The organism is Falsochrobactrum ovis, from assembly GCF_003259955.1.
Lineage (GTDB): Bacteria > Pseudomonadota > Alphaproteobacteria > Rhizobiales > Rhizobiaceae > Brucella > Brucella ovis_A.
Map to the genome: position 1 here is coordinate 673,345 of NZ_QLMK01000001.1, position 97,589 is coordinate 770,933.

The window sequence follows — 97,589 nt, forward strand, 5'->3', positions numbered from 1 at the left end:
CTGCCATCGAACTCATGCCAATCACGGCATAGATTTCAGGCGCTAGCGATAGCGGTGTGACCATATCGATGACATTCGCAAAGAGCTTGCCGGTTAAAGCTCCTAAAAAAAGAGATGCAAAGAAAAGCCCTCCGCGAAACCCCGAACCGATGGTTACGGCTGATGCCAATGATTTGCTCATGATCAATAGAAGCAAAATTGGAATGGAAAGCTGCGCATTTAAATCCAGGTGCAACGCTCCATGTCCGGAGGCAAATACCTGGGGCGAAATGACGGCCAGCATACCGATAATCGCCCCGCCAATTGCCGGAGCGCATACGGTAGGAACGACACTTTTTCGGGCGGTTTTTTCTACAAATGTGACGCCGCGCATAATGAGAATGGCGATACCGGCAGCAAAAAAACCTAGCACCAGCGCGGGCACGTAATCACGTGGCGTGATGCTCTCAATCGTACTGATCTGGATGATAAACGGCGCGCCACCAATGGCTTGGGTTACCAACATTCCCACAATTGCTGCGACCACAACGGGCGCAAGAGTTGCGATCGAATAGACACCAATAATCAACTCGAACGCATAAAACGCCCCGGTTAATGGCGCATTAAACGCACTAGCAATGGCTGCTGCTGCACCACATCCAACCAAAGTGCGCAAATCTGCGCGACGAAGCTTTAGCGTGCGTCCAATGCGAGACGCAAAGCCGCTAGCCAGCTGTGTATAGGCCGCTTCAAGCCCGACCGATGCACCAAAACCGTTGGAAATCAGGTTTTGTCCCACCAAGATGAAACTATCGGTCAAGGAGAGGTGACCGCCATGCAGCGCATTTGCTTCGATCGGATCGACAATCGGTCTTTTGCGCCACCGTGCCAGCACCCAAATGACAACGCCCATCATTATGCCACCGGCAAGAGGGGCGAAATAAGCGCTATAGGCCAGATCGGAAGCAGAGCTTAGCCGTTCACCCTCTGCAAGGTTGAACAATGCCCGGTGCATCCATGCGGAGATATTGGCAATCGCCGCCACAGCTATGGCTGAAATGATACCGATTACCGCGCCCACGATGACCAGACCAATTTCATTGCCCCGAACAACTGCGCGTAGGCGAAATGGTACAAACAGAAAGCGCAAATACCGATTATGCCGCAACCGATTAATATTTAACATGCCACAATACCGGGTCCGTAATCCAAAGCCTCGCGAGTGCTTCATGCTTCGCAAATCAGTTATTATGGAGAATAAACTAGCACCAAAGAAATAACCGACCCTTATCAGAACCCTATTAATGACGCCGATTTTTGATGCGTCATTTACTATTTCAGGACGCGGTCTGCGCTTGCATTAAAGTTTTGTCGGTGCAGAAAAGCCGGAAAAGCGGGGCTTTGAGAGCTCGTTAAGAAAAGATTTACGATTTCAATCACTTGGCGTTAACGCCATATTTACTCTACCCGGTAACCATAAAGGCAAGTTTTTAGCGTCCACAGGTAATCGAGTATCCCATGTCCCTATTGCGTCTTGCACATGAGTTGCCCCTTGAGGCCCCGCGTAATGCCTGGCTCAATTCTATCATCAAAGGTGATTGTGTTTCGGCTCTTGAGCGTCTTCCGGATCACTCCGTGGATATGATCTTTGCCGATCCACCTTATAATCTTCAACTGGAAGGGCAGCTTCATCGCCCTGATCAGACCAAGGTCAACGCGGTGGATGACCATTGGGATCAGTTCGAAAGCTTTCAAGCCTATGATGCTTTCACGCGGGCGTGGCTGCTGGCTTGCCGCCGTGTGCTCAAGCCCAACGGCACCATCTGGGTCATTGGTTCTTATCACAATATTTTCCGCGTTGGCACACAGCTTCAAGATTTGGGCTTTTGGATGCTCAATGACATTGTCTGGCGCAAAACCAACCCGATGCCAAACTTCCGGGGTCGCCGCTTCCAGAATGCGCATGAAACATTGATTTGGGCCTCGCGCGATCAGAAGAGCAAGGGATACACCTTTAACTATGACGCGATGAAGGCGGCTAATGATGACGTGCAAATGCGCTCAGATTGGCTGTTTCCAATCTGCACAGGTGCCGAGCGTCTGAAAAACGAAAACGGTGAAAAAGCGCATCCCACGCAAAAGCCCGAAGCGTTGCTTGCCCGTATTCTGATGGCATCCAGCAAGCCCGGCGATATTATTCTGGATCCATTTTTTGGCTCAGGCACCACTGGCGCAGTCGCAAAACGGCTGGGACGTCATTTTGTCGGAATTGAGCGCGAGCAGGATTATATTGATGCTGCAACCCGCCGGATCGAGCAGGTTGAGCCGCTCGGCAAAGCCGAATTAACAGTCATGACAGGTAAACGTGCTGAACCGCGCGTGGCCTTCACTTCCATCATCGAAGCCGGGCTTTTGCATCCTGGCACCGTGCTTTGTGATTCTCGCCGCCGCTATGCTGCGATAGTTCGGGCGGACGGAACCGTAACCTCCAATGGAGAAGCCGGATCTATTCATCGCATGGGTGCAAAAGTGCAAGGGTTTGATGCCTGCAACGGCTGGACATTCTGGCATTTTGAAGAAGATGGCGTTTTGAAGCCAATCGACGCATTGCGCAAGGTTATTCGCGAGCAATTGGCCGCGGTCGGTGCGTAAGCCTATTTATTAATCGGACGGCCTCCAGCACAGTCTGATGGTAAGCGCTCGGATCGAAAGGTTCGAGCGCTTTTGTTTCGCTGCAAACTATTTGTTGCTTTTAGCAGGCGCTGTCCGCTTTTGCTTGAAAGCGTCCGGGATCACTGCCGAAATCGCCTTTTTCATCACCGTCGGCAATGCCTCGCCTGCAAGTTCAGCAGGAGACGACCACCAACCATCTTTCGCGATTTCTTTGGGGATTTTATCTGCCGAATAAACCGAGAGCCGCAGTTCAAAATGCGTAAATATATGAGTGATCACACCGGCAGCTAACCATTCGGCCGCAAAGGGTGCGGCGTTTATGGTGGCATCGCCATCAATACGCGCAGTCCAAGCGCTGCCTGGTACTTCTGTCATGCCTGCCAAAAGCCCTTTGCTTTCGCGCCGGCGCAGCAAGATTGCTCCATCCTCGGCAATCGCTATGAAAGCCGCGCCGATCCTGATTGGTTTTGCCGCTTTTGGGGCTTTGACGGGAAATATTTCTGGGTCGTGTTCAGCAAATGCTTTGCAATTTTCGTTGAGCGGGCATAGCGCGCAGGCGGGTCTGCGCGGAGTGCATATGGTCGCTCCAATATCCATCATTGCCTGGGCGAAATCGCCGGGGCGATCGGTGGGGGTAATATCGCTCATCAAGGAGCGGATGCGCGGTTTGGCGGCGGGCAGGGGGGTGTCGATTGCAAAAAGCCGCGAAATAACCCTCTCAATATTGCCATCCACCACGCTCACCGGCTCATCAAAAGCGATGGCCGCAATAGCTGCAGATGTGTAATCTCCGATGCTAGGAAGTTTTTTCAACTCTAAAGCGGTCGAGGGAAACTGGCTGTCAAATTTTTCTGCAATGATGTCAGCACATTTCTTTAAGTTGCGGGCACGCGAATAATATCCAAGCCCCGCCCATGCACGCAAAATATCGTCTTCACTTGCAGCAGCCAGCGCTTCAATTGTCGGCCATCGCTGGACAAAAGCCATAAAATAGCTTTTTACAGCTTCGACTGTCGTTTGCTGCAACATGATCTCCGAAAGCCATATGCGATAGGGATCAGCTTTGACGCCGCGCTGGCGTTCACTTGGGCTAATCCGCCAAGGCAATATGCGGTGATGGCGGTCATACCATGCTAGGAGTTTTGTAGCTCGGTCTGCGGAAGGAACGGTAAGCATCGCATTTCATTGTTAAGTTCTGTGCAAAGATCGCGTAACTGGTTAAAGGTCTTTCTATCAAAAGGGAACCTATACTAAAGTGCAGTTCATTGTTTGCTAATCGACCATATGTAGGATGCCAGAAAAGGCACCTACGAAAGAAGGGTATCCGTGGTTAGTTCCGTCCCTGTTTATGTCATTAATCTCAAGCGCTCGCAGGATCGCTGGGAACAGATCAAAAACAGCGCTGAGAAATTCGCAATTGATCTTCATCGTGTCGATGCAGTCGAAGGAAAAAATCTGAGCGGCGAGGATTTAAGCGACTTTGATGAGGCCGGTTTTCGTCGTTGGCACGGTAAAATCGCTATGCCTGCTGAGATCGGTTGCTATTTCAGTCATATCCGTGCTCTGGAAGTGATAGTAAATTCTTCAGCGCCCTATGCGGTCATCGTTGAAGATGACGTTGTTTTTATTCCGCAGTTCCAACCTTTCGTGCAAGAAGCCATGAAATTACGCGGCTGGGACGTGATTAAACTGGTCAATCACCGCGTCGCTGTATTTCGGAACTTCCATAAAATCGACGATCAGATTTCCATTGGCCGATGCGTGCATGGCCCGTCCGGCAGCTCGGCAGCCTATATTGTTTCAGCGGCAGGTGCTGCCAAATTGCTCAAGGCCATTAAGCCAATGAGATTACCCTATGACGTCGCGCTAGAGCGGGGTTGGGCGGGTGATTATGAAATATTCACCGCAAATCGTCCCATTGTTTCATTGTCTGGCGCGTCAATTTCGACTATCGCCCAAGGCAGAGGCGTTTATGCTAAAGTACGGCTGCCCGCTTATAAAAGATTAGGAACTCTGCTGTTTCGCACCACAGATTATATGCGCCGGATTGTTTACGCATGTGCGCCAAAAAACCTTAAAGAGGGCAAAATTTGAGTTTTTTAAGAAAAACATTCTGGATTCGCCGCAGGATTGATGCGTGGGCTTTAGGTATAGCATCAATGTTGATGCCTGTCCGCATCGGGCTCGGACCGCTGATCCTGTTTTTGTTCTCTTGCATCGGTGTTTATCTGGCTGCCGGTCGGCATGCAACAGCGCGTCTATTTGCCAAAAAATTCTATTTATTCATTCTACTTTACGGGGCTTGGTCCCTAGGGCTGACGCTGTTTCGGGGCGAGCCATTCGCGGATAATCGCCAGATCGGATATACTTTATTATTGGTTTTATTTGCCTTTGCCGGGCCAGGTATGGTCCTAATACGCGACCCGCTACGCGTCTACGTATTGGGAGCACGACTGGGGACAGCCGTAGCATTATTGGCCACCATCTATCTCGCTCTGACTGAGGGCGGACGGATAGGTGTTGGGGGCAATCAAGCCGTATTCGCATTTGTAGTGGCGGTTTCGGCGATTTCCGCGTCCATTCCTTTGTCTCGCGCACCCGTTTATCTCGCAAATGGCCCGCATTGGCTCTTATTAGGGCTTGCAGCAGTGTTAGCGTCAGAAACGCGCGCAGTAATTGTGGTTCTGCCAATTTTCGCTGCCATTGAGATTGTTTTGTTTTTTCGCCGCTACAGCCTCAAGCATCAAAGCGCAATCTATGCCGTTCTGCTGACAGCGCTTGCGGCATTAATCGTTGTCGGCCCGGTCGGAGAAGTGCTTTCCAAACGATTTGCTGGCATGGTGGAATTTTATGGCACCGGCGACAGCTCCCAATGGGAAGATAAAGTCTCAGCGGATATTCGCTCAGCAATGTGGAAAAGCTCCATTGTTCTGATTTCAGAACACCCGATTGCCGGTGTGGGCGCTTACGGTAAAATGGAGCTCGTCAGACAACATGCTGGTGATCAGGCTCGGCTCTTGCAAGGTTTCCGCCATGTTCACAACACAATTCTCGACGAATTGCTCAATGATGGCTTCGTAGGATTGATATTGATGCTGGCGGCGTTCATTCCGCTTTTTGTTTATCTCTGGCGCCTATCCGACAGCTGGGGCATGCGACGTGCGCTGCTTTATTTTGTCATCGCATCGGCGAGTTATGGTATGCTGCACAATCCTCTGTTGCATGAAGTCACAATCGCATCAGTGATGTTCTTTTTGGCGGCATTAAATGCCACGGCCTCTCGACGCGTCATGGCCGCTCGCCGTAACGGCGTGGATCTAATTTCCTATAAGAAGTGAGTGAAGCATGAAAGCAATCGTAACTGGTGCCGCTGGTTTCATCGGTTTTCATACTGCTTCTCGGCTGCTTGAGGAAGGATGGCAGGTATTGGGAATTGATGATCTCAACGCCTATTATCCGGTTGCGCTGAAAGAAGCGCGTCTTGCAAAATTGTTTGGATATGAAGGTTTTCGCTTTAAAAAAGCGAATATTGCGGATGCCCCGGAACTAAAGAAAGCAATTGGTGCAGATCGCGATGCCGATATTATCATCCATCTCGCTGCCCAAGCGGGGGTGCGCTATTCTATTGAAAATCCTGCTGCCTATATTTCCGCCAATGTAATGGGGCAGGTAACGATTTTTGAAGAAGCGCTTAAACTCGATAAACGTCCGCCGGTAGTTTATGCGAGCTCATCTTCTGTCTATGGCGCTAATGAAAAAATTCCATTTAGTGAAAGCGATTCCGCTGATCACCCGGTATCAGTCTATGCCGCGACAAAACGTTCTGGCGAATTGCTGGCATTCTCCTATCGCCATGTTCATGGGCTTTATTCAACTGGTCTGCGGTTTTTCACCGTTTACGGCCCCTATGGTCGCCCGGATATGGCGCCATGGCTCTTTACCGACGCAATATTGAAAGGTGAGCCTATCCGGGTTTTCAATAATGGAGAAATGCAGCGCGATTTCACTTTCATTGATGATATTGTCAGTGGGGTGGTTGCTGCTGCCAAGCGAATTTTAGCCGAACCCGCCAATACCGAACCGATTTATAATCTGGGCAATAATTCTCCCGTCATGCTCAATGATTTTATCGCGGCGATCGAGAAAGCCACTGGTAAAAATGCCATTCGCAAATTGGAGCCCATGCCTCCCGCCGATGTGCCGCGTACATTTGCGGATGTTGACTTAGCAATACGTGACCTTGATTTTAAGCCCCAGACATCGCTCGCCGACGGGATACCCCTGTTTGTCGAATGGTTTCGCGGCTATAATCAAGTGTGATGAATGAACGAGATAGAAAAAAAGGTTTCCGCACTCTGGCCGAAATGGCGTCAGGTGTCGTTGATCCCGTGCTCCAAAAACGCGCCGGAATTAATCTTTCATTGCTTCAATCATGGGAAGACATTGTCGGCCCAGCCGTTGGCGGAGCGTCACGACCTCTGCGCATTGTTTGGCCCCGCCGGAGAAACGAGGACGACCCCTTTAGCCCCGCAACCTTGGTTATCGCTTGTGAAGGCTTTGCCGCATTACAAATCCAGCATGAGACCGGCGAGATCATCAGTCGCGTCAATGGATTTTTGGGCTTCTCGGCCATTGGGCGTATACGGATAGAACAAAAGCCGGTAGTGACCCCGCACAAGCGCAAAGTCAAAAGACCATTAGCGCTGGCGCCTTCTGAAGAGCGGCGTATTGAAAAGAAGACCGAGAATATTGAAGACGATGCTCTTCGTGCGGCTTTAGAAAGGCTAGGCAAAAATATTTTGGCCGAAAAGCGGCGCAAGATGAAGTAAAACTTTTGATCAAAGCCGCATCAAACACTGTACTTGCCATAAATTTGATGCAAGTTTGAGGTTTATCGACCTCATTTTTACGTGAAGTGCTGGCGATCAAATGCTCGACACTTTAAATTACATTGAAAAACTAACGTTAAACAGGATTGGGTGATTCGTATGGCCGCTGTGCTTAATCGCAGACATGTTATTTCTCTCGCAGGGGCTGCTGCTGTGGGACTGGCTTTTACTGGCAGTTCTAATGCACAGACGGCTGAAGCAAAGGTTGATGCCGCCAAGGTTGCAGAAAGTGGCAAGCTCAAAGACATGGTCTATGGCCAGGAAGACGCGCCGGTCACGATCGTCGAATATGCTTCTTTGACCTGTTCTCATTGCGCAGATTTTACTCTTAATACATTTCCCACCATCAAAGAAAAATATATCGACACCGGTAAAGCTCGGCTAATTTTCCGTGAGTTCCCGTTCGATCCTCGCGCCACCGCTGCCTTTATGTTAGCGCGTTGCGCACCGGAAGAACGCTATTTTCCGATGATTGATGTTTTTTTCAAACAGCAACAGCAATGGGCAACAGCCCCAGATGGCAAAGAAGCTTTGCTGCAAATCGCAAAACTTGCCGGTTTTACACAGGAGTCCTTTGAGGCTTGCTTGACGAACCAGCAACTTCTCGATGATGTGAGAGCGACGATGGAACGGGGATCGGAAGAATTTGGTGTGAATGCGACACCGACTTTCTTCATAAACGGACAAAAATACGCTGGAGCCCTTTCGGTTGACGAGATGTCGGCAATTATCGACAAGCTTCTCTAAATCGCCTTTCGGCATGAAAAGCGGTCGCATCATTGTGTCCGCTTTTTCTTTTTCTATTTTTGATATGGGGGGAGTTTGCTGATGCGCTTCTCCAAATTACGCCTTGTAGGCTTCAAATCCTTTGTCGAACCGGTTGAGTTCATAATTGAAGGCGGCCTGACCGGAGTGGTCGGGCCTAATGGTTGCGGCAAATCCAATCTTGTCGAAGCTTTGCGCTGGGTGATGGGAGAGAACTCCTACAAAAATATGCGCGCTTCCGGCATGGATGATGTCATATTTTCCGGTTCCAACACGCGGCCAGCACGTAATTCAGCGGAAGTTGTTCTATTTCTGGATAATTCGGCTCGTACCGCTCCTGCAGCGTTTAACGACGCTGACGAATTACAGGTATCACGGCGCATTGAGCGTGAGGCCGGTTCTACCTATCGTGTCAACGGTAAAGAGGTTCGGGCTAAGGATGTCCAACTGCTCTTTGCCGACCAATCCACCGGCGCCCGTTCCCCATCCATGGTGGGTCAGGGGCGGATTGGCGAACTTATTCAGGCCAAGCCACAGGCTCGCCGCGCGCTTTTAGAAGAAGCGGCGGGAATTTCCGGACTTCATAGCAGGCGGCATGAAGCAGAATTGCGCTTGCGTGCGGCCGACACCAATTTAGATCGTCTCGAAGATGTTATCGGTGAGTTAAACAGCCAGATTGAAAGCCTGAAACGCCAGGCTCGTCAGGCCAATCGCTTCAAAACTCTTTCTGCGGATATTCGGCGCGCCGAAGCCGCATTGTTGCATTTGCGTTGGAGCCAGGCGAAAGCACAGGAAGGCGAAACCCGCAGCGCGCTGGCGCAGGCGACTTCTGTGGTCGGCGAAATGGCGCAGTTGCAGATGAAAGCCGCACGAGATCAAGCGGTGGGCGCGCTGAAATTACCGCAACTGCGCGAGGCAGAAGCGAAAGCTGCAGCCGCTTTGCAACGCATCGCAATTGCACGAACCCAGCTTGATGAAGAAGAGGGGCGTATTCATGCTCGGCGCTCCGAACTGATGAAGCGCCTTGAGCAATTAACGGCGGATATTGCTCGTGAAGAGCAAATGGTTAGCGAAAATGCTGATATTTTAGCGCGACTTGAAGAAGAAGAGCAAAATATTTTCGCTGCAAATGAAGATTCGGGTGAAAGAGAAGAACAGGTTCGGATTCTTTTTGAACAGGCTGAAACCCGCCTTGCTGAGAGCGAGGAACAACTAGCTCAGGCGACCGCCGAACGCGCGGAAGCCATTGCCGAGCGGACACAAATAGAACGCGCTTTGACGGAAGCACGCGAACGACGTGCACGTGCGGAAGGCCAGATCGCACAAATTGAGCGCGATATATCCGCCACTATTGAACAAATAGGCGGATTGTTCGATCCCGCTCAAAAACGCGTTGCAGTAGAGACTGCTGCGGAAATGCTGGCTGCGTCCGAAGAAACAATTTTACTTGCGGAAGAGCAAGTGGCGCAGGCGCGCGAAAAAGAAGCGTCCAGTCGGCAGCCGCTCAATGAAGCTCGTACCGAATTAAGCCGCATCGATGCAGAAGCTGAGACCCTGGCACGCATTCTCAATACAGAAGAAACAGCGATGTTTCGACCTGTTGTTGAAGAATTGCGGGTTGAAAAAGGGTATGAAATTGCGCTCGGTGCGGCGCTTGGCGAAGATCTTGACGCGGCGCTGGATGAGAAAGCGCCAGTTTACTGGGGGCTTAATTCAGCTTCAATCGATGATCCCGCATTGCCCGAAGGTGCAGTGCCGCTGATAACGCTGGTCGACGGTCCAGAACCTTTGCGTCGCAGGCTGGCCCAAGTGGGGGTAGTCGCGGATGATGTAGGTCAACAATTGCAGCCGATGCTGCGGCCCGGACAGCGCCTAGTGAGCAAGGCCGGCGCGCTGTGGCGTTGGGATGGTTTTACCGCAAGGGCCGATGCGCCAACTCAGACCGCACAGCGCTTGGCGCAAAAAAATCGGCTCGACGAACTTGAACAGGAAGCCATAACAGCGCGAAAGCGAGTTCAAACTGCACAGGAAAGCGTTGAGCAAGCGGAAGCCGAGGTGCGGGAAGCTGTCGAATATGAGCGCGTTGCCCGCGACGCATGGCGGATGAACCAACGCAAATTGGACCAAGCACGCGAAGCACTATCTGTAGCAGAACGAGCAGCAGGAGAGCTAGCGGCCAAACAATCCGCTTTAGAGGAGGCCAGAACTCGGCTTAAGGAAAACCTTGAGGAAGCGCAGATCCGCGCGGTTGAAGCAGAAGACCGTCTCAGCAGCATGCCCGATATTGAGGCTGTTACGCGAAAGTTGAACGAACTTAACAATCAGGTATTAGCCGACCGGGCGGCCCTTGCAGAAGCGCGCGCCACCTATGAAGGCTTGCGGCGGGAGGCAGGATCACGCCAGCATCGTCTGGAGATGATAGCGCTTGAAAGACGCAACTGGATCGCCCGGGCTGAGAATGCTGCAATACAGATTGCAGCCCTCAATGATCGCCGCTTTGAGGCGACAGAAGAAGTGGAAAATCTCGTCGACGTGCCCGATGAGATTGAAAGACGTCGCCGCGCTTTGCTTAACGAACTCGCCAACGCAGAAAGCGAACGGAATCAATCGGCGGACAAATTGGCCAAAGCCGAAGCTGAGCAGGCCGAACTCGACAAAGCAGCCGCCCTTGCCATCCAACAACTGGCCACAAGTCGCGAGCAACGGGCACGTGCCGAAGAGCGACTGACAGCGGCAGAAGAACGGCGCAAAGATGCGGAAGCCCGCATTGCTGAAGTGCTCAATTGTGCGGCCCATGAAGCATTCCGGCATACGGGCCTGACACCGGAAGACAAATTACCTGATCCGGACCAATTGGAACGGCAACTCGAGCGCCTCAAAATCGAGCGAGAAAGGCTCGGCGCGGTTAATCTACGCGCAGACGAGGAAAGCCAAGAGCTTATCGAGCGGCTCGATGCGCTGATTTCTGAGCGGGAAGACATCATTGAGGCCATCAAAAAATTGCGCCAAGCAATTCAGAACTTGAACCGCGAAGGTAGGGAACGGTTGCTCGCCGCGTTCGATGTCGTCAATGAGCAGTTCCAACGGCTGTTTACGCATTTGTTTGGCGGAGGCACGGCTGAATTACAGCTTATTGAAAGTGACGATCCGCTGGATGCAGGTCTGGAAATTATTGCGCGCCCACCCGGCAAAAAACCTCAGACAATGACACTCCTATCCGGCGGCGAGCAGGCGCTGACCGCTATGGCGCTAATATTTGCGGTGTTTTTGACCAATCCTGCGCCAATCTGTGTGCTGGATGAAGTCGATGCCCCGCTTGATGACCATAATGTCGAGCGTTTCTGCAATTTGATGGATGAAATGGCAGAAACCACTCAGACGCGCTTTCTCATTATCACCCATAATCCAATCACAATGGCGCGCATGAACCGGCTATTCGGAGTAACCATGGGCGAACAGGGTGTCAGCCAGCTTGTTTCGGTTGATCTGCAAACCGCAGAAACTTTGCGCGAAGCAAGCTAAACTGTGCCTATTTTTCACTCCAGACGGCTAATTCATTGCCAGCAGGATCAGTGAAGTGGAACCGGCGTCCACCCGGAAAAGAATAGATTGGTTTGATTATCTTACCACCAGCATCCGTTACGCTTTCCGCGGCTTCCTCCAGATTCTTGGCATAAAGCACAGGAAGCGGTTGAGGTCTTGCAGCGTTATCCGCATCAAAACCACCGTCCAAACCTTCGGAGAATGCAGCATATGTCGGTCCATAATCCGTAAACGACCAACCGAATACGCGCGAATAAAAGCTTTTGACTGAATCAAAAGAACCATTACCCGCAGGCATTTCAAGATAATCTAATTTGCCGTTCATACGCATGTGAGCCTCATTGTTCTGGTTATGTTCCGATTAGTGCCCAAGATTATCCAAAAGTCAATTCTCTTAATGTGGAGTTTGGAAAATCCAATCGATTCGATTCGGGATTGCGTTCTTTTTAGATGGTGCGCGGCTGAAGGATCGCTTATGCAGAGGGCTCGCCCATGCATGGTTATGTTTGAGTGAAATTCTGCGTAGGGAGACCAGAATGGCGAAGTGGGTTTACTCATTTGGCAATGGAAAAGCAGATGGTACGGCCAGAGACCGTGAACTGCTCGGAGGGAAGGGCGCCAATCTTGCTGAAATGAGCAGCCTTGGCCTGCCGGTTCCGCCTGGCTTCACCATCACCACGGAAGTCTGCACGTCCTTTTACGAAAATCAGCACCGTTTTCCGCAAGAGCTCAACGCTCAAGTAGCAGATGCTCTCGCCCAGCTTGAGACGCTGACGGGCCGTAATTTGGGCGGGGCTAAAAAACCTCTTCTCGTCGCAGTCCGTTCTGGCTCTCGCGTTTCCATGCCGGGCATGATGGACACGGTACTAAACCTTGGGCTGAATGACGAAACGGTTTTAGGTCTCGCAAAAGAGGCCGGTGACGAGCGTTTTGCCTATGACAGCTATCGTCGCTTTATCCAGATGTATTCCGATATAGTGCTGGGCGTCGATCATGCTTTCTTCGAAGAAATCCTCGACGATAAAAAATTGGCCTTAGGTGTCGATGTTGATACGGCACTCACTGCCGAAGATTGGAAAGAGGTCATTGCGCAATATAAAGCATGCGTGGAAGAGGAAACGGGCGACCAATTTCCACAAGATCCGCTCCAACAGCTTTGGGGTGCTATTGGAGCGGTCTGTTCGAGCTGGATGAATGCACGTGCGGTGACCTATCGCCGTCTGCATAACATCCCTGAAGCCTGGGGAACCGCGGTTAATGTGCAGGCCATGGTGTTTGGCAATATGGGCGAAACCTCAGCAACCGGGGTTGCTTTCACCCGCAATCCGTCTACGGGCGAAAACAAACTCTACGGCGAGTTTTTGGTCAATGCGCAGGGTGAAGATGTCGTATCAGGTATTCGCACCCCGCTAAATATCACGGAAGAAGCACGCATAGCCGCAGGTTCTGATAACCCCTCGCTCGAAAAATTGATGCCCGATGTTTTCGCTCAATTTCTTGAAGTCGCTAAAGGACTTGAGCGGCATTATCGCGATATGCAGGATCTGGAATTTACCATTGAGCGCGGCAACCTATGGATGCTGCAAACCCGATCGGGCAAACGTACGGCGAAAGCAGCGCTACGTATTGCTGTTGAAATGGCTGAGGAAGGGGTGATTAGCGAGGATGAAGCGATATTGCGCATCGACCCGGCGGCACTTGATCAACTTTTGCATCCTACCATTGATCCGCATGCCGAAAGACAGCTGATCGGCCAAGGTTTGCCAGCATCGCCCGGAGCTGCAACCGGCGAAATTGTGTTCACCTCGGAGGATGCTGAACAGGCGAAAGCAGAAGGTCGAAATGTTATTTTGGTGCGCGCTGAGACAAGCCCTGAGGATATTCACGGCATGCATGCAGCGGAAGGTATCTTGACCACGCGCGGAGGGATGACGAGCCATGCCGCCGTTGTCGCACGCGGGATGGGTAAGCCCTGTGTGTCTGGTGCTGGTAGTTTACGCATTGATATTCGCAATGGTGTCCTGACTTCCGCAGGACAGGCCTTCAACAAGGGTGATATCATCACGATTGATGGCAGCGCAGGCCAGGTGCTCAAAGGCGCAGTAGCTATGCTCCAGCCAGAATTATCAGGCGATTTTGGTCGTCTTATGCAATGGGCTGACAAAGCGCGCAGCATGAAAGTGCGTGCAAACGCGGAAACCCCAGCCGATGCACGCGTTGCGCGCTCCTTTGGTGCAGAAGGTATCGGGCTCTGCCGAACCGAGCATATGTTTTTTGAAGGCGAACGCGTTAATCTCATGCGCGAAATGATCCTCGCGGATAATGAAGCGGGCAGGCGGTCAGCATTGGACCGGTTGCTGCCCATACAGCGCGCGGATTTTGTTGAATTATTTGAAATCATGAAGGGGCTGCCAGTCACGATCCGCCTGCTAGACCCACCTTTGCATGAGTTTCTGCCACGCAGCTCAGCCGAAACAGAAGAGGTAGCCAGAGACTTAAAGATAGACCCAAATCGCTTACGCGAACAAGCGGACCATCTCCATGAATTCAATCCCATGTTGGGCCATCGCGGCTGCCGATTGGCGATTTCTTATCCCGAAATTGCAGAAATGCAGGCACGGGCAATTTTTGAAGCGGCTGTTGAGGCAGGCAGAAAGAGTGGCGAACCCGTAGTGCCGGAAATTATGGTCCCGCTGGTCGGACTTAAGGCCGAACTTGATTTCGTCAAATCCCGTATCGACGCTATTGCGAAAGACATTATTAGCGAAGCCGGCATGCAGATTAATTACATGGTCGGCACCATGATTGAGCTGCCACGCGCTGCCCTGCGCGCAGCAGAAATAGCACAGACGGCGGAGTTTTTCTCATTCGGCACCAATGATTTGACGCAGACGACTTTCGGTATTTCGCGCGATGATGCTTCCGGTTTTTTGAGCACCTATCAAAATCGCGGGTTGATTGAACAGGATCCGTTCACTTCGCTTGACCTGGAAGGGGTGGGAGAATTAATCGAGCTGGCCGCCACACGGGGACGCAAAACACGTTCGGATCTTAAACTTGGTGTCTGTGGCGAGCACGCTGGCGACCCTACATCAATAGGTTTTTTCGAAAGTGTCAAACTTGATTACGTGTCCTGCTCACCTTTCCGCATACCGATTGCCCGTTTAGCGGCCGCTCAGGCCGCTATCAGAACAAAGAATTTGCGATAATTTCTGTTTTCATCCGATGCGCAAATATGCTGTTTGAACGTTGCGGCAATGGTCACTAACTTTGACAATTTGTGCTGGGTGGCGGCAATGCTTAAACGGATATAAGAAATCAATCCAATCGGTTATCAGGGTTTGATATCCGATGGCGGTTCAGATGAGAGAATTTTCATCACGGCTGCATAATTGCGACCAAGGCTTTCAAACAATAAATTATCGCCTGTTAGCGGGGCGACGGACAAGGTCGTGCCGTCCTTGCCGAGCGTTACAAAAATGACTTGGTCCTGCGGCTGGCCCGCCACTGCGATTGCACCTATCCGCTGTGCGTTTTCGGTATCAAGGGCTGGCATGTTGAAAAGAACCTCGCCGCCGACGCGTTCGGCTGCTTTGGCAAGGGCTGTGTCAAAGCCTTCGGTGAGCACATCAATAGCACCCAGTGCAAACTCTAACTCAACGGCTTCCAGCGAAATTTCCTGGCTGCCATTGGCCGAGCTCGATAAGTTGCTATTTTGATATGGGGTACGATTCATATCGCCTCTCCGACGAATCTGCAAAAGCCCCCGTATAAGCAATCATGCCGTTGATTAGTAGGTGCTGCAATAGGGTATCTGTTGATTTAATTATATTTTATCCTTTATTGCCCAGCTGACATTGTTTTCAGGCTAAATAATGAACCAGAGGTTTTACGTCGATCATGTCTCTGTTATGTCTGAGCTATCATATTATTTGGAGCGAGAATGAATAAACTTCGCTACCAGCGCCGTGTATCTCGTTCAGCCATATGGGCACTCCGTTTAGGAGTTTTTTCGGCACTGCTTTTATTCTTGGATTTTCTTGCGCATAGGTTTTGGGAGATAGAAACACCAGACGCGGTGATCATTGCGACTTTAAGTGCAATGCTTGCTACGATTGCATTGCTTTGTGCCGTTCAAGGTTTTCGCAATCTTTGGCAGAATGGCGATAAGGGTGGCACGCGCTCCTTTTGGGGCGGATTTTTAAGTTTGGTGGTGATTGCGCTGTTGGGAGTGGTTGCCGGATTTTGGTATATCTCGCCCCCCATTTATGATGTGACCACCGATTATGAAACGCCGCTGCGGTTTCCTTCAACTATGCCGGAGCGCACATTTCGGATGAACGCCATTACATCACGGGCTGAAACCGACATGATAATGCAATTATCGGCCTATCCGGAAGTTTCGCGCCGCCGCTATGATGCATCGCCAGATCGCGTAGGGCAGGGTGTGGATGCTGTATTGGAAGGCTTTGGCTGGGAGCGTATCAGTCCCGCTCATGGAATATTGTCGCAACAGCCGGTATTAAACTTTGCCGCTGTAGCCCATAGTCCGATCTTGGGCCTGAAAAGCGACGTGGTCATTCGTCTGCAAGACGAAGGCGAAACCACATTGGTGGATATGCGTGCAGTCTCTCGTTATGGAAACCGCGATATGGGGCTTAATGCAGCATTTATTACGCAATTTATGACCGCATTAGAGGGCGAAGTGAACAAAGCCCCGGCCGATGCAGAATAATCAACCCGGCAAATAGGCCCCTTTTAGCGAAGGATCACCTTTGGTTGTTACTTCCCCCCGCGCCACCAAATCTTCCAAATGCGCCAGCACCGAAAGCCGCGCTGCGCCAAGAAGACGAGGATCGGTGTCGCGATAGATCGCTTGCACCATATCGCTGATGAACCGATCGCCTTGCCGGATGCGTTCGAGAACTGCGCGCTCCCGCATTTTGCGATGCGCGCGCAGCCCACGCACAAATGCAGCCGGGCGGGTCACCGCTCCGCCATGGCCCGGATAGTAAACCTGATCTTCGCGGGCGAGCAGCTTATCAAGCGAGGACATATAATCGCTCATTGATCCATCCGGAGGCGCAACGATCGAAGTCGCCCACGCCATCACATGATCGGCTGAGAATAAAATATCTCGCCCTTCCAATGCAAAAGCCATGTGATTGGCTGCATGCCCCGGAGTATGAATTCCGCGCAGGCGCCAGCCATCGCCCTCAACAATCTCACCGTCCGCGAGCGCGAGATCGGGTGTAAAATCCAGATCAGAACTCGCCTCAAGCCAACTTACTTCGCCGGCATGGTGCGGACGGGCGGGGCGATGCGGACCTTCAGCAACGATTTGCGCGCCAAAATCTTTCTTGAGCCGTTTTGCCAGCGGCGAATGATCAAGATGCGTATGGCTAACAAAAATATGACTGACTGGTCGCCCTCTCACGACAGAAATTATCGCCCGATAATGGTCGTCATCTTCCGGGCCCGGATCGATGATGGCGAGCGTATCGCGTCCAATAATGTAACTATTAGTGCCGTGGAAGGTAAAAGCGCTCGGATTCTTCACAGTTAATCGCAGCACATCTTTATCTAACGAGACTGGCTCCCCATATGAAGGGTGGAAACTATCGTCGAACACAAGCGCCATCAAATAATCCAATTTAACTTCTTTGGTGGGCAAGGGCATAAGCCCTAACGCGGTTGGTTTCAATCGGTGGTCGGACGAGGAAGTTCTGACCAGTACCGAGCCCCGGATGAAGGAGATAGAAAATGCGCCAACGCCTATCAACTCTAAAGCCCAGCCTAATGCCAAAGCTAAGATCACCTCTCCGCCAACCAGCACGCGGTATTATCTATGCTGCTATTGCCTTTTTCACGCTCGGGCTGGTGTCGTTGTTGGCTGCGACTGCGGAAATTCCCACCATGATGCTTTTGATCCAAGCTTCGGCGCTGTTAGCAATCGCCTCTATCTATCGAACGTTCCGTGCACATTTGCAACCTGTGCGCGTGCGTAGATCACGTTAAACTTGTCCCTCATTCAAGGCCGGATTGTTCCGGCCTTTATTATTTCGATTGAAACTGCTTCACAGTTGACAATTCTCTTAGCAGGAAGCTTTGCTGCCAGCACGAATTTGTGCGGGAGGATGGGTTGAAGGTCGAGACGTTGAAAGTGGAGCCGCTCACCAAAGAAGCATTTGCGCCCTTTGGCGAGGTAATTGAGGTAGAAGGCGCGGAACGCCGTCTTATAAATAACGGAGTTACCGAGCGTTTTCATGATCTCGCACGGGTGGAAGCAAACGGAACTTCAGCGCGGGTTTTAATCAATATTTTCCGTAGCCAACCCTTTGTAGTACCAATTGATATTGCCATGATGGAGCGCCATCCCTTTGGATCTCAGGCTTTCGTGCCGATGGATCGCAGACCGTTTTTGCTTGTGGTATCTGAAGATGTGGGAGGAATGCCGGGCAAGCCGCGTGCTTTTCTTGCGCGAGGGGACCAAGGTGTCAATTATGGCTGCAATATCTGGCATCATCCTCTGCTCGCACTCGAAGAGGTTTCAGATTTTTTGATCGTTGATCGGGCGGGAGAGGAAGATAATCTGGAGGAACATTTTTTCCGCGATATCCTCTATCGTATCGAACATCTTCCTCAGGTCTAACATTGGAGGTTACTATGGGTAAGCTTTCCACACATGTTCTTGATACTGCGCACGGTAGTCCAGCGGCAGCTATGCGCATTGAGCTTTATCGAATTGCATCAGACGGTACACGAGAGCTGATCAAGCGTACCGTGGCCAATCTTGATGGCCGGACGGATTCGCCGCTGCTTTCCGATGAAGAAATGCGCAACGGAACCTATGAGCTGAATTTTCATGTCGCAGAATATTTCGAATCCCGTGGGGTGGAACTGGCTAAACCACCGTTTTTAGATTTGGTTCCGATTCGATTTTCCATCGCGGATGAGACCTCTCATTACCATGTGCCGCTATTGGTAAGCCCTTGGTCTTATTCAACCTATCGAGGCAGTTGAGGCAACTTATCCCCGTCTCGCCGATAGGGGGTAAGCTTCTTGAATTGACAACTCAAGGAGCTTTTAATGGATCAAACCCCTAACTTAAAAATGCCCTATATTCTGCCCAGTCAGGCGCAAAAACACGTCACCCATAATGCTGCGCTGCGGTTGCTCGACGCTATTGTGCATTTAAGTGTGCGCTCGCGCCAAGAAAATAACGTGCCGGCAGCGCCTATTGCCGGTGATCGATATATTGTCGCATCGCCCGCGACCGGAGATTGGACAGGAAAAGAAAATCTTATCGCCACCTTTATCGATGGCTATTGGATATTTGTTACCCCCGGCAAAGGTTGGACCACCTATATCGAGGACGAGGATAGCCTTAAGCTTTACGATGGCAGTCAATGGAAAGACGTCTCATCAATCCCGAGCGAACTGACACTATCTTTGCTCGGTGTTGATGCAACACCAGATGCTATCAATCGTTTTGCGATTTCGTCAGAAGCCAGCCTTTTTAACAATGCCGGTGGTGGTCATCAGATCAAAATTAACAAACAATCAGCGTCTGATACGGCAAGCCTATTGTTTCAGTCCAACTGGACCGGTCATGCAGAAATGGGGCTGAATGGCGATAAGAATTTCAGCATCAAAGTCGGCGACGATGCCGGTGCGTGGCGGGAAGCAATCAAAGTGGACGGCGCTACCGGCAATGTAGCGATAGGTTCAGCTTGGCCGCAAACCAAATTGGACGTAGGCGGACCTATTCGGCCCGCATCTTACACGCTCGCTACCATGCCCTCCGCTGGCGAGCATGGCGCCGGTGCGATAATTTTCGTCTCTAATGCCAGTAGCGGGCCCCAATTGGCCTATTCTGACGGTTCTGTCTGGAGAGACATGCGAGCGGGTGCGCCTATCGCATGATTTTGAACGGGGGCCGGCGGAATGTTCCGGTCATTCCCCAGCGCTTGTTGCAGCTCTTTTACATTGTAGCCATAATAGTCTTTAAACGCTTTGTTGAACTGGGTTCCATTCCGAAAACCACATAGATAGGCAATTTCTTTAAGAAAAATCCTGCTATGCTTCCGGCCCTGTATGATGCGGCAGGCATGTTCGAGCCGTTTGCGGCGGATCAATTTTGCAACCCCACCACTTTCCTTAAAAATGCGATAGAGATGAGAACGCGAAATGTTGAAGCGTCGTGTGAGCTGCAATGTATTGAGCTCGGGATCTCTAATATTGGCATCAATATATGCAATGATCGAACTATAAATGTTTGAATAATTGCTGTCGGCAGGTAAAGCGACAGGATTTTGCGCTCTCACATTTGGTAAATCATGGACGCGAAAAGTTTTAATCTTTCGCGATGTGCTTCCTTCTAATTTTGAATCAACTGTATCGGAGATAGTATAAATTTCGTCTCCGGCAATGTCGTCAATAATATGATAATATAAGTTGCTGCTCACGTCAGCCTCGCTCGAAAATAAACGCCTATTATTAGGAGGTTCTCGATTAATGCTGACTATGGTAAGGTTAACTTGTTGGTCTAATCAAGGATAAATAACAAGAACTGCAAATATTGGTTTGAATGATATAATATATAATAAAATATGAACTTATATTCTTACAACAATGATTATTATTTAAACAGAAGGCAGTGAAATGGAAAACTCTTGGCCGAATCTGGCAGGCATACTGCCTGCCAGAGCGCCCAAAGCGCCCGGAGCGTTTAGAGCGTTTAGAGCGCCCTGAGCGTGAGACAGCACACAGCCTTAGTGTTCATCTATTAATAGGGTGAGTCTACTTTGCCCATTTCGACATAGACAGTTTTGATCTGACTATAATGATTAAGCGCAGCGACACCATTTTCGCGGCCAATGCCCGACTCTTTATATCCGCCGAACGGAATTTCTACCGGTGTTAGATTATAAGCATTGATCCAGCAGGTTCCGGCCTTGATCTGATGTATCACCCGGTGACCGCGCGCAATATCCGCAGTGAAAACCCCTGCCGCCAACCCAAATTCACTATCATTTGCGCGGGCAATCACTTCATCCTCATCGGTGAAATCAAGTATGCTCATAACCGGGCCGAAAATTTCCTCCCGCGCAATGGTCATATTGTCTTTCACATCTGTAAAAATAGTAGGCTCGATGAAATAACCATTGTCAAAGCCTTGGAGCTTTGGCGTCTTGCCACCATAGGCAAGGGTCGCGCCTTCTTTTTTACCCTGTTCAATATAGGAGCGGACCTTATCGCGTTGGGCTGCATTGATCAGCGGTCCCATCTGGGTGGCTTCATCAAGCGGGTCGCCAATGCGGATTTTGCGCGTTCGCTCAATCAAGCGTTCAACGAATTTCTCGCGAATGGATTTATGAACAAATACGCGGGTTCCGTTTGAACAAACCTGTCCCGTGGAATAGAAATTCCCGAGCATTGCGCCACCGATTGCGCTTTCCAGATCCGCATCATCAAAAATGATGATGGCAGATTTTCCGCCCAATTCCATGGTCGCATGCTTAAGCTGTTCGCCAGCCTGGCCCATGATACGTTTTCCGGTCGGTACCGATCCTGTAAGCGAAACCTTGGCTGTCAGCGGATGATTGACGAGAGCGGCGCCAACCTCACCATATCCCTGAACGACATTGAATAATCCATCTGGAAGCCCAGCTTCCTTATAGGCTTCTGCAAGTGCAAGAGCTGAAAGCGGAGTGTTTTCAGAAGGCTTGAAAATGAACGCATTGCCCATGGCAAGCGCTGGTGCCGATTTCCAGGCTGCGATTTGAATGGGATAATTCCATGCGCCAATGCCAACACAAATGCCCAGCGCCTCGCGGCGAGTATAGGCAAATGAGCCGCCAAGATCGACAAATTCTCCGTTAAAACCTGATATTATGCCGCCAAAAAATTCGAGCGCATCTGCAGCAGATGCAGCATCCGCGACCAGCGTTTCTTGCAGAGCCTTGCCCGTATCAAGCGTCTCGATTTTAGAAAGCTTGCGGTTTTTCTCCCGAAGAATTTCTGCCGTGCGACGTAAGATACGCCCACGCTCCACAGGCTTGAGTGAAGCCCAAGCTTCCTGAGCTTTCAACGCCGCAGCAAACGCATCTTCGATCACATCAGGTGTGGCCGAATAAAGCTTGGCGATCTGTTCGCCGGTTGCCGGATAAATCACGGGCAGCGGCTTTCCTGCCTTGTCTTCCACAAAGTTACCGCCAACAAAATGCGAGGCTTTGGGTTGAACTTTCATTTTTAACTCCTCGATTAGCGGTCCGATGTTTTCCAGCGTGGATTGATCCACGGTTCCTGATTAGAGCGCGGCAATGGGGTACGACCCAATATATGATCTGCAGCTTTTTCGCCGGTCATAATAGAGGGGCCATTAAGATTGCCATTGGTGATGCGCGGGAAAATGGATGAATCAGCCACGCGCAAACCTTCCACCCCAATAACCCGGCATTCTGGGTCTACCACGGCGAATGGGTCGTCTACTGAGCCCATTTTGCATGTCCCGCATGGATGAAATGCACTTTCGACATTCTCGCGCAGAAAATCGTCAATTTCTGCATCGCTTTGTATCTGTTCGCCCGGCTGTATTTCTGCACCGCGATAGGAAGCAAATGCTTCCTGGCCAAAGATTTCCCGCGTAAGCCGTACGCAATGGCGGAAGTCCGCCCAATCATCTTCATGCGACATATAGTTAAACAAAATGCGTGGCTTATCACGCGGATCGGCGGAGCGCAGCGACACGCTCCCACGTGATTTGGAACGCATCGGACCCACATGCGCTTGAAATCCATGCGCTTTTGCTGCCGCCTTACCATCATAGCGAATTGCGACAGGAAGGAAATGATATTGGATATCAGGATATTCAACGCCCGCTCGCGAACGCAAAAAAGCAGCCGATTCAAAATGGTTGGTCGCTCCATGCCCCGATTTGAAGAACAACCATTGAGCCCCGATCATGGCTTTTGAAAACAGATTAAGTTTTGAATAAAGCGTTATGGGCTGTACACATTCTTGCTGAATATAGACTTCCATATGGTCTTGCAGATTTTGCCCAACCCCTGGGCGATCAGCGATCACCTCAATACCATGCTCTTGAAGATGGGCTGCCGGGCCAATACCGGAAAGCATCAAGAGTTTGGGAGAGTTGATTGATGAGGCCGCAATAATAACCTCGCGCCGAGCCCGGATTGTGCTGAGGCTGCGCCCTCCTTCAATCTCAACACCAATTGCCCGCTTGCCATCCATAATGACGCGCCGGGCCAGCCCGCGTACGAGTTTCACATTGGGGCGTTTGAGCGCAGGTTTTAGATAGGCATTGGCAGCAGACCAGCGCCGGCCATTATGGATTGTCTGCTCCATAGGCCCGAAACCTTCCTGCTTTTCGCCATTATAATCTTCAGTGATCTCAAACCCTGCCTGTTGCCCGGCTTCAATAAACGCCTGAAATAATGGGTTTTGACGTTCGCCGCGTCGGATATGAAGAGGACCATCGGTGCCGCGCCAGCCTTCCTGACCGCCGTGAGAGTTTTCCATGCGTTTGAAATAGGGCAGCACATCGGCAAAAGCCCAACCTTGCGCACCCATTTCAGCCCAATGATCAAAATCGCGTGCATGCCCACGCACATAGACCATGCCATTGATGGAGGAGGACCCGCCCAATACCTTGCCGCGTGGTGTGACGAGCTGCCTGCCGCCAAGATGCGGCTCAGGCTCGGTAGAGAAACCCCAGTCATAAGTTTCCATATTCATGGGGAAAGACAGAGCCGCGGGCATCTGGATCAGCGGGCCAATATCCGGGCCACCAAATTCCACGACAATAACGGAATGTTTGCCGTCTTCAGACAGGCGATAGGCCATAGCAGAACCCGCTGAGCCGGAACCGATGATGACAAAATCTGCTTCCATATTGTTTCCCTGACGAAAGCTGCGTGGCGATATAATCTTCGACCAGCGCGGTCGCAGATTTGGCGTCCGGTCTGCCGGTGCCCAACGCCTGCCGAATATAAAGCCCATCAATCAGGGCTCCAGCTCCCTCGGCAATCCGGTGCGCTCTTGCCCGATCGGTGATCTGAGCCAATGCGTAAACAAGATTTGAGTGAAGCCGATTTGCATAAATGCGCAAAAGCTGCCGGAAATCGTCTGACTTTTGCGCATGTACGTAAAAACTCAGCCAGGCGGCGATTGTCTGCCGAGTAAATTGGGATGCCGAGAAATTCACGGATATGATTGCAGCAATCCGCTCATGCGGCGTTTGCGTCGGACGAATGCTAGCGCTCAGATCCTTGCTCAACTCGCGAAGCAAATGGCGCATCGTTGCAAGAATAAGCTGATCCTTACCGCCAAAATAATGGTGCGCCAACGCTGCCGAAACCCCCGCTTCCTGTGCGATTTGCGCAACTGTAACATCGAGTGAACCATGCTCACCGATGGTGCGGATCGCAGCATCAATCAATTCACGTCGCCGCACAGGTTCCATTCCGACTTTTGGCATAGTTGAATTCCCGTTTCTCTCGTAGGCAAATGGCGCCGCTACTATGCAGTGTGCACTGACCGCAAAAAGGTGAAGTATCGAAATTTAAAAGCATATTATGTTTGATTGACTGATCAATCAATAAAAAACAATGTGCGGACTTTCTAGTGTGGCCAATTTTGATTGAGCAGCTATGTTAGAGAAAATTGCCATTGCGGTTTTTGGGTTGTACTCGCATTGGTAAATGCATTGAAAATCGAGGTAGTGAGATGGAAAGCAATCCGGTTCTGGTGGAAGTATTCCGTGGCCCTGTGGTGGAAAGTCGCCATCGCGGCGCGATTGCTGTTTTTGATGCAGATGGAAAACGAGTATTTTCGCTCGGTGACACTGACCGTCCGACATTTCCAAGATCAGCAGTGAAATCCATTCAGGCGCTGCCATTGGTTGAAAGCGGGGCTGCGGATGCTTTCGGATTTGATGATGCCGATCTCGCAATGGCTTGCGCATCGCATTCTGGTGAGGAAGAACATGCGGAAAAAGCGCGCGCCATGTTGAGCAAGGCGGGATTGGACGCATCCGCGCTTGAATGCGGCAGCCATTGGCCTTTTCAGCAATCCGTTCTTATCCCCATGGCACAAAGCGGTAAACAGCCGACGTCTCTGCACAATAATTGCTCAGGCAAACATGCTGGCTTTTTAGCGACCTGTGTTCATTGCGGTATGGAAACGCAAAACTATGTGGCGTTGGGGTCGCAAATCCAAGACATGGTCCGGGACGTGATGAGCGATGTGACTGGCGCTGCACACGACATTGATCATTGCGGAACTGATGGCTGTTCAATACCGACTTATGCAGTCCCGCTCGCCAATATTGCACATGGATTCGCAAAGATGGCGACGGGCGTTGGACTGGGCGCAAACCGGGCTAAAGCCGCACAACGTTTATTCAAAGCCTGCATGGCCGAGCCTTACTATGTGGCGGGCACAAAACGTGCATGCACAGAGCTAATGCGCATGGCCCCCGGTCGCATTTTTGTTAAAACCGGTGCTGAAGGCGTGTTCTGTGGGGCAGTGCCCGAGCTAGGGCTTGGTTTTGCACTTAAATGCGATGATGGGGCAACGCGCGCAGCCGAAGCGATGGTGGCTATTCTGCTTTCTCGCATGTTCCATAAAGAAGAAGAACTATCGACAAAACTTGCTGAATTTTCTCATGTCGAGATGAAGAACTGGAACGGTATAACATTTGGCTCTATTTCGCCTTCAGAAATATTCGGCTCTGCAATTATTGGCTAAGGCAGTTTTACTTTCGTTCGACTTGCAAAAAACTTAGGCTTGCTTAGACTCAAGCCTATGAGCAGAGCATTTACCAAAGAACAGGATGATAATCCGATTGATCTGGGTGAGCGTCCGATTAGTCCTCATCGCAATCTGGTCACGCGCAACGGTTTGCAGATGATCGAGGAAGAGCTGTTGCGCCTGTCAAAGGAGCTGGCCGAAGCCAATATTGCACAGGATCGTTCGGCAATTGCACGAATTTCCCGGGATCTTCGTTATTGGAATGCACGCCGGGAAACGGCGGAACTATCTGAGCCTGAACCTGGAAGCAATGTCGTGCGCTTTGGCATGACAGTTGAGCTTGAGGACGAAGACGGCGTCAACCGCGTCTGGACGATAGTTGGAGAAGATGAAGCGGACCCCTCAAAGGGAAAAATTTCGCATATAGCTCCCGTTTCTATCCAGCTATTTGGTAAGCCAGTTGGTGATGTCGTCACGATCAACGGCAAGCAATGGGAAATTCTATCGTTGAAATTTTAGCTTAAAGCCAGCCTTTGCGTCTAAAATAAAGCAGCGGCAGCAGAGCAGAAGCAATCATCAAGCCCAATGCCATCGGGTATCCCCATGGCGAATTCAGCTCTGGCATAAAAGAAAAGTTCATACCATAGATTGATGCGACCAATGTAGGCGGCATAAATCCGACAGCCGCCACCGAGAAAATCTTGATGATAGCGTTTTGCTCGACAGAAATGAGGCCCACGATCGTATCGAGCAGAAAGGTTACTTTATTGGATAGAAAATCGACATAGGTCGTGAGTGATTGCGTGTCGCGTTCAATAGATTTGATCCATGAGCGCGCCTCTTTGCGAGACCCGACAGGACTATTGATAACGGTAAGATAAACAAGCATTCGGCTAATGCCAGCTAGGCTTTCACGTACGCGTGACAAAAATGAACCCTGTCCGCCGATCTGGGTCAAGATATGCCTGAAATCTTCGGTAGTCATGGGCCGGGCTTTGGGTTGTCGCCGATAAATCGAATGGGATGCGGCATCAATTTTTCCCGCTACCGCTTCCAAAATATCTGCCAAACGATTGGTTGTCGCTTCCGTTAAGCCAAGCATGATCGAAAGACCGTTGCACTTGGGGGTGATCAATCCGTTGCCGGGCTTGCTGGCACGCGCAATATATATGCTAAACGACTTTGGATCGGCATAGCGCACCGTTACCAGCCTGTTACCACTCAAGATAAAGGTTACCGGCGTTAATTCACGATGATTGAGGTCGATAGCATGAAGGATCGGTGCGGTGAGATATTGAGCGCCATTCTCCATGTAAAATCGGTTGGATTCTTCGATCTCCGTCATGTCTTCACGGGAGGGAATATCAATGCCCAACCACGCTTCAACTATACGATCTTCACTAGGGGTCGGAGAAAATAGGTCAATCCATATCACGTCACTTGGCAGGGCTTCACCGGGGGCCACTTCAATTCGCACCAGATGATCTGCATTGAGTTTATAAAGTGTGATCATGTTTACCCCAGTCCATTAAACGCATCTGGCCTATATGCTCAATTTATTAACACTATGACATAAGCCCGTGGGGCGGCTTATATGAGAGCCATATCTTAAGCGTTGACGATTAGCATGGCGAGGTATTAAGTCGTCAAGTCATCTGATGATTTGGGGAATAAATGCAAACAATATCGCGACAAAGCTTGGTAGATTCAACGATGCAAATTTTGCAACGGGAGATCACGGCTGGTCGCTGGCAAGTGGGCGAACAAATACCAAATGAGCAGGCTCTCTCAGAGCAACTTGGGGTGAGCCGAGGAACCATTCGGGAATCGGTGCGCGTGCTTGTAGCCTGTGGAATGCTGGAAACCCGGCAAGGTTCCGGAACCTATGTGATTTCTTCGCATGACCAGCTGTTAAGCATGCGGCGCCTTAACCACACAAGCCTTCGGGACCGTGTTGAAATGCGCGCCTTATTGGAGGCGCAGGCAGCGCGGCTTGCTGCGCTCCGCGCCACGCCAGACACTATAGCTTGGCTGCAGAAGCTGCTGGAGCAGCGCAACATTTCCGCCAAGGATGATCGTGAAAATTTTATTGCACGCGATTTTGCGTTTCATGAAGCGCTGGTTGCAGCTTCTGGCAATGGTGCCTTGATAGAAATTTATGCGTTCTTTTCTCGTTCTGTACAAGATTCAATCGCCGCAACACTTGATGGTGACTTGCCCGAACCGAGCCACGAGAAACATCGACAAATAGTGGAAGCGATAGCCGCCGGGGATGCAGATCGCGCCAGCGAAGCTGTCATTGAGTTCATGGCTCCGCTTCTCACTGAGCTTGAAAGGTTAGTGACACTATGAGCCATTCAAACAAAACTTCGCTCACAGCGTCACTGGAGCGAGAGTTTAGCGCGGAAAAGCTGATCGCCATAGATGCGGAAGCCGATAGCGTGCCGCCGCCGACGCCACAGCGCCCCACAAGTCTGGGCTTACGCTTGCTGCTCGGCTTGAGCATCGTGCTTATTGCCGCCAATCTCCGCCCGGTTTTTTCCAGCATGTCGGTGCTGTTGCCGGAAATTATCCAAAGCACTGGCATGTCATCCTTTGCTGCGGGCATACTGACAACTTTACCAGTTGTTTGTATGGGCTTGTTTGCGCCATTTGCGCCCCGCCTTGCACAACGCTACGGCACAGAGCGGGTCTTATTATTGGTAATGGCCGCACTAACCTTGGGGCTGGTGATACGAGGTCTTGATCATATTGCGTGGCTCTTTATGGGTGCGGGTCTGGCGGGTGCGGCAATCGCAATGGGTAATGTGCTTTTGCCGGGATTGGTAAAACGCGATTTCCCAAAACATGCCGCCATCATGACTGGCCTATACACAATGGCGCTTTGTGCAGGTGCGGCATCTGCAGCAGGATTTACCATTCCAATCAAAGACTTGGTGGGCGGATCCTGGCGCTTGGCGCTCGGATTTTGGGCAATACCAGCAGCGCTGGTTTTGGCACTTTGGCTTCCGCAAGCCTTGCGCGCCAAGCGCAATGCGGCGCATTCCGGGTTTCGGGTGATCGGGCTGTGGAAAGATCGGCTGGCCTGGCAGGTAACCCTGTTTATGGGTCTGCAATCATCACTTGCCTATATTGTTTTTGGATGGCTTGCGCCAATCCTGCGTGAGCGGGGATTAAGCGCAGCATCAGCCGGTGGCATGGTATCTTTCACCATTATGGCGCAGGTTGTGGCTTGTCTCGCGGTCCCCTCTATCGCAATTCGACAGAAAAACCAAAGTGGAATAAATGCACTTCTTTGTGGTTGCGCGACGCTGGCGCTAATTGGTTTTCTCTATCTGCCGGTATGGACCTTCTTGCCATTGGCAGTCTTGCAGGGAATAGGCCAGGGCGGGCTTATTGCGGCGGCAATGATGGTCATTGTGTTGCGTGCACCAGATTCGCACACCGCAGCGCATTTATCTGGCATGGCTCAATGTATCGGCTATATTCTTGCAGCAATCGGCCCGCTATTGGTGGGCATGATCCATGACCTGACCGGAGATTTTACCTATTGTGCATTATTGTTTGCAGCATTGGGCCTGCTTGCAGGGATAAACGGTTGGGGGGCAGGGCGCGCCTCCCATATTAATGTGCAAACGATAAATGAAACCAAAAATTAATGCGATAGGCCGGCCTCTCGATCGGGCCGGTCTATCCTGGTTGGAGTTTAGATGAATTGGCTAAGCCCGGGAATAGAACCGATCAGTTCATCAATTGGCTCGTCCCCAGCTCTTTCCTTGGCAAAGCGGATTGTTTCTTTAGCGACGCCTGAAATCTCGCCCATGCCAAGACCTGCTGCCATTAATTGGGAGCCCAACCCCGCAACACCACCGCCCATAGCCGATAAGATGCCATTATTCTGGGTCTGAGATAATGTATCTTCAGCCCCTGGTAGCGCCGCCAATAATTGCTGCACCTTATCAGCGGGGCCTTCTTGCTGCAAAAAGGCCAGAATCATGCCAACCGCCTTTTGAGCAGTGGCGGCATCAATGCCGACATTGGACGTTATGCGGGCAATCAATTCTTCCATTATAATCTCCCATCATTTGCTATTTACGCTAGTAAATCACGTGTACCGCACGGTTTCCATGAGGGACGCAACATTTTTGAGTAAAAACCCGGCGCCAATTCAAACCGCTTAGCCGGCATCTTATGCGTGGGTTTGACATTGTGGTGCGGCGGCGATCCCTGTATACCTATTGTCAACTTTGGAGGGAGCGATCTGTCTAATGACTGCTGAAGATGCTATTTTTATTGGAGCTAGCCGCAAGCCGGATGATACTTACCAGCAAGCCGAAAGTCTGGCGCTCAAATACGCAAACCGGCACGGGCTTATAACTGGCGCGACCGGTACTGGTAAGACCGTGACCTTGCAGGTTTTGGCAGAAAGCTTTTCGGCTGCGGGCGTTCCGGTTTTTTGCTCCGATATTAAGGGTGATCTCTCAGGCATTGCCGCAGCCGGTGTGCCCAACGATAATCTTTCCAAGCGTGCGGCAGAAATCAAGCTTGAGCCTTACCAGATGCGCGCCGCACCCGTGATCTTTTGGGATATTTTTGGCGAACAGGGACATCCCGTCCGCGCGACCATATCCGAAATGGGACCGCTTCTGCTTTCGCGCCTTATGAATCTTACCGAGGCTCAGGAAGGCGTATTGAATGTCGCATTCCGTCTTTCTGATGAAGAAGGGCTTCTTCTACTCGACCTGAAGGATTTGCAGGCTATTCTCGCGGAAATGGCCGAACGTTCTGCAGAGCTTTCCAGCAAATATGGCAATGTCAGCAAAGCTTCGGTGGGTGCGATCCAGCGTTCGCTGTTAGTGCTTGAACAACAGGGCGGAAATCATTTCTTTGGCGAGCCTGCATTGCGCATCGCCGATCTGATGCGCACCACGACAGAAGGGCGTGGCGTGGTGAGCGTATTTGCTGCCGAGAAATTGATGATGAGCCCGCGGCTTTATTCGACATTTCTGCTCTGGTTGATGTCGGAGCTTTTCGAGGAATTGCCCGAAATTGGTGATCCGGAAAAACCGCGCCTGGTCTTCTTTTTTGATGAGGCCCATTTGCTTTTTGATGAAGCGCCAAAAGCCCTGATCGATCGCGTTGAACAGGTCGTGCGTCTGATCCGCTCCAAAGGCGTGGGTGTATATTTCGTAACGCAAAATCCGCTTGATGTGCCGGAGACTGTTTTGGCGCAGCTTGGCAATCGTGTGCAGCATGCGCTTCGTGCCTATACGCCGCGTGAAACGAAAGCCGTAAAAACGGCTGCCGATACATTCCGTCCCAATCCGGATTTTAACACATTTGACGCTATCACTAATCTTTCAACGGGCGAGGCTCTGATTTCAACTTTGCAGGCGAAGGGTGCACCATCCATGGTGCAGCGCACATTGATCCGCCCGCCATCTTCACGCATCGGGCCGCTAACGCCAGAGGAACGGGCAAAACTTATCGCGTCTAGCCCTGTGGCCGGTCAGTATGATCAAGAGATCGACCGGGATTCAGCTTTTGAGATGCTTGCGCGGAAAGCCCAAAACGCGGCGGAAGCTCAACAACAAGCAAAAGGCAAAACGCCCGAAGCAGAATCCGGCGGCAGTATTCTTGGCGATCTGATTGGCACTGCTTTTGGCACGGGAGGCCGTCGGTCCGGCCGGCAAACGGTTGCAGAAACTGCGGTGAAATCGGTTGTGCGCTCAGTGGGAAGCTCGCTGGGGCGCGAGTTGGTGCGCGGGATTTTGGGTAGCTTCAAGCGCTAGATTGCAACGAACAGGCCAACGAGGCTAGCTGCAACGAAAAGCTAGTTTGTAACCGAAAGAGCCAGTTTCAATGAAAAGGACGGTTTGCGACATGCATACCGTCCCTTCCAACGTGTAAAGTCTTAGATCACAACGATCGGTGCCTTTGGCGCGACGCGGTTATAAAGATCTATGACATCCTGATTAAGCATACGTACGCAACCAGACGATACGGCCTTACCGATGGTCCACCATTCAGGGTTTCCATGGATACGGTAAATCGTGTCTTTCCCATTCTGGAAAATATAGAGTGCACGTGCGCCCAATGGGTTCATTAGGCCTGGGTCCATGCCGCCATTGCGCCAGCTATATTTTTCCAGCTCAGGTTGACGAGCAATCATCTCATCGGGCGGTGTCCAGCGTGGCCATTTGCGCTTATACTGCGTGACCGCACGCCCCGACCAGGCAAAGCCGTCGCGGCCGATACCGACACCATAACGCATCGCTTGGCCATCCTCTAGCACGAGGTAAAGAAAGCGATTGGCTGTATCGACCACAATAGTGCCCGGCATCTCGCCGGTAGGATCCTTTACAATCTGCCGCAAATACCGTTTGTCCATTTTCTCGATTGGTATTGCTGGCAGTTGGTAACCCTCATCTTCGACTGCTGCATACATGGAAACCCAGCTTCCATAGGATGCATCGACATTGGATTGTGGCCTTCTATTAATGGGGTTACCCGAAGCGTCTACGTCGACGACCGGAATATTTCGACCCAACTGAGCGCAGCCGGCCAATCCAACGGCCGCTGTAGCTGACATTGCCGTTAGAAAGGAACGGCGAGTAAGGGTTGTGTGCATTTGTAAACCAAATTAGTGACGGGAGGAGTTCTAGATACAACGCTTAGGGTTAAGGAAGTGCAACCACCGGAATAGTGATCGGCTTAGTCTTCTCTGAAACCGCGTCCATTCCATCGAATTGGGGTTAAAACGCCGTATAAATATGGCATCGGCTCGGTTTTAATACGGCCTAAAAAAGGCGAGATGTTTTAGATTAAACTACTGTTGCCATTGGGTCACAAAATTACCACCAATAATTAAATTGGAACCAAGGAATAGTTCGAGAGATTGAAGCCCCGCAAAATCGGACTAGGAGCGACTGGGCAGCCAGGAGTTCATCGTGAAGGATTCAACCAATCGCTCTGTGCACTCAACCAATCGCTCTCTGCCCATCGAACCCAATGCTACTGGCATTGGACTTCCGAAAACTAAAAGCCTTTCAGCTCTCACTGTCACGAACGCCAATTGGTAACTTCTTCTCTATTCTCAAGCAATTTCAATAGGATTTCATTGCGCCCGAATGGAAAATTAGATTTTGCTCCATTGCCGCATGCGCTATTGCAGCCTATGTAGAGTGTGCACGCAAGTTTTCGGGCATGGCTTTGCTTTGCCCTATACAAGCTGATTTTATAGAGGAGAGTTTCAATGGCTTTTGAACTGCCCGCCCTTCCGTACGATTATGATGCGCTTGCACCATATATGTCGCGCGAAACACTCGAATATCACCACGACAAGCACCATCAGGCTTATGTAACCAACGGCAACAAGCTTCTGGAAGGTTCCGGACTTGAAGGTAAGAGCCTGGAGGAAGTAGTTAAAGAAAGCTTTGGTAAAAACCCCGGTCTCTTCAACAATGCCGCCCAGCATTACAATCACGTTCACTTCTGGAAGTGGATGAAAAAGGATGGCGGCGGCAATAAGCTTCCGGGCAAGCTGGAAAAAGCAATTGAATCGGATCTTGGCGGCTACGACAAGTTCCGTGAAGATTTCCTCGCTGCTGGCGCAAGTCAATTTGGCTCGGGCTGGGCTTGGCTCTCGGTCAAGGATGGCAAGCTTGAAATTTCCAAGACCCCTAATGGCGAGAACCCGCTCGTTCATGGCGCAAAGCCTATCCTGGGCGTGGATGTCTGGGAGCATTCCTACTATATCGATTATCGTAATGCGCGTCCGAAATATCTCGAAGCCTTTGTCGATAATCTGATTAACTGGGATTATGTATTAGAGCTTTACGAACAAGCATAATACAGCAAGAAACCCATTTTTTATAATAATTAGCCCCAGTTTTCTGGGGCTTTTTTAATAAACTTAGACGAAAAACGATCTTATAGGACGTGGTTTATTGGAATTTTCACGCTAGCAGCTGAGCTATATACAGGAAATGTTCTTATGAAAGGTTTTTTAATGAGAAAAGTTGGTATTGTAATTGCAGCGTCAGCTGGCGTGCTTCTTTCTACTTTTGCATCACAGGCCTGCATCATAATGGGCATAAGCGATCAGGGTGGCGATTGTGCTGCGAAATGTGAAGCCTATGGCAAACCCTATTGGCTTTGCATGTTGGGCTCTACTGCTCCTAAGCACGGCGCACAGGGGGATAAACACCCGGCTGCACCAGCTCAGCGCTAAAAGAACTCGGGTCCCGCTTATTCGGGGCCCGTTAATGCATACATATATTCCGATTGAAAAGACTACGAGCTTAGAAGTAGTATTGAAAAGAGCAGCAATAAATCTGTTCATCTCAAAACTACTAAGCTAAAAAATATGAAAATTGGAAGGTATGATGCGGCTAATATTTCTTACAGTTGGGTCCTGTGTTCTATTGGCTACGGGCATCGCTCATGCCGACGTAATTGCAGAGCGTCAATCCCTCATGAAAGATATGGGCAAATCGGTTGGCACGATCGCCCGAATGATCAAAGATGAACAACCATTTGATGCTGCAGTAGCGCTGGCAGCATTGGAGAAGCTTCAAGCTGATGCCCACAAGATGGATGTGGAAGCGCTTTTTCCAAAAGGTACTGATCAAGGAACATCGGAAGCTTCGCCCAAAATCTGGGATGAGCGGGACGATTTCATCCGGCACGTTGAAAAGTTTCAGGCCGATACCGATGCGGCTGTCGCAGCAAATCCCCAAAATATTGATGCTTTAAAGCCGGCTTTTCAGCAAGTCGCGGCCAATTGTGGATCATGCCATCAGGCATTTCGCGTTAAAAAGAACTGATGTGAAAGCAGATGGTTCGTAAACTGTCTTATATATTCGCCGCCCTAGCAGTGCTGGGCGGCATTAGCTTTTGGATAATGACGATTCCGCAACGCGTTGATGCGTCACTCGTCACGGCCCTTGCCGAAGGGAACACGGAGAATGGCGAGCGGATTTTTTGGGCAGGCGGTTGCGCTTCCTGCCATGCTGCGCCTGGAGCATCGGGTGACGATCGTAAAATATTGGGCGGAGGACTGGAACTGGTTTCCGATTTCGGAACTTTTATAGCTCCGAACATATCTCCGTCTGACCAAGGCATTGGTGGATGGACCCTTCAAGATTTTGTCAATGCAATGCTTAAGGGCGTGGGGCGCGAAGGCGAACATCTTTATCCGTCTTTCCCATATACATCCTACACAAAAATGAAACCGCAGGATGTGGCCGATCTTTTTGCCTATATGCAGACTTTGCCGCCCTCAGAAAATATCGCGATGGGGCATAGGCTTGATTTTCCCTATAATCTACGTCGCGGTCTTGGGTTTTGGAAATTACTTTATTTCTCCGATAGGCCAGCAGTAGAATTGGTGGATGTTTCGGAAGAGGTCAGGCGAGGCCAATATCTCACTGAAGCGCTCGGCCATTGCGGTGAGTGTCATACGCCCCGCAATATGTTAGGCGCTATGAAAACAAGCCAATGGTTGGCGGGTGCGCTATCTCCCGATTTAGGCAGTGATGGCCGCAAGGGTGTTATACCCAATATCACAATGGGCGAGGGTGGCATTGGCGACTGGAGTAAAACCGATATCGCTTATGCGCTGCAAAGCGGTTTTACACCGGACTTTGACTCCCTTGGCGGTTCCATGACGGATGTCGTGGCCAATATGGCGCAATTACAAGACGCTGATCGAGAGGCAATCGCAGCCTATCTTCAAGCGATCCCAGCGCATTCTAATGGCTATTCAGATACCCGTTGATTATCGCACATCACAACGCACGAGCGATGGAGGGCCGGCATTAGAATATTTGCTCTGCATCGTATAGAGCCAGCCCTTACATTCTTCCATGGAGGCAAAACACCGAAAGCGGGTGATGGGAACACGCCCATCGCCGCCACTGACAAAGGGCGAATCATCGACGCCGCTAAACTGTCCCACGACGACACCACTGCCACGCGGCGGCGTGTTGCAGCGTTCGCCCGCAAATTCGCTAACATCTTTTCGAACTTGTGCCCATGCTTCGCCCGTTTTGGGCAGCATAGTTGAGACAGCTAAAGCGAAGGTGAGAATGACCGTATTTAGAACCTTGGGCATTGTACCATCTCCTGTGGCTGATTTTGGCACATATAGTTTAGCCTCGTAAAAAGACAATTCACGGCAGTCCATCCTGCCGTGAATAAGCGATTTGGATCTAAGCTTTTCCGACGGCCTTTAATGCAAAAGCATAAGTATAGGCCACTTCCTCTAAGCGTGAGAAGCGACCCGACGCGCCAGAATGGCCTGCATCCATATTGATACGGAAGAGAACCGGGTGCGTATCGGTTTTGAGTTCACGCAGTTTTGCGACCCATTTCGCCGGTTCCCAATAAGTCACACGCGGATCGGTAAGCCCGGCCACCGCTAAAATGCGCGGATATGATTGTGCTGCCACATTATCATAGGGCGAATAGCTAGCGATCACTTTGTAATCTTGAGCCGACGCAATTGGATTGCCCCATTCAGGCCATTCAGGCGGGGTCAGAGGCAAGGTTTCATCCAACATAGTGTTGAGCACGTCAACAAACGGAACCTCAGCAATCATTGCACCAAAAGCCTCTGGCGCCATGTTTGCAACCGCGCCAATCAACATGCCTCCAGCAGATCCACCATGCGCAACAATACGATCATGTGCGGTGAAATTTTCCTGAACAAGATGTCGTGCGACCGAGATGAAGTCCTTGAAAGTGTTGGGTTTATGTTCACGCTTTCCATTTTCGTACCAGGCAAATCCTTTGTCCTTACCGCCACGAATATGGGCGATCACATAGATAAAACCGCGGTCGACCAGCGACAGGCGCGATGTGCTGAAGCTTGCAGGAATGGTGATTCCATATGCACCATAACCATAAAGCAAGCATGGCGCCGAACCATCAAGCTTTGTATCCTTGTGATAGAGCAGCGATGCTGGAACCAGCTCGCCATCAGGGCTCGGAGCAAAAATGCGGCGGGTGATGTAATCGCCGATATTATGCCCGGAAGGAATCTCTTGCATCTTGAGCAATTTGCGCTCGCGACTACGCATATTATAATCGTATAATTGCTCAGGCGTGGTCATTGAGGAGTAAGAAAAGCGGATGACATCCGTTTTATATTCTGCACTTCCATGAAGGCCGAGCGAATAGGCCTCTTCCTCAAACGCTATTGCGTGTTCTTCGCCGGTTTTGCGGTCGTGGATGACGATGCGGGGCAATCCGCCTTCGCGTTCGAGCCAAACCAGATGATTCTCATAAACTGCATGTGATAAGATAAGTCGTCCGGGCAGCTCTGGGACGAGCTCTTGCCAGTTTTCAGGCTCGGGCGCGCTGACGGGTGCGCGCATGATTTTAAAATCCTTCGCCCCATCCGCATTGGTGAGAATGTAAAATTCATCGCCGCCCGACTCAATCTCATATTCGATCCCAGTCTGGCGCTTCATGATAAGTTTGGGTTTTGCCGTGGGATTATCAGCCGGCAATAACCAACATTCGGATGTTTCGTGATCATGAATATCAATGAAAATGAAATCATTGAGCAGTGACCCGCTCACATTGACGAAAAAACCGGGATCTGTTTCTTCAAAAATGAGCCGATCTTCCGTCTGCTCCGTGCCGATATGATGATGAAAAACCTTTGAAGGACGATGATTTTCGTCCAGTAACGTGTAGAAAAAACCTTTGCTGGTCGCATCCCACGTGCCACCGCCATTGGTATTGGCCACAATGTCAGGCAGATCGCTTAGCGTATCAAGATGACGGATTTTGAGCTCGTAATATTCGGAACCTTTGTCGTCACTTCCCCAGATCATAAGGGCATGGTCTGGCGAATGATCCGCAGAAGCTAACCGGAAATAAGGTTTACCTTCCGCCTCTTTATCGCCGTCGAGCAAAAGAGTTTCATCGCCACCCTCGCGCAGCGTCCGTATGAAACGCGGCTGCTGCCCGCCCGTTTTATACGAGACACCATAAGCATAAGACCCGTCTTTGACTGGAACCGATGAATCATCTTCTTTGATCCGGCCACGCATTTCTGCAAAGAGCTGTTTTTGCAGCTCGGCCGTATCCTGCATTAAGGCTGCCTGATAAGCGTTCTCGGCTTCGAGATGATTGCGGATATCCGGCGCTAATGCGGCAGGATCTTTAAAAACGTCCTGCCAGTTTTCTGCGCGCAGCCACGCATAATCATCAGTGCGTTTTACACCATGGCGTAAATCACTAACAGGTTTCTTTGCAGCAATGGGAGGATGCGGAAGATGGGAGACGTTTTGCATAAGGGTTCCAGTTATATGAAGGAAGCGGCTCGGTTTGAGCCGCTGCATTATGAAACTGATCGCGTTTAGAATCAGCTGTCGGCGCGGTCTTCAACGAAGATAAGAGCATGCCCGTTCATGCAATAGCGCAAACCAGTGGGGGGCGGACCATCCGGGAAAACATGTCCCAAATGCGCGTCACAGTCGGTGCATCGAATCTCCGTTCGCACCATACCATAGGAGCGATCATCGAATTCGGTCACGGCATCCGGCTCAATCGGCTGGTAGAAACTTGGCCATCCAGTGCCGGAATCATATTTTGTTTCGGAACGGTACAGGGGGCGTTCACAGCATACGCAGCAAAAAGTACCGGTAAGTGAGCTATCAAAATTGGGGCTGGAAAAAGCGCGTTCAGTGCCGTGCTGTCGGGTAATCTGATATTGGATAGGCGTCAGCTGCTCTCTCCATTCGGCATCGGTCTTATGAACTTTCAATGGCCGCGATGGGCTTGAGGGTTGCGACATGATCCGATCCTCTCTTTTGCACTTGAATATAAGCTTCTAGCATAGTTTCAGCTTTGATTGCTCAAACGTCTGCTCCTTATATAATTCCCTAGCAGTTGATTGCGAGATTATCTTTGAGCTAACAAACTCTTGCCAATATGCGTGATGGTGATAGGCGCCGTTTGATAACTCAGTAAATTGTTTGAGCGACAATTCTAATCGCAGCCAAATCTTCGATATTGACAAAAAATTCCCGTTTCAAGGCAATGAGCTATTTAAAATCATCTGGCTGATGCCCATATCAACAAAACTTACAATGAAACCGGGAAAAAATACGCTCTAGATAGGCAAAATATCGATCTAAAAGTGTATTTGTTGCATTTGTATTTATTATCGTCAGCAGATTAGGCGATCTTTAATGTATTTCCATTGACATATCCATTGCAAATTCTAATATTCATGTTATTCGCAGAAATGAATTAGTGTGTTTTCGTGCAGGGGTTTGTGAGGACGGGGTTCAAGTTTCTGCGTCGAGGACGTGCTCGTTTAAAAACTGGACCTTAAAAAGGAAAAAAAATGGAAAACCCTGAGACTTACGACGAAAATGCTGAATTGCTTATGTCGCTAACCGCTGATGTCGTTGCAGCTTATGTTGGTAACAATTCGATTCGCGCAAGCGAAGTGCCGCTTCTGATCTCGGAAGTGCTCGCGACATTCAAGCAGCATGTCGGGCGTGAGGAAGGCCCAGCCGTTGTTGAAAAGCCAAAGCCAGCGGTTAATCCTAAGAAGTCAATTACCGACGACTATATTATTTGTCTTGAGGATGGGAAAAAGTTCAAGTCGCTCAAACGGCATTTGATGACTCATTTTAATCTGACGCCTGAACAATATCGTGAGAAGTGGGGTCTTGACCCTAATTATCCGATGGTCGCACCAAATTATGCTGCAGCACGTTCACGCCTGGCTAAGAAAATGGGTCTGGGTCGTAAGCCGAAAAACGCTCCAAAGTCTTCCAGCTGACGCTGACGCGCAATAGCTGATCGGACTTCCGAATTCGAACTACGTTGCGCAATTTCTGCGCAACGTAGTTTTTGTTTTCAATTATGAATTCTTCTACGATTCTTTCGGCCCTTAATTGACCGGCCCTCCAATCTGTCGAGCGCTTGTTTGAGAGCGATATGCCGGTTGAGGTCATAACTCCAATGTCCTCGTAAGCCTTTAAGCCGCTCTCGTTCAATGAGGCGGTTTAGCCTTCCTCTTAGCTGCATCTTCTCTTCGCCCGTCGACGTCATCAGTTTATCGAGATCGATTCCGGCAACTATTTGCAGCGCTGCCCGCTGCATCGCATGCATATGATTTTCCTGACGGGCAGAAACAAATTCGTCCATTGCGGTTTTAAGTGCGATTTCCATTCCAATATCCTCATTTGCCTGTGGTGAGGATAGGATCGCTCAGTTTTTGCGCTGTTGGATAATATTCCTATAATTTTTTTAAAAAACTTCTGTGGCTCCACCATAAGTTTATAATAAAACTTATCCCCGCTTGCATTTTCCTCATTATAAGAAGATATTCCTAAAATGGTGAGGGAAGGTTAATGTCTCTGGAATTTACAAATATCGTCCACACCCGGGCAGAAGCTTTCGAGATATTGAAACTTATTGCAGCGCGCCACGGGCGTACGCTTTGCCTGGAAACCTGCTCCCGCGCCCTTGGGCGCAGGCGTAAAGCCGGAAGCGTCGAACTCTGCGACGCCTTAATTGATCTGTTGGCGGCTGCTTTTGGAGTATGCGGGAAGGAGTTGCGTTCGCCTTTGCGTGGCAAACGGGAAACGTCACGTATTCGGCAAATTGGAATGTATATCGCGCACACCTCTTTTGGCATGGCAATGAGCGAGGTGGCGGTCGGTTTTAGTCGTGATCGCACGACAGTGATGCATGCCTGCCATTTGGTCGAGGATATGCGTGATGATCGAGATTTTGATGCGATCATCACCTCATTCGAGCGAATAGTACATTCCGCATTCACGGCATGGAGGAACGTAGTATGAGCAAGCAATTGTCGAGTGCCGAAGTGAGGATCGTAAGATTTCTAAAGCAAGGTGGGTGCGAAATTCAGGATTCTGTTCGCGACAATTACGTCTTGCTGGTTAATGAAAATGGGTCGATCGCTGCCTCTCGCAAGGACATAGAGGCAGCGCAGGCGAAGGGTCTATTGTGTGTTGCAGGTCAAAAACTCGCACTATCAAAAACGGGCCGACAATCGACGCTTCGAAAAACGCAACCGTCACCCAAAAAAGAACGTGTGACTCAGACGGTGGAGATAGAAAAAGGCAAAACAATTGAGGTGAACCTATCGGAATCACCGCTCGCATCTCTCTATCGGCGTAAAGGCGCCAACGGTGAAGCGTTTCTTACCGATGATGAGTTTCGCGCTGGTGAAAGATTGAGGGCAGATTTTACGCGAGGTTCGCTCATGCCCTCTATCACATCGCGTTGGGACATAGATGTCAGAGGCAATGGCCATTCGGGTGCTGGTGGCGTGGCGGAATTGACCGATATAGCCCTAGCTAGCCGCATTCGGGTAGAGCGCGCCTTGGCCGCAGTCGGTCCGGAATTGAGCGGAGTTTTGGTTGATATTTGTTGTTTTCTTAAAGGGTTAGAGAGGGTGGAACGGGAGCGACGCTGGCCCGTCCGCTCAGCAAAAATGTTGCTTAAAACCGGCCTTTCCATCTTGCATCGTCATTATAACCCCGTGCAGGAAAACACGGGCCAAACCAATAAAATATTGCACTGGGGAAGCGAAGGATATCGGCCAGACTTTCATTCACGCGAAGGCTGAAAGATCAGCCTGAAGCGGTTTGTGCGCAGGCTGAATGAGGTTGATAACAAGACCTTACATATGATTCGCTTTGGCGGGCGCGCCAAAATGCTTAAAGACTGGGCCGAAATGCTTAAAGGCTGGAAAAGGGGGAAACATGCAAACAAGCAGGGAACGCCTAGAAAAAATATTGGCGCAGCTCGATCAACGGCGCAAAACTGAGCGGGTTTTTGGCACTATTTATTCTAGATCGGCGCGTCTTGAGGCCGATGCTGCCGACATACGCCGAGCGAACGGTCGTTCGCTTGGCCCGCTTGATGGGCGTATTGTTTCGATCAAAGACCTTTTTGACGTAAAAGGAGAGGCGACGCTCGCTGGTTCTTGTATTCGGAGGAGCGAGCCGCCCGCCTCGACGGACGCGTTGATTGTCAAGCGTTTGCGCCAAGCTGGTGCTGTCATTGTGGGAAAAACCCATATGACCGAGTTTGCTTTTACCGCGGTGGGGCTCAATCCCCATTATGGTGTTTTAGGAAACGCCATAGAACCAACGCGTATTCCTGGCGGATCGTCATCGGGGGCTGCCATCTCGGTGGCAGAAGGTACAAGCGAAATTGCAATCGGCTCGGATACGGGCGGTTCGGTCCGAATTCCCGCAGCGTTAAATGGCGTTGTCGGTTTCAAACCAACCGCACGACGGATTCCACTTCAAGGAGCATTTCCTTTGGCTCCGTCGCTCGATTCGATTGGCCCATTGGCTAAAACTGTTGATGATTGCATTCTCGCTGATGCAATCATTGCCGGTCTCGCCCCCAGCATTCCAGACGCTGTTGCGCTTACGGATTGCACGATTGGTATTCCCAACGATCTGCTATTAGACAACATGGACCCGTCGGTGGAAGCAGCCTTTGAGGCCGCGCGATACGGTCTTGAGAAGCTCGGCGCACGGCTTGTTACAATCGAGTTGGACGACTTAATTCGCGAATTTGCAAAAGCAGCCAGTATTGGCTCAATTGTAAGCATTGAGGCTGCGCGTATCCATTCAAAAACCTGGCTACATGACCCCGACGCGAATGTTGATTTTAGAGTGCGAGAGACGCTTCTGAAGCGACATTTGGTTTTAGATAAAGATTACGCACAGCTGATGGAAAAACGCGATGAACTTGCCAGACGGATGAACCAACGCTTACAGAATATCGACTGTTTTATCACACCAACCACGCCAATCTTGCCCGTCACAATCGCCTCTGTCAGCGAAGACGAGGAAGAATATGAACGGGTAGAAACTTTATTGCTGCGCAACACCCAGATCGGAAATCAGTTTGATCTTTGCAGCATCAGCCTTCCAATGCCGAACACACCTTTGCCTGCCGGACTTATGTTAACTGCTGCTGCTAACTCTGATCGCCGCCTGCTTGCACTAGCGCGTTCAGTTGAGGCTCTGTTGAGCAGATAATTTTGCAAGCTCGGCTTCGCGATGAATGCGTGCCACCATGGCGCGCAATCCGTTTGAGCGTTGCGGCGTCAAATGCTCGTCCAAACCAAGCTGGCGCAACAGCCCTTCGGGATCTGTTGCTAGAATTTCAGAAGCTTTGCGACCAGAATAAAGCGCCAGTACAATCGCTACCAGTCCGCGCACAATATGCGCATCGGAATCGCCCAAAAATTCAATAACCGGGTCTGCTCCCTCATGAGGCAGGGTTTTAAGCCAGACCTGACTGACACATCCTTGAACTTTGTGTGCGGCGTCGCGCGCATCGTCAGGGTAGGCGGGAAGCTCACGGCCCAAATCAATCACATAGCGATAACGGTCTTCCCAATCGTCGAGAAACTCGAAATCGGAGATAATATTCTCGATGGTGGTATTCATATTCTCTCACTACAATCCGTGGCTTAACTCTCATTCGTCTATATAGGAATTATTAGACGCGAGGTCACGGAAATCTCTATAATTTATTTAAAAATTAGAGTCCGCTGTGTTGTTTATTACGCTCTCCCTTGGCGTGGGAACAGGTATAAATTGTGGCTTTTCGGGAAGAGTTTCGGGAATAGAAGCGGTTGGCATTTTGTCCGAATGGCCAAAATGATCGCTCAGAAAGCCGAGTAATGCGCCGCTATTCTCAAGCAATTGGCCTGCACTTGTTTTAAGTGCGGATTGTCCATTTTCGCAGATCGCTGGATTGTCCATGCAAAACTTACCCACATCCATCGCCGTCTTTCCGCCAGCGATGAGCTTCCCAATCTCATCGGATGTAGACGGGGTGGAGTTTGCGATATCCGGTTTAGACGAGACGTTTTCTGCTTCATCAGCCATAAAATGTGGCATGATCAGAAATGCCAACGATAGCCAGATAGCGGATTTGACAAGAAAACGGATCATTATGCTAGCGATAGGCTCCTCTGACAGCTGGGCTGAGATCAATATCGCGCAATTGTACAAATATTCGGTAACCAACCGATTCGGTATTTTTCTGATCGAGTAGGCAAAGACTGCAGAACATCCATCTTCTGTTTACCATAGATCGAAGAACGTCCTCAATTTGCCTGTTGTACCGCACTGTGTGGTCGAACTTTATCCTTTCTTTAAAGCCTGTCCTGCAATCTGCTGTATGGAAACCGGCAATCCGGTGCACCGCAGATCATTGAGTGAGTAGGGCACATTGAGAGCCATTAATTTGAAAATACCCGAAACCCTTAACGCATTGGCGCGGGCTTTTGACCGTTTTCACGACCGTTTCAGCCAGGCTGGATTGGATGGAATATCCCTCATTCTAGTCCCAATTCTGCTATTTAGCGCGTATTTGGCGTCCGATATCAGCACAAGTCTCGCTGAAACAGCGATTGTTGCTGCATGCCTCATCGGATCTGCGATGATTTTCTGTGCTTTCAGATCAATGGGAATATTGGCTGACCGCCAGCGGTTCTTAAGCTTCGTCATCTATGCTGCGGGCTTGGCCGTCATTATTATTCTGAGACAGAGTAATCCAGCGCTTTGGATGATGGCTGCTGCGTTTCCGTTGGAGGTGTGGTTTGTCCAGCGCAGAATTGGCCCCGCACTGACGGGAACTGCTTTCGCGCTCGGTTTGCTCGGTCTCTTCGCGTTCAAGGATGCGGGCAGCGTATCAAACAGTCCGATCTCAATCACAATATTCGCACTTTATACGGCAAGTCTCATCTTCCGCAGCCTCATCTTGCGAGACAAAACTGCCAGACTGGATGTGGTGGCCCCGACGCCCGTGCGCTTGAGCGGTGATGTCTCTATGGTGCTGGATCTTGAAGGTTTTGTGCAGCAGATTGACGAAACAACTGCTACTCTCTTGGGAGCCAAACCCCAATCGCTTGAGGGGAGCGCATTGCTTGATCGCGTGCATGTCACTGATCGTGTTTCTTATCTTTCTTTGCTGGCGGATTTGAGGCGCAATCTGCCTGCTCAGCCTGTTGAGCTTCGCTTACGTTCTATCGAAAATGGAAAAACCCAGTTCCTCAGCTATCACATCGAGGGGGAGCGTATGGGCGACGCAATAATGCTGCTCGGGCGGTCGCTGGAACGTGAGCAAGCGCTTGTCCGTGAAATCGAGTCTTTGCGAAGTGAACTCGAAACCGAACGAATTGGCAAAGGAAAGCTGCTAGAGACCGTCAGCCACGAATTGCGTACGCCGCTAAATGCAATCATCGGGTTTTCGGACATGCTTTCCGATGCTCAGGGCGCAGGTCTTGCATTAGAAAAGGAAAAACAACAGGAATATGCTGGGCTTATTCGGCAGTCGGGACATTATCTGCTGGAACTGGTGAACGCGGTTTTGGATAATTCGCGGCTGGAAGATGGGGCCTATCAAATTGATCCGGTGAGTTTTGTTTTCCGCGATACGGTCGAACTTTGTGCGTCAGTTATCATGCCACAAGCCCAAAAGAAGGGAATTGCCTTCTGCCATCGCGTTGGGGCATCGACGGGCGAACTTGTGGCAGATCGTTGCGCAATTAAGCAAATTTTGCTTAACCTTGCGACAAATGCGGTGAAATTCACCGAACCCGGTGGCTGCGTGACACTTGATGCTTCAAGAGTTACGGTAGACGGACGCGCTATGCTGGAAGTTACCGTGTCCGACACGGGTATCGGCATTGCGCCCGATGATTTGCAACGCATTGGCACTCCCTTTGTCCGAGGCAGTAACAGCTATGCCCGCGCCCAGGAAGGCAGTGGACTTGGACTATCGCTGGTCAAAGGTCTTGTGGAATTGCACCAGGGTTGCATGCAGATTAAAACTAGCGTGTCGGAAGGCACGATTGTGACAGTTCGGCTACCGGTCGACGGTCCGGCAACCATTATTGATGAACATGACAATCCTTTAGGAAAGGATCTACAGCAGCTTGGCACGGTGATCGAAATGCACCGTCCCCAAGGGGAATGGAGTGATGACTGGCAGAAAGAAGAAATCCGGGACGAGGACAATGCGCAAACCCGCAAGACGGCCTAGTTGGGGACGTCGCCTGCTGGGTCTTTTGTTCAGCGGGGTTTCGGCTCTGGCAATTGCTGTAGGTAATTTTATTGTGCGCAATCCCGTCCTCACCGGCGGGGCAACCGCTTTTGCGGTCGTGATGGGTTTTGTTTCGGCTAATGCGCTTTGGTATCAACCGCAAGCACATAATACGGTGTTCATCCAAACCCGCCCGGACTTTACTTTCCAAGCCGCGCCGCGCGCGGTGCTGTCACGGACAATTTCCGCGAGCCAAAATGCCCAAAAGCCGATAGACGAAGCGATAGATAGAGCCGGTGATCGCCAAGTGACGCCGGAACCACAAAACGTTGCGGCTGCCATACTTGCTCAAGATCGACTGCAGCCGACTGGCTCAATTGATGAAATGTTGCCCGCTCTTGCACCCAATGCCGATTTGGATGTCGCACGCTTGCAGCAAAGCTTGTCGGCACTTGGAATTTACAAAGGCGAAATCGACGGATTTACCGGGCCGCAAACCCGTGAAGCTGTTGAGCAATGGCAAAAGATTCAAGCAAAGCTGGGCAATCTCAAGCAAAATATTGCTGCATCTGAAAATAAACCGGCTCCTGTTCCGGTTTCTGTTCCTGTTTCTGGCCCATCTTCAGATCAGATCAAGAAATTGATCAATCGCGAAGTGCCTATTCCCCAACCTCATCCCAATTCCGCTGCTGCAAAGGCGCAGTCGTCGGAAAAGCCTAGCGCTGGATTGGCGTCACGCCAAAGTGAAAAAGCGAGCAACGCGAAGTTACCCGCGGTGGTAAAGCCTCAACCTTCAAAGCAACAGGTTACCTCACAGGATATCGTGCGCGTTCAGGCAGGCTTAAAGGCGTTCGGCAATGGCAAGGTGAGCGTGGACGGTATCCCAGATCAAACCACTCGCGACGCAGTTCGGGAATTCCAAAAACTATTCAATTTGCCTGCTACCGGTGAAATTGATGCCAATCTGATCGGAAAAATGCGTGAAATCGGTCTGATCAGCTGATGCGAGATATTATATGCGCTTAACTTCCGACTTTTGGGTGTCAGCATTGATCCGTAATGTAGAGACCAGCGGCGGCTTTGCTTATCTCGTGCGACGAGGAGCAAAAGAAGCAGGCGCCATTTTTATCCAACACGCATCGCGTTTTGGAACGTCTGATCTTTACTCGCCCGCTCCGCAAACATCCTATGAGTTGAATAATGACCGCGAGCGCATTTTTGCATGTATTTTGCACAATGCTGAGGATGATCTGGTGCGTCAGCGCATGCAGCGTGAGATCAATTTCGACCCCGATTTATGGTTGATCGAGCTTGAAGATATTGCCGATCTGAAAAGCCTAATTTCTATTGCTGAGGATGATGAGGGCCTCAAGTAACCCTGACGCTTTTTCGCATCACCAATCCATGCTTTGCTAAAGACCGCGCTGCTTAAAGACTATTTGAATTAGCCTCTTCTGCTAAATTCAGCTCACCGCTTGCGCTTTGGTCTTGTGCCTGTGCCATTTCGCGCAATTTATTGCGCAGAAGGCGAGACATGTCATCGGCTTTCCAGCGTCTGATAAGCGCAATCGCCTTTTCACGATCTATGGAACGATAGATATGAACAAATTCGCGCAGATTTTCGCGATCAGCATCAATCCGTCCCAATATTGAAGTCATAATGAGATAACATTCAGAAGCCGAAAGCCCGAGTGCTCGTAAAGCGATTGGCAAATAAGAATTGGGCCATTCTCCTATAATTTTATCAGCGCGTTCAAAAGTAAGATCAAGTGCGTCAGCTAATGCGGTTCGAAAAATCTGATCGTCAACCAACAATGCTGTATTGACCAAATGATCAGCTGCAATGGCAGCACTTGCGCCGATGAGCGGATAATGAAGAGAAAACCCGCGCTGCTCTTGTTCAGATAAAGTGCCGGTAAAATTCTTGCCAGTTTGGTTCTGAATATTGGCTGGGAATTGGGGCTGCTCGCTTTGCTCTGTTTCAAGATTTGCAAGATTTTCTTGCAGCTGAAGCATCCGCTCAATCATCGGATCATGAAAGCTGCGAAGAATTTGTCTCAATTCAGGATCGGCAGATTGACGGCGGGAAATTGCACGCGCGTGCTCTATTCCATTCTTGTTAATAATGTCAATTAAATCAGTTGGTCGCAGCAGGGGCGAGCGCAACAGCAAAGGCGCAGAGATTTCCGCAGGCTCATTGGCAAGAGCTAAAAGAAGCGGTCGGGGTGCGGTTTCCAAAGATGCGAGCGCATTGGCAGCCTGTCGCTTACCACGTGTGGTGGCACTTGCCAGTAATGGCAGCACAAGATCGACAAGCTGCTGGGCATTTTGGCGACTGGGTCGCATAACGCCAGCAAAAGCGCTGATCGCCGCCGCGATCAGATCATCAGCTTTGGAGTCTTTCGAATTTGCCGTTGAGGAACCTCGTGGGCCGGAAATCTCCTCCAGTACGCGGAACTGATCTTTTGTCACGCAAGTTACCCCAGACAGGCCCCGAACTACAATCATACAATGCTGAAAAATATTAGCAGGCTGGACAATAATAGATAAGCCTTAGCAACTCATTAACTGTGGCGGAAAACCGTGTCAGTCCACTTCATATGGCGCGCAGCTCGCGGTTTCAAAAAAGCCATGGGCGACGCTCTGCCAGCTAGCGTCAGGCACGAGCACACGCAAGATTACAGCGCCTTTTTCGATAGGGAGGCTGACCATCAAAGTCTCGCTTTCGTCAAATGTGCTATCGGTACGCAAGGCGGCGACACCGAGCGGATTAGCCACGACGAGATCAAGCGTTCGATCATTGGAAATATTGTCGTTAATGCTATAGAGATTATCGCCATTGGGCGTGTAGATCGAAAGCGACCAAAAGGGCGCGGATTTTTGTGTGGCCAATTTGAGAGGCCCGTCCGAAAGGTCAAACCGACAAACAGCCTGCTGGATCAGCGGATCTGGGTTGCTTAGCACCTTTGCGCCTGAACTCAATTGGTGAAACCGATAAGCTTCCCCCAAATTTTCAAGCTCGGCCCACGCATTTCTATCTGAATAATGCGGAATCAGCAGTAAAATCGCGATATGCACGATTGCAGCGCCGATCAATCCAAGCAAGAGCAGGTGCAAAAACCTAGACATTGCAGGCCGGGCCTTGATCAGCCGCTCTTTCAAGCTGCGGCATGATGAATTCGCTTAGACCCATGGAGCTTGCGACCATGCTATCGTAAAACGTCATCACAAGTATAAAAGCTCCACTGCCTTCAATCGGAAGCCAGTTGCCAGGCCTGGCTTCCGCTCCAATTGAGATCAATATACTGCTATCTTCATTATAAATTATCTCGCGGGAATGGAGGGCGGGCGGCAGACCTTTGCGCGGCTCTATAGGCTTTAACTCAATATCCGCAACGTAAAGCGACCAGAAGCGGGATGAAGGGGCCGAACCTTTTAAAAGATAATTGCACCCACGACGTAACTCATTTCCTTGGCTGTCTTGGCGAGCGTAAAAGATCAATCCTTCCGTCGGGCTGGGTGGAAGCCAGGATTGGCGTGCTGCGCGTGCTTTGATGTAAGGATCGGCTTCCGCTGTTCCCGCGTCCGGATAAGCACTCCAATTGCCAATTTTTAGCTCACCGAAGCCACCAAACTGGTCAAGCGCATAATGGGTGAACCAGATCCCACCTCCAAACGCTATTGCGAGCACAAAGATTGTACCAAAAATTGTCTTTAACATCGCGCACTCAAAGGACTGATATCTTGGTGCCATTACTGGCTGCAGGCACTGGCGGCGCGGTTCTGAACTGTTCGTTCAATTCCCGTAACGCCTGTGTTGCGGCAGGAGAAAGCACACGCGACGGCCCGGTCATTCTTTGAATGCTCTCTTCATTGGTAGCGAGTTTCGGTTCGACAGACTTAGCCGGTGCCGGGAAGGGCGGTTCAATGCCAGGAATTGGCTTAAGATCTATATTTTGGTGCGCGTAATTCATCATCCTCTGCCATGACATAGCCGGTAAAACGCCCCCGGTGAGATCTTTCATCGGTGTAAAATTATCATTCCCGAACCAAACAGCAGCGGTATAATTTCCCGTAAAACCTACAAACCACGCATCGCGGTAATTTTGTGTCGTTCCGGTTTTTCCTCCAACACGGGTCATGGGTAGTTGAGCACGCCGGCCAGTGCCGCGTTCGCTCACCGCGACGAGCATCTGATTCATATATTGGGCGGACTGCTCAGATATAACCCGGTGTGGTTTCGGGCCATCGCGGCCATAATCCCACAACACTTTGCCATCCGGCGACATAATTTGCGTGAAAACATGGCGAGTTCCGGCCATGCCATTATTGGGAAATACGTTAAAAGCGGTGGCCTGATCCAATACTGTCATTTCTGAAGTGCCAAGCACCATAGTTTTGTGGGACGAAATGGGCGACTCAACCCCCATCGCCTTGGTCAGCGCCACTATTGGGGCTGTTGTAAGGTGATCTCGCGCAAGTCTGACCGGAACCGTATTCATCGACCGCGCCAGCGCAGTGGTAAGATCGACTCGCCCCGCAAAGCTCCGACCATAGTTGCGAGGTGCCCAATTCCCCCAGCTGATCGGTGCATCAGAAATAACTGTTTTGGGCGTCATCCCTTTTTCCATTGCAGCGGCGAAAACATAGGGTTTGAAGGACGATCCCGATTGTCGCAATGCGCTCGTGGCACGGTTGAATTGGCTTTCCCCATAATCTCGGCCGCCGACAAGCGCACGTACTGCACCATCATTAGACAATACAACCGTGGCGGCCTGTGAAACATTATATTCCGCACCAAATTGACGAAGATGAAACTCTAGCGATTCTTCCGCTGCTTTTTGCAGATTGCGGTCGAATGTCGTCCTGACGATCAATGTATGTTGAGGTATATCGGCGGCAAGCTGTTTCACTTCTTCAAAAGCCCAATCGAGGAAGTAATCAGGACTTTCATTTTTTGCTCTATCAACAATATTTGCCGGGTGACGGCGAGCAACAGCGACCTGTCCCTCGCTCATGAAACCCGCTTCAACCATGCTTGATAAAACGACATTGGCGCGCGCACGCGCTGCAGGCAGATTGATATGCGGGGCAAATTTCGCCGGCGCTTTGAATAATCCCGCCAACATGGCGGCTTCCGCAAGCGATACATCTTGAACGTTTTTACCAAAATAAAATTCTGCAGCTGCGGCAATTCCGAAAGTGCCACCGCCCATATAGGCGCGATCTAAATAGAGCTGCAGAATTTCCTTTTTAGTCAAATTGCTTTCCAGCCAAATTGCCAGGAAAGCCTCGTTAATCTTGCGTGAAATTGTGCGCTCGTTAGAAAGAAACAGGTTCTTTGCGAGCTGCTGGGTGAGAGTGGAGCCACCTTGCACGACGCCATTCGCACGGATGTTCTGGGTAAGGGCACGACTCAGCCCGAAAAAATCAATGCCTATATGTTCAAAAAACCGCCGGTCTTCGGTGCCTAATACAGCTTTGATAACATGATCCGGCAATTTGTCGATTGGTACTGCCTGGCGATGAAGAATGCCGCGTTGTCCAATTTCGTTCCCATAACGATCTAAAAACGTGACGGCATAATCATCCTGCGTACGCCAATCTTTTTTGGTTTGTTCAAATGCGGGCAATGCAAGCGCTAGCATTATCACCGCACCAATAACCCCAAGGGTTACTGCTTCGTCCAAAATTTCGACAATGAGCCGGCGAAAGCCTTTGACACGAAATCTATGGGAGAAAATCGTAAAATTTTCCCACGCTTCTGCACAGTAGAAACGCAATCGATACAGGGTCGAGTCGATCCATGCATCAAGGCCAATGAGCCGCGATACCCGAAAAGGTCTGCTCTTTTTCTTCTTTAATTTCTTTTCGCCCGCTTTGCGCATAAACTCCAATTCGCCGCCTGAGATTGATTAGCAGATGGAATTACATCAACTATACCAGATTAATTCGTTATAAACCCCGAGAATTGCTAAACACTTAAGCTAAATAAATAGGAAAAAAATCAATAATAGGAAAATAGTCCGTGACACCGTAACGGTGCTTTGCTAGCTATTTGTTACGGTCAAGAAATTGTGGCTAGCGAAGATAGCTCACTAATTTAGGACCGGCAGCCAACACCCTTTAAGACAGCTTGCGTGGCTTGCGTGGCTTTATACTAGCATCCTCATCAAGATGGTGGGGCTCTATGGTTGCGGCACCAATAAGCATGACTTTGCTCTATAGTAACAATGCCACTTGAGGTGGCACTTTCGGAATTCACTTTTGAAAAAAGTAACAGGAGATGCGCGCCGCGAGGCGCGAGTCAGGCTGGCATTTCGCCTGCAAATGAAACACGGACTTTCCGCTGCTGATGTGGCTGAAATTTTAGGTTTGACCGAAAAATCCTATCGGAACCGACTTAGACGTTTAAAACTGGAATCAGACAATTCATTCTCGCCTACCGAAACCGAAACTGCTCTCAAGCGGCTTCAATCCGAATTACGCAAGTTGATTGATGGCGAGGAGCTGCCAGACAAAAGTAAAGCTGAAGCTTTGATGGCGCTTGCCCGGGCCGTCAAGACCGTCAGTGAATTGGTTTCCGAAACTAAAAATCAAGAACCGAATGAAGATGTCGGGGCCACGGTGAGCATCGGCGAGTTGCGTCAAGTGCTTGCTAGAATAGACAGGAGAATTGAAGAACTTGCACAAAAGCGCGCGCGGGAAATCCTGGGCGGCGGGATTGAAGCAAAGGCAAATATTAGCGGCGGAGAACGAATGGCTGATCAAAGCGCGTGACGCGCAACTGCCCCCGATCGGCGATTGGCGTGTCTGGCTTATATTGGGCGGCAGGGGTTCCGGAAAAACAAGAGCGGGTGCTGAATGGGTTTCGGGCATGGCGCAGGGGCTGTTACCTTTTGCAAGCCGATCAAGTGGACATATCGCACTGGTCGGTGAAACATTTGCTGATGCACGCGAGGTGATGGTGGATGGACCATCCGGCATCCTCTCTGTCTCACGTTTGGAACGCCCCCGCTATGAAGCGACAAGGCGGAGGCTTTTATGGAATAGCGGTGCAGTAGCATCGCTTTTTTCGTCAGAAGATCCCGACAGCCTGCGTGGTCCGCAATTCGATGCTGCATGGTGCGATGAATTAGCGAAGTGGAAACACCCGCAAGAAACCTGGGACATGCTGCAATTCGGCCTGCGCCTTGGCGAACGTCCACGACAAGTTGTCACAACCACGCCGCGTTCGGTGCCATTGTTGAAAGCTCTGATGAGCGATCATTCAACCGCCATGACGCACATGCGCACCTCAGAAAACGCCGCCCATCTGGCGGATGGTTTCATCGAAGCGATTAACCAGCGATATGCCGGAACGAGATTAGGACGCCAGGAGCTTGACGGAGAATTCATTGAGGAACGCGCCGGGGCATTATGGTCGCGTGAAGCGATCGAAAAATGTTTCGTACCAGCAGCTCCTCCTTTGAGCCGCATATTGGTTGCGGTTGATCCGCCTGCATCTTCTGGCAAATCATCCGATGCCTGCGGCATTGTCGTGGCAGGTATCGATGAAAACGGTTTTGGGCATGTTCTGGCCGATGAAACCATGGAAATGGCAAAGCCTCATCAATGGGCACGCCGAGCCGTAGCGCTTTATCATGATTATGAAGCGGATGCGATTTTGGCGGAAGTCAATCAGGGTGGTGAAATGGTAGCAGCCGTGCTTTCGGCCGAAGATGCTTCGGTTCCCGTTTTGATGCGCCGTGCTTCTCGCGGAAAATTTTTGCGCGCTGAGCCGGTTGCGGCCTTATATGAGCAAGGGCGTATTCGTCACGTCGGTCGTTTCCCAGCGCTTGAGGATGAAATGTGCGATTTCGCGCCCGATGGCCTATCGAGCGGCCGGTCGCCGGATAGAGTTGATGCACTGGTTTGGGCACTGAGTGAACTGATGAACGGCACTGAGCGAAAACCACGTATTCGTCGTTTCGGATAAACATAATCTACATCGGAGAGCCAACATATGGCGTGGAAATGGCCGTGGCGCAAAAGCGCTGCGAATGATGGCCTGCGTGGCGTGGCAGGTCGACAGACCAAAATGGCGAGCGGTTTTGTAGCGCTGCATATGGAACACAACGCGTCCTGGATCGGACGTGATTATGCAACCCTTGCGCGTGAAGGCTTCATGCGCAATCCGGTGGCCCATCGCTGCGTTCGACTTATCGCGGAAGCTGCAAGCAATGTGCCATGGCTTTTATATGAAGGCGCGATGGAACATGAAATCCACCCGCTTTTGGAATTAATCGCCCGCCCACAAGCGGGAGTGGATGGGCATAGTTTTTTCCAGCGCCTTTATGGCCACTTGCTAATCTCAGGCAATGCTTATGTTGAGCGGGTCGATCTGCCCAGCGGCCAGTTCGAGCTGCATCTTTTGCGACCCGAACGCGTGACGCTGGAAACAGCCAGCGACGGTTGGCCCGTTTCTCTTATATATCGGTCCGGTTCCATCAAACGAACGGTGATGCTTGCGGGCCACGCTCCAACCGGATTGCACTTGAAACTATTCCACCCGCTTGATGATCATTATGGCTTTCCACCGCTTGAAGCCGCATTGATGGCTTTGGACATTCATAATGCCGCCAGCGCTTGGAACAAAGCGCTGCTCGATAATTCCGCCCGGCCTTCCGGCGCATTAGTCTATGCACCAAAAGATGGAGGCAACCTGACGGAAGAGCAGTTCGAGCGGCTTAAATCTGAACTTGAAGAAGGCTATACCGGTGCTTCTGGTGCAGGTCGGCCATTGCTTTTAGAGGGCGGGCTTGATTGGAAAGCCATGGGCTACAGCCCTCAGGACATGGATTTCATCGAAGCTAAAAACAGCGCAGCGCGCGATATTGCGCTGGCATTTGGTGTCCCGCCGATGCTGCTAGGCATTCCTGGCGACAACACTTACGCCAATTATGCCGAAGCCAACCGTGCTTTCTATCGACTGACGATCTTACCGCTGATTGACCGTACCGCGAAAGCTTTGGAGTGCTGGTTAGGCCCGCTTTTTGGACGCGATTTGCGGCTGGAGCATGACATTGACCGGATTGAAGGCCTGTCATTGGAACGCGAAGCCCTGTGGCGCCGCGTAGCCGAAGCCACATTCTTAACAGATGACGAAAAACGTGAGGCGGTGGGCTATCAGCCGCGCGAGTGAAGAGGACGCCATGAATAGCTGGAGTGAAACAGTATTGGCATCTGAAGCTACGTGGTTGTGGTTCTCGAAAATCGTTGGGGCGGTTGCAGGCTCTGCTGTTTCGCTAGCCTATGTGTTGCCACGCGGCAAACGTGAGGCTGCGATCCGCTTCGCTGTGGGTCTGATTTGTGGCTTGATCTTTGGTGGAGCGGCAGGAGTTAAAATTGCTGAATTCTTGTCGCTCGATCATACGCTGGGCCGGGCCGAGCTCATGCTGATGGGATCGGCAGCAGCTAGCCTCGCAGCTTGGTCGGCGCTTGGGATACTCAAGCGTTTTGCCGACCGAGCAAAAAATGCAGCTTTGCCTGGGATTTTAGCGGAGGCCGAAATTTTGCCAGAAGAAAGAAGCAGGAATGGCAGGGGTTAATTTCAAAATCGAAACCAAACGGGCATCGCTCGCGCTCGATGAAGTGCAAATCGATGGAAGCTTTGGTGGCTACGCCAGTGTTTTTGGCCTTGCGGATCTGGGTAACGATGTCATTGAACGCGGTGCATTCACGCGTTCGTTGCAAAAACGCAAACCATCCGGTGTAAGGATGCTTTGGCAGCATGACGCGGCCGAACCCATAGGTGTCTGGACAGATATTCGTGAGGATTCGCGCGGGCTTTATGTCGAAGGCAGGCTCGCCAAAGGCGTTGCCCGTGCGCGGGAGGCTCTGGAGCTCATGCGCGCTGGTGGACTTGATGGGCTTTCCATTGGCTTTCGCACTATTAAAGCGCGCAAAGATGCCCGAACCGGGTTACGCCATATCTTGGAGGCGGATCTATGGGAAATATCGGTTGTTACTTTTCCCATGCTGCCGCAAGCGCGGGTGAATACCGTCAAGGGCCGATTGCCCACAATCAGACAATTTGAACATTGGCTCACGCGGGATGCGGGGCTGAGCCGAAGTGCTGCACGAACCGTCATTGCCAAAGGCTATGCGGCTTTAGCAGCACTTCAAGGCCACGATGGGCGGGATGCCGTCGGGTACGATGAAGCAAACCTAGCACAGCGTATGCGGGAAGCTTCAAAACTGATGATCGCAAACATAAAATAATAGGATCAATATGCAGAACAATCATGCAATCCAGCTCGAAACCAAGAGCGTGGAAACGAAGGCGCTCGACACCAATTCAGTCAATAATGGTGATATCGCCGCAGCATTTGACGATTTCATGTCGGCATTTTCCAGTTTCCGAGAAGCCAATGACGAACGGCTGAAAAAAGTTGAAAAAAATGCCGATGTGGATGTGTTGCTGCGCGAAAAGGTGGAGCGTATCAACCACGCGCTGGATGAACAAAAACAAGCGCTCGACCAATATGTGCTAAAACAGTCCCGTCCAGCACTGGGTGGATCGGGCGCTGTCGTCAATATTGAGCACAAGCGAGCATTTGACGGATATGTACGCTCAGGTGACGAACAATCATTGCGCGGTGTCGAACAGAAATCCCATTCCTACGGAAATGGCCCTGATGGTGGCTATCTGGTGCCGGCAGAATTGGAGGCGGAAATCGGTCGCAGACTAAGCGTGATTTCGCCGATCCGTGCCATTGCCAGCGTTCGCCAAGTATCCAGCGCGGTGCTGAAAAAACCATTTTCAATCAGCGGCCCAAATGTCGGATGGGTTGGTGAAACCGCTGTCCGTCCTGAAACGGCAACCGCAAAACTGGCTGAGCTGCAATTCCCGACCATGGAACTCTACGCCATGCCTGCGGCAACTTCTTCCCTGCTCGATGATGCGGCCATTGATGTCGAACAGTGGATTGCCGAAGAAGTTGAAGCAGCTTTCGCTGAACAGGAAAGCGCCGCTTTCGTCACGGGTAGCGGCGTCAATCAGCCAACCGGTTTTCTAACCTATGATTCGGTTGCAGAGAGCTCCTGGGCATGGGGGAAACTCGGCCATATTGCCACCGGAATTGAAGGTGCACTGCCCGAAGTTGATCCGGCTGATAAGCTAATCGAGCTCATTTATACGCTGAAAGCGGGCTATCGCCAGAAAGCCAATTTCGTCATGAATCGCACCACGCAAAGCGTGTTGCGTAAGTTGAAAGATAGTGATGGCAATTATCTGTGGCAACCGCCGGCGACGATTGGGGAGAAAGCATCATTGATGGGGTTTGGCTTAGTTGAAGCCGAACACATGCCGGATATCGGTGCCGATGCGACGCCGATCGCTTTCGGTGATTTTGAACGCGGCTATCTGGTCGTAGACCGCATTGGCATCCGCGTATTGCGGGATCCGTATTCCGCTAAACCCTATGTGTTGTTCTACACGACCAAGCGTGTCGGTGGCGGCGTACAAGATTTTGATGCCATTAAGCTGCTGAAGTTCTCGGCCTGATCAAAATGACAGCGGTGTAGCTGTCAATAACCTCAGGTATTTTCATAGTCCCCCTGCTGAACTTAGCAGCTAGATTATATTGAGATTGGCGTTGAATCTCTTTGTGGGGACAAATTCATAACTGTCTGATTTGAAGTTATTATAGGGGAATCCAATGGCAATGTTTCTTGTCACGCCGCCGGCACTCGAACCGGTGACGATTGCAGATGCGCGCGCATTTTTGAAAATCTCCACCGATAGTGAAGACGAGATCTTGGGCCGGCTGTTAAAAACCGCACGCGAGTTGGTAGAGGCAGAAACTGGCCTCGCATTCATTGATCAAACGTGGCGTTTGCGGGTCGATCGCTGGCCGCGCTCGGGTCGGGTAGCTTTATTTAAATATCCGGTAAAATCCATAGTTTCGGTGGTGGCCTATATGCCGGACGGCACGGCAGTCAATTTTCAGCCGGAGGATTTCCTGCTTCAACATGGACGCCGACCGCAACGTGTATATATGCCGCAATATCAAGATGCGCGCTCGGTTATCGGACTTGAAATCGATTTTGAAGCGGGTTTTGGTGAATCAGGCGCAGAAATGCCCGATACATTAAAACATGCGGTTCTTTCGCTTACCGCCCATCTCTTCGAGACGCGGGCAGTCGCTCCTATACCGGGCGCTTCAACGACATTCCCACCGCTGATTGACCGCATGGTCGACAGTTGGCGTCGGGTGTCCATATGAACAATATTTTGTTTATTGACCCTGGAAAACTCACCTCAGAGCTGATTCTGGAAGCCTTGCATCGGCTTCCCGACGGGATGGGCGGCTATACGGAAAACTGGGTGGAAGACACAACGATCTGGGGGCGTATAGAGCCTGTCAGTACCGCACAGCGCGACTTTGGCACAAGACCCCGCCCTCAAATAACCCACCGTATATTGGTGCGCTTTCGTGACGATATTTCTACGGATAAGCGGTTGCGGAAGGGGCGCCGGATTTTCTCTCTGCTCTCAGCTCATGACCCCGATGAAACGGGCCGATATCTGATCTGTTTAGCAGTGGAAGGTGGGCAGTGAACATCACAATGAAATTAACCTTTGATGGTCTGGTGCGGGCTTTGCGTTTCAAAGAGCTGAGCGTGCGCGAGAACATTTCGATTGGATTGAAACCGAGCAACTTAGACACTGTCAAAACTCGCGGGGAACACAATGAACGGGGCGGCAGCATTACAGAAAGCACTTTATGAGACTCTTAAAAGTGACACGGAACTTATTGAAACTCTTGGCGGTGAGCGGATTTATGATCAAGTTCCGCCGAAGGCAGCGTTTCCTTACATCACCTTCGGCGAAACGCTGAGCCGGGAATGGAACACCGCCAGCGAAGTGGGCGGGGAGCATTTCCTTAACATTCAAATATGGGCCCGAACAGCGGGTCGAAAATTAGTCCTCGATATAGCGGGCCGCATTGCGACGCGGCTTGATGAGGCGCCGATCATTCTAGAAGGTCATCGTCTGATAAATTTCATGCTCACGGAAGTTTTGGCCCGTAACACCGACGGACTCGGCAGCTATCTGGGTACCATGCGTTATCGCGTGGTGACCGAACCCCAAAATTAATAAGGAATTCAGTATGGCAGCTCAACGGGGCAAGGATATCTTGCTCAAAATTGCAAACGCGGATGATCAATTCGTGACCTGTGCTGGCCTACGCACCAAGCGCATCGCCTTCAATGCAGAAACGGTGGATGTAACCGACGCGGATGCCACAGGCCGCTGGCGGCAATTATTGGCTGGAAGCGGGGTACAGCGTGCCTCGGTCAGTGGGTCGGGCATTTTCAAAGATGCAGCGTCAGACGCTTTGGTCCGCTCTGCGTTCTTTGCCGGTGAAATCCAAAATTGGCAAATTATATTGCCCGATTTTGGAACTATCACCGGCGCATTTCAGATTGTCGCGCTCGAATATGGCGGCAATCATGATGCGGAAATGACTTTCGAAATAGCAATTGAATCAGCCGGTCCAATTAGCTTCGGAGAAGCCATATGATGGTCAACCGTCATAGGGGAGAGGTGGCGGCAAGGCTTGATGGCCGGGATTGGACCCTCTGTTTGACCCTCGGCGCGTTGGCTGAACTGGAGGCGGCATTTGAGGCTGACAATTTGTCTGATCTGATTGCTCGCTTTTCTTCGGGCAGGCTTTCCGCTCGCGACATGCAGCGTATTATTTGCGCGGGGCTTCGTGGCGGTGGACATAATGTGAGCGATGATGATGTAGCCGACATGCGCGCCGATGGCGGTGCAACCGGTTATGCGCGCATGGTTTCAGAACTATTGACAGCAACTTTCGGCGGTGCCGAAACGAAAGAAAGCCATTCCGCTCCAAACCCTTAATTGCCGCAGTTGAATCAACTTCTTCGCCTTTCAGCGAAACAAGCGCTTCGCCCTTTCCTTGGGATGAAGTGATGCGGGCGGGGCTTGGTTTGCTGCGGCTATCTCCTAAAAACTTCTGGGCAATGACCCCACGTGAATTTGCTGCGGCGCTCGGTCCATCGCGCCGTTTGCAATCAGCCCCGTCGCGGGCCGCGCTTGATGCGCTGATGCACATTTATCCCGACAGGTAATTCAGATGAAAGATGAAACACTAACCGTTTCAGTCGAGGCGGATATGAGTGCCTTCGACCGTGCCTTGACTGACCTGGAAAAGCGTTCGTCGAGTTTTGGTACGAGTCTCAATACAGCGCTGAAAGGTGCAATTACTACTGGCAAAAGTCTCGAAGACGTATTGCGAGGATTGGCCAGTAGCCTGGCAAGCTCGGCATTATCAGCAGGGCTGCAGCCGCTTCAGAACCTCAGTTCCTCGCTTATGTCAGGCGTGTTTGCCGGCATCCGCGGCGTGATGCCCTTTGCAAAAGGCGGCGTTGTCTCAAGTCCAACCTATTTCGGAATGGGGAATGGTTCTCTGGGTCTCACGGGTGAAGCTGGAGCGGAAGCAATCTTACCGCTGGCGCGCGGAGCAGACGGACGGCTGGGGGTGGCGAGCGGGGGCGGCGGAAAGCCGGTACAAGTCGTTTTTCACATGTCGACACCCGATGCTTCCTCTTTCAAAAAATCGGAAGCGCAACTTTCAGCGATGCTAGCCGGTGCGGTGCGTCGCGGTGCCAGGAGATTGTAACTTATGAACGAAGCATTCCACGATGTTCGTTTCCCACTGGGCGTTTCTTTTGGTGCAACCGGCGGTCCGGAATGGCGGAATGAGATTGTCACTCTCACTTCGGGCCACGAAAAGCGCAACGCCCGTTGGGCACATTCGCGTCGGCACTTTGATGCCGGAACCGGGCTACGCTCGCTCAATGATCTGAGAACCGTGCTGGCTTTCTTCGAGGCACGTCGCGGTTCGCTCTATGGTTTCCGCTTCCGCGATCCTTTTGATTTTTCCTCGGCAGCAGGAAACACGCCTCCGACATCACGTGATCAGAAGATCGGTACTGGCGATGGTGTAAGTAGAAAATTTCAGCTCGTAAAACACTATGAGGACTATATCCGCCCGATCACATGTCCCGTGGCTGATACCGTGTTGATCGCGATAGACGGAGCGGCAGTCGGACAGGGGGAGGCATTCACGCTGGATCCGTTGAGCGGTGTGGTGACTTTTGAAACGGATTACGTACCCGCAAAAGGTGCGATTGTGACGGCAGGGTTTTTATTCGACGTGGCCGTGCGGTTTGATACCGACCGGCTTCTGGCCAGCATTGCTTCGTTTCAAGCTGGTGAAATTCCGTCTATTCCCATCCTTGAGGTGAAAGCATGATCCCCATTCCGCCAGAGCTTGAATCACATCTGCAAGGGGAAGTGACAACCCATTGCTTTGCTTGGATTATAAGACGTTCTGATCAAATCGTTCTTGGGTTCACAGATCACGATCGCACGCTGATTATTGACGGAGTTTCTTGCGAGCCACTCAGCGGTCTGAATAGTTCTGAAGCCAGCACCCAGCTTGGGCTATCGGTCGCTGGCGGAGAGGTGGAAGGTATCTTGTCTTCCAGTAAAATCAGCGATGCGGATATTGAACTTGGCCGATTTGACGATGCTGTAATCGAAGCCTATCTCGCAAATTGGCAGAAGCCGGAACAACATGTGGTTTTACGCCGGTGGACGGCGGGCAAGATCACCCGCGCGGGAAATCGTTTCGTTATGGAACTGAAAGGCGTTGCCGCTGCATTCGATGCTGTAAAAGGCCGTCGCATCCAACGCAATTGCTCCGCAGCACTTGGCGATGGACGCTGCGGCATAAATCTCAGCGACCCACGCTATTTTGCAAATGGAACAGTTTCTCGCTTTGAGGGAACAACTCTTAAGGTCGTAGGTCTGAGCCAATTTGCCGATGGTTGGTTTTCTAACGGCACATTAACGTGGCAGAGCGGCGCAAATGCAGGCCGTACAATCCACTGTGTCAGCCATTCGGGCGCCACGCTTCAACTGATTGATCCGCCTATATTGCCGTTATCGGGAGGGGAGAGGTTCCACATCACCGCGGGCTGCGACAAGAGCTTTACCACCTGCAAGGCAAAATTTTCCAACGGAATTAACTTCCGCGGTTTTCCCCACTTGCCGGGAAATGATGCCGCGTTCGCTTACGTTACCAGTGCAAATGAATATGACGGGGGCGCGCTCGTTCTATGATGGCTCAAAGCGTTATTGAAGAAGCAGAGCGCTGGATCGGTACGCCTTACCGGCATGCGGCATCGCGCCGGGGTGTCAGTTGCGATTGCCTAGGCTTGGTACGAGGCATCTGGCGGGCGCTTTATGGATGCGAACCTGAACGGATAATGCCATATGCGGCCGATTGGGGCGAGGTTTCCAAAGATGATCCTTTGCTGGAAGCCGCAGAACGCCATCTGATAAAACGCGATATGAGCGATCCGCAACCTGGCGATCTTTTGGTGTTTCGCTGGCGAGAAAACACCGCTGCCAAACATCTTGGCATCATGACCTACGAGAACCGTTTCATCCATGCCTATGAAGGGCACAGCGTCATGACTTCGGCGCTTGTACCGCAATGGCGGAAACGTATCGCAGGAATTTTCATTTTTCCCGAACGGAAATTATAAAATGGCAACAATAGTTCTGCAAGCAGTGGGTGCCGCCGTTGGCGGCATTTTTGGCCCTGTGGGCGCCGCCATCGGCGCCGGGCTCGGGGCTATGGGCGGCTATGCAGTGGACACCGCTATCATCAATTCCACCCGACATATGGAAGGTGCGCGATTAACAAGCGGCCGTTTTGTGACCGCTGAAGAAGGTGCAAACCTGCCTTTTATTTATGGCACCGCTCGGCTTTCGGGCACTTTGATTTGGGCCACACGATTTGAAGAGAGCAAAACCACCGAGCGCCAAGGCGGTAAAGGTGGGCCAAAAGTGACCAGTTACAGCTATTTTGGCAATGCCGCCTATGCGGTTGCTGAGGGTGAAATTGCGGGTATCCGCCGCATATGGGCAGACGGTCAGGAATTGGATTTGACCGAAATAAATATGCGGATCTATCGTGGCACCGAGCATCAGCAACCTGATCCGTTGATCGAAGCTAAACAAGGAACGGGTAACGCCCCAGCCTATCGCGGTACTGCCTATGTCGTATTTGAACGTATCCCTCTGGAGAACTACGGCAACCGGCTGCCACAGTTCCACTTTGAGGTGATGCGACCTATTGGTAAGCTTGCAAAAGATTTGCGCGCTGTCGCGTTAATTCCAGGTTCTACAGAATTCGGGCTTTCGCCTGAACCTGTTCGTGACCAGCCACAATTGGGCTACCAGCGATGGGTCAATCGTAATTCTATACGCAGTCGCAGCGATTGGGCCGCAGCGATGGATGAATTGCAAGCCCTGTGTCCGAACCTGAAACATGTGGCCATTGTGCTGCCTTGGTTTGGCGATGATCTTCGTGCTGGCAACTGTCTCATTCGCCCCGGCGTCGCGGACGCTTCGCACCATAGGTCAAGCAGAGTTTGGAGAGTGGAGCGCGTCACCCGCGCCCAGGCGCATTTGATCTCGCGAAGTGGCGAAGGCGCGGCCTATGGCGGCACGCCATCCGATGAAAGTGTCATAGACGCTATCCGCGACGCGCGGGCGCGAGGCCTGCAAGTTACCTTATATCCTTTCATCATGATGGATGTACCTGCCGGCAATAATCTGCCATCTCCCTATGGTGGTGCAAGCCAACCGGTCTATCCTTGGCGTGGTCGGATCACTTGTTATCCAGCGCCGGGTATGAACGGCTCGCCAGATAAAACTGCGATCGCAGGCGCTGAGGTAGAGGCTTTTGTTAATGGAACATGGGGTTATCGACGTTTTCTGAATCATTGCGCCAACCTGGCCGTTCAAGCGGGAGGTGTGGATGCCTTTTTGATTGGCTCCGAATTGCGCGGGTTAACCCGCATTCGCGATAGTCACACCAATTTCCCATTTGTTACGCATCTTTGCGCTTTGGCAGAAGAAATGCGCTCGAAACTGGGCCCCAATTGCCGCATTACCTATGGTGCTGATTGGACTGAATATTTTGGCTATCAAGCAGAAGACGGCACCGGCGATCTATTCTTCAATTTGGATCCGTTTTGGTCTCACCCTGCAATTGATGCAATTGGCATAGATAATTACATGCCGCTCGCTGATTGGCGCGATAGCGATCTTGAAGGCGGAAATCCAGACGGATTTGAAGGGGCTTACGACCTTGATGGATTGATGGCTAATATCGAAGCCGGTGAGGGTTTTGATTGGTATTATGCCAGCAGCGAGGACCGTGCCAAGCGTATCCGCACCCCAATAACCGATGGTATGGCAGGCAAGCCTTGGGTCTATCGTTTCAAAGACATTCGAGCCTGGTGGAGCAATCAACATTTTAATCGGATTGGGGGCAAAGAGGCGTCTCAGCCGACCGCATGGGTCCCTCAATCAAAACCATTCTGGTTTACCGAGTTGGGTTGTCCTGCGGTCGATAAAGGCCCCAATCAGCCGAATGTTTTTCCAGATTCAAAATCATCGGAGAACGCAGCGCCATATTTTTCTAACGGATCACGCTCGGACATCGCTATGGACCGATTTTTGCGTGCGCATTTTCACTACTGGCCAGAAAACAATCCAATATCGCCCATCTATGGTGGACCTATGTTGGACCTAGATCGCATTTATCTGTGGTCGTGGGACACAAGGCCTTTTCCGGAATTTCCGCTCAAGGGCGAAATATGGGGCGATGCGCCAAATTGGCGTTTGGGGCATTGGCTAAATGGCCGCATCAATGGAGTGTCTTTGGATGAATTGATTGCTGCAATCCTTGCAGATTTTGGGTTGCCGGAGGCAGACGTCTCTGGCGTTGACGGGTATTTATCGGGCTTTGTCATATCGGAACCGGCAAGCGCACGGGGAGTGCTGGAGCCGCTTTTGGATATTTTTGGCGTCAACGGATATGAACAGTCGGGACGTTTTGTGTTTAAAAGCATTGCACGCTCATCAGCAGTGCTTGATTTGCAAACCGCGCTGGTCGAACCTGCTGAGGGCGCCGCATTGACCGTCATGCTTGACGATCAGAATGATTTACCAGCAGAAGTGGAGTTTTACTGTCACGACCCGTTGCGTGACTTTCAGGTGGTAGGTGCCAGCGCCATGCGGGATTTAGGTCGAGGAACAGAAAGTGTAAGTCTTTCAGGAGTTCTGGAATCCGGTCAGGCACAGGCTTTGGCCGAAGGATGGTTAGCACGTCGTCATTCCGAGCGGCGAACGGCGAGCTTTGCTCTGCCGTGGTCTCATGCCGCCCTTCATGTTGGTGATCGCATACGGATTGATCGAGAGGGTAGCGAGCGTATCTATATTGTGACCGCCCTTGAGGATGGTGATGTGCGCACGGTGAAGGCCGCAGCGCTGGCCTCCAACATTATATATGCCGATCAAGGCGAGACGCCGCGCTTGCCACCCGGTGGTCCTGTGGCGGATATGAAGCCAGTCATTCATCTGCTGGATCTACCACTCTGGCCCGGCTCAGAAGATCCCGCCCAGCAGTTTCGCGTTGCTTGCCATGCCCGTCCATGGCGGGGAGCTGCGGTTTACGCTTCACCCACCGATGATGGATATATGGAACGCGCGTTAGTTTCTGAGCGCGCCATTATGGGAGAGCTGCTTACCTCCCTGCCTGGCAGTCCCAGTGGCCGGATGATCGACGGGCAAAGTGTTGATCTGGGGCTTTATTCGGGTGAATTGCGACCACAATCTATGGCACAGCTTTTCAACGGGGCCAACGCAGCTTTGCTACGATCACCGGAAGGAGATTGGGAAGTTTTCCAATTCTTGAATGCGGAAGAAATCGGGCTGGATGAGTGGCGGATCAGCGGATTGCTGCGGGGCCAGCTTGGCACTGAATTGGCAGCCCTTTCGGAGAAACCAGCGGGCACGCCCTTCATCCTGATAGATGCTTCGGTGACCAGTGTGGGGCTGCAATCATCTGAAATTGGCCTGCAACTGAATTGGAGGATTGGAACCGCGGGTAAATCCTTTTCGGATGAATATTTCGATACAATAGAATTCAGCGGCGGATTGCGAGCATTGCGGCCATTAAGTCCGGTTCATTTGAAAGCCGAAGCCTTGCCAACCGGCGATCTAGCTGTGAGCTGGATCAGGCGAGGTCGGATTGATGCGGATAATTGGCTGGGCGAAGATATACCGCTTGGTGAGGAGCAAGAAGCCTATCAGGTTGAGATATGGCAATCTGGAACACGCATACGACAAGAGAATGTTTCGGTTCCAAGATGGAATTATTCGCAAGCAGACCGGAATATGGAGGTGGGCAATCAAGCGTTCGAAATACGTGTTGCAATGATCAGCGCGAAAGTGGGTGCAGGCGATCCGGCTAGTCTCGTCATAAGCGACCAATTGATGAACTGAAAGGAAAGTTAATGCAGGACAACAAACCTTGGTATCTCTCTCGAACAGTATGGGCGGGCTTGGTTACCCTTGTGCTTTCGCTTGCCGGAGCATTTGGATTTGCCAGCGATACGATTGATCAGGGCGAACTAACCGAACTATTATTACAACTTGCTACAGCCATTGCAGGACTGGTCACTATTTTAGGACGAGTTGCGGCGAATTCACGTATTTCATAAAATTACAAATTGTGATAGGGGATTCACCATGGGGCAGATTAGCCAAATTGAACGAAACGGACTGGTCTTCCCCAAATGGTCTGGATATTGCTGGTCCGGTCTGTGGACTTAGCAATTCTGATAAAGCTAAACTTTCGTGCCTGTAAGCGGAATGTATCGTTCATGCATGGTTCAGCTGCGAGGCGCTATATGGGCAGCATGATGAAAAAGAACCCTGCTTTGAGATTTTTTGCACTTCTCACAATCTGCGTCGGATTGTTGCCGATGAGCGTTGGCGCGATGCCGATCGGGACGCCGGAGAAGCCTCGTTTCTTGGTCAACGCTTCCGGCGATTGCGCTTCCGTGGGAGAAAAAGTTGCGGCCTCGCAGGGTGGGCAACTGGCCAAGGCAACACCAACCGTGCAAAATGGTAAACCTATGTGTATCGTTGTAGTTCTGGTGCCAGGACGCGATGGTGAACGTCCGCGCCGCGTAGAAGTTGCGGTGCCAGCGAATTAAACGCTGAGACCTAAACACTGGCGAACTAAACGATTGGATTGGGGGAAGCCGTTTTGCGTATCCTGATCGTTGAAGACGATAAAGATCTGAATAGACAGCTTTCAGATGCGCTTCTTGGCGCAGGCTATGTGGTTGATTGTGCCTTTGACGGTGAGGAAGGTCACTATTTAGGGGATACCGAGCCCTACGACGCTGTTATTCTTGATATTGGCCTTCCGCAAATGGACGGCATCAGCGTGGTGGAACGTTGGCGGCAGGCTGGTCGGACGATGCCAGTGCTTATGCTCACCGCACGGGATCGCTGGAGCGATAAGGTTGCGGGTATTGATGCCGGTGCTGACGATTATGTGGCCAAGCCATTCCATATTGAAGAAGTGCTGGCCCGACTTCGGGCTTTAATAAGAAGAGCTGCAGGACATGCTTCTTCCGAGCTTGTCTGTGGGCCTTTGCATCTTGATACCAAAACATCAAAGGTCAGTGTGGATGGAGTGCTGCTTAAACTCACCTCACATGAATATCGCCTGCTTTCATATTTAATGCATCATCAAGATCAAGTTATTTCCCGCACGGAACTGGTTGAACATCTTTATGATCAGGATTTTGATCGAGATTCCAATACGATCGAAGTTTTCGTGGGGCGTCTGCGCAAAAAATTGGGTGCTGACCTGATCGAAACAGTACGCGGTATGGGCTATCGTATGCGCGCTGATACGCGTGAAGTTGAGAAAGGTTGAGGGAACTGAATTTTTTCAGCATTTTTCCTCCCATTCGCTCCCTCGCTGTTCGCGTGGTTACGCTTTCAACGCTTTGGGTAATTCTGGCGCTAATGGTAGGAGCGACTGCCATCAGTGCTCTTTATAGCGAAGCAGCACGCGATAATTTCGAGCGGCTTTTGTCAGCGCATTTGTTCAGTCTGGTCGGCGCAGTGAGCATCTCGCCTGACGGATCGCTTGACGGTCGACCAGAACTTGGCGATGCCCGATATTCCAGCCCATTGTCGGGCTGGTATTGGTCTGTTGTCCCTGTAACGCCAAATGTTCACGGCGAGCTGCGGTCTCAATCACAAATGGGCCGTCCTCTTCCAGATGTCTCTATCTCTGAGGTACCTTTTGATAGTTCCTTTCGCCGTGCTTTCACAATGCCTGGACTTAACGGCGAAGAACTTTATGTCGTTGAAACGGAGGTTGTTCTTGCCGCAGACAACCGCGTTGCCCGCTTCCGGGTCATGGGCAATCTGACGGAAATCCTTCAGGAAGTAAGACAATTTCGGACCCGATTAATCTTGTATTTGTCGGCTTTTGGACTGGGCAGTATCTTAATCAATGCGGCCATCATTCTATTTGGCCTTCGGCCTTTAGATAAGGTACGCAGAGCGCTTGGCGATATCCGCGAGGGGCGGGCAACGAAGCTTGATACTTCAGTTCCCTTGGAAATTGCGCCTCTGGCCCACGAGATGAATGCGCTGATCGAGAACAATCGTCGCATTGTTGAGCGCTCTCGCACCCAGGTCGGAAATCTCGCACATTCACTCAAAACGCCTTTATCTGTTTTGGTGAATGAAGCACGCACGCTGGGAGGAGAGCACGGCCGAATTGTGCGCGAACAAAGCGAAGCTATGCAGGTGCAAATTCAACACTATTTGCAGCGCGCGCGGATAGCTGCGCAACGCAATAGCGTAGTGTTTCGGACGCCTGTTACCCCTGTTCTCGAACGGATTAAGCGGGTCACTGCCAAGCTTAATCCAGAATCCAATATTACTTTTGATAATCAGCTACCGAGCGCGATTTTTGCAGGCGAGAAGGAAGATCTCGAAGAGATTGTCGGCAATCTGCTGGAGAACGCTGCAAAATGGGGCCGCAACCGCATCCATATCATATTGCGCTCAGCTCAGCCGATAAAGGATAAGCGCCGGTTCGAGATCATCATCGAAGATGATGGCGAGGGCCTTGCCCCGGACCGAATAAAGGAAGCATTGCGACGTGGCAATCGCGTCGATGAGTCCAAACCTGGCACGGGATTGGGATTGTCTATTGTTCAAGACACTGTGCAGGAATATGGCGGCGATTTACGGCTAAGCAAAGCTGCGTTGGGCGGTTTGAAAGTATGCGTATTTTTGCCGCTGACCGAAGATTGATACTGAGGGTTAATACGGAACAATAATGATTGCCTTTGCCAATAGGTAAGGGCAAAGGTTAAATTATCGAGCGTGATATTTTGTGTGCGTGTTTAGAAAGACGGGTCCTTATGAAGCTGGTCACGAAATTCTCCACTTCTCTCCTGTTTGTTTCCATTGCGCTTGTCATTGCCGGGTGTGGTACTGCGGGCGATAGGAAAAATACGAGTTTGACTACACTGGGAGGTTTTTCGAGAGGCGAACCTAAGCCAGATCTTTTGGCTGCAATGGGCACAGGACTTTTAGGAAACTCCGCATTGCAACTGACCGCGAATGATCGGCGTAAGGCGCTTGAGGCTGAATATCGCACTCTTGAATATTCGCCGGCTGGCAAAACGGTTTCATGGAAAGCGGGCAGCTCTTCTGGAGATGTTATGGCGGCTCAGCCTTATCAGGTTGGGTCTCAGAATTGCCGACAATACACCCACACATTTAATATTAATGGCGTGCCGCAAACTCAGCGAGGAACCGCCTGTCGCAACCCAGACGGTAGTTGGACCCCCTTAAATTGACGACCTCTTTTGCGGCGAATTGCCCTAGTTGGCGAGTTTAACCCGGTAGATATTGGTTTTTTCCTCCGCTGGGGGTAAGTCTCCGCCATGGAATTTTGGTTCTTCGCTATTCTGCTTACAATAGCAGCTACATTAATCGTCCTGTTGCCGCTAACGCGCAGCAGCAAGGGCTTCTTGCCGGCCAGAAAAAACGATCTCGAAGTCTATCGCGATCAACTGCGTGAAGTGGACGCGGATTTGGCGCGGGGAATGATCGATGAGGCCAGCGCTGAGCAAGCGCGGATTGAGATCTCCCGGCGGATTCTGGCCGCTGAAAAAGCCAGTGACGATAGTGCATCAATCTATGAACGACGGTCCGGTCATATTCTTTCTTTCGCCGCAGTATTATGTGTGCCTTTGATTGCATGGGGCGTGTATCCGTTCTTTGGTAAGCCCGATATGCCATCCATGCCGCTTTCATCTCGTCTTCAGAGCGCGGCAGGACAAAATTCGGTTGAAGAACTCATTGCACGTGCTGAGGCACATTTGGCGCAAAACCCAAATGATGCACGGGGTTGGGATGTGTTAGCGCCTATTTATCTGCGTCTGGGTCGCGCGGCCGATGCAGCTAATGCCTATCGTGCCGCCATCCGCATTGATGGCGAAAATGTTGCGCGTAATCTTGGTCTGGGTGAGGCCCTGATAACGATCTCCGGCGGCACTATTACAGCGGAAGCGGAAACATTTTTCCAAAAAGCCGCAAAGCTTGCGCCCGACAATATAGGACCGCAATTTTATCTTGCACAAGGCGAGTTGCAAGATGGGCGAGCTGAGGCAGCCGTAACAAGATTGCAGACATTTTTGAAAAAGCCGAATGTCGATGCATCCACGCGCGCGCAGGTTGAAGAGCTTATTGCTCGCTTACGCTCGCAGCCTCAAACCCTGCCTGGTCCAACTTCTGAGGAAATCGAAGCGGCATCACAACTCAGCGCTGAAGACCAGCAGGCAATGATCGAGGGCATGGTCGAGCGATTAGACGCAAGACTTCGAGAAAATGGTGCCGACTTGGATGGTTGGAAGCGGCTGCTTCGCTCTTATCTGATCATCGATCGGCGTGAGGCAGCTAATGATGCCTTAAAAAGAGGGCTATCCGCTCTTAAAGGAGAAGAACAGGTGGAGCTTCAGCTCTATGCTGCGCAATTGGGACTGGAATCCGGGAGCAGAAAGGAATGAATGCGACGGTGCAGGGGCGCGGGCCCGACAAGGTTGGGATTGATCAAGTCTCAACCAATATTGCTCGAACTATGAGCCGGCGTAAACGCAAACGTTTGATGCTGATCGGTGGTGCTCTAGCTGTACTCGCCGTTGCTGTCGGCCTCATATTAATGGCATTTAGTCAGGATATTCGCTTTTTCCGCACACCTGCCGATCTGACCGAGCAGGAATTAACTTCCGGCGCACGCTTTCGCTTGGGCGGCCTTGTTGAAGAAGGGTCCGTCACCCGCGAGGGCAGCATTCTTCAATTCACAGTAACCGACACGATTAAGACCGTTAAAGTGTCCTTTGAAGGTATTGCGCCTGATCTCTTCCGTGAAGGGCAGGGCGTAGTGGCTGAAGGTCGGTTTGGCGCCGACGGGGTTTTTCGGGCGGATAATGTCCTCGCTAAGCACGATGAAAATTACGTTCCAAAAGACCTTGCTAGCAGCTTGAAAGAAAAGGGCGTTTGGGAAGGCCAATGATTGGATCGGAAAACCGCAAATGAATGTCGAGATCGGCCATTTCGCTCTGGTATTAGCGCTGGCATTGTCAATTGTGCAATCGATCGTGCCGGCGATCGGTGCTCATCGGCGTGATATGCGCTTGATGGCAGTTGCTGTTCCGACTGCACTCGCCGCTTTTGCGTTGATTGCCTTCGCCTTTTTTGTGCTCACGATTGCTTATGTGGTTTCCGACTTTTCAGTCTTGAACGTCGTGCAAAACTCACATTCCCAAAAGCCGCTTCTATATAAGTTCACGGGCGTTTGGGGCAATCACGAAGGCTCGATGCTCCTTTGGGTGCTTATATTAAGTTTTTTCAGCTCTTTGGTGGCAGCATTTTCTGCCAATCTGCCTGATAGTTTGCGTGCAAATGTGATCGCGGTTCAAGGCTGGATGACGACAGCATTTCTTGCTTTCATTATCGCAACCTCCAATCCCTTTACCCGAATATTTCCAGCTCCATTAGAGGGTGCTGATCTCAACCCGATCCTTCAGGATATCGGTCTAGCGATCCATCCACCTATGCTTTATCTGGGCTATGTCGGATTTTCCGTGTGTTTCTCGTTTGCTATTGCCGCGCTGATTGAGGGTCGTATTGACGCTGCTTGGGCGCGTTGGGTTCGTCCTTGGGCATTGGTAGCTTGGACATTCCTGACCGGTGGCATAGCCATGGGTTCCTATTGGGCTTATTACGAGTTGGGCTGGGGTGGCTGGTGGTTCTGGGACCCGGTCGAGAATGCGTCCTTTATGCCGTGGCTCGTGGGAACTGCGCTTCTTCATTCAGCTCTGGTCATGGAAAAGCGTTCCGCACTCAAAATTTGGACAGTATTGCTTGCGATTCTGACCTTTTCCCTTTCGTTACTAGGCGCCTTTCTCGTCCGTTCCGGCGTCCTGACCTCTGTTCACAGTTTCGCGACCGATCCAGGACGGGGCTTGTTCATTCTCGCTATTCTGGCGCTCTTCATTGGTGGGTCTTTATCGCTATTTGCCCTTCGTGTGCAAAGCCTCACCACGGGTGGATTATTCCAACCAATTTCTCGGGAAGGCGCGCTGGTCTTCAACAATCTGTTTCTGACAACTGCCGCAGCTACAGTTCTCGTTGGCACATTATATCCGCTTCTGCTGGAGGTATTCACCGGCGATAAGATTTCTGTTGGCGCGCCGTTCTTTAACATGACATTCGGCCCGCTGATGATCCCGCTCTTGATCGCTGTGCCTTTTGGGTCGTTGCTAGCGTGGAAACGCGGCGACCTTTACGCAGTTTCCCAACGATTGATGACTGCATTCGGCTTGGCTTTGCTCGTCACGGCAATTGTTTTGTGGCAAAGTCATGCGCAATCGATTTTTGCAGCCTTCGGTATTGGTTTAGCTGCTTGGCTGATATTTGGCAGCCTGACCGATCTGGTGTTGAAAGCGGGTATCGGTAAAGTGTCGGCAGCTAAAGCTTTTGCCCGTTTTAAGGGCCTACCACGTTCAGCATTTGGCACGGCGCTCGCACATATGGGACTGGGAATAACCCTGATAGGGATTGTCAGTGTCACGACTTTTGGCACGGAAAATGTGCTGGTTATGAAGCCGGGCGATGAGACATCCATTGCTGAATATTCTCTGCGCTTTGAGGGCATGCGCCCAATAACAGGTTCGAATTTCACCGAAAATCAGGGAAGCTTTACCTTATACGCACCTAACGGGCGCGACCTTGGGGTAATTGAACCTTCCAAGCGGTTTTTCCCTGCCAGACAAATGCCGACCACTGAAGCTGGCATAAGAACCCTTGGCTTTAGTCAGATCTATGCGGCTCTGGGCGATGATGTAGGAGACGATTCCATTGTTGTGCGCCTGTGGTGGAAGCCATATGTGACCCTTATTTGGTACGGCGCTGTTGTAATGATGCTGGGTGGAATAATCTCGCTTGCGGATCGTCGACTGCGTGTTGGCGCACCGGCAAAACAACGTAAAAAATCTCCAACTTCGTCGGAGATTACCGCATGAGCCTACGAGCATTATCAGCCATATTGATGATCACAGCTGCGCTCTTGTTTTCGCTGACGAATGCATTTGCATTAAATCCCGACGAAGTTTTAAGCGATCCGCAGCTTGAACGTCGCGCACGAGAAATATCTGCCGGTCTGCGATGCATGGTCTGTCAAAATGAATCGATTGACGATTCCAATGCAGAACTAGCTCGCGACTTGCGTATTCTTGTGCGGGAACGTTTGACCGCGGGCGATACTGATAAAGAAGTGCAGGATTTTGTCGTCGCCCGTTATGGTGAATTCGTTTTGCTAAGACCTCGTTTGAGCGCCAATACGCTACTTCTTTGGGGCTTTCCCATCGTAATCTTGCTTATTGGCGGGGGAACACTTCTTTTTTCTCTGCGCAGACGGAAGGTCATTGCGCCAGAACCACTTTCTGGCGAAGAAAAAGCCCGCCTATCGAAGATACTTGACGATAAATAGTTTTCTTAACCAGCTCGCCTATATCAACCTTACAAAACTTTCATCTTCCGGAAATTGCGCGGTAAGGTAGCGTTACCTATGTTGCGCTCTATAAAGGATTAACGGGGCGGGCTTGCCTGTTTGGAAGCAGGGGTCCCCGATTGTTGCTCGTAAGGAGAGAAACATGATTAAGACAACTATTTCCAAATATAGCAAAACTGTTGCAGCTATCGCGCTGTCTGCCGCTCTTGCCGGTACATTTGTTGCAACTGGTCCATTAGGTTCTTTCACGGAGGCGCGTGCCGAAGCAGTTCGCGTGACGCCGCCGCAACAGGCAGGTTTTGCAGATCTTGTTGAAAAGGTTCGCCCCGCAGTTGTCAGTGTTCGTGTAAAAAAAGAATTTCAGGAAACCGCAAATAGCGCTCAGCAGTTTGGTGCTCCCGGATTTGATCAGCTCCCAAATGATCATCCGTTGAAGCGTTTCTTCCGTGATTTTGGCATTGAGCCACGTGGCGATGCTCGCCCCGATAGTCGCCGTCCCAACAAACGCCAAAACCGTCCGGGCAAAGAACGCCCAATCTCGCAGGGTTCAGGCTTCTTTATTTCTCAAGATGGTTATTTGGTAACCAATAATCATGTTGTCGCCGACGGCGATGCTTTTAGCGTTGTGCTCGATGATGGTACCGAATTTGACGCGAAACTGATCGGTACGGATGAACGCACTGATCTGGCTGTGTTGAAAGTCGACGATGATCGCAAATTTACCTATGTTGCTTTCGGTGACGATAACAAAATCCGGGTTGGTGACTGGGTGGTTGCAGTTGGCAATCCGTTTGGTCTCGGAGGCACGGTAACGTCCGGTATCGTTTCAGGTCGCGGTCGCGATATTGGTGCTGGCCCCTATGATGATTTTATTCAGATTGATGCGGCAGTAAACAAAGGGAACTCCGGTGGACCAGCCTTTGATCTTTCTGGCGAAGTGATTGGCATCAATACTGCGATCTTCTCGCCCTCCGGCGGTAGCGTGGGTATTGCATTTGCTATTCCGGCATCAACCGCAAAGCAGGTTGTAGAGCAGCTCATTGAAAAAGGATCGGTTGAGCGCGGCTGGATTGGTGTTCAGATACAGCCAGTGACGAAAGATATCGCCGCTTCTCTTGGATTGGCTGAAGAAAAGGGCGCCATTGTCGCCGCACCTCAGGCAGATGGTCCAGCAGCGAAAGCCGGTATTAATGCGGGTGATGTTATCACCGCAGTCAACGGCGAAACTGTAGACAGCCCGCGTGAACTGGCTCGAAAAATTGCCAAAATCGCGCCCGGTGAAAAAGCTGCAATTTCTGTGTGGCGGAACGGTAAGGCTGAAGAAGTTTCCGTGACAATCGCTCCCATGCCTAACGAAGCTGGAAAGGCTGCTAGCCCAAAAAATGGCGGGGCTGAAAAAGGTGAAACGCTTGATAGCTATGGCTTGATAGTAACACCGGCTGAAGACGGCAACGGTGTGGTTGTCACCAATGTCGACCCGAACAGCGACGCTTCTGACCGCGGTATTCGTCCCGGCGATGTGATTGTGAGCGTAAATAATCAGGCGGTGAAAAACGCTGCGGAAATAAACGACGCGATCGAAGCCGCCAGCAAAGCAGGACGTAAGGCGGTGCTGTTACAGCTCCAGAGCAATGATCAGAGCCGCTTTGTTGCCCTTCCGATCACTCAAGCAGACTAAGACGATTTCTGTGAATTCGATCAATTCCTGAAATCCAAAGCCAGGCGGAACTTCCGCCTGGCACTATCTCATCCCTCTGGGTTATTGTGTCTCCATGAAGATTCTCGTTATTGAAGACGACCGCGAAGCGGCTCGCTACCTCGAAAAAGCCTTCTCTGAAGCGGGTCACTCTGCAGACATCGCTGGCGATGGAGAGACGGGCTATGCTTTGGCTGAAAGCGGAAAATATGATGTGTTGGTGGTAGATCGGATGCTGCCTAAGCGCGATGGGCTTTCAGTGGTCGCAGGGCTGCGCGCCAAAGGCGTGGAGACGCCGGTTCTAATCCTTTCAGCTTTGGGTGAAGTGGATGACCGCGTCACCGGTTTACGTGCTGGAGGTGACGACTATCTTACCAAACCTTATGCATTCTCTGAATTGCTGGCACGTGTAGAAGTTTTACAGCGCCGCTCAAGTCCGCGTGAAGCGGATACGATTTATAGAGTTGGCGATCTTGAGTTGGACAGGCTGGCCCATACTGCGCGAAGGCAGAATGTCGACATCGTGCTTCAACCACGCGAATTTCGTCTTCTCGAATATTTAATGCGTCACGCCGGTCAGGTCGTAACCCGGACAATGCTGTTGGAAAATGTCTGGGATTATCATTTCGATCCACAGACCAATGTGATTGACGTGCATATTTCGCGTTTGCGCAGCAAGATTGAAAAAGGGTTTGATGAGCCTCTTCTTCATACGGTTCGTGGTGCCGGTTATATGCTGAAAGCAAAACAGCAGTCGGACACGGCTGCTAAGGCGGAATAATGGGGCGTTTTTCCGCTCTGATGCGCACGACGGCAGCTCGGCTTTCTGCGCTATATTTGCTTTTGTTCGCGGTCGGCGCTTTTGGATTGGTATTTTATATCACCAACCTTTCCGCAACTTTTTTGGCGGCCCAAACCCAGGAAGCATTGTCGGAGGAAGTCGCAAGCGTTGGCAAAGCCTATGCGCGTGGCGGCATTCCGCAGTTGATGCGTGTGGTTGAATACCGCTCGCGTCAACCCAATGCTTATCTTTATCTTGTTTCCGATCCAACAGGCCGCATTTTGGCAGGCAATGTCGAAGACGTGCAGCCGGGAGTCCTTGACACCAACGGTATAGTAGAGCGCGCTTTCACCTATAATCGTTATGGCGAGCAGGGCGCTGAGAGCGAACATCGGGCAATTGCGGTGGTCATTGCTTTACCTAATGGTATGCGACTTCTGGTCGGGCGTGATCTAGGCGAACCAGAGCGTTTTAGGGACATAACGCGCCGCTCTTTGATGTTAGCGCTCGGTATTATGAGCGTGGGCGCATTTTTGATCTGGTATTTTGTCGGACGCCGCGCTTTACGCCGAATTGACGAAGTTTCGGAAGCTTCCCAGCGCATCATGGAAGGCGATATGACGGGACGTCTGCCGGTAAACGGATCTGGGGATGAGTTTGATCGCCTTTCCATAAACCTCAACGTGATGTTAGCGCGTATTTTGGAACTCAATGAGGGGCTAAAGCAAGTCTCCGACAATATCGCGCACGATCTCAAAACACCGCTGACACGCTTGCGTAACCGTGCCGAAGATGCGCTGAGCGGAAAGAAGGATGGGCCAGAATATCGTCAGGCACTTGAGGATATTATTGCCGAGTCTGATCAGCTGATACGCACCTTCAACGCAATATTGATGATCTCCCGTTTGGAAGCGGGTTATTCTTCGGAAAATTTGGAAGAGATGTCGCTTGCAGCGATTGTTCGCGATGTCGCTGAAATGTACGAGCCAGTGGCCGAAGAAGCCGGAGGAAAACTGGAAGTGGGCACGCTGATTGAGACGCCTCTTCGGATCAATCGGGAGCTTATCGGCCAGACCATTTCTAACCTTCTTGATAATGCACTCAAATATGCAAGCCTAGATCGAGAGGACGCATGCGTGACCCTTTCGATGGAGCAAGATAAAGCGCGTCTGCGAGTTGTGATTGCTGATAATGGAAACGGCATCCCTGAGAATAAACGCGATCAGGCAATGGAACGTTTTGTGCGCTTGGAAGAAAGCCGTACGCAACCCGGGTCCGGGCTTGGTTTAAGTCTTGCCAAGGCCGTGATGAAGTTGCACGGTGGCGCTCTTCGTCTTGAAGACAACCAACCCGGATTACGGGCGGTTTTGGAGTTTCCATTGCCGCATGACGATACCGGAAAATAAACCGCACGGGGTATAAATGGCTGCAGCACAGGCGTTATTTTTCGACCGAAAGCTCTGCCCGTTATCGCCTCTTGATCCGATAGGTGCGCAAGCGCATTTAGCCGATTTGCAAGCCCGCATTGATGAAGAGCATTTGGATAAGGTTTCCGCTCTTTTACATCGATCCGAAGTGTCGAATTTCTTATCTGCCGTTCTGGAGCTTTCGCCCTATATTCGTGAAGTATTGCTTCGCCAACCGCGCATTCTTGAGCGAATAGTGCTGCATCCACCCGAACAGGCGCTGGGCGAAATTATGAACGAAATAGCCGTTTGCGGTTCGCTCGAAGGGCAGAGCGAAGGCGGATTAATGAGTTCGCTGCGGCGGCTGAAACGTCAAGCGCATGTATTGATAGCTTTGTGCGACCTCGCACAGGTCTTTGACGTTGCTGCAACGACCGACTGGCTGACAAAACTTGCGCAAAGCTGCATCGGTGCCGCCATCCGCTTCCTCCTGTTGGACGCCGATAATAAAGGAAAGATCAAACTTGTCGACCGGACTTCGCCAGAGCGCGAATGTGGTTGGATTATCCTAGGCATGGGGAAGCTAGGCGCGTGCGAACTCAATTATTCTTCCGATGTTGATCTCATTATTTTCATCGATGAGACACGGCCCGCCATTGGCGATAGTTATGAATGTGTCGAAACCTTTTCGCGTATGACACGCCAGTTGGTGCGGATTTTGCAAGATCGCACTGCCGACGGTTATGTTTTTCGGGTAGATTTGCGACTGCGTCCCGATCCCGGCTCCACACCCTTGGCGATCCCCGTTGGTGCGGCAATTCGTTATTATGAGGGGCGGGGGCAAAACTGGGAGCGCGCCGCGATGATCAAGGCCCGCCCCATAGCAGGTGATATCCAGTCTGGCGAAAATGTACTTGCGGAACTTTCGCCTTATGTCTGGCGAAAATATCTCGACTATGCAGCCATTGCCGATGTGCATTCGATCAAGCGGCAAATTCATGCCCATAGAGGCTATGGCAATATTGCCGTTCGCGGTCACAATGTGAAGCTTGGTCGCGGCGGTATTCGAGAGATCGAATTTTTCGTTCAAACTCAACAATTGATCGCTGGCGGACGTTTTCCGGAATTGCGCGGTAACCAGACCGTGCCAATGCTCGCCCGGCTGGCAGAACGCGGCTGGATCACCCAAAATGCCTGTGATGCCCTTACGCGCGAATATCAGTTTTTGCGCAAGGTTGAGCACCGGATACAAATGGTAGCGGATGAGCAAACCCATATCCTGCCGGAAGATGATGAGGGCTTTGCCAGGATCGCTCAACTGATGGGGTATGTCGACGAGCAAGAATTTGCAAATCGTGTCCTTTCAGCGCTCAAGACTATCGAAAAACACTATGCAGCTCTATTCGAACAAGCTCCCGATCTAGGATCCGCTGGCGGCAATCTGGTGTTCACTGGCGATGGTGACGATCCCGATACGTTGGACACATTGAGTGCGATGGGGTTTGAACGCCCCAGCGATATTTGCCGTGTGATCCGCAGCTGGCATTTCGGCCGTTATCGAGCCACCCAGTCCGCAGATGCCAGGGCGAGGCTTACAGAATTGACGCCAGCTTTATTAAAAGCGTTTGCAGAAACCAAACGTGCCGACGAAGCCTTGCTTCGCTTCGATAGTTTTCTTCAAGGTTTGCCGGCTGGAATCCAGCTTTTCAGCCTTTTACATTCCAATCCGCTTTTGCTGGATCTCCTCGTCACCATAATGAGTGCGGCACCAAAGCTTGCAGATATTATCACCCGCAATTCTCATGTTTTTGACGGGATGCTTGACCCGGCAATCCTGGCAGAGATGCCCAGTCGAGCCTATCTGGATGAACGATTAAAAGTATTTCTGGGTGCTGCGTTCGATTATGAAGAAGTCCTTGATAGGCTTCGAATTTTTGCTGCTGAACATCGTTTTCTTATCGGGGTGCGTTTACTCACCGGCGCCATTGATGGCGTGCGCGCGGGGCGTGCATTTTCTGATCTTGCTGAACTAATGATCGCAAGGGCTTGCGCGGCTGTGCAAGAAGAGTTCTCCCGTCGACATGGCAGGGTGAGGGGTGGGAAATTTGCGCTGCTTGCTATGGGCAAATTGGGAAGCCGCGAATTGACAGCAAGTTCTGATGTCGACCTCATTTTGCTATATGAGCATGATGATGATGCGGAAGATTCAGATGGTGAGAAACCCCTTGCACCATCGCAATATTATACTCGTCTCACTCAGCGCCTGATCGCTGCTCTTTCGGCACCGACAGCTGAAGGTGTTTTATACGAAGTTGATATGAGATTGCGCCCGTCTGGCAATAAGGGGCCAGTCGCAACACATATAGAATCCTTTGGAAAATATCAGCGCAGCGAGGCTTGGACTTGGGAACATATGGCACTGACTCGGGCACGCCCCATATATGGCGATGCCGATTTAATCGGCTTCATTGAAGCAGAGATTGAGGCAATTCTTGCGCTCCCACGCGACAGAGCAAAAATTGCTCATGATGTTCAAGAGATGCGCGCACTGATTTACCAAGAAAAACCGCCTGCTGACGATTGGGATTTCAAACTCAAAAAAGGTGGGATTATTGATCTTGAATTTATAGCGCAATTTGCGGCGCTGGTGGGCGCAGAAACCAAGACGCCGCGTCCTGTCGGGACAGCGGAAGCGCTCGGCGAGCTGGCGACATCTTTTCCAGCGCCAGCACAGAGCGACCGACTGGTCGAAGCTCACCATTTTTATACAAATTTAAGCCAAATGATTAGGCTTTGCCTTGGTCGCGATGCGAAGCGCGAAGAATTCATCCCAGGAATGGTTGATCTGATTTGCCGTGCGGCTGAAATGCCGGACATGGAGCGGATTGAGCATTATCTCAAAGAGCTGAGCCGGGACGTTCAGCATAGCTTCGAACAGCTTATAAAATAATCAAGCCGCGTGTGTTTGAAGATCCTCTTTAGCAGTGATTTTCTCATTGCGATCAGGGATACAGAACGAAACGACCGTGCCCACGCCCTCAGTGGAGCGGATGCGAAGCCAGCCACCATGAAGTTCCGCTAAGGATCGAGAAATCGCAAGCCCAAGCCCGGAACCCGAATGGGTTTTGGTGAACTGGTTTTCTACCTGCTCAAAGGGTTGGCCGATTTTTTTGATTGCAGATACCGGAATTCCGCAGCCCGTATCCTGAATGGACATAAAGAGCGCGGACTTCGTCTTGCGCGCACGCACTGTAATGCGCCCCCCATAAGAGGTGAATTTCACCGCATTGGATAAAAGGTTTATCAGTACCTGCTTAATCGCGCGGCGGTCTGCATAAAGTTGCATTTCCTCTTCAATCCGCGTCTCCAGCGTGATGTCTTTCTCGTCCGCCTGCAATGAGATCATACGCACCGTTTCATTAATCAACGGACAAAGATCAATTTTCTCGCGATCAAGTGAAAAATGTCCCGTCTCAATCTTCGACATGTCAAGAATATCGTTAATCACGTTAAGCAGGAAGTTTCCGCTCGTATGAATGTCGTTGATATATTCCTCATACCGGTCCGAGCCTAAAGGGCCAAAGGTGCCGGCCTGAATCATTTCTGAAAAGCCGATGATCGCATTCAGCGGCGTACGCAATTCGTGCGACATATTCGCAAGGAATTCGGACTTAGCGCGGTTAGCAGCCTCGGCCCGTTCTTTTTCTTCGCTATATTTGCGGGCCAGTTCAGATAATTCTCTAACGCGGTCACGTTCTCCTTTACGGGCGATCGAAAGATCATGAATGGTGGCCATTAATCGACGTTCGCTTTCAAGCAAACGTTCCTGATGCTGCTTGATCTGCGTAATATCGGTTCCGATAGAGACCATGCCGCCGTCTTGTGTGCGGCGTTCGTTGACCTGAAGCCAGCGGCCATCGCTTAATTGACGCTCAAACGTTTGCCCGCCAGCGCGATTATGCTCATTTGCCATGCGGCGCTCAAAGCTAAACGGCCTTGTATGCGCTTCAACTTCATTACGAGGAACACCAGGCTTTAAAGTCCAAACCGGAAGTCCGGCATATTCGCTGAACTTGGAATTCGCCATGACGAGCTTATTATTCGCGTCCCAAAGAACAAATGCTTCTGAAATATTCTCAATGGCTTCGCGAATACGCATATCCGCTTCCGCTGTCTGCTGCGCAAAGCGATGTTGTTCGCTCACATCAAACGCGATCCCCACCATGTGCAGATCATTGTCTGAGATAATCTGCGCACGTACCCGCATCCACACCCACGACCCATCTGCGTGGCGCATACGCCACACCCGATCAACATGCGAAATATCTCCGGCCGCTGCCTTTTCCGCGATTGAATAAAGGTCGCCATCTTCCGGATTAATGATATCAGACACGTCACCAAATGGTAAAACTGCGTCTTGGGCTTCATAGCCGAGCATTTCATACATAGAGCGAGACCAGTAAATCCGCCCCCGCGCCATATCCCAATCCCACAGCCCGCCGCGTCCACGCGCAAGAGCCATGTCAATACGCCGCTGGATCTGACCGGAAAGATCATCAGCCTCGCGCGCCCGGGCAGCTTGACTGAAATACGCATAAAGGATCGCAAACATCACCCCGATCGTGCCAGCAAACAGGGTTATACTGAGCGAAACCGCATTTTTCCACTCGGCAAATATTGTCCTTTGTGGTTCGGCCGCGAGTATGGCAAAGGGCGCGGAAATTGCTCTGCTTAGAGAACCAAAAGCCGGCTCGCCATTCATGGTGATAGTTAATACGCCTGCGCGTTCAGCAAATAGAAATAGCGGCTGTACGTCATCAAAGATCGCACTAACCTCTGTGCCGACAATGTCTGACTGCGGGCTTGATGCAGCGATAATTGTATTCGTGCCATCAACCAAAGCGACAGTCATATCTGGCGTGGAAAGCCCGCGGGCTTGCAGCTCAATAAGCAGGTTTTCCAGATCATCCGCGGCTAATTGGTTGGCCCCCTCGACCCCGCTTGAAGCGCGATCGATCATCTGGGCAAGATGAGCAGTGGCGGCGGCGAGGCTTGCTTTATGCTGCAACTCAATATCTTCTCGCCAAGAGAGAATTGAAAAAACCCGTGCGACGCCCAGAATAACCAGAAAAATGATGATCAGCGCCGGGACCAACCGGCGCAATATGGGTTCGATGGAAACGAGTTTTCCGTAAGCAGGATCGGCAAGCAGGCTCACATAGCCCGAGATCTTGCCTTTCCTTTTCTTCGGTCGGGAATCGCGTTGCTTTCCCGCCGTCGCGTTATACGCGTCGGTGCTCGACATCCAAGGTCCCTCTGTTTTTTTTGAATCAGTTCCAACGATGTTTTTCACATCGGCCGCCCGGAACTGTACGAAAAGGAAATCTGTACTCAACCGTTCCAAACAATCAGTTTCGAACAAGCTTAGTGAATCAAAAGTGATTCGTTCTGTCCAGAGAAATTGTTAATCGAAGGTGAAAATGACCGATTCGGTTTTGGGATTTTTAAGTCTTTTCAAGATTTTATCAAGAATCAGTATGTCAACGCCACTCACTAAGCTGCTGATAAGACTCAAGAAAGCTCAAACACAATCACTCTCGTTCGGACACATAAAGAGCGATTATCGTAAGCCGCGCTTACCGTAAATTGTAAGGATAGAATCAGCGACCACGTAAAACCACGAATCAGTCGAGCGGATGATCGCGAAATATTCTGAACAGACTGAAAGAGTGTGGAACCTTAACTGCCAATCATGCAGTTTTTTTACGGTTTGGAATCTGCTGCCACCCCGAAAGTAGCCCGCTTGTTTTTGGCTAGCCCACTGGCGCTTTAATGGAAAAATGCATATGGGTTAGGGTGGTTATCCCGGCTCGTTTGGAGCGGGGCTCTCACTGTTCAAGGAACTGCGTTGTGAAATCTCTCCCGGACGCGCCCCCGCCAATCAAATCATCAACTCAACCAGCAGAAATTAATCGCCTTGGACATAATCCCATTTTAGGGATCACACTGAAGGTGGCATCGGTTGCGATTTTCGTAATTATGTCGACCCTGATCAAGTCGGCTGACGGCATTCCCTTAGGTCAACTGATTTTCTTTCGCTCATTTTTCGCGATGCTTGCAATCCTGCTCTATTTTGCGTGGAGGGGGCAATTCTCTGGAATTTTTTATACCCGCCACGGGATGAGCCATTTTTGGCGAGGGATGGTGGGGGTTGCTGCGATGACGCTGTCATTTTTAGCGCTGACGCTTTTGCCGTTACCTGAAGCCATAGCGCTCAATTATGCTTCACCGCTCATTGCGGTTGTTCTCAGCGCGCTCATTCTGCGTGAGACAGTGCGCCTATATCGTTGGGTTGCGGTTTTGGTCGGCCTTATCGGTGTTTTGATCATCATTTGGCCGCGCATGACGCTGCTCACGGAAGGCAATGTCGGCTATTCCGAGGCTATGGGTGCACTTGCCGCACTTGGAGGAGCAACATTAGCGGCTTTTGCGATGGCGCTTGTGCGCCATTTGGTGCAGACCGAACGGACACCAACCATTGTGATCTATTTTTCTCTTTCTGCCAGCGTGATCTCTTTATTCAGTTTGCCTTTTGGTTGGGTGGTGCCGAGTTGGCAACAGACGGCTATGCTAATCGGCGCTGGCGTCGCCGGTGGTATCGCACAGATTTTGCTGACCGAATGTTATCGCCATGCGCCGATGTCGACCATTGCGCCCTTTGAATATACTTCTTTGCTGCTGGGCTTGGGCATAGGATTCACTCTTTTTGGCGATATTCCAACCTTCGAGATGCTTCTTGGCAGTGCGATCGTTATGGCCGCAGGCGGTTATATCATCTATCGCGAACATCAGCTCTCTGTCGCGTCGCAAAACACCAATACGCCTTAAAGAGCGATCCGAGCCGGAGGAGATCAGCAACTACCTGAGCCGTTCTCAGACCGAGGATCGAGTTGTATGGTTTCGGGCGTAGATTGTCCGTCGGGCGTGTGGAATTTATATTCGGTTTTCTGATCGCTATTTACAGGACGACGATAATGTCTAAGCCGCCAATATGCGTGCAAACCATAAAGACCGTAGGCAACTGCCATTGTTACGAAAAAGCCGCGTGCGCCGATCAGATCCATTAAAGGGCCCGAAAGGGCAGGACCAATCACGCTGCCCGCACCATAAATGATCAATAGGCTACCTGAGATTTTTACAAATTCGCTGTTATCCGCATAGTCGTTTGCGTGCGCGACATTGAGACTATAAATCGAATAGAGCACAGATCCAAAGAGGAACATCATACCGTAAAGCGCAACGGGGGATGTCGGATGAAAAATGATCATGATCAAAGATAGCGCAAAGCCAATCGCGCCCGCAAAAACCATTACATAGCGACGGTCCATAAGATCGGAAGCACGGCCAATTGGATATTGAAAAATTGTGCCACCAATCATGGCGCATGCAAGCATGGTCGCTATACCAAAGGTCGATAATCCATTCATATCGCCATAAACAGCGGCAAGGAAATTCCAAGAGCCTGCGATAAACCCAGCGATCAGCGAGCCGATGGCTGCGACTGGGGAACGCCTGTAAAGCCCCTTCAGGTCAAGCGAAACCTGAGTTAGCGGGTTGGGCGATTGTGCGCTTGAAAGAGCGGTTGGCAACAAGGCGCTGGCATAGATAATCGCACATATAATGAACAATGACTGGGTTCCTGCATCCCCAAAAGGCAAGATATATTGCCCACAAAGCAGGCCCATCATGGTGACGATCATATAGATCGAGAATATTTTGCCTCGTGAGTCGTTAGTCACTCGTTCATTAAGCCAGCTTTCAATAATCATATAGGAACCGGCAAGGGAAAAGCCTGCAATTCCGCGAAAAATCATCCAGGCGGATGGATCAATAATCAGCGAATGTAGAAGCAAAGCGATAGAGAGCAATGTGAGCAATGCGGAGAACACCCGCACATGACCGACCCGACGCACGAGATGCGGAATAACAATACAGCCTATCGTAAAGGCAAAGGCATAGCTGGTGCCCATTCCGCCGATGGTTGTGGTAGACCAGCCTTCCATCCCGCCGCGCACCGGCAGTAAAATGCCCGCTAGCCCGCTGGCCAGCAGCATGAGAAAAGTACTTGCCAGCAGAGCAGCGATGGGCAGAAGCTGTCCAGCCATGAGAAACTCCAACAAGTTTGAAAAAGCGAATGAGCCCGCCTCAGGCGTTGTGCTGATGGCGAGTTAATCTATGTTTGCGGCACCTTGGCGACCTCAGCGCCGCAATTGTTTTCGGAGCCTTACTGATCTTTCAGTTCGGCGAGCTTGATTTTCACAGCCAGAAAATCGCGCCAAGCAAAGCGTTTCTGTGTTGCCGTACGAAGCAGATAGGCCGGATGCAAGGTGGGCATTACTGGAATTTCTGTTCCTGATGCTGTTCGGTGGACTTTCCAATTGCCACGCAGTCGAAGAATGCCCTCGCTGGCACCAGTTAAAACTTTGCTGGCCGGACCGCCAAGAGTGACCAATATTTTGGGCGCAGCAAGCTCGATCTGACGCTCGATAAATGGGCGGCAAAGTTCGGTTTCAAGCGGTGTGGGCGTGCGATTGCCTGGTGGGCGCCAAGGAATTGTGTTCGCGATATATACCTGATCTCGCTTAAGCCCGATGGCCTCGATCATCCGATCAAGCAGCTGTCCGGATTTGCCGACAAACGGAACCCCTTCAAGATCCTCATCACGGCCTGGCGCTTCGCCAACAAACATGATGTCAGAGAATGGTGTTCCATCCGAAAAGCAGAGATTTTTTGCTGTAAACTTCAAATTGCAGCCATCAAAAGCTGCGAGCTGTGCGCGCAATTCTTCCAAACTTGCCGCTTGTGCCGCAGCTTCACGGGCTAGTGCAATTTGAGCGATATCAGGCAGATCGGAAGCGGCTTGCACGGGCTTGCTATGTGGCGAAGGTGCTGGTGCAGGGCGTGGTTGACGCCCACCGCGATCAGGATGCGCCGCATATTGACTTGTTGCTTGTTTTTGTATGGGGGCGGCGGACCTAGCGCGCTCTCCTACGGCAAATTGATCTACCGGTTCTTCGGAAAGCGGCGCGTCGACGCCCGCTTCCGCGTAAAAGCGAAGCAGTTCTTCAAAATCCAGTGACAGGCCCGTGTTTTGCATCCTTTTACCTCACAAATGAGGTGGCGAATTTTCCACGCAAATGCAAGAGGGATAGATGGCTTTTCGGTTTGATAGACCGCAGGAACGATAATCCAGTGACCAAAAGAGCAAATTCGGACAATAGGACGCATAGAAGTTAGCGTGCTACTCTGCCAGAGGAGGGATGGGGAATGATCATTCGGATGGGCTTTACAGCCTTTCGCGATAGGATCATGAGTAAAAACAATTGGATGCATTGCTCGCACTGTTGTAGTGAGAAATAATGACAGACCATATGGAGGCCTTCATGTCTGAAGCGAGCGCGCTTCCCGAACGCGAAAGCATGGAATTTGATGTTGTTATTGTAGGCGCAGGCCCGGCAGGACTTGCCGCAGCTATTCGCCTGAAGCAGAAAAATCCTGAACTTTCCGTGGTCGTGCTTGAAAAAGGCGGAGAGGTCGGCGCACATATTCTTTCTGGTGCGGTAGTCGATCCCATCGGTATTGACCAGCTTCTGCCCGATTGGCGCGAAGATGAAAGCCATCCCTTCAAAACACCTGTGACCGACGATCATTTTCTATTCCTTGGTCCGGGTGGATCCATTCGTCTGCCAAATTTTGCCATGCCGCCGCTGATGAACAATCACGGCAATTACATTGTATCGCTTGGCAATGTCTGCCGCTGGCTGGGCACTAAAGCCGAGGAACTGAGTGTTGAAATCTATCCGGGTTTTGCCGCGACAGAAATGCTTTACAATGACGCTGGTGCGGTGATTGGCGTTGCAACCGGTGATATGGGCGTGGAACGTGATGGAACGCCAGGACCAAATTATACCCGTGGTATGGCATTGCTGGGCAAATATGTTTTGATCGGTGAGGGCGCGCGCGGGTCCTTGGCAAAACAATTGATTGACAAATACAAGCTGGATGAAGGCCGCGAGCCGGCTAAATATGGCATCGGTCTCAAGGAGCTGTGGCAGGTCGACCCATCGAAGCATAAGCCCGGCTTGGTGCAGCATTCATTCGGCTGGCCGCTTGACATGAAAACCGGTGGCGGTTCATTTCTTTATCATCTTGAAGATAATATGGTTGCGGTCGGCTTTGTGCTGCATCTCAACTATAAAAACCCTTACTTATCTCCTTTTGAGGAGTTTCAGCGGTTTAAAACTCATCCTTCCATCTGCGATACTTTCGAAGGCGGTAAGCGCCTTTCCTATGGCGCACGTGCGATTACGGAAGGTGGTTTCCAATCGGTGCCAAAGCTATCTTTCCCGGGCGGTGCGTTGATCGGTTGTTCGGCGGGTTTCGTCAATGTGCCTCGGATAAAAGGCAGCCATAATGCAGTTTTATCGGGCATCTTGGCCGCGGACAAAATTGCAGATGCAATTGGTGCTGGACGCGCAAATGATGAGCCAATCGAAATTGAAAATAGCTGGCGGGACAGCCTGATCGGAAAGGATCTTAAAAAGGTCCGCAACGTCAAGCCGCTCTGGTCAAAGTTCGGTACGCTCCTCGGCGTTACGCTGGGTGGTCTGGATATGTGGACTAACCAGCTCTTTGGCTTCTCCTTATTTGGTACGCTAAAACATGGTAAAACCGATGCTCAGGCGCTTGAGCCAGCTTCTAAGCATAAGAAGATCGATTATCCTAAGCCCGATGGCGTGCTGACATTTGATCGATTGTCCTCGGTTTTTCTTTCGAATACCAATCATGACGAGAATGAGCCGGTTCATCTGCTTGTGGCTGACATGGACCTGCAAAAAACGTCAGAGCACGACGTTTTCGCGGGTCCATCAACACGCTATTGCCCGGCAGGGGTCTATGAATGGGTGGATGCAGATGGAAATGCGGCTGCTGATCCGAACGCAAAAGATGTGCGCTTTGTGATTAACGCTCAAAACTGCGTGCATTGTAAAACCTGCGATATTAAGGACCCCAACCAGAATATTACATGGGTTCCGCCCCAAGGCGGCGAAGGACCGGTTTACGTGAACATGTAATGTTCACTTGTAACCGTGTCCGTTTCGTCCGCCGCTGGAAAATGTCGGCGAAGGCCCAGTTTACGTGAAGCAGAAATCGGGCGACTAAATCGTCGCCCATTTTGTCATTGAAATGCGGTTTCGTAAAAACTTCTTAGTTTGCGTGAATGCAGCCGCTCATTGGGCATAGCCGCGATCTTTTCAATAGCTCTAATCCCGATTTGTAAATGCTGCGCAACTTGCCGCTTATAGAACTCTGTCGCCATCCCCGGAAGCTTCAACTCGCCGTGGAGCGGCTTATCAGACACGCAAAGCAATGTTCCATAAGGAACGCGAAAGCGGAAACCATTGGCCGCAATGGTTGCAGATTCCATGTCGAGAGCGATAGCGCGCGCTTGCGAGAGCCGCTGAACCGGGCCGCGCTGGTCGCGCAGTTCCCAGTTGCGATTATCTATCGTTGCGACCGTACCGGTGCGCATGACACGCTTAAGCTCCGGACCTTCAAGGCCAGTAACCTCTTCTACCGCTTCTTCCAACGCCACTTGAATTTCCGCAAGTGCGGGCAAAGGCACCCAAGGCGGAAGGTCAGCATCTAGCACATGATCCTCGCGCATATAAGCATGCGCCAATACATAGTCGCCCAGCTGTTGGCTATTGCGCAATCCAGCGCAATGACCAAGCATCAGCCAAGCATGCGGCCGCAAAACCGCGATATGGTCGGTGATCGTTTTGGCGTTGGAAGGACCCACGCCGATATTGACCATTGTTATGCCTGAGCGATTGGCCCTTTGAAGGTGATATGCAGGCATTTGTGGCAGCCGCTGAAGCGGGTTTCCTACATCGGGTGCGGTTTCGCCAGCTCGGGTGATGATGTTGCCCGGCTCTACAAATGCATCATATCCACCGCCGCCTTCCGCCATAAGACGGCGCGCATAGGCGCAAAACTCATCCATATAAAATTGATAATTGGTGAACAGGACGAAGTTTTGAAAATGCTTCGGAATGGTCGCAGTGTAATGGGCGAGCCGATGCAGCGAATAATCAACCCGTTGCGCAGTGAAGGGCGCAAGAGGCATCGGCATTTCGTTTCCAGGCTCAAGATCTGCGTTGACAATTTTATCGTCTGTAGATGTCAAATCGGGAACATCAAAAAGGTCGCGCAGCGGATAGGCGAAAGCATCGGCTACAGCGGATTCCACATAAGCATCTTCTTTAAATGCAAAATGGATGGCAATGGGTGTCGTCGATTCCTGAACGATCACCGGCACCCCATGGTTACGGATCAAGAGTTGAATTTGCTCTTGGAGATAACCATCAAATAAATCTGGCCGTGTTATTGTGGCTGCGTAATTGCCCGGTGCACTGACATGGCCATAGGCAAGACGCGTATCCACATGAGCGAAACTCGACGTTGATAGGCTGAGTTCAGGATAAAAAGCGCGATACCGCTGGGGTGGAACTGTGCCCTTTGCAAGATTTTCAAACGCTTCCCTGAGAAAGGCTGTATTGCGCTCATAAAGATGACGGAGCGTAGCAACCGCGGCTCCGGCATCGGTAAAGACCTTTGGTTCAACCGCAGGTGGGGTTTTAATATCGGTGATAAATATTTGTTCGATTCGCTTTGTCATGGCCTAATATAGCAAAGTGCATGAAGTTGGTATGACCTTAAACCATGCTCTGAGCAAAGTTTGGTCCATAATAATGTCTGGCCCGTAATAAAGTGTGGCCCCCTAATAATAAACCAAACCTTGTTACATACTGAGCTAATATTTCATCAAAGCCCGCAATTTCCCTTTTTTGGGACTAGGGCAGATGGGCTGACTACTGGCTGATTTTTATAAATGTCGTATCGACTATTAGCAAAAATACAAGCGATCAGCGTGCAGCTGGCAATGATCAGGCAAACGATTGCGAAACGCCAAAGCAAAATATATGTCCTTAAATCCAAAATTCTTAAGGATAATGATCCTTCGTGAACAGGGCTTGTCGGAACTGTTCAGCCAGCATTCAGATTCAGTCCGAGGCAAGAGCTACGCTTGCGCAACACTTTTTAACGCTTATCTTACTGAGGAAATGAAATGGGCGCGAGCCCAACAAAGCGGGAGTTAGCCGATATGACGCAGCAGACAAAACCCATAGAGCTTTACTATTGGCCCACGCCGAACGGTTTTAAAATCAGCATTATGCTAGAAGAGCTTAGCGTTCCCTACGTGGTAAAATATATCAATATCGGCAAAGGCGATCAATTTGATCCCGAGTTTTTGAAAATCGCCCCCAACAACCGAATGCCCGCAATTATCGATCCGGAAGGACCTGGTGGCGATCCGATTTCCGTTTTTGAATCCGGTGCGATCCTCCAATATTTGGGCCGGAAATTCGGGAAATTCTACCCTCAAGATGAGCGAAAGCGGGTTGCAGTAGATGAATGGCTCATGTGGCAGATGGGCGGCCTTGGCCCAATGTCCGGGCAGGCTGGCCATTTCCGCATTTATGCGCGTGAAAAAGTCCAATACGGAATTGACCGTTATACGCATGAGGTCAATCGACTTTATGGGGTGCTTGATCGGCAGCTCGTCGGCCATGATTATATTGCAGGCGAATATTCTATCGCTGATATGGCCTGTATTGGTTGGATCAACGCTCACGCCAATTATGATCAGAAACTCGAGGATTTCCCGAATCTCAAGCGCTGGCATGAAGCCGTCAATGCTCGGCCCGCTGTGCAGCGCGGCTTACTCGTTGGTAAGGAAGAGCGAGAAAGGGCAGCAGCCACTGCGGACAAAGATGAGGAACACCGAATTCTCTTCGGACATAAAACAAAATAATATGATCGAATGAATGTTTCATTCCAGAAATACGGCTCGTTTAACGGGCCCTTTTTTGTTTTAGCATAAGGCTCGGCTCGCCAGTCTGGTCTTGAAGTTAGCCTATGGTTATTTTTTGGTTTCAGAATGTTAAGCGTCAAATGTGGATAGTTTTCAGAAATCGTAATGATCAGCGCGGCTTGTATGTTTAACAGATTCCCAAGTTTACTCCTTGTTGGGATTTTGTTGTCGCCTTGTTAAGCATCTGGTTTAACGAGGGTTTTAATCCTTCGTCCTATTTTCAAAATCATGAACAGAACGACAGATCCGGCGGTCCGACGCAGCGCAACGAAGCATCGGAAAACAGACTGGACGGTTCTCGGGATTTAACAGGGACGAATATAATGGTGCAATCTCAAAGCCTTTTGCAGCGCGATAAACCGGCCACTCAAGATCGCATTCTTTTGGAACTGGGCTTGAAATATGCGATAGGCCGAGACTGTGAAATTGACGTGGTGGAAGCGCATAAATGGCTCAACATAGCTGCCATTCGCGGAAACCAAAAAGCTGCCCGCATGCGCAACCAAGTTGCTGCAACCATGAGCAAGAGCGAACTTGCCGCCGCCCTACGTGGCGCTCGTGATTGGATGAACGCACATTAATATAGCTGCTCACCAGTAATATAACTGACCTCCAGTCAGAAGGGGCGTACCGTGCAAGCGGTGCGCCTTTTTTATTTATAGCAGCATATTTAACAATATTATAGAAATCATAGGCAGGTATAAGTTGTTTTTGCTAGTATATAGTAAGGTATTTCCCACGATTATAAGGAAATATAAATATTAGAGATTCTGTACGGTTAAATTATACAGCGTAATTTCTCATTGTAGTAAGAGGCATCTAAATGACTACTATTACACTAAAATCTTTGGCCGGAGCCGCGGTTTCCGCAGGGTTCGCTGCCTTGCTTTTGTCAGCGCCTGCTAGCGCTCTGACGATGAAAGAATGCAGTGCGAAATATCAGTCGGCGAAAGAGGCGGGCACACTTGGGGGTCTCAAGTGGAATGATTTCCGCAAAACCCAGTGTGGAGACAGTGCTGCATCTCCAGCTAACTCAGCAGCAACACCTTCTGCTTCTAAAACAAAAGCGGCAGCACCTACTCCTGAGGCTAAGAGCCTGACCATGAAACAGTGCAGTGCAAAATACCAAGCTGCAAAAGATGCAGGTGTTGACGGCGGGATCAAATGGAATGCGTTTCGCAAGTCCGAATGTGGACCAGGTGCTGATCCGGTTGCTTTAAGCTCAGACGGAGACAAAGAGCCGCCTGCACCATCAATGGCTGCTCCCCGCGGTATTAAATTCCCAACCGCAATCTCTTCAAAATACGCAAATGAAAAACCCGGCAAGGCTCGTATGCGTACATGTCTTGACCAATATCACGCTGCAAAAGAAGCCAATGCCCTCAACAGGCTGAAATGGATTCAAAAAGGTGGCGGCTATTACAGTCTTTGCAATGCCCGGCTGAAAGGTACTTCCTGATATTGAAACCAGAAAGGGGCATTGCTGCCCCTTTCTTTTCTGGGAAGTTACGATTTAGGCCTTTTTAGAAAACCATCCTGTGGCACTTGCGGTGAGCCAGCCAATTATCATCAGAATCCCACCCAATGGCGCTGAATAAGGGAATAATCGGTTTCCGATGAGTTCCAGATAGAGCAGACTTCCGCAAAACAACATCAGGCCCACAATAAGCAGCACACCACCTAATAAAGCAGCGCGACTTAGCGGGGCAAATATCGATAGAACCAGCAGCGCGGGCGCATGTCCCAACAAAAGCGGGGCAATGATACCCAGTTGGCTAGCGCCTGAATGAGCAGAAGCGGCGTAAGCGATAATCGCCAGCGCGCCGCAAACGCCACCCAAAGTGCTCAACAGAATATTTGGTGCTCTCGGGTCGTTTTTATCCGATATCATCCGCATCATCCGGCGTTCTTATTCCTTTTGAATGATTGGCGTGCTGCTTTGAGGGCATCCGGCAGCGCTGCTTCAAATATATCGAGCTGTTCCTTCACTCCGACACTCACCCGTATACAGCGGTCGAGTATCGGAGCACCCGGTTTGCGCACGAATACATCCCGATCTATCAACCCGTTAAGAACTGCCGTTGCAAATGCTCCATCTTCTCCGCAGTCAATCGCGACAAAATTTGTTGCAGAGGGGATTGCTGTCAGACCGTTTTCTGTCGCTATTTTTGAAATACGATCTCGACCGGCCTTAATTTTTGCAACCACGTCACGTAAATAGTCCTGATCCTTAAGCGCGGCGATGGCTGCCGCTTGTGCAATCCGATTGACGGCAAAATGATCGCGGATCTTGTCGAAATTCTTAATTGCAGCTGCGCTTCCTATCGCATATCCGCACCGAATTCCTGCCAGCCCATACGCTTTTGAAAAAGTGCGCATGCGCAATATATTTGGTCGATCAGGCTCAAAAGCCGGGAAAGCAGATGAGGGGCCGTTCTCACAATAAGCTTCATCCAGAATGAGCATTGTTGTTTCCGGAACGCTTTCGATAAAGCTCTGAATATCGCTGCCTTCATGCCATGTGCCCATCGGATTATCGGGATTTGCTAGATAGAGCAGCGCAGGCTTTTCCTTCCGCGCCATATGAATCAGAGCTTCAAGGTCGGCTTTATCATTCTGGTAGGGAACAGTTATCAGCTGCCCGCCATATCCTGCGACGTGATAGTTGAAGGTGGGGTATCCGCCGAGCGAGTTTATCACTTTGTCCCCCGGCTGAACATATTGACGGACGACCAGCCCCAGAAGGGCATCGACACCAGCACCCGGCATCACGTTTTCGGCTTTAATGTCGTGATGCGCCGCTATCGCTTCTCGCAACTCGCGATTTTCGGGGTCGCCATATTTCCAAACTTCCGAAGCTTCCTTTTGCATGGCTGCGATTACGGACGGTGCTGGGCCAAAGCTGCTCTCATTGGCGCCAATACGTGCCGCAAATGGCTTGCCTCGCTGGGCTTCCAGCGTCTCGGGCCCGACAAAGGGCACGGTAGCAGGTAGGCTTTCGATAAGGTCTGTTGGTCGTGGAATTTTCATGACGTTCCCATCTGCATAATCAGATTTCTTGCCAGCCTTAGCTTCGAAGCCCGGCTTTCGTCCAAAGGCATAACAATTTGCTGAGCTTCTTTCTAGCCAGCGAGGGCAGGGCAGTGCGGTTTAATTTTTTCACAAGCAAAAAGAAAAATATCAGTAAAAACTCATATTTTTCCGAGTTGTTTAAAGTACTTTATGAAAAAGTCACACGTAATTAAGTATTCTTACATGGATGATTTAATGTTTAACTGTAAAAAATTAAAATATATAGTTGAGATAAAACAAAAAATCCAAGAATTATAAATGTTAATTCTATAATAATTAAAATACAATGTAATAGTTTTTGTAAAAAATAATCAAAATTGGTAAAAAAATGCTTTTATTGTGATCGCAAATCAGCAACGTTAACCATGATTTGCTTCATGATTATTAATAAATTTATTATTTATATTAGAGGTATTGAAATGAACTTGTGCAAATTGTTCAACAAGAAATTGTTATGCTCATCTTTTATTGTGCCACTGTTTTCTGTGGTTTCATTTTGCGCTCACGCGCAGGGCCTTGAGCCGATGGGAGGGGATGCCGGAGGTAACGGTGGGGGACGGTCGGCATCCCAACTTTATCGGGGAGCAGAGGGAGAAAATGGACGAGGGGGCGATGGTGGCACAAATCTAAGTGGTGGGCTCGGTGGGGCCGGCGGTGATCCGGGGAGGGTGTTGTTGGAGGGGGATACTATCGTCGGACCAGTAGCTGGGGAGGATGGACACGTCGGCACACAGGGCGTCCAAGGAGCTGCTAACGGCGGCGGTGGTGGCGGAGGCGGTGCCGGCCTCGTAATGCGCAAGGGGAAGGGCGATAGTCCAATCATAATTGGGCGCCATTCGGCGGTTCGCGGGGGTAACGGCGGGGACGGTGGTGCTGCTTTTAGTGAGGGGGAGCTAACCCAAGGTGAGGGAAAGGAAGGCAGCGGTGGCTCAGGAGGCGATGGCGGAGCTGGAGTTTTTATTAAAAATAGCGACAATTTGATGAACCATGGGCTCATTAGAGGTGGTGAGGGAGGCAGCGGCGGAGCCAGTAACGGTATGGACGGGCGAGCGGGCTTGGGAGGTCGCGGCGGCGCGGGCGTTATCCTCGATAATGGAGCCAGACTGCTTAATTTGGACAATATTTCTGGGGGGCGAGGCGGTAACGATAGCGGGGAGCTGAAAGTACGCAGCCCCGGGGGCATGGGCGTTTTACTTACAGGAGACAATTCTGTTATCAATGCAGGACAAATTCACGGAGGCGGATATGGTAATACTGGCTCCGACGGGGACGCAGTTGTTATGGCACCTGCTATTGTTGCGCTGGGTGACCGCAACAAGATTGTCAATGCGGGAGCTCTCCACTCAGGAGGGAATATTGCCGTACGTATATCAGGCTCTGATAATCATTTTGAAATACGAGATGGCGCCATAACTGTCGGCGCTACCATAGCAGATGGATACAGAAATAAATTTGTCCTCGGTGGGGACGACGACTATTTTTTTCATGTCCCAAAACTGGGCGATTTTGATAGCGGCGCGGTATATCGTGGGTTTGATTTATTTGAAAAAACCGGGAAGGCAACATGGACGCTGTTTGGAGGGACAGATGCTAAGACGCCCTGGACGATTAGTTTGGGAACCTTGGTCGTAACAACTGATAAAGCCCTTGGGGCCACCAGCGAAGCTTTAACAATTGACGGCGGTATTCTTGAACTGGTTTATAAAGATCTTCCCCCAGTTAAGATTTCTCACCCCATTTTGTTAATACAGAATGATGATGGCAATGGAATATCTACAGAGAGCCGTGAGGCGTTCATCACCTCCTCGATAGCAGGTGAGGGCAGTTTGTCGAAATTGGGCGCTGGGACGCTGATATTAACCGATGACAATTTTTACTCCGGCGGAACCCGTATTTCCGAAGGGGTGTTGAAAGTTGGTGACGGCCAAGCGAGAGGAAGCATAAAGGGAGGTATCCAGTTAGATGAAGGTGCCAAACTAATATTCGACCGTAACGATATTTATTCGGTCGATAACCTTATCGAGGGAGACGGTAACCTTATTCTTACTGGGGGCGGGAGTGCTCACTTTAGCCAGAACAGCTCTGCCTTTAATGGGAAAACCGAAATCCAGTCGGGCGCGCTGTTCTTGTCTAGCGAGTTGGGTGGCAAGACAATCATTGGCGCTAACTCGCTTCTCGCCGGTAGTGGGGTGGCAGAATTAGTTGTTAGCAACGGCGTGCTGTCCCCGGGAGACAGCAAAACTTATGGCACCTTCGCGATTGCTAATGACTATCGTGGGTTGCCCGGTAGTGTGGTTCATATCAAAGCCGTATTGGGGGATGATCAGTCTCAAACCGATAAGCTGATCATTGAAGGTAATACCTATGGTGAAAGTACCGTTCATATAGAAAATTTTGGAGAGGGCGGAGATACTGTCAACGGAATAGAGATAATCTCCGTCGGCGGAGCATCAAATGCTGAATTTACATTGAAAGGACACTATGAGTTACCTTCCGGTACCCCGGCCGTTATCGCTGGCGCTCATGCTTACGTTCTGGAAAAAGGATCCAACAATCCGCAGGATGGAAACTGGTACTTGCTGAACTGCCCCCCATTTCGACCGGACAGGTCGGCATAAGCAGAAAGGCTCAAGCACAGGCTTGAGGACAGGCTTATGTCTAACGAGTATCGACACGTTGAATTGCTGACGGGTGATGTTCGCCGCAGGCGGTGGACAACCGAGCAAAAGCTGACGATCATTGAGCAGAGTTTTGAACCAGGCGAGACGGTATTGGAGTGCCCCCGTTTCACCGGACAGATCGGCTAGTTTGATTTAGCCCTGATGAACTGCCGAGGGGAAGCCATCTTGAGCGCGGAATGAGGATGT

General features: G+C 50.8%; 94 protein-coding genes and 1 pseudogene (1 of these 95 running past the window's edge). 67 read left to right on the plus strand and 28 right to left on the minus strand.

Going from position 1 to position 97,589, the window contains the following annotated elements:
• Positions 1–1,165, minus strand: the 5' portion of a protein-coding gene (locus C7374_RS03180; RefSeq protein WP_111574134.1) for a chloride channel protein. Its footprint begins 623 nt before the window's first position; only the first 1,165 of its 1,788 coding nucleotides appear in the window; its start codon is at positions 1,163–1,165; its stop codon lies beyond the left edge, outside the window.
• A 332-nt stretch (positions 1,166–1,497) separates the two neighbouring features.
• Between C7374_RS03180 and C7374_RS03185 the strand changes: the two genes are divergently transcribed.
• The gene (locus C7374_RS03185; RefSeq protein ID WP_111574135.1) at positions 1,498–2,631 is read left to right on the plus strand and encodes a site-specific DNA-methyltransferase; all 1,134 of its coding nucleotides are present in this window, start codon (positions 1,498–1,500) and stop codon (positions 2,629–2,631) included.
• 87 nt (positions 2,632–2,718) lie between these two features.
• Here the strand turns inward: C7374_RS03185 and mutY are convergent, their stop codons facing one another.
• The gene (gene mutY / locus C7374_RS03190; protein ID WP_111574136.1) at positions 2,719–3,828 is read right to left on the minus strand and encodes an A/G-specific adenine glycosylase; all 1,110 of its coding nucleotides are present in this window, start codon (positions 3,826–3,828) and stop codon (positions 2,719–2,721) included.
• A gap of 150 nt (positions 3,829–3,978) precedes the next feature.
• Here mutY and C7374_RS03195 point away from each other — a divergent pair, with 150 nt between their 5' ends.
• The 6 genes from C7374_RS03195 to C7374_RS03220 all read left to right on the plus strand — a co-directional run bounded on the left by C7374_RS03195 (position 3,979) and on the right by C7374_RS03220 (position 11,828).
• The gene (locus C7374_RS03195) at positions 3,979–4,746 is read left to right on the plus strand and encodes a glycosyltransferase family 25 protein (RefSeq protein WP_111574137.1); all 768 of its coding nucleotides are present in this window, start codon (positions 3,979–3,981) and stop codon (positions 4,744–4,746) included.
• Between the two features lie 65 nt (positions 4,747–4,811).
• Positions 4,812–5,990: an O-antigen ligase family protein gene (locus tag C7374_RS03200; protein ID WP_245412557.1), complete on the plus strand. Its 1,179-nt coding sequence runs from the start codon at positions 4,812–4,814 to the stop codon at positions 5,988–5,990.
• A 7-nt stretch (positions 5,991–5,997) separates the two neighbouring features.
• Positions 5,998–6,972 carry an NAD-dependent epimerase/dehydratase family protein gene (locus C7374_RS03205; protein ID WP_111574139.1) on the plus strand — a complete coding sequence of 325 codons (975 nt, stop codon included), beginning with the start codon at positions 5,998–6,000 and terminating at the stop codon, positions 6,970–6,972.
• Positions 6,972–7,481, plus strand: a complete 510-nt coding sequence (locus tag C7374_RS03210) for a DUF721 domain-containing protein (protein ID WP_111574140.1) — start codon at positions 6,972–6,974, stop codon at positions 7,479–7,481. Before C7374_RS03205 ends, C7374_RS03210 begins: the two co-directional genes overlap by 1 nt.
• A gap of 159 nt (positions 7,482–7,640) precedes the next feature.
• Entirely contained in the window at positions 7,641–8,288 is a 648-nt protein-coding gene (locus C7374_RS03215) for a DsbA family protein (RefSeq protein ID WP_111574141.1), read from the plus strand.
• An 81-nt stretch (positions 8,289–8,369) separates the two neighbouring features.
• Entirely contained in the window at positions 8,370–11,828 is a 3,459-nt protein-coding gene (locus C7374_RS03220) for a chromosome segregation SMC family protein (protein WP_111574142.1), read from the plus strand.
• Between the two features lie 7 nt (positions 11,829–11,835).
• Here C7374_RS03220 and C7374_RS03225 read toward each other — a convergent pair whose 3' ends face one another.
• The gene (locus C7374_RS03225; protein ID WP_111574143.1) at positions 11,836–12,180 is read right to left on the minus strand and encodes a VOC family protein; all 345 of its coding nucleotides are present in this window, start codon (positions 12,178–12,180) and stop codon (positions 11,836–11,838) included.
• Positions 12,181–12,385: 205 nt separating this feature from the next.
• On the opposite strand from C7374_RS03225, the gene ppdK reads away from it, so the two are divergent.
• Positions 12,386–15,058, plus strand: coding sequence for a pyruvate, phosphate dikinase (gene ppdK / locus C7374_RS03230; RefSeq protein ID WP_111574144.1), 2,673 nt, complete (start codon positions 12,386–12,388; stop codon positions 15,056–15,058).
• A gap of 125 nt (positions 15,059–15,183) precedes the next feature.
• On the opposite strand, the gene C7374_RS03235 is transcribed toward ppdK, so the two are convergent.
• Positions 15,184–15,585: a hypothetical protein gene (locus C7374_RS03235; protein WP_111574145.1), complete on the minus strand. Its 402-nt coding sequence runs from the start codon at positions 15,583–15,585 to the stop codon at positions 15,184–15,186.
• Between the two features lie 207 nt (positions 15,586–15,792).
• On the opposite strand from C7374_RS03235, the gene C7374_RS03240 reads away from it, so the two are divergent.
• Positions 15,793–16,584, plus strand: a complete 792-nt coding sequence (locus C7374_RS03240) for a DUF1499 domain-containing protein (RefSeq protein WP_111574146.1) — start codon at positions 15,793–15,795, stop codon at positions 16,582–16,584.
• Here C7374_RS03240 and C7374_RS03245 read toward each other — a convergent pair whose 3' ends face one another.
• A complete protein-coding gene (locus C7374_RS03245; protein WP_111574265.1) occupies positions 16,585–17,490 on the minus strand; it encodes an MBL fold metallo-hydrolase in 906 nt (301 codons plus the stop codon).
• A 122-nt stretch (positions 17,491–17,612) separates the two neighbouring features.
• On the opposite strand from C7374_RS03245, the gene C7374_RS03250 reads away from it, so the two are divergent.
• From C7374_RS03250 to C7374_RS03265, 4 genes are all read left to right on the plus strand, one after another.
• Positions 17,613–17,867, plus strand: a complete 255-nt coding sequence (locus C7374_RS03250) for a hypothetical protein (protein WP_111574147.1) — start codon at positions 17,613–17,615, stop codon at positions 17,865–17,867.
• Positions 17,868–17,991: 124 nt separating this feature from the next.
• On the plus strand, positions 17,992–18,501 hold the full coding sequence (locus tag C7374_RS03255) for an ureidoglycolate lyase (RefSeq protein WP_111574148.1): 510 nt from the start codon (positions 17,992–17,994) through the stop codon (positions 18,499–18,501).
• A 14-nt stretch (positions 18,502–18,515) separates the two neighbouring features.
• Positions 18,516–18,872: a hydroxyisourate hydrolase gene (gene uraH / locus C7374_RS03260; RefSeq protein ID WP_111574149.1), complete on the plus strand. Its 357-nt coding sequence runs from the start codon at positions 18,516–18,518 to the stop codon at positions 18,870–18,872.
• 66 nt (positions 18,873–18,938) lie between these two features.
• Positions 18,939–19,775, plus strand: coding sequence for a DUF2793 domain-containing protein (locus tag C7374_RS03265; RefSeq protein ID WP_111574150.1), 837 nt, complete (start codon positions 18,939–18,941; stop codon positions 19,773–19,775).
• On the opposite strand, the gene C7374_RS03270 is transcribed toward C7374_RS03265, so the two are convergent.
• The 4 genes from C7374_RS03270 to betI form a co-directional block, all read right to left on the minus strand.
• Complete coding sequence (locus C7374_RS03270) at positions 19,721–20,317, minus strand: helix-turn-helix transcriptional regulator (RefSeq protein ID WP_158527794.1); 597 nt, start codon at positions 20,315–20,317, stop codon at positions 19,721–19,723. The two genes, C7374_RS03265 and C7374_RS03270, sit on opposite strands and share 55 nt — an antisense overlap.
• Positions 20,318–20,637: 320 nt before the next feature.
• Entirely contained in the window at positions 20,638–22,101 is a 1,464-nt protein-coding gene (gene betB, locus C7374_RS03275) for a betaine-aldehyde dehydrogenase (protein WP_111574152.1), read from the minus strand.
• 14 nt (positions 22,102–22,115) lie between these two features.
• Positions 22,116–23,765, minus strand: a complete 1,650-nt coding sequence (gene betA / locus C7374_RS03280) for a choline dehydrogenase (RefSeq protein WP_111574153.1) — start codon at positions 23,763–23,765, stop codon at positions 22,116–22,118.
• Complete coding sequence (gene betI / locus C7374_RS03285) at positions 23,698–24,351, minus strand: transcriptional regulator BetI (RefSeq protein WP_111574154.1); 654 nt, start codon at positions 24,349–24,351, stop codon at positions 23,698–23,700. The genes betA and betI overlap by 68 nt, the downstream gene beginning before the upstream one ends.
• A gap of 248 nt (positions 24,352–24,599) precedes the next feature.
• On the opposite strand from betI, the gene C7374_RS03290 reads away from it, so the two are divergent.
• Together C7374_RS03290 and C7374_RS03295 are read left to right on the plus strand one after the other, a co-directional pair.
• Positions 24,600–25,622: an asparaginase gene (locus C7374_RS03290; protein WP_111574155.1), complete on the plus strand. Its 1,023-nt coding sequence runs from the start codon at positions 24,600–24,602 to the stop codon at positions 25,620–25,622.
• A 57-nt stretch (positions 25,623–25,679) separates the two neighbouring features.
• Positions 25,680–26,144 carry a GreA/GreB family elongation factor gene (locus C7374_RS03295; RefSeq protein WP_111574156.1) on the plus strand — a complete coding sequence of 155 codons (465 nt, stop codon included), beginning with the start codon at positions 25,680–25,682 and terminating at the stop codon, positions 26,142–26,144.
• 1 nt (position 26,145) lies between these two features.
• Here C7374_RS03295 and C7374_RS03300 read toward each other — a convergent pair whose 3' ends face one another.
• The gene (locus tag C7374_RS03300; protein WP_111574157.1) at positions 26,146–27,138 is read right to left on the minus strand and encodes a magnesium transporter CorA family protein; all 993 of its coding nucleotides are present in this window, start codon (positions 27,136–27,138) and stop codon (positions 26,146–26,148) included.
• Positions 27,139–27,299: 161 nt separating this feature from the next.
• Here C7374_RS03300 and C7374_RS03305 point away from each other — a divergent pair, with 161 nt between their 5' ends.
• Positions 27,300–27,977: a FadR/GntR family transcriptional regulator gene (locus C7374_RS03305; RefSeq protein WP_111574158.1), complete on the plus strand. Its 678-nt coding sequence runs from the start codon at positions 27,300–27,302 to the stop codon at positions 27,975–27,977.
• On the plus strand, positions 27,974–29,284 hold the full coding sequence (locus tag C7374_RS03310; RefSeq protein ID WP_111574159.1) for a CynX/NimT family MFS transporter: 1,311 nt from the start codon (positions 27,974–27,976) through the stop codon (positions 29,282–29,284). Before C7374_RS03305 ends, C7374_RS03310 begins: the two co-directional genes overlap by 4 nt.
• Positions 29,285–29,331: 47 nt before the next feature.
• Here C7374_RS03310 and C7374_RS03315 read toward each other — a convergent pair whose 3' ends face one another.
• Positions 29,332–29,694, minus strand: a complete 363-nt coding sequence (locus C7374_RS03315) for a DUF2267 domain-containing protein (protein ID WP_111574160.1) — start codon at positions 29,692–29,694, stop codon at positions 29,332–29,334.
• 199 nt (positions 29,695–29,893) lie between these two features.
• On the opposite strand from C7374_RS03315, the gene C7374_RS03320 reads away from it, so the two are divergent.
• Positions 29,894–31,417 carry a helicase HerA-like C-terminal domain-containing protein gene (locus tag C7374_RS03320; protein ID WP_111574161.1) on the plus strand — a complete coding sequence of 508 codons (1,524 nt, stop codon included), beginning with the start codon at positions 29,894–29,896 and terminating at the stop codon, positions 31,415–31,417.
• Between the two features lie 122 nt (positions 31,418–31,539).
• Here C7374_RS03320 and C7374_RS03325 read toward each other — a convergent pair whose 3' ends face one another.
• On the minus strand, positions 31,540–32,256 hold the full coding sequence (locus tag C7374_RS03325) for a L,D-transpeptidase (protein WP_111574162.1): 717 nt from the start codon (positions 32,254–32,256) through the stop codon (positions 31,540–31,542).
• A 319-nt stretch (positions 32,257–32,575) separates the two neighbouring features.
• Between C7374_RS03325 and C7374_RS16470 the strand changes: the two genes are divergently transcribed.
• From C7374_RS16470 to C7374_RS03345, 5 genes are all read left to right on the plus strand, one after another.
• Entirely contained in the window at positions 32,576–32,707 is a 132-nt protein-coding gene (locus C7374_RS16470; RefSeq protein ID WP_280968730.1) for a hypothetical protein, read from the plus strand.
• 173 nt (positions 32,708–32,880) lie between these two features.
• Positions 32,881–33,477: a superoxide dismutase gene (locus C7374_RS03330; RefSeq protein ID WP_111574163.1), complete on the plus strand. Its 597-nt coding sequence runs from the start codon at positions 32,881–32,883 to the stop codon at positions 33,475–33,477.
• A 144-nt stretch (positions 33,478–33,621) separates the two neighbouring features.
• Positions 33,622–33,858 carry a hypothetical protein gene (locus C7374_RS03335; RefSeq protein WP_111574164.1) on the plus strand — a complete coding sequence of 79 codons (237 nt, stop codon included), beginning with the start codon at positions 33,622–33,624 and terminating at the stop codon, positions 33,856–33,858.
• A gap of 154 nt (positions 33,859–34,012) precedes the next feature.
• A complete protein-coding gene (locus tag C7374_RS03340) occupies positions 34,013–34,453 on the plus strand; it encodes a c-type cytochrome (protein WP_111574165.1) in 441 nt (146 codons plus the stop codon).
• Between the two features lie 11 nt (positions 34,454–34,464).
• The gene (locus C7374_RS03345; RefSeq protein ID WP_111574166.1) at positions 34,465–35,406 is read left to right on the plus strand and encodes a c-type cytochrome; all 942 of its coding nucleotides are present in this window, start codon (positions 34,465–34,467) and stop codon (positions 35,404–35,406) included.
• Here the strand turns inward: C7374_RS03345 and C7374_RS03350 are convergent, their stop codons facing one another.
• The 3 genes from C7374_RS03350 to msrB all read right to left on the minus strand — a co-directional run bounded on the left by C7374_RS03350 (position 35,407) and on the right by msrB (position 38,436).
• Positions 35,407–35,742, minus strand: coding sequence for a hypothetical protein (locus C7374_RS03350; RefSeq protein WP_111574266.1), 336 nt, complete (start codon positions 35,740–35,742; stop codon positions 35,407–35,409). It abuts the gene before it with no gap.
• A 97-nt stretch (positions 35,743–35,839) separates the two neighbouring features.
• Positions 35,840–37,933: a S9 family peptidase gene (locus tag C7374_RS03355; RefSeq protein WP_111574167.1), complete on the minus strand. Its 2,094-nt coding sequence runs from the start codon at positions 37,931–37,933 to the stop codon at positions 35,840–35,842.
• A gap of 71 nt (positions 37,934–38,004) precedes the next feature.
• Positions 38,005–38,436, minus strand: coding sequence for a peptide-methionine (R)-S-oxide reductase MsrB (gene msrB, locus C7374_RS03360; protein WP_111574168.1), 432 nt, complete (start codon positions 38,434–38,436; stop codon positions 38,005–38,007).
• A 555-nt stretch (positions 38,437–38,991) separates the two neighbouring features.
• On the opposite strand from msrB, the gene C7374_RS03365 reads away from it, so the two are divergent.
• Entirely contained in the window at positions 38,992–39,435 is a 444-nt protein-coding gene (locus C7374_RS03365; protein ID WP_111574169.1) for a Ros/MucR family transcriptional regulator, read from the plus strand.
• A gap of 77 nt (positions 39,436–39,512) precedes the next feature.
• On the opposite strand, the gene C7374_RS03370 is transcribed toward C7374_RS03365, so the two are convergent.
• Entirely contained in the window at positions 39,513–39,827 is a 315-nt protein-coding gene (locus C7374_RS03370) for a cytoplasmic protein (RefSeq protein ID WP_111574170.1), read from the minus strand.
• A 188-nt stretch (positions 39,828–40,015) separates the two neighbouring features.
• On the opposite strand from C7374_RS03370, the gene C7374_RS03375 reads away from it, so the two are divergent.
• The 3 genes from C7374_RS03375 to C7374_RS03385 all read left to right on the plus strand — a co-directional run bounded on the left by C7374_RS03375 (position 40,016) and on the right by C7374_RS03385 (position 42,685).
• A complete protein-coding gene (locus tag C7374_RS03375) occupies positions 40,016–40,462 on the plus strand; it encodes a helix-turn-helix domain-containing protein (protein WP_111574267.1) in 447 nt (148 codons plus the stop codon).
• Positions 40,459–41,253, plus strand: a complete 795-nt coding sequence (locus tag C7374_RS03380; protein WP_111574171.1) for a DUF6456 domain-containing protein — start codon at positions 40,459–40,461, stop codon at positions 41,251–41,253. Before C7374_RS03375 ends, C7374_RS03380 begins: the two co-directional genes overlap by 4 nt.
• 136 nt (positions 41,254–41,389) lie before the next feature.
• A complete protein-coding gene (locus C7374_RS03385) occupies positions 41,390–42,685 on the plus strand; it encodes an amidase (RefSeq protein WP_111574172.1) in 1,296 nt (431 codons plus the stop codon).
• Here the strand turns inward: C7374_RS03385 and C7374_RS03390 are convergent.
• Positions 42,659–43,099 (minus strand): SufE family protein, encoded by a 441-nt coding sequence (locus C7374_RS03390; protein ID WP_111574173.1) that lies wholly within the window; start codon positions 43,097–43,099, stop codon positions 42,659–42,661. The genes C7374_RS03385 and C7374_RS03390 overlap by 27 nt on opposite strands.
• A gap of 87 nt (positions 43,100–43,186) precedes the next feature.
• Positions 43,187–43,609 (minus strand): hypothetical protein, encoded by a 423-nt coding sequence (locus C7374_RS03395; RefSeq protein WP_111574174.1) that lies wholly within the window; start codon positions 43,607–43,609, stop codon positions 43,187–43,189.
• A 280-nt stretch (positions 43,610–43,889) separates the two neighbouring features.
• On the opposite strand from C7374_RS03395, the gene C7374_RS03400 reads away from it, so the two are divergent.
• From C7374_RS03400 to C7374_RS03410, 3 genes are read left to right on the plus strand one after another with little or no spacing between them, the layout of a single operon-like run.
• Entirely contained in the window at positions 43,890–45,704 is a 1,815-nt protein-coding gene (locus C7374_RS03400; RefSeq protein WP_111574175.1) for a sensor histidine kinase, read from the plus strand.
• Positions 45,679–46,707, plus strand: coding sequence for a peptidoglycan-binding domain-containing protein (locus C7374_RS03405; protein WP_111574176.1), 1,029 nt, complete (start codon positions 45,679–45,681; stop codon positions 46,705–46,707). Before C7374_RS03400 ends, C7374_RS03405 begins: the two co-directional genes overlap by 26 nt.
• A gap of 13 nt (positions 46,708–46,720) precedes the next feature.
• Complete coding sequence (locus C7374_RS03410; protein ID WP_111574177.1) at positions 46,721–47,080, plus strand: DUF1491 family protein; 360 nt, start codon at positions 46,721–46,723, stop codon at positions 47,078–47,080.
• A gap of 52 nt (positions 47,081–47,132) precedes the next feature.
• Here the strand turns inward: C7374_RS03410 and C7374_RS03415 are convergent, their stop codons facing one another.
• The 4 genes from C7374_RS03415 to C7374_RS03430 form a co-directional block, all read right to left on the minus strand.
• Positions 47,133–48,212: a DUF2336 domain-containing protein gene (locus C7374_RS03415; RefSeq protein WP_342634710.1), complete on the minus strand. Its 1,080-nt coding sequence runs from the start codon at positions 48,210–48,212 to the stop codon at positions 47,133–47,135.
• 78 nt (positions 48,213–48,290) lie between these two features.
• A complete protein-coding gene (locus C7374_RS03420; protein WP_111574178.1) occupies positions 48,291–48,833 on the minus strand; it encodes a DUF1254 domain-containing protein in 543 nt (180 codons plus the stop codon).
• Positions 48,826–49,425 (minus strand): DUF1214 domain-containing protein, encoded by a 600-nt coding sequence (locus C7374_RS03425; protein ID WP_111574179.1) that lies wholly within the window; start codon positions 49,423–49,425, stop codon positions 48,826–48,828. The genes C7374_RS03420 and C7374_RS03425 overlap by 8 nt, the downstream gene beginning before the upstream one ends.
• Before the next feature lie 7 nt (positions 49,426–49,432).
• Complete coding sequence (locus C7374_RS03430) at positions 49,433–51,592, minus strand: transglycosylase domain-containing protein (RefSeq protein WP_111574180.1); 2,160 nt, start codon at positions 51,590–51,592, stop codon at positions 49,433–49,435.
• A gap of 379 nt (positions 51,593–51,971) precedes the next feature.
• On the opposite strand from C7374_RS03430, the gene C7374_RS03435 reads away from it, so the two are divergent.
• From C7374_RS03435 to C7374_RS03580, 30 genes are all read left to right on the plus strand, one after another.
• Positions 51,972–52,484 (plus strand): hypothetical protein, encoded by a 513-nt coding sequence (locus C7374_RS03435; RefSeq protein WP_111574181.1) that lies wholly within the window; start codon positions 51,972–51,974, stop codon positions 52,482–52,484.
• Positions 52,390–53,682: a DNA-packaging protein gene (locus C7374_RS03440; RefSeq protein ID WP_111574182.1), complete on the plus strand. Its 1,293-nt coding sequence runs from the start codon at positions 52,390–52,392 to the stop codon at positions 53,680–53,682. Before C7374_RS03435 ends, C7374_RS03440 begins: the two co-directional genes overlap by 95 nt.
• 27 nt (positions 53,683–53,709) lie before the next feature.
• A complete protein-coding gene (locus C7374_RS03445; RefSeq protein WP_111574183.1) occupies positions 53,710–54,888 on the plus strand; it encodes a phage portal protein in 1,179 nt (392 codons plus the stop codon).
• Positions 54,889–54,898: 10 nt separating this feature from the next.
• Entirely contained in the window at positions 54,899–55,294 is a 396-nt protein-coding gene (locus tag C7374_RS03450) for a DUF6107 family protein (protein WP_111574184.1), read from the plus strand.
• A complete protein-coding gene (locus C7374_RS03455) occupies positions 55,281–55,967 on the plus strand; it encodes an HK97 family phage prohead protease (RefSeq protein ID WP_111574185.1) in 687 nt (228 codons plus the stop codon). Before C7374_RS03450 ends, C7374_RS03455 begins: the two co-directional genes overlap by 14 nt.
• A gap of 10 nt (positions 55,968–55,977) precedes the next feature.
• Positions 55,978–57,252 (plus strand): phage major capsid protein, encoded by a 1,275-nt coding sequence (locus C7374_RS03460; RefSeq protein WP_111574186.1) that lies wholly within the window; start codon positions 55,978–55,980, stop codon positions 57,250–57,252.
• Positions 57,253–57,406: 154 nt separating this feature from the next.
• Positions 57,407–57,973, plus strand: a complete 567-nt coding sequence (locus C7374_RS03465; RefSeq protein WP_111574187.1) for a head-tail connector protein — start codon at positions 57,407–57,409, stop codon at positions 57,971–57,973.
• On the plus strand, positions 57,970–58,308 hold the full coding sequence (locus tag C7374_RS03470; RefSeq protein ID WP_111574188.1) for a phage head closure protein: 339 nt from the start codon (positions 57,970–57,972) through the stop codon (positions 58,306–58,308). The genes C7374_RS03465 and C7374_RS03470 overlap by 4 nt, the downstream gene beginning before the upstream one ends.
• Positions 58,309–58,440: 132 nt before the next feature.
• Positions 58,441–58,848, plus strand: coding sequence for a DUF3168 domain-containing protein (locus C7374_RS03475; protein WP_111574189.1), 408 nt, complete (start codon positions 58,441–58,443; stop codon positions 58,846–58,848).
• A gap of 13 nt (positions 58,849–58,861) precedes the next feature.
• Positions 58,862–59,275, plus strand: a complete 414-nt coding sequence (locus C7374_RS03480) for a phage major tail protein, TP901-1 family (protein WP_111574190.1) — start codon at positions 58,862–58,864, stop codon at positions 59,273–59,275.
• Entirely contained in the window at positions 59,272–59,619 is a 348-nt protein-coding gene (locus tag C7374_RS03485) for a gene transfer agent family protein (protein ID WP_245412559.1), read from the plus strand. The genes C7374_RS03480 and C7374_RS03485 overlap by 4 nt, the downstream gene beginning before the upstream one ends.
• Positions 59,619–59,849, plus strand: a complete 231-nt coding sequence (locus C7374_RS03490; RefSeq protein WP_280968786.1) for a rcc01693 family protein — start codon at positions 59,619–59,621, stop codon at positions 59,847–59,849. Before C7374_RS03485 ends, C7374_RS03490 begins: the two co-directional genes overlap by 1 nt.
• Before the next feature lie 5 nt (positions 59,850–59,854).
• Complete coding sequence (locus tag C7374_RS03495) at positions 59,855–60,400, plus strand: phage tail tape measure protein (protein WP_111574192.1); 546 nt, start codon at positions 59,855–59,857, stop codon at positions 60,398–60,400.
• 3 nt (positions 60,401–60,403) lie between these two features.
• Positions 60,404–61,036, plus strand: a complete 633-nt coding sequence (locus C7374_RS03500) for a DUF2460 domain-containing protein (RefSeq protein WP_111574193.1) — start codon at positions 60,404–60,406, stop codon at positions 61,034–61,036.
• The gene (locus tag C7374_RS03505) at positions 61,033–61,908 is read left to right on the plus strand and encodes a DUF2163 domain-containing protein (RefSeq protein WP_111574194.1); all 876 of its coding nucleotides are present in this window, start codon (positions 61,033–61,035) and stop codon (positions 61,906–61,908) included. The genes C7374_RS03500 and C7374_RS03505 overlap by 4 nt, the downstream gene beginning before the upstream one ends.
• Complete coding sequence (locus tag C7374_RS03510) at positions 61,905–62,336, plus strand: NlpC/P60 family protein (protein ID WP_111574195.1); 432 nt, start codon at positions 61,905–61,907, stop codon at positions 62,334–62,336. The genes C7374_RS03505 and C7374_RS03510 overlap by 4 nt, the downstream gene beginning before the upstream one ends.
• A gap of 1 nt (position 62,337) precedes the next feature.
• Entirely contained in the window at positions 62,338–66,150 is a 3,813-nt protein-coding gene (locus C7374_RS03515) for a baseplate multidomain protein megatron (protein WP_111574196.1), read from the plus strand.
• Positions 66,151–66,161: 11 nt separating this feature from the next.
• Positions 66,162–66,368 (plus strand): hypothetical protein, encoded by a 207-nt coding sequence (locus C7374_RS03520; protein ID WP_111574197.1) that lies wholly within the window; start codon positions 66,162–66,164, stop codon positions 66,366–66,368.
• A 201-nt stretch (positions 66,369–66,569) separates the two neighbouring features.
• The gene (locus C7374_RS03525; protein ID WP_111574270.1) at positions 66,570–66,866 is read left to right on the plus strand and encodes a hypothetical protein; all 297 of its coding nucleotides are present in this window, start codon (positions 66,570–66,572) and stop codon (positions 66,864–66,866) included.
• Between the two features lie 53 nt (positions 66,867–66,919).
• The gene (locus tag C7374_RS03530; protein WP_111574271.1) at positions 66,920–67,600 is read left to right on the plus strand and encodes a response regulator transcription factor; all 681 of its coding nucleotides are present in this window, start codon (positions 66,920–66,922) and stop codon (positions 67,598–67,600) included.
• Between the two features lie 83 nt (positions 67,601–67,683).
• Positions 67,684–69,000 carry an ATP-binding protein gene (locus tag C7374_RS03535; RefSeq protein WP_111574272.1) on the plus strand — a complete coding sequence of 439 codons (1,317 nt, stop codon included), beginning with the start codon at positions 67,684–67,686 and terminating at the stop codon, positions 68,998–69,000.
• A gap of 110 nt (positions 69,001–69,110) precedes the next feature.
• Positions 69,111–69,551 carry a hypothetical protein gene (locus C7374_RS03540; protein WP_111574198.1) on the plus strand — a complete coding sequence of 147 codons (441 nt, stop codon included), beginning with the start codon at positions 69,111–69,113 and terminating at the stop codon, positions 69,549–69,551.
• Between the two features lie 87 nt (positions 69,552–69,638).
• Positions 69,639–70,763 carry a c-type cytochrome biogenesis protein CcmI gene (gene ccmI, locus C7374_RS03545; protein WP_111574199.1) on the plus strand — a complete coding sequence of 375 codons (1,125 nt, stop codon included), beginning with the start codon at positions 69,639–69,641 and terminating at the stop codon, positions 70,761–70,763.
• 71 nt (positions 70,764–70,834) lie between these two features.
• Positions 70,835–71,269: a cytochrome c maturation protein CcmE gene (gene ccmE, locus C7374_RS03550; RefSeq protein WP_245412571.1), complete on the plus strand. Its 435-nt coding sequence runs from the start codon at positions 70,835–70,837 to the stop codon at positions 71,267–71,269.
• Positions 71,270–71,288: 19 nt separating this feature from the next.
• A complete protein-coding gene (locus tag C7374_RS03555) occupies positions 71,289–73,280 on the plus strand; it encodes a heme lyase CcmF/NrfE family subunit (protein WP_111574201.1) in 1,992 nt (663 codons plus the stop codon).
• Positions 73,277–73,747, plus strand: coding sequence for a cytochrome c-type biogenesis protein (locus tag C7374_RS03560; protein ID WP_111574202.1), 471 nt, complete (start codon positions 73,277–73,279; stop codon positions 73,745–73,747). Before C7374_RS03555 ends, C7374_RS03560 begins: the two co-directional genes overlap by 4 nt.
• Before the next feature lie 163 nt (positions 73,748–73,910).
• Positions 73,911–75,446 (plus strand): DegQ family serine endoprotease, encoded by a 1,536-nt coding sequence (locus C7374_RS03565; RefSeq protein ID WP_111574203.1) that lies wholly within the window; start codon positions 73,911–73,913, stop codon positions 75,444–75,446.
• A gap of 94 nt (positions 75,447–75,540) precedes the next feature.
• Positions 75,541–76,245 (plus strand): response regulator transcription factor, encoded by a 705-nt coding sequence (locus C7374_RS03570; RefSeq protein ID WP_111574204.1) that lies wholly within the window; start codon positions 75,541–75,543, stop codon positions 76,243–76,245.
• Complete coding sequence (locus tag C7374_RS03575; protein ID WP_210205065.1) at positions 76,242–77,651, plus strand: sensor histidine kinase; 1,410 nt, start codon at positions 76,242–76,244, stop codon at positions 77,649–77,651. The genes C7374_RS03570 and C7374_RS03575 overlap by 4 nt, the downstream gene beginning before the upstream one ends.
• Before the next feature lie 16 nt (positions 77,652–77,667).
• Positions 77,668–80,601, plus strand: coding sequence for a bifunctional [glutamine synthetase] adenylyltransferase/[glutamine synthetase]-adenylyl-L-tyrosine phosphorylase (locus C7374_RS03580; RefSeq protein ID WP_111574206.1), 2,934 nt, complete (start codon positions 77,668–77,670; stop codon positions 80,599–80,601).
• Here C7374_RS03580 and C7374_RS03585 read toward each other — a convergent pair whose 3' ends face one another.
• Complete coding sequence (locus C7374_RS03585; RefSeq protein WP_111574273.1) at positions 80,602–82,956, minus strand: PAS domain-containing sensor histidine kinase; 2,355 nt, start codon at positions 82,954–82,956, stop codon at positions 80,602–80,604. It lies immediately after the preceding gene.
• A gap of 605 nt (positions 82,957–83,561) precedes the next feature.
• Between C7374_RS03585 and C7374_RS03590 the strand changes: the two genes are divergently transcribed.
• On the plus strand, positions 83,562–84,539 hold the full coding sequence (locus C7374_RS03590) for a DMT family transporter (RefSeq protein WP_280968757.1): 978 nt from the start codon (positions 83,562–83,564) through the stop codon (positions 84,537–84,539).
• A 23-nt stretch (positions 84,540–84,562) separates the two neighbouring features.
• Here the strand turns inward: C7374_RS03590 and C7374_RS03595 are convergent, their stop codons facing one another.
• Together C7374_RS03595 and C7374_RS03600 are read right to left on the minus strand one after the other, a co-directional pair.
• Complete coding sequence (locus tag C7374_RS03595) at positions 84,563–85,816, minus strand: MFS transporter (protein WP_111574208.1); 1,254 nt, start codon at positions 85,814–85,816, stop codon at positions 84,563–84,565.
• Between the two features lie 119 nt (positions 85,817–85,935).
• Entirely contained in the window at positions 85,936–86,808 is an 873-nt protein-coding gene (locus C7374_RS03600) for a uracil-DNA glycosylase (protein WP_111574209.1), read from the minus strand.
• 286 nt (positions 86,809–87,094) lie between these two features.
• Here C7374_RS03600 and C7374_RS03605 point away from each other — a divergent pair, with 286 nt between their 5' ends.
• Positions 87,095–88,786 carry an electron transfer flavoprotein-ubiquinone oxidoreductase gene (locus tag C7374_RS03605; RefSeq protein ID WP_111574274.1) on the plus strand — a complete coding sequence of 564 codons (1,692 nt, stop codon included), beginning with the start codon at positions 87,095–87,097 and terminating at the stop codon, positions 88,784–88,786.
• Between the two features lie 104 nt (positions 88,787–88,890).
• Here C7374_RS03605 and C7374_RS03610 read toward each other — a convergent pair whose 3' ends face one another.
• Positions 88,891–90,393, minus strand: coding sequence for an AMP nucleosidase (locus C7374_RS03610; RefSeq protein WP_111574210.1), 1,503 nt, complete (start codon positions 90,391–90,393; stop codon positions 88,891–88,893).
• Positions 90,394–90,879: 486 nt separating this feature from the next.
• On the opposite strand from C7374_RS03610, the gene C7374_RS03615 reads away from it, so the two are divergent.
• The 3 genes from C7374_RS03615 (at position 90,880) to C7374_RS03625 (ending at position 93,109) form a co-directional block, all read left to right on the plus strand.
• Positions 90,880–91,590 (plus strand): glutathione binding-like protein, encoded by a 711-nt coding sequence (locus C7374_RS03615; RefSeq protein ID WP_111574275.1) that lies wholly within the window; start codon positions 90,880–90,882, stop codon positions 91,588–91,590.
• A 383-nt stretch (positions 91,591–91,973) separates the two neighbouring features.
• The gene (locus C7374_RS03620; RefSeq protein WP_111574211.1) at positions 91,974–92,231 is read left to right on the plus strand and encodes a sel1 repeat family protein; all 258 of its coding nucleotides are present in this window, start codon (positions 91,974–91,976) and stop codon (positions 92,229–92,231) included.
• 242 nt (positions 92,232–92,473) lie between these two features.
• Positions 92,474–93,109, plus strand: coding sequence for an antifreeze protein (locus C7374_RS03625; RefSeq protein ID WP_111574212.1), 636 nt, complete (start codon positions 92,474–92,476; stop codon positions 93,107–93,109).
• Positions 93,110–93,163: 54 nt separating this feature from the next.
• Here C7374_RS03625 and C7374_RS03630 read toward each other — a convergent pair whose 3' ends face one another.
• Together C7374_RS03630 and C7374_RS03635 are read right to left on the minus strand one after the other, a co-directional pair.
• A complete protein-coding gene (locus C7374_RS03630) occupies positions 93,164–93,541 on the minus strand; it encodes a DUF423 domain-containing protein (RefSeq protein WP_111574276.1) in 378 nt (125 codons plus the stop codon).
• 5 nt (positions 93,542–93,546) lie between these two features.
• Positions 93,547–94,680 carry a pyridoxal phosphate-dependent aminotransferase gene (locus C7374_RS03635; protein ID WP_111574213.1) on the minus strand — a complete coding sequence of 378 codons (1,134 nt, stop codon included), beginning with the start codon at positions 94,678–94,680 and terminating at the stop codon, positions 93,547–93,549.
• Positions 94,681–95,099: 419 nt separating this feature from the next.
• Here C7374_RS03635 and C7374_RS16475 point away from each other — a divergent pair, with 419 nt between their 5' ends.
• A complete protein-coding gene (locus C7374_RS16475) occupies positions 95,100–97,340 on the plus strand; it encodes an autotransporter outer membrane beta-barrel domain-containing protein (RefSeq protein WP_158527796.1) in 2,241 nt (746 codons plus the stop codon).
• A gap of 36 nt (positions 97,341–97,376) precedes the next feature.
• Positions 97,377–97,493 (plus strand): annotated as a pseudogene (locus C7374_RS03645) (transposase); the annotation flags it as partial.
• Positions 97,494–97,589: the final 96 nt, after the last annotated feature.

Bases quoted from the DNA above. Each gene is read 5' to 3' on its own strand.
- C7374_RS03185 (WP_111574135.1), top strand. From the start codon at position 1,498: ATGTCCCTATTGCGTCTTGCACATGAGTTGCCCCTTGAGGCCCCGCGT.
- mutY (WP_111574136.1), bottom strand. From the start codon at position 3,828: ATGCTTACCGTTCCTTCCGCAGACCGAGCTACAAAACTCCTAGCATGG.
- C7374_RS03200 (WP_245412557.1), top strand. From the start codon at position 4,812: ATGTTGATGCCTGTCCGCATCGGGCTCGGACCGCTGATCCTGTTTTTG.
- C7374_RS03205 (WP_111574139.1), top strand. From the start codon at position 5,998: ATGAAAGCAATCGTAACTGGTGCCGCTGGTTTCATCGGTTTTCATACT.
- C7374_RS03210 (WP_111574140.1), top strand. From the start codon at position 6,972: ATGAATGAACGAGATAGAAAAAAAGGTTTCCGCACTCTGGCCGAAATG.
- C7374_RS03215 (WP_111574141.1), top strand. From the start codon at position 7,641: ATGGCCGCTGTGCTTAATCGCAGACATGTTATTTCTCTCGCAGGGGCT.
- C7374_RS03220 (WP_111574142.1), top strand. From the start codon at position 8,370: ATGCGCTTCTCCAAATTACGCCTTGTAGGCTTCAAATCCTTTGTCGAA.
- C7374_RS03225 (WP_111574143.1), bottom strand. From the start codon at position 12,180: ATGCGTATGAACGGCAAATTAGATTATCTTGAAATGCCTGCGGGTAAT.
- ppdK (WP_111574144.1), top strand. From the start codon at position 12,386: ATGGCGAAGTGGGTTTACTCATTTGGCAATGGAAAAGCAGATGGTACG.
- C7374_RS03235 (WP_111574145.1), bottom strand. From the start codon at position 15,585: ATGAATCGTACCCCATATCAAAATAGCAACTTATCGAGCTCGGCCAAT.
- C7374_RS03240 (WP_111574146.1), top strand. From the start codon at position 15,793: ATGAATAAACTTCGCTACCAGCGCCGTGTATCTCGTTCAGCCATATGG.
- C7374_RS03245 (WP_111574265.1), bottom strand. From the start codon at position 17,490: ATGGCGCTTGTGTTCGACGATAGTTTCCACCCTTCATATGGGGAGCCA.
- C7374_RS03250 (WP_111574147.1), top strand. From the start codon at position 17,613: ATGCGCCAACGCCTATCAACTCTAAAGCCCAGCCTAATGCCAAAGCTA.
- uraH (WP_111574149.1), top strand. From the start codon at position 18,516: ATGGGTAAGCTTTCCACACATGTTCTTGATACTGCGCACGGTAGTCCA.
- C7374_RS03265 (WP_111574150.1), top strand. From the start codon at position 18,939: ATGGATCAAACCCCTAACTTAAAAATGCCCTATATTCTGCCCAGTCAG.
- betB (WP_111574152.1), bottom strand. From the start codon at position 22,101: ATGAAAGTTCAACCCAAAGCCTCGCATTTTGTTGGCGGTAACTTTGTG.
- betA (WP_111574153.1), bottom strand. From the start codon at position 23,765: ATGGAAGCAGATTTTGTCATCATCGGTTCCGGCTCAGCGGGTTCTGCT.
- betI (WP_111574154.1), bottom strand. From the start codon at position 24,351: ATGCCAAAAGTCGGAATGGAACCTGTGCGGCGACGTGAATTGATTGAT.
- C7374_RS03290 (WP_111574155.1), top strand. From the start codon at position 24,600: ATGGAAAGCAATCCGGTTCTGGTGGAAGTATTCCGTGGCCCTGTGGTG.
- C7374_RS03295 (WP_111574156.1), top strand. From the start codon at position 25,680: ATGAGCAGAGCATTTACCAAAGAACAGGATGATAATCCGATTGATCTG.
- C7374_RS03300 (WP_111574157.1), bottom strand. From the start codon at position 27,138: ATGATCACACTTTATAAACTCAATGCAGATCATCTGGTGCGAATTGAA.
- C7374_RS03305 (WP_111574158.1), top strand. From the start codon at position 27,300: ATGCAAACAATATCGCGACAAAGCTTGGTAGATTCAACGATGCAAATT.
- C7374_RS03310 (WP_111574159.1), top strand. From the start codon at position 27,974: ATGAGCCATTCAAACAAAACTTCGCTCACAGCGTCACTGGAGCGAGAG.
- C7374_RS03315 (WP_111574160.1), bottom strand. From the start codon at position 29,694: ATGGAAGAATTGATTGCCCGCATAACGTCCAATGTCGGCATTGATGCC.
- C7374_RS03320 (WP_111574161.1), top strand. From the start codon at position 29,894: ATGACTGCTGAAGATGCTATTTTTATTGGAGCTAGCCGCAAGCCGGAT.
- C7374_RS03325 (WP_111574162.1), bottom strand. From the start codon at position 32,256: ATGCACACAACCCTTACTCGCCGTTCCTTTCTAACGGCAATGTCAGCT.
- C7374_RS03330 (WP_111574163.1), top strand. From the start codon at position 32,881: ATGGCTTTTGAACTGCCCGCCCTTCCGTACGATTATGATGCGCTTGCA.
- C7374_RS03335 (WP_111574164.1), top strand. From the start codon at position 33,622: ATGAAAGGTTTTTTAATGAGAAAAGTTGGTATTGTAATTGCAGCGTCA.
- C7374_RS03340 (WP_111574165.1), top strand. From the start codon at position 34,013: ATGCGGCTAATATTTCTTACAGTTGGGTCCTGTGTTCTATTGGCTACG.
- C7374_RS03345 (WP_111574166.1), top strand. From the start codon at position 34,465: ATGGTTCGTAAACTGTCTTATATATTCGCCGCCCTAGCAGTGCTGGGC.
- C7374_RS03350 (WP_111574266.1), bottom strand. From the start codon at position 35,742: ATGCCCAAGGTTCTAAATACGGTCATTCTCACCTTCGCTTTAGCTGTC.
- C7374_RS03355 (WP_111574167.1), bottom strand. From the start codon at position 37,933: ATGCAAAACGTCTCCCATCTTCCGCATCCTCCCATTGCTGCAAAGAAA.
- msrB (WP_111574168.1), bottom strand. From the start codon at position 38,436: ATGTCGCAACCCTCAAGCCCATCGCGGCCATTGAAAGTTCATAAGACC.
- C7374_RS03365 (WP_111574169.1), top strand. From the start codon at position 38,992: ATGGAAAACCCTGAGACTTACGACGAAAATGCTGAATTGCTTATGTCG.
- C7374_RS03370 (WP_111574170.1), bottom strand. From the start codon at position 39,827: ATGGAAATCGCACTTAAAACCGCAATGGACGAATTTGTTTCTGCCCGT.
- C7374_RS03380 (WP_111574171.1), top strand. From the start codon at position 40,459: ATGAGCAAGCAATTGTCGAGTGCCGAAGTGAGGATCGTAAGATTTCTA.
- C7374_RS03385 (WP_111574172.1), top strand. From the start codon at position 41,390: ATGCAAACAAGCAGGGAACGCCTAGAAAAAATATTGGCGCAGCTCGAT.
- C7374_RS03390 (WP_111574173.1), bottom strand. From the start codon at position 43,099: ATGAATACCACCATCGAGAATATTATCTCCGATTTCGAGTTTCTCGAC.
- C7374_RS03395 (WP_111574174.1), bottom strand. From the start codon at position 43,609: ATGATCCGTTTTCTTGTCAAATCCGCTATCTGGCTATCGTTGGCATTT.
- C7374_RS03405 (WP_111574176.1), top strand. From the start codon at position 45,679: ATGCGCAAACCCGCAAGACGGCCTAGTTGGGGACGTCGCCTGCTGGGT.
- C7374_RS03410 (WP_111574177.1), top strand. From the start codon at position 46,721: ATGCGCTTAACTTCCGACTTTTGGGTGTCAGCATTGATCCGTAATGTA.
- C7374_RS03415 (WP_342634710.1), bottom strand. From the start codon at position 48,212: ATGATTGTAGTTCGGGGCCTGTCTGGGGTAACTTGCGTGACAAAAGAT.
- C7374_RS03420 (WP_111574178.1), bottom strand. From the start codon at position 48,833: ATGTCTAGGTTTTTGCACCTGCTCTTGCTTGGATTGATCGGCGCTGCA.
- C7374_RS03425 (WP_111574179.1), bottom strand. From the start codon at position 49,425: ATGTTAAAGACAATTTTTGGTACAATCTTTGTGCTCGCAATAGCGTTT.
- C7374_RS03430 (WP_111574180.1), bottom strand. From the start codon at position 51,592: ATGCGCAAAGCGGGCGAAAAGAAATTAAAGAAGAAAAAGAGCAGACCT.
- C7374_RS03445 (WP_111574183.1), top strand. From the start codon at position 53,710: ATGGCGTGGAAATGGCCGTGGCGCAAAAGCGCTGCGAATGATGGCCTG.
- C7374_RS03450 (WP_111574184.1), top strand. From the start codon at position 54,899: ATGAATAGCTGGAGTGAAACAGTATTGGCATCTGAAGCTACGTGGTTG.
- C7374_RS03455 (WP_111574185.1), top strand. From the start codon at position 55,281: ATGGCAGGGGTTAATTTCAAAATCGAAACCAAACGGGCATCGCTCGCG.
- C7374_RS03460 (WP_111574186.1), top strand. From the start codon at position 55,978: ATGCAGAACAATCATGCAATCCAGCTCGAAACCAAGAGCGTGGAAACG.
- C7374_RS03465 (WP_111574187.1), top strand. From the start codon at position 57,407: ATGGCAATGTTTCTTGTCACGCCGCCGGCACTCGAACCGGTGACGATT.
- C7374_RS03470 (WP_111574188.1), top strand. From the start codon at position 57,970: ATGAACAATATTTTGTTTATTGACCCTGGAAAACTCACCTCAGAGCTG.
- C7374_RS03475 (WP_111574189.1), top strand. From the start codon at position 58,441: ATGAACGGGGCGGCAGCATTACAGAAAGCACTTTATGAGACTCTTAAA.
- C7374_RS03480 (WP_111574190.1), top strand. From the start codon at position 58,862: ATGGCAGCTCAACGGGGCAAGGATATCTTGCTCAAAATTGCAAACGCG.
- C7374_RS03485 (WP_245412559.1), top strand. From the start codon at position 59,272: ATGATGGTCAACCGTCATAGGGGAGAGGTGGCGGCAAGGCTTGATGGC.
- C7374_RS03495 (WP_111574192.1), top strand. From the start codon at position 59,855: ATGAAAGATGAAACACTAACCGTTTCAGTCGAGGCGGATATGAGTGCC.
- C7374_RS03500 (WP_111574193.1), top strand. From the start codon at position 60,404: ATGAACGAAGCATTCCACGATGTTCGTTTCCCACTGGGCGTTTCTTTT.
- C7374_RS03505 (WP_111574194.1), top strand. From the start codon at position 61,033: ATGATCCCCATTCCGCCAGAGCTTGAATCACATCTGCAAGGGGAAGTG.
- C7374_RS03510 (WP_111574195.1), top strand. From the start codon at position 61,905: ATGATGGCTCAAAGCGTTATTGAAGAAGCAGAGCGCTGGATCGGTACG.
- C7374_RS03515 (WP_111574196.1), top strand. From the start codon at position 62,338: ATGGCAACAATAGTTCTGCAAGCAGTGGGTGCCGCCGTTGGCGGCATT.
- C7374_RS03520 (WP_111574197.1), top strand. From the start codon at position 66,162: ATGCAGGACAACAAACCTTGGTATCTCTCTCGAACAGTATGGGCGGGC.
- C7374_RS03525 (WP_111574270.1), top strand. From the start codon at position 66,570: ATGAAAAAGAACCCTGCTTTGAGATTTTTTGCACTTCTCACAATCTGC.
- C7374_RS03540 (WP_111574198.1), top strand. From the start codon at position 69,111: ATGAAGCTGGTCACGAAATTCTCCACTTCTCTCCTGTTTGTTTCCATT.
- ccmI (WP_111574199.1), top strand. From the start codon at position 69,639: ATGGAATTTTGGTTCTTCGCTATTCTGCTTACAATAGCAGCTACATTA.
- ccmE (WP_245412571.1), top strand. From the start codon at position 70,835: ATGAGCCGGCGTAAACGCAAACGTTTGATGCTGATCGGTGGTGCTCTA.
- C7374_RS03555 (WP_111574201.1), top strand. From the start codon at position 71,289: ATGAATGTCGAGATCGGCCATTTCGCTCTGGTATTAGCGCTGGCATTG.
- C7374_RS03560 (WP_111574202.1), top strand. From the start codon at position 73,277: ATGAGCCTACGAGCATTATCAGCCATATTGATGATCACAGCTGCGCTC.
- C7374_RS03565 (WP_111574203.1), top strand. From the start codon at position 73,911: ATGATTAAGACAACTATTTCCAAATATAGCAAAACTGTTGCAGCTATC.
- C7374_RS03570 (WP_111574204.1), top strand. From the start codon at position 75,541: ATGAAGATTCTCGTTATTGAAGACGACCGCGAAGCGGCTCGCTACCTC.
- C7374_RS03580 (WP_111574206.1), top strand. From the start codon at position 77,668: ATGGCTGCAGCACAGGCGTTATTTTTCGACCGAAAGCTCTGCCCGTTA.
- C7374_RS03585 (WP_111574273.1), bottom strand. From the start codon at position 82,956: ATGTCGAGCACCGACGCGTATAACGCGACGGCGGGAAAGCAACGCGAT.
- C7374_RS03595 (WP_111574208.1), bottom strand. From the start codon at position 85,816: ATGGCTGGACAGCTTCTGCCCATCGCTGCTCTGCTGGCAAGTACTTTT.
- C7374_RS03600 (WP_111574209.1), bottom strand. From the start codon at position 86,808: ATGCAAAACACGGGCCTGTCACTGGATTTTGAAGAACTGCTTCGCTTT.
- C7374_RS03605 (WP_111574274.1), top strand. From the start codon at position 87,095: ATGTCTGAAGCGAGCGCGCTTCCCGAACGCGAAAGCATGGAATTTGAT.
- C7374_RS03610 (WP_111574210.1), bottom strand. From the start codon at position 90,393: ATGACAAAGCGAATCGAACAAATATTTATCACCGATATTAAAACCCCA.
- C7374_RS03615 (WP_111574275.1), top strand. From the start codon at position 90,880: ATGACGCAGCAGACAAAACCCATAGAGCTTTACTATTGGCCCACGCCG.
- C7374_RS03620 (WP_111574211.1), top strand. From the start codon at position 91,974: ATGGTGCAATCTCAAAGCCTTTTGCAGCGCGATAAACCGGCCACTCAA.
- C7374_RS03625 (WP_111574212.1), top strand. From the start codon at position 92,474: ATGACTACTATTACACTAAAATCTTTGGCCGGAGCCGCGGTTTCCGCA.
- C7374_RS03630 (WP_111574276.1), bottom strand. From the start codon at position 93,541: ATGATATCGGATAAAAACGACCCGAGAGCACCAAATATTCTGTTGAGC.
- C7374_RS03635 (WP_111574213.1), bottom strand. From the start codon at position 94,680: ATGAAAATTCCACGACCAACAGACCTTATCGAAAGCCTACCTGCTACC.
- C7374_RS16475 (WP_158527796.1), top strand. From the start codon at position 95,100: ATGATTATTAATAAATTTATTATTTATATTAGAGGTATTGAAATGAAC.